At 67.0% G+C, this 113464-nt stretch carries 107 protein-coding genes (2 of these 107 running past the window's edge); 69 read left to right on the top strand and 38 right to left on the bottom strand.

Annotation, left to right across the window (positions count from 1 at the left end; genetic code table 11):
- Together rpoS and CFB41_RS09600 are read left to right on the top strand one after the other, a co-directional pair.
- Positions 1-409, top strand: partial view of an RNA polymerase sigma factor RpoS gene (gene rpoS, locus CFB41_RS09605; RefSeq protein WP_089440232.1) — the 3' end only. It extends 680 nt beyond the left edge of the window; only the last 409 of its 1089 coding nucleotides appear in the window; its start codon lies off the left edge, out of view; the stop codon is at positions 407-409.
- A gap of 3 nt (positions 410-412) precedes the next feature.
- Entirely contained in the window at positions 413-1189 is a 777-nt protein-coding gene (locus tag CFB41_RS09600; protein WP_039360281.1) for a 3'-5' exonuclease, read from the top strand.
- A 33-nt stretch (positions 1190-1222) separates the two neighbouring features.
- Here the strand turns inward: CFB41_RS09600 and CFB41_RS09595 are convergent, their stop codons facing one another.
- Positions 1223-2077: an endonuclease/exonuclease/phosphatase family protein gene (locus tag CFB41_RS09595; protein ID WP_089456325.1), complete on the bottom strand. Its 855-nt coding sequence runs from the start codon at positions 2075-2077 to the stop codon at positions 1223-1225.
- A gap of 164 nt (positions 2078-2241) precedes the next feature.
- On the opposite strand from CFB41_RS09595, the gene rlmD reads away from it, so the two are divergent.
- Positions 2242-3696, top strand: a complete 1455-nt coding sequence (gene rlmD / locus CFB41_RS09590; RefSeq protein ID WP_069248106.1) for a 23S rRNA (uracil(1939)-C(5))-methyltransferase RlmD — start codon at positions 2242-2244, stop codon at positions 3694-3696.
- Between the two features lie 63 nt (positions 3697-3759).
- Here the strand turns inward: rlmD and CFB41_RS09585 are convergent, their stop codons facing one another.
- Positions 3760-4458: a Bax inhibitor-1/YccA family protein gene (locus CFB41_RS09585; RefSeq protein ID WP_006761414.1), complete on the bottom strand. Its 699-nt coding sequence runs from the start codon at positions 4456-4458 to the stop codon at positions 3760-3762.
- A 249-nt stretch (positions 4459-4707) separates the two neighbouring features.
- Here CFB41_RS09585 and ndk point away from each other — a divergent pair, with 249 nt between their 5' ends.
- From ndk to CFB41_RS09495, 17 genes are all read left to right on the top strand, one after another.
- On the top strand, positions 4708-5133 hold the full coding sequence (gene ndk / locus CFB41_RS09580) for a nucleoside-diphosphate kinase (RefSeq protein ID WP_006478674.1): 426 nt from the start codon (positions 4708-4710) through the stop codon (positions 5131-5133).
- 55 nt (positions 5134-5188) lie between these two features.
- The gene (rlmN, locus tag CFB41_RS09575; RefSeq protein WP_046545853.1) at positions 5189-6328 is read left to right on the top strand and encodes a 23S rRNA (adenine(2503)-C(2))-methyltransferase RlmN; all 1140 of its coding nucleotides are present in this window, start codon (positions 5189-5191) and stop codon (positions 6326-6328) included.
- Positions 6329-6492: 164 nt separating this feature from the next.
- Positions 6493-7518, top strand: coding sequence for a helix-turn-helix domain-containing protein (locus CFB41_RS09570; protein WP_089456324.1), 1026 nt, complete (start codon positions 6493-6495; stop codon positions 7516-7518).
- Positions 7519-7630: 112 nt separating this feature from the next.
- Positions 7631-8935, top strand: a complete 1305-nt coding sequence (gene ispG, locus CFB41_RS09565; protein WP_089425933.1) for a flavodoxin-dependent (E)-4-hydroxy-3-methylbut-2-enyl-diphosphate synthase — start codon at positions 7631-7633, stop codon at positions 8933-8935.
- A 16-nt stretch (positions 8936-8951) separates the two neighbouring features.
- Positions 8952-10292 carry a histidine--tRNA ligase gene (gene hisS / locus CFB41_RS09560; RefSeq protein WP_089456323.1) on the top strand — a complete coding sequence of 447 codons (1341 nt, stop codon included), beginning with the start codon at positions 8952-8954 and terminating at the stop codon, positions 10290-10292.
- Between the two features lie 55 nt (positions 10293-10347).
- A complete protein-coding gene (locus tag CFB41_RS09555; RefSeq protein ID WP_089456322.1) occupies positions 10348-10977 on the top strand; it encodes a tetratricopeptide repeat protein in 630 nt (209 codons plus the stop codon).
- Positions 10978-11018: 41 nt separating this feature from the next.
- On the top strand, positions 11019-12164 hold the full coding sequence (gene bamB / locus CFB41_RS09550) for an outer membrane protein assembly factor BamB (protein WP_089425558.1): 1146 nt from the start codon (positions 11019-11021) through the stop codon (positions 12162-12164).
- A gap of 247 nt (positions 12165-12411) precedes the next feature.
- Complete coding sequence (gene der / locus CFB41_RS09540) at positions 12412-13749, top strand: ribosome biogenesis GTPase Der (RefSeq protein ID WP_046197066.1); 1338 nt, start codon at positions 12412-12414, stop codon at positions 13747-13749.
- Positions 13750-13903: 154 nt separating this feature from the next.
- A complete protein-coding gene (gene hfq / locus CFB41_RS09535; protein WP_006399927.1) occupies positions 13904-14143 on the top strand; it encodes an RNA chaperone Hfq in 240 nt (79 codons plus the stop codon).
- Between the two features lie 72 nt (positions 14144-14215).
- Positions 14216-15391, top strand: a complete 1176-nt coding sequence (gene hflX / locus CFB41_RS09530) for a GTPase HflX (protein ID WP_179250014.1) — start codon at positions 14216-14218, stop codon at positions 15389-15391.
- 47 nt (positions 15392-15438) lie between these two features.
- Entirely contained in the window at positions 15439-16779 is a 1341-nt protein-coding gene (hflK, locus tag CFB41_RS09525) for an FtsH protease activity modulator HflK (RefSeq protein ID WP_089456320.1), read from the top strand.
- 15 nt (positions 16780-16794) lie between these two features.
- Positions 16795-17694 (top strand): protease modulator HflC, encoded by a 900-nt coding sequence (gene hflC / locus CFB41_RS09520; protein ID WP_089456319.1) that lies wholly within the window; start codon positions 16795-16797, stop codon positions 17692-17694.
- A 36-nt stretch (positions 17695-17730) separates the two neighbouring features.
- Entirely contained in the window at positions 17731-17922 is a 192-nt protein-coding gene (locus tag CFB41_RS09515) for a DUF2065 domain-containing protein (RefSeq protein ID WP_011352254.1), read from the top strand.
- Between the two features lie 114 nt (positions 17923-18036).
- On the top strand, positions 18037-19185 hold the full coding sequence (locus tag CFB41_RS09510) for an ATP phosphoribosyltransferase regulatory subunit (RefSeq protein WP_089440226.1): 1149 nt from the start codon (positions 18037-18039) through the stop codon (positions 19183-19185).
- A 113-nt stretch (positions 19186-19298) separates the two neighbouring features.
- Complete coding sequence (locus CFB41_RS09505) at positions 19299-20645, top strand: adenylosuccinate synthase (protein ID WP_011352252.1); 1347 nt, start codon at positions 19299-19301, stop codon at positions 20643-20645.
- 7 nt (positions 20646-20652) lie between these two features.
- On the top strand, positions 20653-21249 hold the full coding sequence (locus tag CFB41_RS09500; protein ID WP_006485899.1) for a phosphoribosyltransferase: 597 nt from the start codon (positions 20653-20655) through the stop codon (positions 21247-21249).
- A gap of 276 nt (positions 21250-21525) precedes the next feature.
- Complete coding sequence (locus tag CFB41_RS09495) at positions 21526-23442, top strand: potassium transporter Kup (RefSeq protein WP_089456318.1); 1917 nt, start codon at positions 21526-21528, stop codon at positions 23440-23442.
- 111 nt (positions 23443-23553) lie between these two features.
- Here CFB41_RS09495 and CFB41_RS09490 read toward each other — a convergent pair whose 3' ends face one another.
- The gene (locus CFB41_RS09490; protein ID WP_089456317.1) at positions 23554-25881 is read right to left on the bottom strand and encodes a Tex family protein; all 2328 of its coding nucleotides are present in this window, start codon (positions 25879-25881) and stop codon (positions 23554-23556) included.
- A gap of 160 nt (positions 25882-26041) precedes the next feature.
- On the opposite strand from CFB41_RS09490, the gene CFB41_RS09485 reads away from it, so the two are divergent.
- The 3 genes from CFB41_RS09485 (at position 26042) to CFB41_RS09475 (ending at position 29391) form a co-directional block, all read left to right on the top strand.
- Positions 26042-26794 carry a hypothetical protein gene (locus CFB41_RS09485; protein WP_089456316.1) on the top strand — a complete coding sequence of 251 codons (753 nt, stop codon included), beginning with the start codon at positions 26042-26044 and terminating at the stop codon, positions 26792-26794.
- Between the two features lie 76 nt (positions 26795-26870).
- A complete protein-coding gene (locus CFB41_RS09480; protein WP_006478692.1) occupies positions 26871-27086 on the top strand; it encodes a YdcH family protein in 216 nt (71 codons plus the stop codon).
- A gap of 55 nt (positions 27087-27141) precedes the next feature.
- The gene (locus CFB41_RS09475; protein WP_089456315.1) at positions 27142-29391 is read left to right on the top strand and encodes an ATP-dependent DNA helicase; all 2250 of its coding nucleotides are present in this window, start codon (positions 27142-27144) and stop codon (positions 29389-29391) included.
- A gap of 122 nt (positions 29392-29513) precedes the next feature.
- On the opposite strand, the gene CFB41_RS09470 is transcribed toward CFB41_RS09475, so the two are convergent.
- Positions 29514-30338: an outer membrane protein assembly factor BamD gene (locus CFB41_RS09470; RefSeq protein ID WP_011549700.1), complete on the bottom strand. Its 825-nt coding sequence runs from the start codon at positions 30336-30338 to the stop codon at positions 29514-29516.
- Positions 30339-30379: 41 nt separating this feature from the next.
- On the opposite strand from CFB41_RS09470, the gene CFB41_RS09465 reads away from it, so the two are divergent.
- The 7 genes from CFB41_RS09465 to CFB41_RS09430 all read left to right on the top strand — a co-directional run bounded on the left by CFB41_RS09465 (position 30380) and on the right by CFB41_RS09430 (position 38772).
- Positions 30380-31588 (top strand): RluA family pseudouridine synthase, encoded by a 1209-nt coding sequence (locus CFB41_RS09465; RefSeq protein WP_089456314.1) that lies wholly within the window; start codon positions 30380-30382, stop codon positions 31586-31588.
- Positions 31589-31594: 6 nt separating this feature from the next.
- Positions 31595-32434 (top strand): peptidoglycan editing factor PgeF, encoded by an 840-nt coding sequence (gene pgeF / locus CFB41_RS09460; protein ID WP_089456615.1) that lies wholly within the window; start codon positions 31595-31597, stop codon positions 32432-32434.
- A 360-nt stretch (positions 32435-32794) separates the two neighbouring features.
- On the top strand, positions 32795-34660 hold the full coding sequence (locus CFB41_RS09455) for an alpha/beta hydrolase (RefSeq protein ID WP_089425550.1): 1866 nt from the start codon (positions 32795-32797) through the stop codon (positions 34658-34660).
- Positions 34661-34759: 99 nt separating this feature from the next.
- Complete coding sequence (locus CFB41_RS09450) at positions 34760-35941, top strand: acetyl-CoA C-acetyltransferase (protein WP_089456313.1); 1182 nt, start codon at positions 34760-34762, stop codon at positions 35939-35941.
- 149 nt (positions 35942-36090) lie between these two features.
- Positions 36091-36831, top strand: a complete 741-nt coding sequence (locus tag CFB41_RS09445; RefSeq protein ID WP_027784565.1) for a 3-ketoacyl-ACP reductase — start codon at positions 36091-36093, stop codon at positions 36829-36831.
- Positions 36832-36950: 119 nt separating this feature from the next.
- Complete coding sequence (gene phaR / locus CFB41_RS09440) at positions 36951-37517, top strand: polyhydroxyalkanoate synthesis repressor PhaR (RefSeq protein ID WP_006485265.1); 567 nt, start codon at positions 36951-36953, stop codon at positions 37515-37517.
- 469 nt (positions 37518-37986) lie between these two features.
- Positions 37987-38772, top strand: coding sequence for a lysozyme inhibitor LprI family protein (locus CFB41_RS09430; protein ID WP_256940915.1), 786 nt, complete (start codon positions 37987-37989; stop codon positions 38770-38772).
- A 127-nt stretch (positions 38773-38899) separates the two neighbouring features.
- Here the strand turns inward: CFB41_RS09430 and CFB41_RS09425 are convergent, their stop codons facing one another.
- From CFB41_RS09425 to CFB41_RS09415, 3 genes are all read right to left on the bottom strand, one after another.
- A complete protein-coding gene (locus CFB41_RS09425; RefSeq protein ID WP_089440216.1) occupies positions 38900-39148 on the bottom strand; it encodes a hypothetical protein in 249 nt (82 codons plus the stop codon).
- A 526-nt stretch (positions 39149-39674) separates the two neighbouring features.
- On the bottom strand, positions 39675-41021 hold the full coding sequence (locus CFB41_RS09420) for a pitrilysin family protein (RefSeq protein ID WP_089456310.1): 1347 nt from the start codon (positions 41019-41021) through the stop codon (positions 39675-39677).
- Entirely contained in the window at positions 41021-42463 is a 1443-nt protein-coding gene (locus CFB41_RS09415; protein ID WP_256940914.1) for a pitrilysin family protein, read from the bottom strand. Before CFB41_RS09415 ends, CFB41_RS09420 begins: the two co-directional genes overlap by 1 nt.
- Before the next feature lie 275 nt (positions 42464-42738).
- Here CFB41_RS09415 and rimO point away from each other — a divergent pair, with 275 nt between their 5' ends.
- From rimO to CFB41_RS09395, 4 genes are all read left to right on the top strand, one after another.
- Entirely contained in the window at positions 42739-44100 is a 1362-nt protein-coding gene (gene rimO, locus CFB41_RS09410) for a 30S ribosomal protein S12 methylthiotransferase RimO (protein WP_089456309.1), read from the top strand.
- A 3-nt stretch (positions 44101-44103) separates the two neighbouring features.
- A complete protein-coding gene (locus CFB41_RS09405; RefSeq protein ID WP_089456308.1) occupies positions 44104-45030 on the top strand; it encodes a sugar kinase in 927 nt (308 codons plus the stop codon).
- Positions 45031-45140: 110 nt separating this feature from the next.
- On the top strand, positions 45141-45683 hold the full coding sequence (locus CFB41_RS09400; RefSeq protein ID WP_089456307.1) for a hypothetical protein: 543 nt from the start codon (positions 45141-45143) through the stop codon (positions 45681-45683).
- Positions 45684-45796: 113 nt separating this feature from the next.
- The gene (locus tag CFB41_RS09395) at positions 45797-46978 is read left to right on the top strand and encodes a cystathionine beta-lyase (protein WP_089456306.1); all 1182 of its coding nucleotides are present in this window, start codon (positions 45797-45799) and stop codon (positions 46976-46978) included.
- Between the two features lie 87 nt (positions 46979-47065).
- Here the strand turns inward: CFB41_RS09395 and serB are convergent, their stop codons facing one another.
- Together serB and CFB41_RS09385 are read right to left on the bottom strand one after the other, a co-directional pair.
- On the bottom strand, positions 47066-47911 hold the full coding sequence (gene serB / locus CFB41_RS09390) for a phosphoserine phosphatase SerB (protein WP_089456305.1): 846 nt from the start codon (positions 47909-47911) through the stop codon (positions 47066-47068).
- A 166-nt stretch (positions 47912-48077) separates the two neighbouring features.
- Positions 48078-49019, bottom strand: a complete 942-nt coding sequence (locus CFB41_RS09385) for a LysR family transcriptional regulator (RefSeq protein WP_089456304.1) — start codon at positions 49017-49019, stop codon at positions 48078-48080.
- Between the two features lie 122 nt (positions 49020-49141).
- Here CFB41_RS09385 and CFB41_RS09380 point away from each other — a divergent pair, with 122 nt between their 5' ends.
- The 3 genes from CFB41_RS09380 (at position 49142) to CFB41_RS09370 (ending at position 51576) form a co-directional block, all read left to right on the top strand.
- A complete protein-coding gene (locus CFB41_RS09380; protein WP_089456303.1) occupies positions 49142-50158 on the top strand; it encodes a zinc-binding alcohol dehydrogenase family protein in 1017 nt (338 codons plus the stop codon).
- Between the two features lie 159 nt (positions 50159-50317).
- The gene (locus tag CFB41_RS09375; protein WP_089456613.1) at positions 50318-50869 is read left to right on the top strand and encodes a DUF6013 family protein; all 552 of its coding nucleotides are present in this window, start codon (positions 50318-50320) and stop codon (positions 50867-50869) included.
- Between the two features lie 233 nt (positions 50870-51102).
- Positions 51103-51576, top strand: coding sequence for a PliI family lysozyme inhibitor of I-type lysozyme (locus CFB41_RS09370; RefSeq protein ID WP_089456302.1), 474 nt, complete (start codon positions 51103-51105; stop codon positions 51574-51576).
- Between the two features lie 41 nt (positions 51577-51617).
- Here CFB41_RS09370 and fetB read toward each other — a convergent pair whose 3' ends face one another.
- Together fetB and CFB41_RS09360 are read right to left on the bottom strand one after the other, a co-directional pair.
- Positions 51618-52421: an iron export ABC transporter permease subunit FetB gene (fetB, locus tag CFB41_RS09365; protein ID WP_039357836.1), complete on the bottom strand. Its 804-nt coding sequence runs from the start codon at positions 52419-52421 to the stop codon at positions 51618-51620.
- Positions 52418-53119 carry an ATP-binding cassette domain-containing protein gene (locus CFB41_RS09360; RefSeq protein WP_089456301.1) on the bottom strand — a complete coding sequence of 234 codons (702 nt, stop codon included), beginning with the start codon at positions 53117-53119 and terminating at the stop codon, positions 52418-52420. Before CFB41_RS09360 ends, fetB begins: the two co-directional genes overlap by 4 nt.
- Positions 53120-53271: 152 nt before the next feature.
- On the opposite strand from CFB41_RS09360, the gene CFB41_RS09355 reads away from it, so the two are divergent.
- Positions 53272-55569 (top strand): AsmA family protein, encoded by a 2298-nt coding sequence (locus CFB41_RS09355; protein WP_089456300.1) that lies wholly within the window; start codon positions 53272-53274, stop codon positions 55567-55569.
- A 12-nt stretch (positions 55570-55581) separates the two neighbouring features.
- On the opposite strand, the gene CFB41_RS09350 is transcribed toward CFB41_RS09355, so the two are convergent.
- Positions 55582-56034 carry a lipocalin-like domain-containing protein gene (locus CFB41_RS09350; protein ID WP_089456299.1) on the bottom strand — a complete coding sequence of 151 codons (453 nt, stop codon included), beginning with the start codon at positions 56032-56034 and terminating at the stop codon, positions 55582-55584.
- 170 nt (positions 56035-56204) lie between these two features.
- Between CFB41_RS09350 and CFB41_RS09345 the strand changes: the two genes are divergently transcribed.
- The 6 genes from CFB41_RS09345 (at position 56205) to CFB41_RS09320 (ending at position 62937) form a co-directional block, all read left to right on the top strand.
- Positions 56205-57797 carry an ABC-F family ATPase gene (locus CFB41_RS09345; protein WP_089440201.1) on the top strand — a complete coding sequence of 531 codons (1593 nt, stop codon included), beginning with the start codon at positions 56205-56207 and terminating at the stop codon, positions 57795-57797.
- 243 nt (positions 57798-58040) lie between these two features.
- Positions 58041-58790 (top strand): FkbM family methyltransferase, encoded by a 750-nt coding sequence (locus CFB41_RS09340; RefSeq protein ID WP_089456298.1) that lies wholly within the window; start codon positions 58041-58043, stop codon positions 58788-58790.
- The gene (locus CFB41_RS09335; RefSeq protein ID WP_089456297.1) at positions 58791-59783 is read left to right on the top strand and encodes a phosphotransferase enzyme family protein; all 993 of its coding nucleotides are present in this window, start codon (positions 58791-58793) and stop codon (positions 59781-59783) included.
- 1 nt (position 59784) lies between these two features.
- Positions 59785-60663: a 4Fe-4S cluster-binding domain-containing protein gene (locus CFB41_RS09330; RefSeq protein ID WP_089456296.1), complete on the top strand. Its 879-nt coding sequence runs from the start codon at positions 59785-59787 to the stop codon at positions 60661-60663.
- Positions 60660-61721, top strand: a complete 1062-nt coding sequence (locus tag CFB41_RS09325) for an asparagine synthase-related protein (protein ID WP_089456295.1) — start codon at positions 60660-60662, stop codon at positions 61719-61721. The genes CFB41_RS09330 and CFB41_RS09325 overlap by 4 nt, the downstream gene beginning before the upstream one ends.
- Positions 61722-61728: 7 nt before the next feature.
- A complete protein-coding gene (locus tag CFB41_RS09320; protein ID WP_089456612.1) occupies positions 61729-62937 on the top strand; it encodes a glycosyltransferase in 1209 nt (402 codons plus the stop codon).
- On the opposite strand, the gene CFB41_RS09315 is transcribed toward CFB41_RS09320, so the two are convergent.
- The gene (locus tag CFB41_RS09315; protein WP_089456294.1) at positions 62894-63583 is read right to left on the bottom strand and encodes a cephalosporin hydroxylase family protein; all 690 of its coding nucleotides are present in this window, start codon (positions 63581-63583) and stop codon (positions 62894-62896) included. The genes CFB41_RS09320 and CFB41_RS09315 overlap by 44 nt on opposite strands.
- A gap of 25 nt (positions 63584-63608) precedes the next feature.
- Between CFB41_RS09315 and CFB41_RS09310 the strand changes: the two genes are divergently transcribed.
- Positions 63609-64574, top strand: coding sequence for a phosphotransferase (locus tag CFB41_RS09310; RefSeq protein WP_089456293.1), 966 nt, complete (start codon positions 63609-63611; stop codon positions 64572-64574).
- Between the two features lie 12 nt (positions 64575-64586).
- Here CFB41_RS09310 and CFB41_RS09305 read toward each other — a convergent pair whose 3' ends face one another.
- Positions 64587-65162 carry a polysaccharide deacetylase family protein gene (locus tag CFB41_RS09305; protein ID WP_089456292.1) on the bottom strand — a complete coding sequence of 192 codons (576 nt, stop codon included), beginning with the start codon at positions 65160-65162 and terminating at the stop codon, positions 64587-64589.
- Between the two features lie 85 nt (positions 65163-65247).
- A complete protein-coding gene (locus CFB41_RS09300) occupies positions 65248-65796 on the bottom strand; it encodes a hypothetical protein (protein WP_089456291.1) in 549 nt (182 codons plus the stop codon).
- A gap of 284 nt (positions 65797-66080) precedes the next feature.
- Here CFB41_RS09300 and CFB41_RS09295 point away from each other — a divergent pair, with 284 nt between their 5' ends.
- Positions 66081-66560, top strand: coding sequence for a DUF2501 domain-containing protein (locus CFB41_RS09295; RefSeq protein WP_089440193.1), 480 nt, complete (start codon positions 66081-66083; stop codon positions 66558-66560).
- A 131-nt stretch (positions 66561-66691) separates the two neighbouring features.
- Here the strand turns inward: CFB41_RS09295 and CFB41_RS09290 are convergent, their stop codons facing one another.
- Complete coding sequence (locus tag CFB41_RS09290) at positions 66692-67057, bottom strand: hypothetical protein (protein WP_069248063.1); 366 nt, start codon at positions 67055-67057, stop codon at positions 66692-66694.
- A 314-nt stretch (positions 67058-67371) separates the two neighbouring features.
- Positions 67372-68133, bottom strand: a complete 762-nt coding sequence (locus CFB41_RS09285; RefSeq protein ID WP_089456290.1) for a hypothetical protein — start codon at positions 68131-68133, stop codon at positions 67372-67374.
- 134 nt (positions 68134-68267) lie between these two features.
- On the opposite strand from CFB41_RS09285, the gene CFB41_RS09280 reads away from it, so the two are divergent.
- The 3 genes from CFB41_RS09280 to CFB41_RS09270 all read left to right on the top strand — a co-directional run bounded on the left by CFB41_RS09280 (position 68268) and on the right by CFB41_RS09270 (position 71725).
- Positions 68268-69704 (top strand): aldehyde dehydrogenase family protein, encoded by a 1437-nt coding sequence (locus tag CFB41_RS09280; protein WP_089456289.1) that lies wholly within the window; start codon positions 68268-68270, stop codon positions 69702-69704.
- A gap of 123 nt (positions 69705-69827) precedes the next feature.
- The gene (locus CFB41_RS09275) at positions 69828-71018 is read left to right on the top strand and encodes a nitronate monooxygenase family protein (protein ID WP_089456288.1); all 1191 of its coding nucleotides are present in this window, start codon (positions 69828-69830) and stop codon (positions 71016-71018) included.
- Between the two features lie 65 nt (positions 71019-71083).
- Positions 71084-71725 carry an OmpW family protein gene (locus CFB41_RS09270; RefSeq protein WP_089440189.1) on the top strand — a complete coding sequence of 214 codons (642 nt, stop codon included), beginning with the start codon at positions 71084-71086 and terminating at the stop codon, positions 71723-71725.
- A 75-nt stretch (positions 71726-71800) separates the two neighbouring features.
- Here CFB41_RS09270 and CFB41_RS09265 read toward each other — a convergent pair whose 3' ends face one another.
- Positions 71801-72004 carry a DUF1289 domain-containing protein gene (locus tag CFB41_RS09265; protein WP_010095552.1) on the bottom strand — a complete coding sequence of 68 codons (204 nt, stop codon included), beginning with the start codon at positions 72002-72004 and terminating at the stop codon, positions 71801-71803.
- 419 nt (positions 72005-72423) lie between these two features.
- Between CFB41_RS09265 and CFB41_RS09260 the strand changes: the two genes are divergently transcribed.
- The 4 genes from CFB41_RS09260 to CFB41_RS09245 all read left to right on the top strand — a co-directional run bounded on the left by CFB41_RS09260 (position 72424) and on the right by CFB41_RS09245 (position 76505).
- Positions 72424-73518 carry a polyamine ABC transporter substrate-binding protein gene (locus CFB41_RS09260; protein WP_089440188.1) on the top strand — a complete coding sequence of 365 codons (1095 nt, stop codon included), beginning with the start codon at positions 72424-72426 and terminating at the stop codon, positions 73516-73518.
- 85 nt (positions 73519-73603) lie between these two features.
- Positions 73604-74764: an ABC transporter ATP-binding protein gene (locus CFB41_RS09255; RefSeq protein WP_089456287.1), complete on the top strand. Its 1161-nt coding sequence runs from the start codon at positions 73604-73606 to the stop codon at positions 74762-74764.
- Positions 74761-75687 carry an ABC transporter permease subunit gene (locus CFB41_RS09250; RefSeq protein ID WP_089425520.1) on the top strand — a complete coding sequence of 309 codons (927 nt, stop codon included), beginning with the start codon at positions 74761-74763 and terminating at the stop codon, positions 75685-75687. Before CFB41_RS09255 ends, CFB41_RS09250 begins: the two co-directional genes overlap by 4 nt.
- Positions 75684-76505: an ABC transporter permease subunit gene (locus CFB41_RS09245; RefSeq protein WP_089431135.1), complete on the top strand. Its 822-nt coding sequence runs from the start codon at positions 75684-75686 to the stop codon at positions 76503-76505. The genes CFB41_RS09250 and CFB41_RS09245 overlap by 4 nt, the downstream gene beginning before the upstream one ends.
- 177 nt (positions 76506-76682) lie before the next feature.
- Here the strand turns inward: CFB41_RS09245 and CFB41_RS09240 are convergent, their stop codons facing one another.
- The 3 genes from CFB41_RS09240 to CFB41_RS09230 are packed head-to-tail and all read right to left on the bottom strand — an operon-like array spanning position 76683 to position 80093.
- The gene (locus CFB41_RS09240) at positions 76683-77489 is read right to left on the bottom strand and encodes a sulfite exporter TauE/SafE family protein (protein ID WP_089456286.1); all 807 of its coding nucleotides are present in this window, start codon (positions 77487-77489) and stop codon (positions 76683-76685) included.
- Between the two features lie 18 nt (positions 77490-77507).
- Positions 77508-79175 (bottom strand): bifunctional protein tyrosine phosphatase family protein/NAD(P)/FAD-dependent oxidoreductase, encoded by a 1668-nt coding sequence (locus tag CFB41_RS09235; protein WP_089456285.1) that lies wholly within the window; start codon positions 79173-79175, stop codon positions 77508-77510.
- 33 nt (positions 79176-79208) lie between these two features.
- Positions 79209-80093, bottom strand: a complete 885-nt coding sequence (locus tag CFB41_RS09230; RefSeq protein WP_089456284.1) for an MBL fold metallo-hydrolase — start codon at positions 80091-80093, stop codon at positions 79209-79211.
- Positions 80094-80342: 249 nt separating this feature from the next.
- Between CFB41_RS09230 and CFB41_RS09225 the strand changes: the two genes are divergently transcribed.
- On the top strand, positions 80343-81740 hold the full coding sequence (locus tag CFB41_RS09225) for a sigma-54-dependent Fis family transcriptional regulator (protein WP_089456283.1): 1398 nt from the start codon (positions 80343-80345) through the stop codon (positions 81738-81740).
- Between the two features lie 88 nt (positions 81741-81828).
- On the top strand, positions 81829-82359 hold the full coding sequence (locus CFB41_RS09220; protein WP_089456282.1) for a M949_RS01915 family surface polysaccharide biosynthesis protein: 531 nt from the start codon (positions 81829-81831) through the stop codon (positions 82357-82359).
- Positions 82360-82466: 107 nt separating this feature from the next.
- Here CFB41_RS09220 and CFB41_RS09215 read toward each other — a convergent pair whose 3' ends face one another.
- From CFB41_RS09215 to CFB41_RS09200, 4 genes are all read right to left on the bottom strand, one after another.
- The gene (locus CFB41_RS09215; protein ID WP_089456281.1) at positions 82467-83495 is read right to left on the bottom strand and encodes a MerR family transcriptional regulator; all 1029 of its coding nucleotides are present in this window, start codon (positions 83493-83495) and stop codon (positions 82467-82469) included.
- Positions 83496-83613: 118 nt separating this feature from the next.
- Positions 83614-85170, bottom strand: a complete 1557-nt coding sequence (locus CFB41_RS09210) for an efflux transporter outer membrane subunit (RefSeq protein ID WP_089456280.1) — start codon at positions 85168-85170, stop codon at positions 83614-83616.
- Positions 85171-85172: 2 nt separating this feature from the next.
- Entirely contained in the window at positions 85173-88319 is a 3147-nt protein-coding gene (locus CFB41_RS09205; RefSeq protein WP_089456279.1) for an efflux RND transporter permease subunit, read from the bottom strand.
- Positions 88316-89425: an efflux RND transporter periplasmic adaptor subunit gene (locus CFB41_RS09200; RefSeq protein WP_089456278.1), complete on the bottom strand. Its 1110-nt coding sequence runs from the start codon at positions 89423-89425 to the stop codon at positions 88316-88318. The genes CFB41_RS09205 and CFB41_RS09200 overlap by 4 nt, the downstream gene beginning before the upstream one ends.
- 186 nt (positions 89426-89611) lie before the next feature.
- Between CFB41_RS09200 and CFB41_RS09195 the strand changes: the two genes are divergently transcribed.
- On the top strand, positions 89612-90232 hold the full coding sequence (locus tag CFB41_RS09195; RefSeq protein WP_089440174.1) for a TetR/AcrR family transcriptional regulator: 621 nt from the start codon (positions 89612-89614) through the stop codon (positions 90230-90232).
- Positions 90233-90292: 60 nt separating this feature from the next.
- Here the strand turns inward: CFB41_RS09195 and CFB41_RS09190 are convergent, their stop codons facing one another.
- Positions 90293-92026: a ClcB-like voltage-gated chloride channel protein gene (locus tag CFB41_RS09190; protein WP_208450617.1), complete on the bottom strand. Its 1734-nt coding sequence runs from the start codon at positions 92024-92026 to the stop codon at positions 90293-90295.
- A gap of 103 nt (positions 92027-92129) precedes the next feature.
- Positions 92130-93197, bottom strand: coding sequence for a YeiH family protein (locus CFB41_RS09180; RefSeq protein WP_089456276.1), 1068 nt, complete (start codon positions 93195-93197; stop codon positions 92130-92132).
- A 112-nt stretch (positions 93198-93309) separates the two neighbouring features.
- Here CFB41_RS09180 and CFB41_RS09175 point away from each other — a divergent pair, with 112 nt between their 5' ends.
- From CFB41_RS09175 to CFB41_RS09135, 8 genes are all read left to right on the top strand, one after another.
- Positions 93310-94203 carry a LysR family transcriptional regulator gene (locus CFB41_RS09175; RefSeq protein WP_089440170.1) on the top strand — a complete coding sequence of 298 codons (894 nt, stop codon included), beginning with the start codon at positions 93310-93312 and terminating at the stop codon, positions 94201-94203.
- 160 nt (positions 94204-94363) lie between these two features.
- Positions 94364-95128: a sugar phosphate isomerase/epimerase gene (locus tag CFB41_RS09170; RefSeq protein WP_089456275.1), complete on the top strand. Its 765-nt coding sequence runs from the start codon at positions 94364-94366 to the stop codon at positions 95126-95128.
- 28 nt (positions 95129-95156) lie between these two features.
- Positions 95157-96149 (top strand): sugar kinase, encoded by a 993-nt coding sequence (locus tag CFB41_RS09165; RefSeq protein ID WP_089440168.1) that lies wholly within the window; start codon positions 95157-95159, stop codon positions 96147-96149.
- A gap of 261 nt (positions 96150-96410) precedes the next feature.
- Entirely contained in the window at positions 96411-97691 is a 1281-nt protein-coding gene (locus CFB41_RS09160) for an MFS transporter (protein WP_046545793.1), read from the top strand.
- 5 nt (positions 97692-97696) lie between these two features.
- Positions 97697-98662 carry a D-glycerate dehydrogenase gene (locus CFB41_RS09155; protein WP_089456611.1) on the top strand — a complete coding sequence of 322 codons (966 nt, stop codon included), beginning with the start codon at positions 97697-97699 and terminating at the stop codon, positions 98660-98662.
- A 522-nt stretch (positions 98663-99184) separates the two neighbouring features.
- Positions 99185-100228 (top strand): LacI family DNA-binding transcriptional regulator, encoded by a 1044-nt coding sequence (locus CFB41_RS09145; protein WP_089440166.1) that lies wholly within the window; start codon positions 99185-99187, stop codon positions 100226-100228.
- 54 nt (positions 100229-100282) lie between these two features.
- Positions 100283-101074, top strand: coding sequence for a YhfC family intramembrane metalloprotease (locus CFB41_RS09140; protein ID WP_089456273.1), 792 nt, complete (start codon positions 100283-100285; stop codon positions 101072-101074).
- 13 nt (positions 101075-101087) lie between these two features.
- On the top strand, positions 101088-101450 hold the full coding sequence (locus tag CFB41_RS09135) for a DUF3022 domain-containing protein (RefSeq protein ID WP_089456272.1): 363 nt from the start codon (positions 101088-101090) through the stop codon (positions 101448-101450).
- 33 nt (positions 101451-101483) lie between these two features.
- Here the strand turns inward: CFB41_RS09135 and CFB41_RS09130 are convergent, their stop codons facing one another.
- Together CFB41_RS09130 and CFB41_RS09125 are read right to left on the bottom strand one after the other, a co-directional pair.
- On the bottom strand, positions 101484-101915 hold the full coding sequence (locus CFB41_RS09130) for a PGDYG domain-containing protein (protein ID WP_089456271.1): 432 nt from the start codon (positions 101913-101915) through the stop codon (positions 101484-101486).
- A gap of 135 nt (positions 101916-102050) precedes the next feature.
- Complete coding sequence (locus tag CFB41_RS09125) at positions 102051-102602, bottom strand: Spy/CpxP family protein refolding chaperone (RefSeq protein WP_089456270.1); 552 nt, start codon at positions 102600-102602, stop codon at positions 102051-102053.
- Between the two features lie 255 nt (positions 102603-102857).
- Here CFB41_RS09125 and CFB41_RS09120 point away from each other — a divergent pair, with 255 nt between their 5' ends.
- Positions 102858-103322 (top strand): Lrp/AsnC family transcriptional regulator, encoded by a 465-nt coding sequence (locus CFB41_RS09120; RefSeq protein ID WP_006481526.1) that lies wholly within the window; start codon positions 102858-102860, stop codon positions 103320-103322.
- A 3-nt stretch (positions 103323-103325) separates the two neighbouring features.
- On the opposite strand, the gene CFB41_RS09115 is transcribed toward CFB41_RS09120, so the two are convergent.
- The 4 genes from CFB41_RS09115 to CFB41_RS09100 form a co-directional block, all read right to left on the bottom strand.
- A complete protein-coding gene (locus tag CFB41_RS09115; protein WP_089456269.1) occupies positions 103326-104756 on the bottom strand; it encodes a HAMP domain-containing sensor histidine kinase in 1431 nt (476 codons plus the stop codon).
- Entirely contained in the window at positions 104732-105397 is a 666-nt protein-coding gene (locus CFB41_RS09110; RefSeq protein WP_089440160.1) for a response regulator transcription factor, read from the bottom strand. The genes CFB41_RS09115 and CFB41_RS09110 overlap by 25 nt, the downstream gene beginning before the upstream one ends.
- An 81-nt stretch (positions 105398-105478) precedes the next feature.
- Positions 105479-105919, bottom strand: coding sequence for a hypothetical protein (locus CFB41_RS09105; protein ID WP_089456268.1), 441 nt, complete (start codon positions 105917-105919; stop codon positions 105479-105481).
- Positions 105920-105966: 47 nt separating this feature from the next.
- Entirely contained in the window at positions 105967-106749 is a 783-nt protein-coding gene (locus CFB41_RS09100; protein WP_089456267.1) for a hypothetical protein, read from the bottom strand.
- A gap of 247 nt (positions 106750-106996) precedes the next feature.
- On the opposite strand from CFB41_RS09100, the gene CFB41_RS09095 reads away from it, so the two are divergent.
- Positions 106997-108097: a saccharopine dehydrogenase family protein gene (locus CFB41_RS09095; RefSeq protein WP_089456266.1), complete on the top strand. Its 1101-nt coding sequence runs from the start codon at positions 106997-106999 to the stop codon at positions 108095-108097.
- A 96-nt stretch (positions 108098-108193) separates the two neighbouring features.
- Here CFB41_RS09095 and CFB41_RS09090 read toward each other — a convergent pair whose 3' ends face one another.
- On the bottom strand, positions 108194-108811 hold the full coding sequence (locus tag CFB41_RS09090) for an ATP-binding protein (RefSeq protein WP_089456265.1): 618 nt from the start codon (positions 108809-108811) through the stop codon (positions 108194-108196).
- Positions 108808-108954, bottom strand: coding sequence for a cytochrome bd-I oxidase subunit CydX (cydX, locus tag CFB41_RS09085; RefSeq protein WP_043182986.1), 147 nt, complete (start codon positions 108952-108954; stop codon positions 108808-108810). The genes CFB41_RS09090 and cydX overlap by 4 nt, the downstream gene beginning before the upstream one ends.
- Positions 108955-109131: 177 nt before the next feature.
- Between cydX and corA the strand changes: the two genes are divergently transcribed.
- Positions 109132-110109: a magnesium/cobalt transporter CorA gene (gene corA, locus CFB41_RS09080; protein WP_089440405.1), complete on the top strand. Its 978-nt coding sequence runs from the start codon at positions 109132-109134 to the stop codon at positions 110107-110109.
- Positions 110110-110116: 7 nt separating this feature from the next.
- On the opposite strand, the gene CFB41_RS09075 is transcribed toward corA, so the two are convergent.
- Both CFB41_RS09075 and CFB41_RS09070 read right to left on the bottom strand, forming a co-directional pair.
- Complete coding sequence (locus tag CFB41_RS09075) at positions 110117-110410, bottom strand: YciI-like protein (protein ID WP_039357977.1); 294 nt, start codon at positions 110408-110410, stop codon at positions 110117-110119.
- Positions 110411-110634: 224 nt separating this feature from the next.
- On the bottom strand, positions 110635-111123 hold the full coding sequence (locus tag CFB41_RS09070; protein ID WP_089456264.1) for an adenosine-specific kinase: 489 nt from the start codon (positions 111121-111123) through the stop codon (positions 110635-110637).
- Positions 111124-111266: 143 nt separating this feature from the next.
- Here CFB41_RS09070 and CFB41_RS09065 point away from each other — a divergent pair, with 143 nt between their 5' ends.
- Positions 111267-112244, top strand: a complete 978-nt coding sequence (locus CFB41_RS09065; RefSeq protein WP_089456610.1) for a cysteine synthase A — start codon at positions 111267-111269, stop codon at positions 112242-112244.
- Between the two features lie 124 nt (positions 112245-112368).
- Entirely contained in the window at positions 112369-112854 is a 486-nt protein-coding gene (locus tag CFB41_RS09060) for an aminoacyl-tRNA deacylase (RefSeq protein WP_031401741.1), read from the top strand.
- 463 nt (positions 112855-113317) lie between these two features.
- Here CFB41_RS09060 and CFB41_RS37265 read toward each other — a convergent pair whose 3' ends face one another.
- On the bottom strand, positions 113318-113464 hold the final stretch of the coding sequence (locus tag CFB41_RS37265; RefSeq protein ID WP_144029912.1) for a hypothetical protein. 216 nt of this gene lie beyond the right edge of the window; the window shows 147 of its 363 coding nt (coding positions 217-363); the start codon falls outside the window, past its right edge; the stop codon is at positions 113318-113320.

Below are 113464 nucleotides of genomic sequence, written 5' to 3'. Positions count from 1 at the left end.
CAGCATCGACGACATCGCCTATCTCACCGGCAAGACCGCCGAGGAAGTCACCGACATCCTTGCGCTCAACGAGCACACGGCGTCGCTCGACGCGCCGCTCGACCTCGATCCCGCGAGCAGCCTGCTCGACCTGCTGCCCGACGACCAGAGCCAGTCACCCGACGCCGAGGTGCAGCACCGCGAGCTCGAGACGCTGACGCGCGCGTGGCTGTCGCGGCTGTCCGACAAGCATCGGCACGTGATCGAGCGCCGCTTCGGCCTGAACCACATCGAACCGGCAACGCTCGAGGAGCTGGCCGACGAGATGGGGCTCACGCGCGAGCGTGTGCGCCAGATCCAGCAGGAAGCGCTGGTGCGCCTCAAGCGGTTTTTCGCCTCCAACGGTGTGCGCAAGGACGCCGTTCTGTAACTGATGACTCCGATTCTTGTTTTTGACATCGAGACGATTCCCGATGTCGACGGCATTCGCCGTCTGGAAGACCTGCCCGCGACGCTCGACGATGCCGCGGTGGCCGAGCATGCATTCGCCGCCCGTCGCGAGAAGACCGGCGGCGATTTCCTGCCGCACCACCTGCAGCGCATCGCGGCGATTTCCTGCGTGTTCCGCGACAACAACGGGTTTCGTGTGCGCTCGCTCGGCACGCCGCAGGACAACGAAGCGACGCTGATCCAGTCGTTCTACCGCGTGATCGAGAAATACACGCCGCAACTCGTGTCGTGGAACGGCGGTGGCTTCGATCTGCCGGTGCTCCATTACCGCGCACTCGTGCACGGTATCCCTGCGAGCCGCTACTGGGATCTCGGCGAGGACGACCGCGATTTCAAGTGGAACAACTACATCTCGCGCTACCACTCGCGACATACCGACCTGATGGATGTGCTCGCGATGTATCAGGCGCGCGCGAATGCGCCGCTCGACGCGCTCGCGAAGATGTGCGGTTTTCCGGGCAAGCTCGGGATGGACGGCAGCCAGGTGTGGCCGGCGTTCCAGGCCGGGCGGATCGAGGAAATCCGCAACTATTGCGAAACTGACGTCGTCAATACTTACCTGTTGTACTGCCGGTTCCAGTTGATGCGCGGCGGCCTGACGCCGAGCGAGTATGCGGACGAGATCCTGCTCGTGAAGAACTCGCTTGCACAGGAGCCTGCGTCGCACTGGGCCGAATACCTGGCCGGATTCGACGCCTAGCGCGGGCGAGGTGCGCTGCGGCCGGCGGCGCGATCATGCCAGTTCGAGCAGCACCGGCTGGTGATCGGACGCGCGCACGTCGCCGTCGATCTCGCAGCGCGTGACGCGCGGCATCAGCGTATCGGTCACGAACACGAAGTCGCACGCGAGCGGCCCCTCCGACCATTGCACCGTATCGTAAACACCCGCCGTCGGCGGTGGCATGCGGCCCGGGTGTCGAGCGACCCATGCGTCGATGAAGCGCGGCGCGTCCGGGATCGGCTCCAGGAGTCGGCAATAGGCGTCGCTGCCGAACGCGCTGTTGAAGTCGCCACAGACGATTGCATCGCATGGCTGGCCGGTTGCGCTGAATGGCCCCTCGGCGGTTTCGGCGGGCGCCGGTCGTGCCGCGTGCGCGCAGGCCTCGCGGTGCCGGTCGCGCAATGCGTCGACCTGGGCGAGCCGCTGGCGCGCCGAATAATATTCCAGATGCGTGGTGACCACCCGCAGTGGCCCAAAGGACGTCTGCAACTCGACGTCGAGCGCGACGCGCGGCATCGACGGCGCGCCGGCGTCGGCCGGCCACGGCAGCAAGTGGCGGAGCACGCGCCCGACCGGCAGCCGGGTCGCGATTGCGTTGCCGAACTGGCGGCGCGGTGCGCCGGTTTCAATGGGCGGCAAGTCGGCACCGATCGCGTCGACGATCGTATATCCGGGCAGCAGCGCCGCGAGTTCGGCGAACTGGTCTGCCCCGGGCCGGCCGGGCAGTGCGCCAAAGCCGCGCGTGACTTCCTGCAGGCACAGCACGTCGAAGTCGCCGAGCGCGCGGATCGTGGCGACGGTGCGTGACAGATCGACGCTGCCGTCCGCGTCCCGACCCCATTGGATGTTCCAGTCGATCAGTTGCATGGTCGAATCTCCTGTCGGGCGGATCTCGGCCCAGGGCGGTTCCTGAGTCGGCGCCACGGGGCACGTGGCCGCTGGCGCTCTCGGCCCCGCCTGTCTGGCCGTTCCGGCGCAATGCCGGGCCGTCTATGCTTAAGTATCGACGCTTGGCGCATGCAAAGCGGGCGATGCGGGCCCGCGTCGTCTACAATCTCGCCTTCTTCAACGTTTGTCAGGAAAAGCTGGTGTCCGAAGCCGTCCCCACTTCTGCGCGCAAATCAAGAAATGCGCCCGTCGCGCCCGGAATCGCCCCGGTTCTCGAGATCGAATCGCTCGACATGGAAGCGCGCGGTGTCGGCCGCACGATCACCGAGGACGGCGAGCCGGGCAAGGTCATCTTCGTCGAGGGCGCGTTGCCGGGCGAGCGCGTGACCTATTCGAGCTTCCGCCGCAAGCCGAGCTACGAGCAGGCGACGGTCGTCGACATTCTGCGCCCGAGCGTGATGCGCACGAAGCCGAAATGCGCGTTCTTCGGCACCTGCGGCGGCTGCTCGATGCAGCATCTCGACATGCGGGCGCAAGTGGCGGTCAAGCAGCGTGTGCTTGAAGACAACCTGTGGCACCTGGCGAAGCTGCGCGCGGAAACGATGTTCGCGCCGATCCACGGCCCGTCGTGGGGCTATCGCTATCGCGCGCGCCTGACCGTGCGCAACGTCGCGAAGAAGGGCGGCGTGCTGGTCGGGTTCCACGAGAAGAAGAGCAGCTACGTCGCCGACATGACGAGCTGCGAAGTGCTGCCGCCGCACGTGTCGGCGATGCTCGTGCCGCTGCGCCGGCTGGTCGAGGGGCTGTCGATCCGCGATCGGATGCCGCAGATCGAGCTCGCGGTCGGTTCGGAAGTCACGGCGCTCGTGCTGCGCGTGCTGGAGCCGATCAACGCGGACGACGAAGCGCTGCTGCGCGCGTTCGCGGACGAGCACAAGGTACAGTTCTGGCTGCAGCCGAAAGGGCCGGACACGGTGACGCCGTTCTATCCGCTCGACGTGTCGCTCGACTACACGCTGCCGGAATTCGGCATCCGCATGCCGTTCAAGCCGACCGATTTCACGCAGGTCAACCATCAGATCAACCGCGTGCTGGTGGGTCGCGCGCTGCGTCTGCTCGCGCCGTCGCGCGACGACCGCGTGCTCGACCTGTTCTGCGGGATCGGCAACTTCACGCTGCCGCTCGCGCGCCTGTCGCGCGAGGTGATGGGCATCGAAGGCAGCGATACGCTGACGACGCGCGCGCTGGCGAATGCGCGCGAGAACGGTGTCGACGGCCACACGACGTTCGCATGCCGCAACCTGTTCGAAGTGACGGGCGACGACATGCGTGCGCTCGGCGCATTCGACAAGTTCCTGATCGACCCGCCGCGCGAAGGCGCGCTCGCGGTGTCGAAGGCGCTGGCCGAGATCGCGCAGAGCGGCGAAGGTCCGCTGCCGAAGCGCATCGTCTACGTGTCGTGCAACCCGTCGACGCTGGCGCGCGACGCGGGCCTGCTCGTGCACGAGGCCGGCTACCGCCTGAAGGGCGCCGGTGTCGTGAACATGTTCCCGAATACGTCGCACGTCGAATCGATCGCGCTGTTCGAGCGCGACTGAGTCGGGCGGCGGACGTAAAAAAACCGGCCCGCGGGCCGGTTTTTTCATGGGGGGTAGCGAACGTCAGTTGCGGTTGCCGCCAAAGATGCCGAGCAGCGCGAGCAGGTTCGTGAACACGTTGTACAGGTCGAGGTAGATCGCGAGCGTTGCCGAGATGTAGTTCGTCTCGCCGCCGTTCACGACGCGCTGGACGTCGAACAGCATGTACGCGGAGAAGATCGCGATCGCGAGTACCGACACGGTGAGCATCAGCGCCGGGAGTTGCAGGAAGATGTTCGCGACCGATGCGAGCAGGATCACGATCACGCCCATGAACAGCCACTTGCCGAGCCCTGAGAAGTCACGCTTGCTGACGGTGGCGATCGTCGCCATCGCGGCGAAGATGATGCCGGTGCCCCCGAACGCCAGCATGATCAGCGACGGGCCGTTCGAGAAGCCGAGGATGAAGCTCAGCAGCCGCGACAGCATCAGGCCCATGAAGAACGTGAAGCCGAGCAGCACGAACACGCCGGCCGCGCTGTTTTTGGTCCGCTCGATCGCGAACATGAAGCCGAACGCGATCGCGAAGAACGCGAGCAGGCTCATCATCGGGCTCGTGGCCGCGAACAGCGAGAAGCCTGTCGCGACGCCGACCCAGGCGCCCAGCACGGTCGGCACCATCGACAGCGCGAGCAGCCAGTACGTGTTCCGCAGCACGCGGTTGCGAACCTCGGCGGTGCTGACGGAACCGCCGCGGCCGAAATTGTACGGATAGTCGTTCATGGTTTCTCCTAACATTGAACGCGTGGGCGTCCGGGGCCGGTTCGGCACACGCGGTGTGCGGCGCAGCAAACCGGAGCAGCTATGGCTAAGATACGTTCCGTGCCGGGAGGTTTCAATGGCCAGGCGGCACAAAACACATGGATTCGGAACCTTTCACGTGTGTAAGGGTTCAATCGCAATGATACACGGGATCGTGCTACAATAGCGGATTCATTTGAACCTGTAACTTCTTAATTTTTTGGAGTTTTTATGGCAATCGAGCGCACCCTGTCGATCATCAAGCCGGATGCGGTGGCAAAGAACGTGATCGGCCAGATCTACAGCCGTTTCGAAGGCGCCGGCCTGAAGATCGTCGCATCGCGCATGGCACACCTGTCGCGTGCTGACGCAGAGAAGTTCTACGCGGTTCACGCAGCGCGTCCGTTCTTCAAGGACCTCGTCGATTTCATGATCTCGGGCCCGGTGATGATCCAGGTTCTGGAAGGTGAAGGCGCGATCCTGAAGAACCGCGACCTGATGGGCGCAACGGATCCGAAGAAGGCAGAAAAGGGCACGATCCGCGCCGACTTCGCCGACAGCATCGACGCGAACGCCGTGCACGGCTCGGACGCTGCTGAAACGGCAGCGGTCGAAATCGCGTTCTTCTTCCCGGAAATGAACGTTTACTCGCGCTAAGCCCTGGCTGGCAGCAAGTAGGCAGGATTCAGCGCACGCGGCAAGGCAGCACATCATGACGAGCGAAACTTCCGTCAATCTTCTCGACTTCGATGCCGAGGGTCTTGTCGCGTACTGCGGCAGCCTCGGCGAGAAGCCGTTCCGCGCCAAGCAGTTGCAGCGCTGGATCCACCAGTACAACGCTGGCGACTTCGACGGCATGACCGATCTCGCGAAGTCCTTGAGAGAAAAACTCAAGGGCCGCGCGTCGATCGGCATGCCCGAGATCGCCAGCGATCACGTTTCCGCCGACGGCACGCGCAAGTGGCTGATCGATGTCGGAAACGGCAATGCGGTCGAAACCGTGTTCATCCCGGAAGAGACGCGCGGCACGCTGTGCGTGTCGTCGCAGGCCGGGTGTGCGGTCAACTGCCGCTTCTGTTCGACGGGCAAGCAGGGCTTTTCCCGCAACCTGTCGACAGCCGAAATCATCGGTCAGCTCCGGATGGCCGAATTTGCATTGCGAGCGTCCCTGGGCCGCGCGCCCGGTCCGAACGGCAAGGCCGAACGGGTCGTCACCAACGTGGTGATGATGGGTATGGGCGAGCCGCTGCTGAATTACAGCGCGGTCGTGCCGGCGATGCGGCTGATGCTCGACGACAACGCGTACGGCCTGTCGCGCCGCCGCGTCACGCTGTCGACGTCCGGCGTGGTGCCGATGATGGACCGCCTCGGCGCCGAGCTGCCGGTCGCGCTGGCCGTGTCGCTGCACGCGCCGAACGATCCGTTGCGCGACGAGCTGGTGCCGCTCAACAAGAAGTATCCGCTGCGCGAGCTGATGGCGGCTTGCCAGCGTTATCTGAAAGTCGCGCCGCGCGACTTCATCACTTTCGAATACTGCATGCTGGACGGCGTCAACGACACCGAAGCGCACGCACGCGAACTGCTGGCCGTCACACGCGATGTGCCGTGCAAGTTCAATCTGATCCCGTTCAATCCGTTTCCGGAATCGGGCCTCATCCGCTCGAAGCCGGAGCAGATCAAGCGCTTTGCACAGGTCCTCATCGACGCGGGTGTCGTCACGACCGTGCGCAAGACGCGCGGCGACGACATCGATGCCGCGTGCGGCCAGTTGGCCGGTGCAGTGAAGGACCGCACGCGCCTCGCGGAACGGACGGGCGCAGCAGGAAAAATCATCGAAGTTCGGGCGATTTGACAGGGATGCCTGGCCGGGGATGCCAGGGCCTTTAAGCGGTACAACACGCGAATAGCGATCGGTCGCGGCGCCTCGGCGTCGCGCATGGTATGGACAGTTGCGGGTGCCGGCCGGCGGGAACCGGCGGCGGCCGCCAGTGAAGAAGAATCGACGCGAGGACAAGGATGAGTGAGCCGCAGCCGTCTAACGGCGCAGAGACGAATGGCGCGAAGCCGGCACCGGCAGGGTTGGAATCGCTTGCGGCAGTCGGCAGCCGACTGGCGCAGCTTCGGGAGACCAGGGGTTGGACCGTCGACGACGTGTCGGCGCGACTCAAGGTCGCACCGCAGAAGCTTCGGGCACTCGAGGCCGGTGACATCAGCCATTTGCCCGGCGTGACGTTCGCGCTCGGTGTCGTGCGCAGCTACGCGAAGATGCTCGGCGTCGATCCGGAACCGTTCGCGCAGGCGTTGCGCCGTGAGCGCGGGGTGCCGGAAGTCGACCTGTCGATGCCCGCGTCGTCGGGGACGGATCTGCCGCGCGGCCGCGTGTCGATTCCGCTGGGCGGGTCGTCGCGGCATCACCCGTGGCTCTGGGGCACGGGGATCGTCGTCGTCGCGGTGGTCGCCGTACTGATGTGGCACACTGGCGGCGATTCGTCGAGCCTGCTCGCGCGCTTCAAGAGCGGCGATGCCGAGCATGCGTCGGCCGCAAGCGCGCCGGCGGCATCGTCGTCATCCGTCGAAGGGGCAGCCTCGAGCGGTGCGTCCGCGGCAGTCGCGAATGAGGTTCCGGCCCCGGCTGTTGCATCTGCAGCCCCGGCGCCGGCAGTTGCGTCGGCTGCTCCGGCACCCGCGCCTGTGGCGCCGGTCGTGACGGCAGCCGCATCGCAGCCGGTCGTGGCAACGACGGCGGCAAGCGCCGCCGTGCCGGCCCAGCCGGCGAGCGTCGCGGTGGCGGCCGGCCAGTCGATGATCGAACTGAAGGTCAAGCAGGACAGCTGGTTCAGCGTGCGCGACAAGAGCGGCAAGGAGCTGTTCTCCGGGCTGGTGCACGGCGGCGAGGCGAAGCAGGTCGCCGGCGAGGGCTCGTTCAAGGTCACGATCGGCAACAAGGCGGGCCTCGACGCGATCGTGTTCGACGGAAAACCTGTCGATCCGGCAAAATATTCGGCAGCGCGGGGTAATGTGGCGCGGTTCACGTTGCCCTGACGTCAAGCGCCGTGGCGAAGGCCTGTCGTCGATATCGGCAGGCCGCGAGGGCACGGCGCTTTTTCAATTCATGCGCCGCGTCGCGGCGCATTCCGCGTAAATGGATCTATCGATGCAATCCGAAGCTCAATCCCCACGCAGCAGTCAGATTTGTTCAACCGAGCCGGTGTTCGGCGGGCACCAGCCGCGCCGCGTATCGCATGCGGTGGATGTCCGCTGGGGCGGGCAGCTCGTGACGATCGGCGGCGACGCGCCGGTGCGCGTGCAGTCGATGACGAATACCGACACGGCCGACGCGATCGGCACGGCAATCCAGATCAAGGAACTCGCGAACGCGGGCTCCGAACTGGTGCGCATCACGGTCAACACGCCCGAGGCCGCGGCCGCCGTGCCGGCGATCCGCGAGCAGCTCGATCGCATGGGCGTGACCGTGCCGCTCGTCGGCGATTTCCACTACAACGGCCACCTGCTGCTGCGTGACTACCCGGGCTGCGCCGAGTCGCTGTCGAAGTACCGGATCAACCCGGGCAACGTCGGCCAGGGCGCGAAGCGCGATACGCAGTTCGCACAGATGATCGAGGCGGCGGCCAAGTACGACAAGCCGGTGCGGATCGGCGTGAACTGGGGCAGTCTCGACCAGGATCTGCTCGCGCGCATGATGGACGAGAACGGGGCGCGTTCGCAGCCGTGGGATGCGCAGAGCGTGATGTACGAGGCGCTGATCCAGTCGGCGATCGGCTCGGCCGAGCGTGCGGTCGAACTGGGCCTTGGCCGCAACCGCATCATTCTGTCGTGCAAGGTCAGCGGCGTGCAGGACCTGATCGCCGTGTACCGCGAACTCAGCCGCCGCTGCGGCTTCGCGCTGCACCTCGGGCTGACCGAGGCCGGCATGGGCTCGAAGGGCATCGTCGCATCGACGGCTGCACTCGGCGTGCTGCTTCAGGAAGGGATCGGCGACACGATCCGCATCTCGCTGACGCCGGAACCGGGCGCGTCGCGCACGGGTGAGGTGATCGTCGGCCAGGAAATCCTGCAGACGATGGGCCTGCGCTCGTTCGCACCGATGGTGATCGCGTGCCCGGGCTGCGGCCGTACGACGAGCACGCTGTTCCAGGAACTGGCGATGCAGATCCAGACCTACCTGCGCGAACAGATGCCGGTCTGGCGCAAGGCGTATCCGGGCGTCGAGAAAATGAACGTCGCGGTGATGGGCTGCATCGTCAACGGTCCGGGCGAATCGAAGCACGCGAACATCGGCATCAGCCTGCCGGGCTCGGGCGAGAACCCGGCCGCGCCTGTCTTCATCGACGGCGAGAAGGTCAAGACGCTGCGCGGCGAGCGGATCGCCGAGGAATTCCAACAGATCGTCAGCGACTACGTCGAACGCAACTACGGCCGCGCTGAGGCCACGAACTAATTCGTCCACACACACGATGACTGAACAAAAACGCAAGATCGAGAAGCTCACCGGCGTCAAGGGCATGAACGACATCCTTCCGCAGGATGCCGGCCTTTGGGAGTTCTTCGAAGCTACGGTGAAATCGCTGCTGCGCGCATACGGTTACCAGAACATCCGCACGCCGATCGTCGAGCACACGCAGCTCTTCACGCGCGGCATCGGTGAGGTCACCGACATCGTCGAAAAAGAGATGTACAGCTTCACCGACGCGCTGAACGGCGAGAACCTGACGATGCGCCCGGAAAATACCGCGGCGGTCGTGCGCGCGTCGATCGAGCACAACATGCTGTACGACGGCCCGAAGCGCCTGTGGTACATCGGCCCGATGTTCCGTCACGAGCGTCCGCAGCGCGGCCGCTATCGCCAGTTCCACCAGGTCGGCGTCGAAGCGCTCGGCTTCGCGGGTCCTGATGCGGATGCCGAGATCATCATGATGTGCCAGCGCCTGTGGGACGACCTCGGCCTGACCGGCATCAAGCTCGAGATCAACTCGCTCGGCCTCGCCGAAGAGCGTGCCGCGCATCGCGTCGAACTGATCAAGTACCTCGAGCAGTTCGCCGACGTGCTCGACGAGGATGCGAAGCGCCGCCTGTATACGAACCCGCTGCGCGTGCTCGACACGAAGAACCCCGCGCTGCAGGAAATCGCGCAGAACGCGCCGAAGCTGATCGACTTCCTCGGCGACGAGTCGCGCGCGCACTTCGCAGGGCTGCAGCGCCTGCTGCTCGCGAACAACATTCCGTTCAAGATCAACCCGCGTCTCGTGCGTGGTCTGGACTACTACAACCTGACCGTGTTCGAGTGGGTCACCGACAAGCTCGGCGCGCAGGGCACGGTCGCAGCCGGCGGCCGCTACGATCCGCTGATCGAGCAGCTCGGCGGCAAGCCGACCGCCGCATGCGGCTGGGCGATGGGCATCGAGCGGATCCTCGAGCTGCTGAAGGAAGAGGATCTCGCGCCCGAGCAGGAAGGCGTCGACGTGTACGTCGTGCATCAGGGCGAGACCGCGCGTGAACAGGCGTTCATCGCGGCCGAGCGCCTGCGCGACACGGGCCTCGACGTGATCTTCCACTGCAGCGCCGACGGCGCGCCGGCGAGCTTCAAGTCGCAGATGAAACGGGCCGACGCAAGCGGCGCCGCGTTCGCGGTGATCTTCGGTGAAGAAGAGGTCGCGAACGGCACGGTGGGCGTGAAAGCGCTGCGCGGTGCGGGCGGAGACGGGGAAAAGAACGTTCAGCAGACCGTACCGGTCGAAGGCTTGACCGAATTTCTAATCAATGCGATGGTTGCATCCGCCGAAGACGGCGACGACTGATCGCGCTGGCATCCGCTCGACAAGAAAAGCCTGAACAGGAAGGAATCGCTCGCCGATGAGTTACCACGACGAACAAGAATCGATTGAAAGTGTCAAGGCGTGGTGGGCCCGCTGGGGCAACCTCACCACGTGGATCGTGCTCGCGGCGCTCGTCGTCGCGGCCGGTTTCAACGGCTGGAACTACTGGCAGCGCCGTCAGGCTGCCGAGGCGTCCGGGCTGTACGAACAGGTCCAGAAGGCCGCCGCCGCGAACGACAAGGCGACGATCGCGCGCGCGGCCGCCGACATGGAAGACAAGTTCGGCAGCACGCCGTATGCGCAGATGACTGCACTCGCCGCTGCGAAGACGCTGTACGCAGCCGGCGACTCGGCCGGTGCGAAGGCGCAGTTGCAATGGGCCGCCGATCACGCCAAGGATGACGAGTACAAGCAGATCGCGAAGCTGCGTCTCGCGTCGCTGCTGCTCGACGAGAAGGCGTACGATGCGGGCCTCGCGCTGCTGTCGGGCACGCCGGTCGATGCATTCAAGGGCCTCGTGGCCGATCGCCGCGGCGATCTGCTTGCCGCGCAAGGCAAGACCGACGATGCGCGCGCGGCGTACAAGCTCGCGCTCGACGGCCTGTCGAAGGACGACCAGTCTGCGCGCCAGCTCGTGCAGTTCAAGCTGGACGCGCTCGGCGGCTGAATCCCGGTCCCCTCAACCTCTTAACTCTGCTTCGCTAACCGATGAATTTGCTGAAACGTTACGCTGTGCCCGTTGCCTGCGCGGCGGCTGTCCTCGCACTGGCGGCCTGCTCGTCGTCGAAGGACGCGCGCCGCGTGCCTACGCCGCTCACCGAGTTCAAGCCCGTGATGGACGTGCAACAGGTCTGGAAGGCGAGCGTCGGCAAGGGCGGGCGCTACCTGTTCTCGCCGGTGGCCGTGGGCGACGCCGTCTATGCAGCGGGCGAGAACGGTTCGGTCGAGAAGATCGACGCGAAGACGGGCCAGACGCTCTGGCGCGCGAAGGTCGGCTCCGACCTGTCGGCCGGTGTCGGCAGCGACGGCAACCTGACCGCGGTCGGCGCGCTGAAGGGCGGCGTGTTCGTGCTGGGCCCGGACGGCAAGCAACTGTGGAAGACCACCGTGCAGGGCGAGATCTTCTCGCCGCCGCTCGTCGGCAACGGCCTCGTGGTCGTCCGCACGATCGACGGCCAGGTGATCGCGTTCAACGCGCAGACGGGCGAGCAGAAGTGGAACTACCGCAACCGCGCGGTGCCGCTGAACCTGCGCGTGTCGGCCGGCATGACGTTCGCGGGTGACGCGGCGGTGCTGGCGGGCTTCCCCGGCGGCGGGCTGGTCGCGATCAACCTGCAGACGGGCGAGCCGTTCTGGCAGACGCCGGTGTCGTTCCCGAAGGGCGTGACCGAAGTCGAGCGCATCAACGACGTCAGCGGTCCGCCGACGCTCGTGGGCGCGGAAGCCTGCGCGGTGACGTTCCAGGGTCAGCTTGGCTGCTTCGATGCGAACTCGGGCCGCCCGCTGTGGGAAAAGGCGTTCTCGAGCCGCAGCGGCCTCGCGCAGGACGACTCGGTGGTCGCCGGCGGCGACGACTGGTCGGTCGTGACCGCGTACGATGCTGCGTCGGGCAACCAGCTGTGGCGCAACGACAAGCTGAAGAGCCGTGACGTCGGCGTGCCGTATCTGCTCGGGCATGCGGTCGTGTTGGGCGACTACAAGGGCTTCGTGCACTTCCTGTCGCGTGAAGACGGCAGCTTCATCGCACGGATGAAGACCGACGGCAGCGCGATTACGGCGGCGCCGGTCCTCGCGGGCAATACACTCGTCGTGCAGACGAAGGACGGCGGTCTGTACGGATTCCGTCCGCGCTGACGCGCAGGAAACATGCGCGGCCGCGGCGCGACGGGCGTGTCCCGTGCGCCGCGGCCGCGTGACTTGAAGGCGGCCGGTGCTCCCGGCCGCTCGGTATTTGAAAGGCAGTTCGAGACGAAAGACGATGGCGCGCAGCGCGCGCCAGGCGCGCGCATCCGGCGCGGCGCGAATTCGTGATATTTTCATTCAGCGCAGCCGCCCGCAGCAGCGGGCCTCCCGCTGCTGCGCTTCACCGTAGAAAACACAGATGAAACCGGTCATTGCCCTCGTTGGGCGCCCCAATGTGGGGAAATCCACGCTGTTCAACCGGCTCACGCGCTCGCGCGATGCGCTGGTCGCCGACTTGCCGGGCCTGACGCGCGATCGCCATTACGGCGAAGGTCGCGTCGGCGAGCGGCCGTACCTGGTCGTCGACACGGGCGGCTTCGAGCCCGTCGCGAAGGACGGCATCCTGCACGAGATGGCACGCCAGACGCGGCAGGCCGTCGAGGAAGCCGACGTCGTCGTGTTCATCGTCGACGGCCGTAACGGCCTCGCGCCGCAGGACAAGTCGATCGCCGACTACCTGCGCAAGACCGGCCGGCCGATCTTCCTCGTCGTCAACAAGGCCGAGGGGATGAAGTACACGGCGGTCGCGACGGACTTCTACGAGCTCGGGCTCGGCGATCCGCGTGCGATCTCGGCTGCGCACGGTGACGGCGTCACCGACATGATCAACGAGGCGCTGGATGTCGCGTATGCGGACCGTCCGGAGGAAGAGGACGAGAACGATCCTTCGCGCGGCATCAAGATCGCGATCGTCGGCCGCCCGAACGTCGGCAAGTCGACGCTCGTGAACGCGCTGATCGGCGAGGATCGCGTGATCGCGTTCGACATGCCGGGTACGACGCGCGATTCGATCTACGTCGACTTCGAGCGCAACGGCAAGAAATACACGCTGATCGACACGGCCGGCCTGCGCCGCCGCGGCAAGGTGTTCGAGGCGATCGAGAAGTTCTCGGTCGTGAAGACGCTGCAGTCGATCTCCGACGCGAACGTCGTCATACTTCTGCTGGATGCGCAGCAGGACATTTCCGACCAGGACGCACACATCGCCGGCTTCGTCGTCGAACAGGGCCGCGCGCTCGTGATCGGCGTCAACAAGTGGGACGGGCTCGACGAGCATGCGCGCGATCGCGCGAAAGCGGATTTGACCCGCAAGCTGAAATTCCTCGACTTCGCGAAATCGCACTTCATTTCGGCCACGAAGAAGACGGGCATCGGCACGCTGATGCGCTCGGTCGACGACGCGTACGCGGCGGCGATGGCGAAGCTGCCGACGCCGAAGCTCACGCGCGCGCTGATCGAGGCGGTCGAGTTCCAGCAGCCGCGCCGTCGCGGCCCGGTGCGTCCGAAGCTGCGCTACGCGCACCAGGGCGGCCAGAATCCGCCGATCATCGTCATCCACGGTAACGCGCTCGACGCCGTGACGGAAACGTACAAGCGTTACCTGGAAAACCGGTTCCGCGAAACTTTCTCGCTGACAGGGACTCCATTGCGCATAGAGTTCCGTTCGTCGAACAATCCGTACGCGGACAAGAGCTGAAGACGTCTGTTACACGCGTCACGCAAGGGGTTGGCCGCAAGGCCTATGCCCCCGGCGAGCCAGGCAAAATCGGCTATAGTGTAGCGATTGGCGCCGGATCTCTTTTTCTTCGCCGCCAGTCCAGATCAACCTGCAAAAAAAGATGGAGTACGCCATGAGCAACAAAGGGCAATTGTTACAAGACCCGTTTTTGAACGCACTGCGCAAAGAGCACGTTCCCGTTTCGATCTACCTCGTCAACGGCATCAAGCTTCAAGGGAACATTGAATCGTTCGACCAGTACGTCGTGTTGCTCCGTAATACGGTGACCCAGATGGTGTACAAGCACGCCATCTCGACGGTCGTGCCGGCGCGCCCGGTGAATTTCCACCCGGACGCGGAAGCCTCGTCCTAACCTATCGCAGCGGCCGGCATCCGGTCGCCGCGAGCGACCGATGCCAGCCGCCTTATCTTGACACCTGAAAATTTGATCAACGCAGCGCTCGTCGGCATCGATTTCGGCAAGACCGATTTCGAAGCCAGTCTCGAAGAACTCAGTCTTCTCGCCTCCAGCGCGGGGGCCCGTCCCGCAGTCACCCTCACGGGGCGTCGTTCCAGTCCCGATGCCAAGATGTTCATCGGCAGCGGCAAGGCCGAAGAACTCCGGCTCGCCTGCGACGCGCACAACGTCGAAATCGTCATCTTCAACCACGCACTGGCGCCCGCCCAGCAACGTAATCTGGAGCAGGCACTTAACAGGCGCGTGGTCGATCGCACCAGTCTCATCCTCGACATCTTTGCCCAGCGTGCCCGCAGCCACGAAGGCAAGCTGCAGGTCGAGCTCGCGCAGCTTCAGTACCTGTCGACGCGGCTCATTCGCGCATGGACCCACCTTGAACGGCAGAAGGGTGGTATCGGCCTGCGCGGCCCCGGTGAAACCCAGCTCGAAACCGACCGCCGCCTGATCGGCGAACGCATCAAGATGCTGAAGTCGCGGCTCGACCGCTTGCGCCGGCAACACAGCACGCAACGCCGCCAGCGCGCGCGCAGCGGCACGATGTCGGTGTCGCTCGTCGGCTATACGAACGCGGGCAAGTCGACGCTGTTCAATGCGCTGACGAAAGCGCAGGCCTACGCGGCCGACCAGCTGTTCGCCACGCTCGATACGACGTCGCGGCGCGTGTACCTCGGCGACGAGGTCGGCCAGATCGTCGTGTCGGATACGGTCGGGTTCATCCGCGAGTTGCCTCACCAACTGGTCGCCGCATTCCGTGCGACCCTCGAGGAAACGATCCACGCGGATCTGCTGCTGCACGTGGTCGATGCGTCGAGCGCGGTCAGGCTCGAGCAGATCGAGCAGGTCAATGGCGTGCTGCACGAGATCGGCGCGGACACGATCCGCCAGGTGCTGGTGTTCAACAAGATCGACGCCGTGCCTGAGCTGGCGGCCCGCGGCGACACGGTCGAGCGGGACGAGTATGGTAATATTTCGCGCGTCTTTTTGAGCGCGCGCACCGGTCAGGGTCTTGATACGTTGCGTGCCGCCATCGCCGAAATCGCCTCCGCGGAACACCTTTCCAGCGCGACGTTACCCAACGGCGCGCTCGACGGCGCCCCCGCTGAACCACACGAAGACCACACGATTTCCGAACACGGGCGCTAACCGGTCCCGGCCGGTTCGTCGGCGTCTAATCTGGTGAACAAACTCTGGTGAACGAATACAACGAGCGGAGTACCTGGCGGCGGATGCGCGCCTTGCTGTCGATCAACGATCCCCGCTGGGGGCGCGGTGAAGGCAATGGCAAAGACGGATCCCGTCCCCGCCCGAACGAATCGAAGCGTCCGCAAGGTGGCGACGGCGATGGTCCGCCCGATCTCGACGAGATGTGGCGCAACTTCAACCGGCGCCTGAACGGCCTGTTCGGCGGCAAGGGCGGCAACGGCTTCCGTCCTGACAACGGGCGAGCCGCGCGCGTTGGCGTCGGCATCGTGATCGGCGTGCTGGTCGCGGTCTACGCAGGCAGCGGGCTGTTCGTCGTGCAGGAAGGGCAGACGGGCGTCGTGCTGCAGCTCGGCAAGCTGTCGGGCACGGTCGGTCAGGGCGTGCACTGGCGCGCGCCGTATCCGTTCGCGTCGCACGAGATCGTCGATACGTCGCAGGTCCGTTCGATCGAGATCGGCCGCAACAACGTCGTGCGTCTCGCGAACGTGAAGGAAGCGGCGATGCTGACGCGCGACGCCGATATCGTCGACGTGCGCTTCATCGTGCAGTACCGCATCCGTTCCGCGACCGATTACCTGTTCCGCAGTGTCGACCCCGAGCGCAGCGTCTCGCAGGCCGCCCAGGCCGCGGTACGCGCGATCGTCGGCACGCGCAGCGCGGCCGACGTGCTGAACCAGGACCGCGACGCGCTGCGCGAGCAGCTCTCCGCCGCGATCCAGCGCGATCTCGATCGCTACCAGTCGGGGCTCGAGGTGACGGCCGTCACGATGCAGAGTGTTGCGGCGCCCGAGCAGACGCAAGCCGCGTACGGTGAAGTCGCGAAGGCACGCGACGAGCGCGAGGCCGCGAAGCGCGCCGCGCAAGCGTATGCAAACGACTTGCTGCCGAAGGCGCAGGGCGATGCGGCGAAGCTCGTCGACGAAGCGAAGGCGTATGCCGATCGCGTGGTCACGGAAGCCGAAGGCGATGCCGACCGCTTCAAGCAGGTCTATGCGCAGTACTCGAAGGCGCCTGCGGTGATCCGCGAGCGGATGTATCTCGAGACGATGCAGGAAATCTATTCGAATTCGACGAAAGTCTTCGTCGGCAACAAGGGCGGCAACAGCGTCGTGTATCTGCCGCTCGACAAGCTCGTCGAGCAGGGGCGACAAAACGCCGCGACGTCCACGGGCGCATCCGCGCCCGACGCGGCGTCGGCACCGGCGGCTGCCGCGCCGGCTGCGGCGGCGCCCGCGAGTGCGGCGTCGGCCGTGGCGGCGTCGGGCGCCGACGTGCTGCGATCGCGCGAGGCGTTTCGCAGCCGGTCGCGCGAAGACGATCTGAAGTAACGGGGAGCGCAGAACATGAACCGAATCATTGCGCTCGTCGTCGCAATCGTGATCGTTGCCTTCGCGGCATCGTCGACCGTCCTTACCGTCGATCCGCGCCATGCGGCCGTGCTGTCGGGGCGCGACGGCGCGCAACCCGAATTGGCCGGCCCTGGCATCCATTTCAAATTGCCGCCGCCGCTGCAGACGGCCACGCTGATCGACACGCGCCTGCAATCGCTCGAGTCGTCGGATCCGCTGCAACTGGCAACGGAAGACAAGCGCGACCTGCTCGTCGCCTACGCGGTGAAGTACCGGATCAGCGATCCGATGAAGTATTTCACGACGACGGGCGGTGACCCGTCGGCAGCCGGTGATCGTCTCGCCGGCGCGCTGAAGAGCGCACTCGGTGACGCGTTCGGCAAGCGCGCGCTCGACGACGCGCTTGGCGGCCAGCGTGCGATCGCCGATGCGGCCCGCGACGAGGTGAAGGCGAAGGCGTCCGGTTTCGGCGTTGACGTGGTCGACGTCCAGTTGACGCGCGTCGATTTGCCGGCCGCGCAGACCGATGCCGTCTATCAGCGGATGATCGGCGCGCTGCGCGATCAGGCGGCGCAGGTGCGTGCGCAAGGCGCGGCCGACGTCGAGCAGATCAAGGCGGACGCCGAACGCGAACAGCAGGCCGTGCTCGCGAACGCGTACAAGTCCGCACAGACGATCAAGGGCGAGGGCGACGCGAAGGCCGCGACGATTGCCGCCGACGCGTTCGGCCGCGATCCGCAGTTCTACCAGTTCTACGCGAGCCTGCAGGCTTACCGGAACACGTTCAAGCGCAACGACGTCATCGTCGTCGATCCCGACAGCGAGTTCTTCCGCTTCATGCGCAGCCCGACGGGCGGTGCCGCACCGGCGGCGCCTGCTCCCCGCAAACACTGACCTTGGGGCGCCGCGTCGAGCGGCGCCGTCGCTCGCATGGACCTGGCTGGCTCGTTGTTGCTCGCAGTAGCGCTGATGCTGATCATCGAGGGGGCGTTCCCCTTCGTGTTTCCCGTCGCCTGGCGCGACACGTTTCGTAGAATAGCTGAGCGGCCGCCGCATCATATCCGGATCGGCGGGCTGATCGTGATGGTGCTCGGGCTCATACTGCTGCTGCTCGCCACCTGACCGGAGACCTGATCCGGACGGCTTATCCGCCGTTCGTCCCGCCCGAATTCAGAATTTCCGATTCACATCGCGGCGCGCGTGTCGCGCGCTGTTTCCCGTCGTAGGACCGTACCGATGTCGACCTGGTTACTTCCCGAGAATATCGCCGACGTACTGCCGTCGGAAGCGCGCAAGATCGAGGAGCTGCGCCGCAGGCTGCTCGACCGCTTCCGTTCGTATGGCTACGAAATGGTGATGCCGCCGCTGCTCGAGTATCTCGAATCGCTGCTGACGAGCGGCGGTGCAGATCTGCGCCTGCGCACCTTCAAGCTGGTCGACCAGCTGTCGGGTCGCACCCTCGGCCTGCGTGCGGACATCACGCCGCAGGTCGCGCGGATCGACGCGCACCTGTTGAACCGCCAGGGCGTGACGCGCCTCTGCTATGCGGGCCACGTGATGCATACGCGTCCGCGCGGTCTGCACGCGACGCGCGAGCAGATCCAGATCGGCGCCGAAATCTACGGGCATGCCGGGCTGGAAGCCGACCTCGAGATCCAGCAACTGATGCTCGACGCGCTGCATCTCGCGGGCCTGTCGCGCATCCGTCTCGACCTCGGCCATGCGGGCGTGCTCGCGGCGCTGCTGGCGCGCGATGCGCAGGCCGCCGAGCGCGGCGAGTCGCTGTACGACGCGCTGTCGGGCAAGGACGTGCCGCTGCTGAACGAGCTCACCGACGATCTCGGTGCCGACACGCGCGCCGCGCTGCGCGCGCTGCCGCATCTCTATGGCGACGCAAGCGTGCTCGCCGAGGCGCGCGCACGCTTGCCGGTGCTGCCCGAAATCACACGGGCGCTCGACGATCTGGCGCAGCTCGCGGCGCAGGCGAAAGGTGCCGAAGTGGCGATCGATCTCGGCGACCTGCGTGGCTATGCGTATCACAGCGGCGCGATGTTCAGCGCCTACATCGATGGCGTGCCGAACGCGATTGCGCGGGGCGGCCGCTACGACCACGTCGGCCAGGCGTATGGCCGTGCCCGTCCCGCTACGGGCTTCTCGCTCGACCTGCGCGAGCTCGCGCGGATTTCGCCGGTCGAGGCGCGCGGCACCGCGATTCTCGCGCCGTGGGCGCAGGACGACGCACTGAGCGCGGCCGTCGCGGCGCTGCGCGATGCGGGTGAGGTCGTGATCCAGGCGCTGCCGGGCCACGATCATGTGCTCGACGAGTTCGCATGCGACCGTTCGCTCGTCGAGCGCAACGGCGCATGGGTGGTCGAACCCCGATAAACAGGCGTTCGCGGGACGTGCTTCGGCGTGCATATCGTTGAAGCGAAACGGAAAAATTCGGAATCGCCCGCGAACATAGGTAGAATACGTTTTTAACCAGCTAACGAATCAACATGTCTGCCAGCGCAGTGAACGTGACTCCCGGGCGCAATGTCGTCGTCGTGGGAACGCAATGGGGTGATGAAGGCAAGGGCAAGATCGTCGACTGGCTGACGGACCACGCTCAGGGCGTCGTGCGTTTCCAGGGCGGTCACAACGCCGGCCACACCCTCATCATCGGCGGCAAGAAGACGATCTTGCGCCTCATTCCGTCGGGCATCATGCGTGAAGGCGTCGCCTGCTACATCGGCAACGGCGTCGTCCTGTCCCCCGAAGCACTGTTCAAAGAAATCGGCGAGCTGGAAGAAGCCGGCGTGAACGTGCGCGACCGCCTGTTCATTTCCGAAGCCACGACGCTGATCCTGCCGTACCACATCGCGATCGACCAGGCGCGCGAAGCGCGCAAGGGCGCCGGCAAGATCGGTACGACGGGCCGCGGCATCGGCCCTGCGTACGAAGACAAGGTTGGCCGCCGCGCGCTGCGCGTGCAGGACCTCTTCGACGCGAAGACCTTCGCTGACCGCCTGCGCGAAAACCTCGATTTCCACAACTTCGTGCTGACCCAGTACCTGGGCGGCGCGGCTGTCGATTTCCAGGCCACGCTCGACACGATGCTGGGTTATGCCGACCGCCTGAAGCCGATGGTGGCCGACGTGTCGCGCCGCCTGTACGACGCGAACAATGCGGGCCAGAACCTGCTGTTCGAAGGCGCGCAAGGCACGCTGCTCGACATCGACCACGGCACCTATCCGTTCGTCACGTCGAGCAACTGCGTCGCAGGTGCGGCGTCGGCCGGCGCGGGTGTGGGTCCGCAGAAGCTCAACTACATCCTCGGCATCACGAAGGCCTATTGCACGCGCGTCGGCTCGGGCCCGTTCCCGAGCGAACTGTACGATGCGGACAATCCGCAGCGTCAGGACCAGGTTGGCGTCACGCTCGCGAACGTCGGCAAGGAATTCGGTTCGGTCACCGGCCGTCCGCGCCGCACCGGCTGGCTCGACGCCGCCGCACTGCGCCGCTCGATCCAGATCAACGGCGTGTCGGGCCTGTGCATGACGAAGCTCGACGTGCTCGACGGCCTCGACGAAGTCAAGCTGTGCGTCGGCTACAAGATCGACGGCAAGGATGCGGACATCCTGCCGCGCGGCGCCGCTGACGTGGCCCGTTGCGAGCCTGTATACGAAACGTTTGCCGGCTGGAAGGAAAGCACGGTCGGCATCAAGACGTGGGAAGCATTGCCGGCGAATGCGCAGGCGTACCTGACCCGGGTCCAGGAAGTGGCTGGCGTGCCGGTCGACATGGTGTCGACGGGTCCGGACCGCGACGAAACGATCCTGCTCCGCCATCCGTTCAAGGTGTAATTTTCAGATGACGCAGCAAATCACGATGACGGCGGCAGACTTGATGACCGATCCGCGCAACGACGACAAGAACCTGTGGGTAGGCTGGGACGAGTATCACCGTCTCATCGAACTGCTCGCGCTCCAGGTGCACGCATCGGGCTGGAAGTTCGACCAGATCCTGTGCCTCGCGCGCGGTGGCCTGCGCGTCGGCGATCAACTGTCGCGCATCTACGACGTGCCGCTCGCGATCCTCGCGACGAGTTCGTACCGCGAAGCGGCCGGCACGGAGCAGGGCGAACTCGATATCGCGCAGTACATCACGATGACGCGCGGCAACCTGGCGGGCAACGTGCTGCTGGTCGACGATCTCGTCGATTCGGGCGTCACGCTTGCGCGCGTGCAGGAGCACCTGAAGGAGCGCTATCCGTCGGTGACGGCCGTGCGCTCGGCCGTGCTCTGGTACAAGGGTTGCTCGAAGGTCAAGCCCGACTATCACACGCAGTTCCTGCCGACGAATCCGTGGATTCATCAGCCGTTCGAGGAGTGGGACACGGTTCGCCCGCACAACCTCGAGGCGTGGATCAAGCGCGGTCGCGCACAGCGCGACGGCTCGGGCGCGTAAGCGGCCGGCCAATCGAAGGAAAGCCTTGTACGGCGCCGCTTGCGGCGCCGTTTTTCGTTGGGGCGCCATACGCGCCGGCGCCGCGTGTACCGTGGATCCGGTAGGCAGACCGCGCTGCCCCGGCTATGATTGGCAGCCCTGCCACAGCTCGCGCCGGATTGCATGCGCAGCGTGGATCACGTGGTGACAAGGCAACAGAGCAGGGCGGCGTTTCACGGGGGCGCGAGTAGAATAGCGCTCGTTTTGTCCGACCCGGACCCGATTATTACGCTTCATATGAACGACACGATCCACGCGACCGACGCAGCACACGCGCCGCATTCGACGCAACAACACTCGATGCGGGCGCTAGCGATAGCAGCCATCGGCGTCGTGTTCGGCGACATCGGCACCAGCCCGCTGTATTCGCTCAAGGAGGCGTTCAGCCCCGCACACGGCATTCCGCTCACCGAAGGATCGATTCTCGGCGTGATCTCGCTGCTGTTCTGGGCAATCATCCTGGTGGTCGGCATCAAGTATCTGCTGTTCGTGATGCGGGCGGACAACAACGGCGAAGGCGGCGTGCTCGCGCTGATGGCGCTGTCGTTGCGGCCGCTCGACTCGAAGACCCGCGTCGCGGGCGCGCTGATGGCGCTCGGGATCTTCGGCGCGTGCATGTTCTACGGGGACGCGGTGATCACGCCGGCGATCTCGGTGATGTCGGCGGTCGAAGGCCTCGAAATCGCGACGCCGCACCTGTCCCATCTCGTGCTGCCGATCACGATCGTGATCCTGATCGCGCTGTTCTGGATCCAGCGTCACGGTACCGCACTGGTCGGCAAGCTGTTCGGCCCGATCATGGTGCTGTGGTTCGTCGTGATCGCGGCGCTCGGCGTGTACCACATCGTGCGCGTGCCGGGCATCATGGCCGCCATCAACCCGTATTACGCGGCGTCGTTCATGGCCGATCACCTGCTGCAGGCGTACGTCGTGCTCGGCTCGGTCGTGCTGGTGCTGACCGGTGCGGAAGCGCTCTACGCGGACATGGGGCACTTCGGCGCGAAGCCGATCCGCATCGCCGCCTACGGGCTCGTGATGCCGTCGCTGGTGCTGAACTACTTCGGCCAGGGCGCGCTGCTGATCCAGAACCCGAAGGCGATCGAAAACCCGTTCTTCCTGCTGGCGCCCGAATGGGGGCTGCTGCCGCTCGTCGTGCTGTCGACGGTCGCGACCGTGATCGCGTCGCAGGCGGTGATCTCGGGCGCGTATTCGCTGACGTCGCAGGCCATCCAGCTCGGCTACGTGCCGCGCATGAAGGTGCTGCATACGTCGGAGCTCGCGATCGGCCAGATCTACGTGCCGGTCGTGAACTGGCTGCTGCTGTTCGTGATCCTCTGCATCGTCGTCGGCTTCAAGAGCTCCGACAACCTCGCGGCCGCGTACGGTATCGCGGTGACGGCGACGATGGTGATCACGACCGTGCTCGCCGCAGTCGTGATGGTGAAGGTGTGGAACTGGAACCGGCTGCTGGTCGGCGCGATCATCGCGGTGTTTCTCGCGGTCGACCTCGGCTTCTTCGGCGCGAACCTGCTGAAGGTCGCGCAGGGCGGCTGGCTGCCGCTCGGCATCGGCGCGCTGCTGTTCTTCCTGCTGATGACCTGGTACAAGGGGCGTCACATCGTCAAGGAGCGCACGGCGGCCGACGGTATTCCGCTCGAGCCGTTCCTGCAGGGGCTGCTCGCGCATCCGCCGCATCGCGTGTCGGGTACCGCGATCTACCTGACCGGCAACGACAAGCTCGTGCCCGTGAGCCTGCTGCACAACCTGAAGCACAACAAGGTGCTGCACGAGCGCACCATTTTCCTCACGTTCGTCACGCGCGACTTTCCTTACGTGCGCGACGACAAGCGTCAGTCCTCGCGTGATGCGGGCGGCGGGCTGTATATCGTCAAGGCCGAGTACGGCTTCAACGAGACGCCGGACGTGAAGGCCGTGCTCGAGGAATTCGGCCGCACGCACGACATGACGTTCGAGCTGATGGATACGTCGTTCTTCCTCGCGCGCGAGACGGTCGTGCCGACGCATCTGCCCGGGATGTCGATCTGGCGCGAGCGCGTGTTCGCCTGGATGCACCAGAATGCCGCGAAGCCGACCGACTTCTTCTCGATCCCCGCGAACCGCGTGGTCGAACTCGGGACGAAGATCGAGATCTGACGCAACGTATGGCGCGCGGGCCGTCCGGCCGCGCGCCGTGTTTGCCGAAGTCGTAAAAAAGCCCGCCTTTCGGCGGGCTTTTTTGTCTGTCGCGAAAGCGCTTGCGGGTGCTCAGCGCTTCAGCTTCGCGAATGCCGCGGCCATCGCGCCTGCCGGTTCCGGCTCGCGCGAACGCTGCTGCGGGCGGGCCGCGCCGCGGCCCGCGTTGCCGCGATCCTGGCTGCCGCGCGACGACATGCCGGGTGCCGCCGCATCGTCGTCGAGGCGCATCGTCAGCGCAATGCGCTGGCGCTTCACGTCGACGTCGAGCACCTTCACCTTGACGACCTGGCCGGCCTTCACGACTTCGTGCGGATCCTTGATGAACTTGGTCGACATCGCGGATACGTGGACGAGGCCGTCCTGGTGGACGCCGATGTCCACGAACGCGCCGAACGCGGCGACGTTCGTCACGACGCCTTCGAGCGTCATGCCGGGCACGAGATCCGACACTTTTTCGACGCCTTCGCGGAACGTCGCGGTCTTGAATTCGGGGCGCGGATCGCGGCCCGGCTTCTCCAGTTCGGACAGGATGTCGCGCACGGTCGGCAGGCCGAAACGTTCGTCAACAAATTCCGTCGGGGACAGGCCCGACAGTGCTTCGCGGTTGCCGAGCACGTCGTCGATGCGCTTGTTGATCTTCGCGAGCATCCGCTCGACGACCGGATACGCTTCCGGGTGCACCGACGAGCGGTCGAGCGGATTCTCGCCGCCGTTGATGCGCAGGAAGCCGGCGGCCTGTTCGAAGGTCTTGTCGCCGAGGCGGGGCACCTTGCGCAGGTGCTCGCGCGACGGGAACGGGCCGTTCGCATCGCGGTAGTCGACGATGTTGCGCGCGAGCGTCGCGTTCAGACCCGATACGCGGGCGAGCAGCGGGGCCGACGCGGTGTTCGCGTCGACGCCGACCGCGTTCACGCAGTCCTCGACGACCGCGTCGAGCGAGCGGGCGAGTTCGCGCTGGTTCACGTCGTGCTGGTACTGGCCGACGCCGATGGCCTTCGGCTCGATCTTCACGAGCTCGGCGAGCGGATCCTGCAGGCGACGTGCAATCGAGACGGCGCCGCGCAGCGACACGTCAAGCTCGGGGAATTCCTTCGCGGCCAGCTCGGACGCCGAATAGACCGAAGCGCCGGCTTCCGACACGACGATCTTCTGCAGGCGCAGCTCCGGGTGCTTCGCGATCAGTTCGCCCGCGAGCTTGTCGGTTTCACGTGACGCCGTGCCGTTGCCGATGCTGATCAGCTCGGCCTGCGTCTGTGCGGCGATGCGTGCGAGTTTCGCGATCGAACCATCCCAGTCGCGGCGCGGCTCGTGCGGGTAGATCGTATCGGTCGCGAGCACCTTGCCGGTGCGGTCGACGACCGCGACCTTCACGCCCGTGCGCAGGCCGGGGTCGAGACCGATCACGGCCTTCGGGCCGGCCGGCGCGGCCAGCAGCAGGTCGTTCAGGTTGCGCGCGAACACGCGGATCGCTTCCGTTTCGGCCGTTTCGCGCAATTGCGTGAGCAGCTCGTTCTCGATGTGCGGCTGCACCTTCACGCGCCAGCACCAGCGGCATACGTCGGACAGCCACTTGTCGGCCGGGCGGTTCTGGTTCGCGATGCCGAAATGGCGCGCGATCATCGCCTCGCCGGGATGCGGCACCTGCGCGTCGAGTTCTTCGCCGAGGCCGAGCTTGATCGTCAGCACGCCCGCGTTGCGGCCGCGGAACAGCGCGAGGGCGCGGTGCGACGGCACGGTCTTGATCGTTTCCGCGTAGTCGTAATAGTCGCGGAATTTCTCGCCTTCCTCGTTTTCCTTGCCCTCGACGACGGCCGACGACACCACACCCTGGTTGTGCAGGTAGTCGCGCAGCTTGCCGAGCAGTTCGGCCGTCTCGCCGAACTGTTCGGACAGGATGTCGCGCGCGCCGTCGAGCGCGGCCTTCACGTCGGCCACGCCCTTCTCGGCGTCGACATACGCGGCTGCCTCGGCCTGCGGGTCGAGCAGCGGGTTCGCGAGGAGCGCCTGGGCGAGCGGCTCGAGGCCGGCTTCGCGGGCGATCTGCGCACGCGTGCGGCGCTTCGGCTTGTACGGCAGATAAAGGTCTTCGAGCACCTGCTTGCTGTCGGCCGCGTCGATCGCGGCGCGCAGTTCGTCGGTCAGCTTGCCCTGTTCGTCGATGCTCGACAGGATCGACGCACGGCGATCCTCGAGTTCGCGCAGATACAGGAGGCGTTCCTCGAGCTGGCGCAACTGCGTGTCGTCCAGGTTGCCGGTCACTTCCTTGCGGTACCGGGCAATGAACGGAACGGTCGAGCCTTCGTCGAGGAGTTGCACGGCCGCCGCGACCTGGCGCGGCTGGACGGACAGTTCGGTGGCGATGCGCTGTACGATCTTGAGTGCTACGGTTTCCGTCATGTCGTGGATGATCTGCCTGCTGAAATCGCGGCGGGGGCCGGCAGGCCCGAAGCGGCGGGCTGCGTGGCGGGCCCGACGGGCCGGATGCCGCGGGTGAGTGAAGCGGGGCATTTTGCCATAAATGGCGGAGCGCCCAGCCGGGGGTGATAGAATTTGACACATGTCCCGCAGCTTTCCTACGACGTTGCCAACTTCCCGAATTTCTCTCGTCGCGCTCGGCGCAGCGCTCGCCGCGGCTTTGTCTGCCGGGCCTTCCGGCGCGTTCGCGCAAGCGTCGGACGCCACCGTGCCGGCCGCCGCCGCGGCTGCGCCCGTGACGGCCACCGCCGCACCGGATTTCGACGCCCGTCAAAAAGTGCTCAATCAACGCTCCGCAGAAAACGATTATCGTTATGCGGTGGCCGAGCACGATTGCTACAGCAAGTTCTTCGTCAATCACTGTCTCGGCAAGGCACGTGAACAGATGCGCGACGAGCGGGCGAGCATTCGCCAGGAGCAACTCGCGCTCAACGACGAGCAGCGGGCGGTGCGTGCGCAGCAGCGCGACCAGCAGCAGGCGCTGAAGGCGGCGCAAAACGCGGCGGAAGCACCGCAGCGCGCGGCGAACGATGCGGCAAACGCGGCTGCGTTCCGCGACAAGCAGGAGCAGAATGCGTTGAAGCAGGCGCAGCGTGGCGCGGAAGGGCCGCAGCGCGCGGCGAACAAGCAGGCATACGACCAGAAGCAGGGCGACTTCCAGCGCAAGCTCGACCAGGCGCATCAGCAGGCCGCGCAGAAGGCGCAGGAGCGGGCGGACAACGCCGCGCGCTACGTGCAGAAGCAGAAGGAAGCCGAGCAGCACAAGGCCGATGTCGAGCAGCGTCAGAAGGAAGCGGCCGAGAAGGCGCAGCAGAAGCAACAGCAGGGGCAGTAACGTGTTGGATTGATCGGGATCAGTCTCGGGCGCGCTGGCACGCCAGTCGGCGCGCTGCTTCGATGAGGAGGCAAGTATGCAAAACCGTCACACGGAACAGCAGCAGGAATTGCACAACCGTTTGGCTGCATTGCAGGAGCAGCACCAGCAGCTCGCTCGGGAGATCGAGCTGAAGGAAGGGCACTCCGACATCGACGACATCACGCTGCACCGGCTGAAGAAGGAAAAGCTGGCGGCCAAGGACAAAATCATTTTGCTGCAATCGCAGCTGGAACCGGATAAGCGCGCCTGAGCGCGGCCTGGCAAGCGCCGGCGCCGCCCGGGCGCTGGACACAGGAACGCTTGCCTTGAATTCACCGCTTGAAGCCACCCCCGATGCCCGGCGCGACGTGTCGCCCGCCGGGCGCGCTCGTGCGCCCGAAGGCACCTTTGAGCTGAGCCGCAAGCGCGTCGACGAACTCGACACGATCTTCGGCGAAGGCGGATTGCTGGCGCGTGCGCTCGACGGCTACCGGCCGCGACAGTCGCAGATCGAGATGGCGCGCGCCGTCGCGTCCGCGATGGAAGCGTCCGCGCGCCGGATGCCCGAACCCGAGATCTTCGAAACCCGCAAGCGGCCGGCGCGTCGCCTCGGCGACGGCGACAAGGCGGCCGAAACGGGCGCGGACGCCGCCGCGGCAGCCGAAGTCGACGGCGATGCCGGCGACAACACGCTGATCGTCGAGGCCGGTACGGGTACCGGCAAGACCTATGCATACCTCGTGCCCGCGATGCTGTGGGGCGGCAAGGTGATCGTGTCGACCGGCACGAAACACCTGCAGGATCAATTGTTCGCGCGCGACATCCCGACCGTGCGCAACGCACTGGCGGTACCGGTGTCGGTCGCGATGCTGAAGGGCCGGGCCAACTACCTGTGCCATTACTACCTGCAACGCACGGCCGACAACGGCCGGTTGCCGTCGCGGCAGGATACGGCCTATCTGCAGGAAATCGTCCGCTTCGCGAAGATCACCAAGAGCGGCGACAAGGCCGAGCTCGCGAGCGTGCCGGAAACGGCGCCCGTGTGGTCGATGGTCACGTCGACGCGCGACAACTGCCTCGGCCAGGAGTGCCCGCATTACAAGGATTGCTTCGTGATGCAGGCGCGGCGCGAGGCGCAGCAGGCCGACATCGTCGTCGTCAACCACCACCTGTTCTTCGCGGACATCATGCTGCGCGATACGGGGATGGCCGAGCTGCTGCCGAACGCGAACACGGTCATCTTCGACGAAGCGCACCAGTTGCCGGAAACGGCGACGTTGTTCTTCGGCGAAACGCTGTCGACGACGCAGATTCTCGAGCTCGCCCGCGACACGGTGGCGGAGGGCCTGAGCCATGCACGCGACGCGGTCGAGTGGGTGAAGCTCGGCGGCGATCTCGAGCGTGCGGCGCGCGACTTGCGCCTGGCGTTCGCCAACGACCAGATCGTCCGCATGTCGCTCGCCCAGCTCGGCGACGATCACCCGATGTTCGGTGCGCTCGACGCGCTCGAGGCTGCGCTCGACGCGCTGGCGTCGGCGCTCGCCAGCCAGGCGGAACGGGCGGAATCGCTCGGCGCGTGCCTGCGGCGCGCCCGCGAACTGCAGGACCTGCTGGCCGGCTGGGTCGCACCCGGCGCGACGGAAGCGGCGGCGAAGGCCGACGCAACGGCGGCCGGCGACAAGGCGGCATCCGACGGCGATCCGAACGAGAAGGTACGCTGGGTCGAAGTGTTCGCGCATACGGTCCAGCTGCACGAAACGCCGCTGTCGGTCGCGCCGATCTTTGCCAAGCAGCGCGCGGGCGTGCCGCGCGCCTGGGTGTTCACGTCGGCCACGCTGTCGGTGCGCGGCGACTTCACGCACTATGCGGCGCAAATGGGCCTCAGCTCGCGTCGCTCGATGACGCTCGCAAGCCCGTTCGACTATCAGTCGCAAGGGTTGCTGTACGTGCCGCGCAACCTGCCGCAACCGTCTTCGCCGGCGTTTACCGATGCCGTCTTCGACGCCGCGCTGCCGGCGATCGAGGCGTCCGGCGGCGGCGTGTTCATGCTGTGCACGACGCTGCGCGCGGTCGACCGGATCGCGTCGAAGCTGCGCGACGTGATCGAATCGCGCGGCTGGAACACGCCGCTGCTCGTGCAGGGCGATGCAAGCCGCACCGAACTGCTCGACCGTTTCCGTGCGTATGGCAACGCGATCCTGGTCGGCAGCCAGAGTTTCTGGGAAGGCGTCGACGTGCGCGGTGACGCGCTGTCGCTCGTCGTGATCGACAAGCTACCGTTCGCGCCGCCGGACGATCCGGTGCTGGCCGCGCGCCTCGACGCGCTGACGAAGAAGGGGCTGAGCCCGTTCGCCGTGCACCAGTTGCCGCAGGCTGTGATCACGCTGAAGCAGGGCGCGGGCCGGCTGATTCGTGCGGAGACGGATCGCGGCGTGCTGATGATCTGCGACACGCGGCTCGTCGACAAGCCCTACGGGCGCCGGATCTGGCAGAGCCTGCCGCCGTTCAAGCGGACCCGCGAGATCGCGGTCGTCCAGGACTTCTTCGACGAGCACCGTTCGGCAAAACGCACGTGACGGGGTGCGCGCGGCGATCGGCGCGCGATTGCACCGGCGCCGCCTGAGTGCGGCGCCCAAAAAAAACCCGGCTCGATGGCCGGGTTTTTTGTTGGTGCGGCGCGTGCCGCACGGTGCTGTCGTCAGAACTGCCACCACGACTTCTTCGCGCCGGGGCGCGAGTGGCCCGTGACGTACGGGCTGTCGGGGAACGTGCCGGCGAGCACGCGCTTCGTGTCCTCGGCGAGTTCCGGCTGGTTCAGCTTGCCGTACGACAGGATCATGATGTGCAGTGCGTCCTCGATCGCCGGGGCGCCCTTGTAGTCCTTGATCGCGAGCTGCGCACGGTTGATGGCCGCGACGTAGGCGCCGCGCCGGTAGTAGTAGTCGGCCGCATGCACTTCGTGCGATGCGAGCGCGTTCACGATATAGCGCATCCGCGCGGCGGCGTCGGGCGCGTACTTGCTCTTCGGGAAGCGGTCGACGACGACCTTGAACGCATCGTACGATTCACGCAGTGCCTGCGGATCGCGCTCGCTCATGTCCTGGCCGGAGAAGCGGCCGAACAGGCCGAGATCGTCGTTGAAGTGGATCATCCCCTTCAGGTAGTACGCGTACGGAATATCCGGATGATCGGGGTGGAGCTGGATGAAGCGATCGACGGCCTGGTCGGCGGCGGCCGCTTCGTTATCCTTCCAGTTGCAGTATGCAACGTTGATCTGCGCCTGCTGCGCGAAATGGCCGAACGGATCGCGACCTTGCAGCGATTCGAAATATTTCGCGCACTTGCCCCAGTCGCCGCCGGACAGTGCGTCCTGGGCCTCTGAGTATAATTTGTTGTTCGACCAGGTAGCCGTCTCGTCCTGCTTCTGCGGCAAGCCGTGGCAGCCGGCGATGAGGGCCGCGGCCGCTACCGCCGCAGCCCGGGCGGCGACGGTTCTGGCCGTGCGTTTGGTCGAATTCATCATGCTCGCATGTCCTAGCTTCAAGTCTCGGTGACCCAGTCTAAATGACCCGTTCAAGTTCGCAGAATGCCCAGCCGGGCACACCAAATCGCGAAGATTATAGCCCAAGCGATCGGCCCGCCGACGCTGCCTCGGGGGATTCCCTCGATGACGATCTGACCGGTGACGTAATGCAGCCGCCCGTCGTGCCGTCCGCGGCGGTCGATGAAGCGCCGCGCGTCGTCGAAGTGCCGATGTCGCTCGCGGGTGAGCGCCTCGACAAGGCGCTCGCCCAACTGTTCCCCGAATTCTCGCGCAGCCGCCTGCAGAGCTGGATCGAGGCGCAGCGCGTGCTCGTCGACGGCGCGCCGGCGAAGATCCGCCAGCCGGTGCCGCTCGGCGCGAAGATCGAGCTCGTGCCCGACCTGCTCCCCGAGCAACTCGCCTTTACGCCGGAGCCGGTGCCGCTCGACGTGATCTACGAGGACGACGCGCTCGTCGTCATCAACAAGCCGGCCGGCCTCGTCGTGCATCCGGCCGCCGGCAACTGGAGCGGCACGATCCTCAACGGGCTGCTGCATCGCTATGGCGACGCGGCGGCCGGCCTGCCGCGCGCCGGGATCGTCCACCGGCTCGACAAGGAAACGTCGGGCCTGATGGTGGTGGCGCGCACGCTGGCCGCGCAGACGGATCTCGTGCGCCAGCTGCAGGCCCGCACGGTGAAGCGCCGTTATTTTGCGCTCGTGTGGGGCACGATGCCCGAGGACGGCACGATCGACGCGCCGATCGGCCGCGATCCGCGCGAACGCACGCGCATGGCCGTCGTCACGGGCGCATCGGGCAAGCCCGCGCGCACGCATTTCCGCACGGTTGACACATGCCTGTGGCAACGTCAGCCGGTTTCGGCGATCCAGTGCGATCTCGAGACCGGTCGCACGCACCAGATCCGCGTGCACTGCGCGCACGTCGGGCATCCGCTGCTCGGCGATCCCGTGTACGGTCGTGCGCGCGGCAAGCGTTCGGTCACGCCGCTGCCGGACGGGTTCGCGCGTCAGGCGCTGCATGCATGGCGACTCGGCCTCGTGCATCCGGTCACTGGCAAGGCGATGCAATGGCGCTGCCCGCTGCCGGACGACATGAACACACTCGTCGCGGCGCTCGGCTTCGGGCAGGGCGACGAGGAATTCGACGACGATGACGGTGTCTACGACGATGACGATTTCGGCGGCGAGTATCAGGACGACGAGCCGGACATGGACGATGAGGAGGAGTGAGTGCCGATGACGAACCTGGCGCCGCTGACGTGGCAGGACTGCGTACAGCCCGACTGGCAGGTGTCGCCGCGCGTGCGCGCGCTGATCACGACGCGCGACGGCGGGGTGAGCGAAGGCCCGTACGGGCGCTGGCAGCGCGGCGACGCGCTGCCGGGCGGGATGAATCTCGGTCTGCATACCGGTGACGACCCGGCCCATGTGGCAGGGAATCGCGCACGCTTGCTGGCGCTGGCGGGCCAGTCGAGCGCTGCGTGGCTCGAGCAGGTTCACGGCGCGCAGATCGTGCGCGCGGACGAGGTGATCGCGGCGGCGCCGATGGCGACGGCGCCGGTGCAGGCCGACGCGAGCGTCACCGACCGCGCGGGTGCCGTCTGCGTCGTGATGGTCGCGGATTGCCTGCCCGTGCTGCTGTGCGACACGCAGGGTCGTGCGGTCGGCGCCGCCCATGCGGGCTGGCGCGGGCTGGCGGCCGGCATCGTCGAGCAGACCGCGGCGTGTGTCGCGGCACTCGCGGGCGGTGCGATGGACGCGCTTCACGCGTACCTCGGGCCGGCGATCGGCCCGCAGGCGTTCGAGGTGGGCGCCGACGTGCGTGACGCGTTTCTCGACACGGCCCCGCAGTCGGAGCATGATGAAACCCGGCTTGCGTTCGTCGCGATCGAGGGCGCGCCGGGCAAATTTCTTGCCGATCTCTATGCGCTTGCGCGCCTGCGTCTCGCGCGTGCGGGCGTTGTGCACGTGAGCGGCGGAACGGCTTGCACGGTCACCGAACAGGCACGCTTCTATTCTTACCGGCGCGATCGCGTGACGGGCCGCATGGCAGCAGCGATCTGGCTGGCCGATTGACGGAATGCGCATGCGCGTGGAGTTTATTGCGCCGCAAAATCGGGTTATCTCGATATTTCGGCCGCGATGCCGCGCTGCATGCGCGATTGAATGGAAAATCCCGAAGTCAAGTCAACCAAAATGTTTTATGTTTCGCCGGAACCCTTGTCCCGTCTGTTGTGCGAGGATTATCTCCGTACGGAAATGTTCAGTGGGTTGACATGGCGCTTCACATGGGGAAAACGATAATGATAAAAATACCGCACTGCGGCAGAATCTGGAGACGCCTCTCCAGAGCATGACGGCCCGGCTCGCAGCCGGCATGCCGCGCGCGAGCAGGATTTCACGATAGACGCTCACGAATCACCGGTAAGGCAGGTAATGACAGCATCGAAAAAATCGTCGACGTCCGCTCAGGCGGGCACTTCCCCGGGCAGCATTGGTTTCGATCCGGCCGCCCAGCCGATGCAGCAGATGTTCGAGTCGTGGTTGAACGCGTGGCGCGGTTTTGCGGATCCGGCACGCGCCGCGACTGCGTCGGCCACCGTGAATCCGTTCGCCACATTCCAGTTTCCGACATCGTTCCCGTTCCAGATGCCGTCGATGCCCGATTTCGGCGCGATGGCGTCGCCGTTCGCCGGGTTGAAGCTGCCGGCCGCCGCGATTCCGCCCGAGCGGCTGCAGGCGCTGCAGGCCGACTACGCGCGCGATTGCATGGCGCTGATGCAGCAGGCCGCCGCGGCGAAGCTGGAGTCGCCCGAGCTGAAGGACCGCCGTTTCAGCGGCGACGCGTGGAAGGCGTCGCCGGCGCATGCGTTCGCGGCGGCCTGGTATCTGCTCAACGCGCGCTATCTGCAGGAACTGGCCGATGCGCTGCAGACCGATCCGAAGACGCGCGAGCGCATTCGTTTCACGGTCCAGCAATGGACGGCCGCAGCCGCGCCGAGCAACTTCCTCGCACTCAATCCCGACGCACAGAAATCGATCCTCGAAACGCAGGGCGAAAGTCTGCGGCAAGGGATGATGAACCTGCTCGGCGACATGCAGCGCGGCAAGATTTCGCAGACCGACGAATCGCAATTCGTGGTCGGCAAGAACCTCGGGTGTACTGAAGGTGCGGTCGTCTACGAGAACGACCTGATCCAGCTGATCCAGTACACGCCGAAGACGGACAAGGTGTTCGAGCGGCCGCTGCTGATCGTGCCGCCTTGCATCAACAAGTTCTACATCCTCGACCTGCAGCCCGAGAATTCGCTCGTCGCGCATGCGCTGTCGAACGGCCATCAGGTGTTCCTCGTGTCGTGGCGCAACGCGGACGCATCGGTCGCGCACAAGACGTGGGACGACTACATGAACGAAGGGCTGCTCGCGGCGATCGACGCCGTGCAGCAGGTCAGCGGCCGCGAGCAGATCAACACGCTCGGCTTCTGCGTCGGCGGCACGATGCTCGCGACCGCGCTCGCGGTGCTTGCCGCGCGCGGCGAACATCCGGCCGCGTCGATGACGCTGCTCACCGCGATGCTCGACTTCACCGATACCGGCATTCTCGACGTGTTCGTCGACGAGGCGCACGTGCAGATGCGCGAGCAGACCATCGGCGGCAAGAACGGCACGCAGCCGGGGCTGATGCGCGGCGTCGAATTCGCGAACACGTTCTCGTTCCTGCGTCCGAACGACCTCGTGTGGAACTACGTCGTCGACAACTACCTGAAGGGCCGCACGCCGGCGCCGTTCGACCTGCTGTACTGGAACAGCGATTCGACGAGCCTGCCGGGCCCGATGTACGCGTGGTACCTGCGCAATACCTATCTCGAGAACAAGCTGCGCGAGCCGGGCGCGTTGACCGTGTGCGGCGAGTCGGTGGACCTGACGCTGATCGACGTGCCGACCTTCATCTACGGTTCGCGCGAGGATCACATCGTGCCGTGGCAGACGGCCTATGCGTCGACGTCGATCCTGTCGGGCCCGCTGAAGTTCGTGCTCGGCGCGTCGGGGCACATCGCGGGCGTGATCAATCCGCCGGCGAAGAAGAAGCGCAGCTACTGGGTCAACGACAGCGACCTGCCCGAATCGGCGGACGACTGGTTCGCCGGTGCAACCGAGCACCCGGGCAGCTGGTGGACGACCTGGGTCGAATGGCTCGACCAGTACGGCGGCCGCAAGGTGGAGCCGCCCGCCCAGCCCGGTACCGCGCAGTTCCCGGTGATCGAACCGGCGCCGGGCCGCTACGTATTGCAGCGCGATTGACGAAAACCGGACAGCGGCGCAGGCTGTCCGGTGCACCGCAGTTTTTTTAACAGGGCCGGTAGCGATGCGCCGTGTCGTGCGGGCCTGGAGGAAAGGGAAATGACGGACGTAGTGATCGTATCGGCCGCGCGGACCGCGGTCGGCAAATTCGGCGGTTCGCTTGCGAAGATTGCGGCGCCCGAGCTGGGCGCGACGGTGATCCGCGCGGTGCTGGAGCGTGCGGGCGTGAAGCCCGAGCAGGTCAGCGAAGTGATCATGGGCCAGGTGCTGACGGCCGGTTCCGGGCAGAACCCGGCGCGGCAGTCGCTGATCAAGGCCGGGCTGCCGACGGCAGTGCCGGGGATGACGATCAACAAGGTGTGCGGCTCCGGCCTGAAGGCCGTGATGCTGGCGGCGAACGCGATCGTCGCGGGTGATGCCGAGATCGTGATCGCGGGCGGCCAGGAGAACATGAGCGCGTCGCCGCACGTGCTGCCGGGCTCGCGCGACGGGTTCCGGATGGGCGACGCGAAGCTGGTCGACACGATGATCGTCGACGGCCTGTGGGACGTGTACAACCAGTACCACATGGGCATCACGGCGGAGAACGTCGCGAAGGAGTACGGGATCACGCGCGAGGAGCAGGACGCGTTCGCGGCGTTGTCGCAGAACAAGGCGGAAGCCGCGCAGAAGGCCGGCCGCTTAGACGATGAAATCGTGCCGGTGGCGATTCCGCAACGCAAGGGCGAGCCGCTGCAGTTCGCCACCGACGAATTCGTGCGTCACGGCGTGACGGCGGAGTCGCTGGCGGGGCTGAAGCCGGCGTTCTCGAAGGACGGCTCGGTGACGGCGGCGAACGCGTCGGGGCTGAACGACGGCGCGGCGGCGGTGCTGGTGATGTCGGCGCAGAAGGCGGCGGCACTCGGCCTGACGCCGCTGGCGCGGATCAAGGCGTACGCGAACGCGGGCGTGGATCCGAGCGTGATGGGGATGGGCCCGGTGCCGGCATCGCGCCGCTGCCTGGAGCGCGCGGGCTGGACGCCGGGCGACCTGGACCTGATGGAGATCAACGAGGCGTTCGCGGCGCAGGCGCTGGCGGTGCACAAGCAGATGGGCTGGGACACGTCGAAGGTGAACGTGAACGGCGGGGCGATCGCGATCGGCCACCCGATCGGCGCGTCGGGCTGCCGGATCCTGGTGACGCTGCTGCACGAGATGGCCAAGCGCGATGCGAAGCGCGGGCTGGCGTCGCTGTGCATCGGTGGCGGGATGGGGGTCGCGCTCGCGGTCGAGCGTCCGTAAGCGGCCCTCCGCAGGCGGCTGTTCTCAAGCGGCCATTCGCGACCAGCGAACCGAATTCGTGTGCCGGCCGATTGCGGCTTCGGCCGGCGTCACGTGAAGTCAGAGGGGGCCTCCGGCAGCTCTCGAAACCAAAAAATGGAGTGAGATTTATGTCTCAGCGAATTGCGTACGTAACGGGCGGGATGGGCGGCATCGGCACCAGCATCTGCCAGCGCCTGTCGAAAGACGGCTTCAAGGTGGTCGCAGGTTGCGGCCCGAACTCGCCGCGCCGGGTGAAATGGCTCGAGGAGCAGAAGGCGCTCGGGTACGATTTCATCGCGTCGGAAGGCAACGTCGGCGACTGGGACTCGACCAAGGAAGCGTTCGACAAGGTCAAGGCCGAAGTCGGCGAGATCGACGTGCTGGTCAACAACGCGGGCATCACGCGCGATGTCGTGTTCCGCAAGATGACGCACGAAGACTGGACCGCCGTGATCGACACCAACCTGACGAGCCTGTTCAACGTGACGAAGCAGGTGATCGACGGAATGGTCGAACGCGGCTGGGGCCGGATCATCAACATTTCGTCGGTGAACGGCCAGAAAGGGCAGTTCGGCCAGACCAACTACTCGACCGCGAAGGCCGGTATCCATGGCTTCACGATGTCGCTCGCCCAGGAAGTCGCGACGAAGGGCGTGACGGTCAACACCGTCTCGCCGGGCTACATCGGCACCGACATGGTGAAGGCGATTCGCCCGGACGTGCTCGAGAAGATCGTCGCGACGATCCCGGTGCGGCGTCTCGGCGGGCCGGAGGAAATCGGTTCGATCGTCGCGTGGCTCGCGTCGAACGATTCCGGTTTCGCGACGGGCGCAGACTTCTCGCTGAACGGCGGCCTGCACATGGGCTGAGCGTCCGCGCTGCGCGGGCCGGGTGGCCGCGCAGCCGGGCGTTTTCCGAAGGCCCCCGCCTCCCGTATTCGGGCGGCGGGGATTCGTCACTTCCGCTACGCTGCACTCAAAGGCGTTACATGACTACTACAAAGAAGACGGCCGAACGGCTCATCAAGAAGTACCCGAACCGTCGGCTCTACGATACCGAGACAAGCACGTACATTACGCTGACCGACGTGAAGCAACTCGTGCTGGAGCAGGAGGACTTCAAGGTCGTCGATGCGAAATCCAACGAAGACCTGACGCGCAGCATCCTCCTGCAGATCATCCTCGAAGAGGAAAGCGGCGGCGTGCCGATGTTCTCGTCGTCGATGCTGTCGCAGATCATCCGTTTCTACGGGCATGCGATGCAGGGCATGATGGGCACGTACCTGGAAAAGAACATCCAGGCGTTCATCGACATCCAGAACAAGCTCGCGGATCAGTCGAAGAACCTGTACGAAGGCAATGCGATGAATCCGGAAGTCTGGTCGCAGTTCATGAACATGCAGGCGCCGATGATGCAAGGGATGATGACCAGCTACATCGAGCAGTCGAAGAACATGTTCGTGCAGATGCAGGAGCAGATGCAGAACCAGGCGAAGTCGATGTTCAGCACGTTCCCGTTCAAGCAGCCGGGCGCGTCGGAGCCGGAAAAGAAGTAACGGTTTCGCGGCAGGCCGACCGCGGCGGGCAACCCGTCGGGCGTCGGTGCCGCGAAGCAGCGCGGCGCGGGTCGGCTGATCGTGCATTCGGGCGCGACGATGTGTGCGGCCGCCGCCTGCCGGATCCTCTTGCCGACGGTCGTTCATGACCGTCGGCACCGAATGCGCATGCCGGGTTCGGGCGTGCGCGGACGTTGTTCAGTCGATCGAGATCCCGTCACTTGCGAAGGAACACCGGGGCGTGTCGTGCCTGATGGTGCGCGTTCGTGCACGCACGCGTACCATGAGCGGCGCCGCGCGGTGTGGCGTGGAAGCTGCGTTCGGCGAAATGCAATGACGCCGCCCGGGCAGGACAGGCCGTGATGCGCGACGCCGCATCGAGGCAATGCGACCAAGAAAAAACCGACTGAGAGAAAGCATGCGTGGGATTCGAGTGGCACCAGCCGACCGGCTGGCTGGTTTAGCTTCGATGTTCATGCTGGGCGTTGGCGTGGTGGTGCCTGCCTTTGCGATGGATTGCGCGAAAGCCGTGCAGTCGCTCGAGAAGCGCATCTGCGCGAGCTCCATCCTGCGCGCAGCCGACTCGCGGATGAGTTCGGCGTACGCGGGTGCGCTGAAGGCCGCACCGGACACGGCGATCCGCGACATGCTGGTGCGCAGCCAGCGCCGCTGGATCAGCGCGCGCAACAATCGTCTCGACGCCGATTACGAAGGTCGTGCGCTCGCCGTCGACGAAGTGCGCAAGGCAATCGATCGGCGCACCGCCGTACTGGCCGATCAATCGAACAAAGGGTTGATCGCGCGTGCGCAGGCCGAGCGCCAGTGGCTCGCGAAATACACGGGCGGCCCCCTTACCGGTTTCGATGCAAACTGCGACTTCATTCCCGACGATGCAACTGGCGCGCACGTTTCCTACGCATGTTTCGGCGCGGTCCATGTGCAGCATCGCGCGCGGGTCTGCAGCCAGAGCGAGGACTGGGCGACCGGGGCGGTCTATCAGTACCGGTCGGTGAGCACGGCCGATGGCGCGAAGGTGCGACCCGTTGCGTACTGCGAAGCGCAGGCCCATGGGAGTGCGTGCGACACCGGTGGCGCGCAATCGGCGTGGACGCGTGTGGGGGCTTCCGGCGGGGATAACCGCGCGTCAGCGCCGGTAGCCGGGCTGCCGCAACTCGATGCGGAAATGTGGCCGATCGGCGATGGAGACGATGCTTTGTGGTTCGAGCGGTGCCTGACGGCCGCGAAGTTTCCGTGAGCGCCGGATGGGATTGGTCCGTTGTGTGGGCCCGCTTCGGCGGGCTTTTTTACGCGCGCGTGGTGGGCGGTTCAATACGCGGCGGGCCGGGCGTGCGCAATGGCCGACGTTACCGGCCCGGCTTGTCTTATGCCGGGAATCCCTGCTCGTCGTCGTGCGGCGGCAGATCGAGCACGAGCTTGACCGCGCAGTAGTTCGCCTTGAGCGAAAACACGCGGCCGATCACGAGGAACGTCTGTCGCGAATTCTCGAGCTCGACGAAGTCGCCCGGTTGCGGCACGTGCGCGCCCTGGTCGTACGAGAAGCTGGTGCTGGTTTGCTCGCCGATGGTTTCGGCTGCGTGTTCGGTGAATTCGATCGTGATGTGGGTGGTCATGCGAACCCCGTTGGGTAATGGAAGAGAGGGAAGAGCGTGGACGCTGCGATTTTCGCATAGCGACGGGGCGGTTCCGGCGGAATTGTCGGGAAGCGACGCGTGCGCGTGGATCCCCGTCACTTCGCCGATTTCCAGTCGAAGGCGGACCGCACGGTCCTGGCCGGCACATTGTGCAGCCAGAGCAGCTTGATCGCCGCCTCGTCGTTCGGGAAGTGGCCACGCATCTTGCCGCACATGGCGTTGACGGTAAGCCGACAGCCCCTCATCCCGCCTCAAACCGACGCGAGCGGCACGCACGTTGCCCATGCGTGTTTCGGCACGGTCCATGTGCAGCGTCGTGCACGGATCGGCAGCCAGGGCGAGGACTGGGCGACCGGTGCCGATGATCAAAACCGGTCGTCGATTGCGACCGTCGGCGCGAAGGTACATCCGGTGGCGTTCTGCGAAGCGCAGGCGCGCGCACGATCGTGCGATGGCAGCGGCCCGGCCGAAGCCGGGCGGGGTATGGAACGAAGCGAGGCGGCGGTTATTTCTCCGCGAACGTGCCTGCTTCCACCAACGTCATCTTGTCGGGGTCCAGGTACCTGCGGATGGCGGTGTTGACCTGCTCGACGGTCAACGCTCGGACGCGCTCGGGATAGGTGTCCAGGTCACTCAGCGGGCGATCCTGGAGCACCGTCTGGGCGATCATGGAGGCCATCTGCCCGGTGGTTTCCATCGCGACTTGATGGCGGCCGATCATGCCGTCCTTGCGTGCATCCAGTTCCGCTTGGGTCACGCCCTGTTTCCACCAGGCATCCAGAATCCGGCGCGTGCTGGCGACGCCCTTGTCCAGCAGGGGCGGGGCGAAGCTGCTCGTGATGACGAATCCGCCGTCCATCAGGGAGAGCCCGGACAGGCCGGCGCGGATGCCATAGGTCAGGCCTTCCTTGTCGCGGACCCCTGCCATCAGGCGGCCGGTGAAGCCGTTGCCCAGGATGTTGACAGCCGCGCTGAGGGGCAGATAGTCGGCATCGTTGGCGCGCAGGTCGATGGCCTGACCCAGCATCACGCTGACGGATTCCTTGTCCCCCATGGCGATGCGCTGCGTGTCGGGCCGGCTTGCCTTGCGTGGCGGGCCCTGTCGCACGAGTGCCCGGCCCCCGCTCCAGCCCGCGAAGGCTTCGGTCACCATGGACTGCAGGCCGCGAGGGTCCGCGCCGCCGACCACGACCAGCGTCATGTGGGCGGGCCCGTAATAGGCTTGATGAAAGGCCTTGATGTCGTCCAGCGTGGCAGCGGCGATTGCGTCGAGCATCCGTTCGCGCGGCACCGGTGCATTGAGGTGGGCAGCGGGGTAAATGGAACGATCCAGCGCCTCGGTGGCCCGAACCGACGGGTTTTCTCCGGCGTGACGGACCGCGGCCTCCAACCGGCTCTTGGCCTTGGCCAGCTCTTCCGGCTTGAAGGCCGGCAGGCGTAACTGCTCGGCCATCAGGTCGATCAGCGTCGGCAAATCCTTGGTCAGGCTTTGGCCGTGTATGCCGACATAGCCGCCGTCGGTCTGGAACGACAACTGGGCGCCCAGGCTTTCCAGCAGCGCGGAGATCGCCACCTTGTCGCGACGGGTGGTGCCCTCCTGCAGCAACATGCCCGTCAGCAACGGCACGGCGGGATTGGCCGCCTTGCTGGCCGTGTCGGCATCGCCCAGGGGCATCACCCCGGTCACGGACACCATTTCCTGCGGCGACATCGAATAGGTCAATAGCGTGATGCTGCCGGCCTGGGCGCGCACGACGCGCTCGGCGATGCCTGCCTGAGCCGCAACAGGCAGGCACAGCACGGCGAACCACACGAGCCACGTCCGCAGAGGGTTGAAACGAACATGCTTCATCACGATTTCTCCGGGACGAACCAGCCGGTGGTGCTCTGGTTTTCAACGAGGTACTTGCGGGCGACGCGCTGCACGTCGGCGGGCGTCACCTTTTCGAGTTCTTCGAGCTCGGTGACGAACCGTGTCCAGTCGCCCTGCGAGACCGCGTTGCCCAATCGGGCGGACGTCGCGCGGACGCCGTCACGCTGGTAGACCTGATCGGCCCGGTAAGGGCCGAGCACCCGCTGGATATCCTCGCGAGTGACGCCCTCGGTCTTGATCCGCTCCAGTTCGGTCCAGGCGATTTTCTCGGCCTGCTCGTGTTTCGCGTCGGGCGGCAGGCTGATCGTCACGACGAACGGGCCGGGATCGCGCAGTGCATGGAAGCCGGCGCCGGCTTGCGTGGCAACCGTCGTGTCGACCAGTGCGCGGTACAGCCGGCTGCTCTTGCCCTGGCTCAATACCAGGCCCAGTACGGTCAACGCAGGCGCATCGGGGTCGAGCGCGCGCGGCCCCTTGAAGGCGATGATCAGACTGCCCGTTGCGCCCGCGCGTTTGAGCACCAGCCGTCGCGGCCCCTGCTGCGGCGGCTCTTCGGTCGTGACGGCGGGAATGGCCTGGGGCGCGCGCGGGATGCCGCCGTAATACTGCCTGACCCACCCCAACGCCTGGTCCGGCCGGAAATCGCCGACCAGGATGACGGTGGCGTTGTCCGGCCAGTAGAAGGTGTCGTAGAAACGGCGCAGCTTGTCCACGCTCGCATGCTCGATGTCGCTACGCCAGCCGATGGTGGGATGGTGGTAGGGATGCGCCTGGTAAGCCGTGGCCATGACCTGCTGGAACAAGGCGGTGAAAGGACTGTTCTCGCCTCGCTCGTACTCGTTGCGTACCACCGTCATCTCGCTGGCCAGGTCTTCCGGGCGCAGCAGGAGGTTGCGCATGCGGTCGGCCTCGATCGCGATGTAGCCTTCCAGCGCATCGCGCCCGAGCGTGCCGAAGTAGTTGGTGCGGTCCATCGAAGTGGTGGCGTTGAAGGTCGCACCCACTCGCTCCATGTAGCTGTTCAGTGCATTGCCGAGCGCCTTGTTGTAGTGCTGGCTGCCCTTGAACATCAGGTGCTCGAGCAGGTGAGTGTCGCCGGTCGTGCCCGCGGCTTCGTTGCGTGAACCCACCCGGTACAACACCTGGAAACTGACCACCGTCGCAGCGGAATCGGGCACGGCTAGCACGGTAAGGCCGTTGGCATCCAGACGGTATTCGTCGATGCCGCCCAGGGAGCGCACGTGGGTAAAGCCCGGTACCTCGACGGGTTGGGCCATCGCCGTGCCCGCAATCAACGGGCACAGCGAGAGCCAGGTGCATATCAAACGTCGTACTGACATGTAGCGTCCTTTTGTGTAGGCGCCGGCTCGGCGGTCAGTTGACTGCGATGCGTCGAGCGCGGCGAACGTGGAGTTTTTCATACTTTTCGATGCGTGTTGACCGATGGCGCGTTGCGGGGGCGTCGCTGCCGTGATGCGTTCGTCGACGGCCGTACGTGGCTTGACCGTCGACGCGTAGCGACAGACGGCGCGATTTCAAAGTGAAAGGGACGTATCGAGCAGTCGTCGCATGACGGCCCGCCGCCGCGTCGTGCATCCAATTCGACTATCGATGCCGCCGCCGATCGCCTGTTTTGCCTCGCCACCCCTAAATGGCTGTAAACTCACGCTTTTGCTGCCACGCCCCCACATTCCAGATGTCCCAATCCCCCAAAGTAGGGTTCGTATCCCTCGGGTGCCCGAAGGCGCTCGTCGACTCCGAACAGATCATCACGCAACTGCGCGCCGAAGGTTATGAAATCTCCGGCACCTACGACGGTGCCGACCTCGTCGTCGTGAACACCTGCGGCTTCATCGACGAAGCCGTGCAGGAAAGCCTCGACGCGATCGGCGAAGCGCTGACCGAGAACGGCAAGGTGATCGTCACCGGCTGTCTCGGCGCCAAGTCGAGCGCCAGCGGGTCTAACCTGATCGAGGAAGTCCACCCGAAGGTGCTCGCCGTCACCGGCCCGCACGCAGTGGGCGAAGTGATGCAGGCCGTGCATTCGCACCTGCCGAAGCCGCACGACCCGTTCACCGATCTCGTGCCCGCCGCCGGCATCAAGCTCACGCCGCGCCACTACGCGTACCTGAAGATCTCCGAAGGCTGCAACCACCGCTGCACGTTCTGCATCATCCCGTCGATGCGCGGCGACCTCGTGTCGCGCCCGGTCGCCGAAGTGATGCTGGAAGCCGAGAACCTGTTCAAGTCGGGCGTGAAGGAACTGCTCGTGATCTCGCAGGACACGAGCGCGTACGGCGTCGACGTGAAGTACCGCACGGGTTTCTGGAACGGCAAGCCGATCAAGACGCGCATGACCGACCTGGTCGCCGCGCTCGGCGAACTCGCCGCGCAGTATGGCGCATGGGTGCGCCTGCACTACGTGTATCCGTATCCGAGCGTCGACGAAGTGATTCCGTTGATGGCCGAAGGCCCGTTCAAGGGCCACGTGCTGCCGTACCTCGACGTGCCGTTCCAGCACGCGCACCCGGAAGTGCTGAAGCGCATGAAGCGTCCGGCGAACGCCGAGAAGGTGCTCGAGCGCGTGCAGAAGTGGCGCGAGATCTGCCCGGACCTGACGATTCGCAGCACGTTCATCGCGGGCTTCCCCGGCGAGACGGAAGCGCAGTTCGAAACGCTGCTCGACTTCATCCGCGAGGCGGAACTCGATCGCGTCGGCTGCTTTGCGTATTCGCCGGTCGAAGGCGCGACCGCGAACGAACTCGACGGCGCGCTGCCGGATGAAGTCCGCGAGGAACGCCGCGCGCGCTTCATGGAAGTCGCCGAGGAAGTGTCGGCGAACCGCATCCAGCGCAAGGTCGGCAAGACCCTCAAGGTGCTGATCGACGAAGTCAGCGAGGAAGGCGGGATCGGCCGCACGGCAGCCGATGCGCCGGAGATCGACGGCGTCGTCTATGTCGAGCCGGCGGCGAAGGCATCGAAGCGCTACAAGGTCGGCGATTTCGTGTCCGTGAAGATCACGGGCGCCGACGGCCACGATCTGTGGGGCGAGGTGTAAGCGATGGCCGCCGCATTTCCGGAGATCCTCGCGCTCGGCGAGGCGATGATCGAATTCAACCAGTCGCAGCCGGGCCGGCCTGAATTCCTGCAGGGCTTCGGCGGCGATACGTCGAACTTCTGCATCGCCGCCGCGCGCCAGGGCGCATCGACGGGTTTCGTGTCGGCGATCGGCGACGATCCGTTCGGCCGCCTGCTGGCCGACATGTGGCGCGCGGAACGCGTCGACACGACGTACGTGCGCGTCGACCGCACGGCGCCGACCGGCGTGTACTTCGTCACGCACGGCGCCGATGGTCACCAGTTCGACTACCTGCGTGCGGGCTCGGCGGCGAGCCGTTATGCAACCGGTGATCTGCCGCTCGACGCGCTGGCTGCCGCGAAAGCGGTGCACCTGTCGGGCATCAGCCTGGCGATCAGCACGGCTGCGTGTGACGCCGCATTCGCGGCGACTGACCACGCGCGCCGCCACGGCGCGAAGGTCAGCTTCGACACGAACCTGCGGCTGAAGCTGTGGCCGCTGCCGCGCGCCCGCGCGGTGATGCGCGAAGCGCTGCGCCAGACGGACATCTGCCTGCCCAGCTGGGACGACGTGACGGCACTCACGGGCGCGAACGATCGCGATGCGATCGTCGATGCGATGCTCGAACACGGGCCGCAGATCGTCGCGTTGAAGCTCGGCAAGGAAGGCGCTTACGTGGCGACGCCGAACGAACGGCGCGTCGTGCCGGGCTTCGCGGTCGAGGCCGTCGACGCGACGGGCGCGGGCGATTGCTTCGGCGGTGCGTTCGTCGCGCGGATCGTCGCGGGCGACGATCCGTTCGCGGCGGCGCGTTATGCGAACGCCGCGGCGGCACTGTCGACGACGGGCTACGGCGCGGTCGCGCCGATTCCGCACCGCGATGCGGTGGAGCACCTGATGCAGGGCTGACGCGGCACGCGCACGCCGGCCGCGGCAATGCGCTCGTGACGATGTGCATGGGCGGCGGGCAAGGCATCGCCGCGATTTTCGAGCGAATCTGAAGCAAGGAGCAACACAAGGTGGGTCGATATTCGCAATGGCAACGGGCGCTCGTCGTCGCGGGCGCGCTGGCGGTGGGCATGGCGATACCGGGCGTCTGCGCGGCGCAGGCCGCCACGCCGGGCGCGCAGCAGGATGAACCGGCCATGGCGCGGCCGCTGAAGCCGAATCCCGAGTTCGCCCGCCTGCCGCGCTATGAAGGCACGCTCGGTGACCGGCCGATCGTCGTGCATCTCGGCCCGAAGACGGACGAGGAAGGCGTGCACGGCGAATACCAGTTCGCCGATACGGGCGAGGTCGTGCTGCTCGCGGGCGATCGCGACGGCGACACGCTCGAAATCGAGGAATCGAACGACGGCACGAACATCACGGGCGTGTGGATCGGCCGCTTCGACGCGACGGGTGCCCTGAAGGCCGACCGGATGAATTCTGACGAGTCGGATCCGCAGCCCGTCGTGCTGCGTCTCGCGCCGGGCAAGCGTGCGGCGCTGCAGGTACGCGACGGCCGCGTGCAGGAAATCGAGACGGTGGGCGGCGTCGTCAACCTGCGCACCGACGACTGAACCCGCGCTGGCTCGGTGCGCGCGGCGCGCATTGTACCGGGCCAATTGCGCCGATTTTGGCTAATCTAGCTGCATATTCCGCAACCGAACGGCCTCGTGCCCGGCTTCCCGTCATGACTGCATCCACTCCCAAGCGCGCACTGCAAACCCGCATCGTTCAACCCGACGACGTGATCCCGGAAGGCTTCCGTTCGTTCGTGCCGCCGGTCGCGCGCGCGTCGACGGTCGTGTTTCCCGATCTGGCGACGATGCGTGCGCTCGTCTGGCACAACGACAATCAGTGGCGCTACGGCCTGCATGCGACGCCGACGTCGCTCGCGCTCGCGCAGCGGCTGGCCGAGATCGAGGGCGGCACGCATGCGCTGCTGCAGCCGTCGGGCCTCGCGGCGATCATGAACGTCTACTTCGGGATCGTGAAAGCCGGCGACGACGTGCTGATTCCGCACAACGTGTACGGGCCGAACGCCGATTTCGGCAACTGGCTCGCGAAGGACTTCGGCATCACCGCGCGCTTCTACGATCCGCTGATCGGCGCCGGTATCGCCGACCTGATCCAGCCGAACACGCGGCTGATCTGGATCGAGGCGCCCGGCTCGGTGACGATGGAAGTGCCGGACGTGCAGGCGATCACGGCGGCCGCGAAGGCGCGCGGCATCGTCACCGCGATCGACAACACGTTTTCGGCCGGGCTCGCGTTCAAGCCGTTCGAACATGGCGTCGACATCTCGGTGCAGGCGCTGACCAAATACCAGTCGGGCGGCAGCGACGTGCTGATGGGCGCGACGATCACCGCGAACGCGGAGCTGCATGCACAGCTGAAGCTCGCGCGGATGCGCTGCGGCGTCGGCGTGTCGGTCGACGATTGCTCGCTCGTGCTGCGCAGCCTGCCGAGCATGCAGGTGCGGTTCGATGCGCACAGCAAGAGCGCGCTCGCGCTCGCGCAATGGCTGAAGGCGCGGCCGGAGATCGCGGCGGTATTGCACCCGCAGATCGCCGATTGCCCGGGGCACGCGTCGTTCATGCGCGATTTTACCGGCGCGGGCGGGTTGTTCTCGGTGGTGTTCGACGAGCGCTACAGTGCGGAGCAGGTCGACCGCTTCGTCGAGTCGCTCGAGCTGTTCGCGATCGGCTGGAGCTGGGGCGGCGCGTGCAGCCTCGCGATGCCTTACGACGTCGCGTCGATGCGTCCGGACTGGGCGCATCGCGGTACGCTGGTGCGTTTCTATGTCGGCCTGGAAGACGAGGGCGACCTGCGTGCGGACATCGAGCGCGCGCTGCAGGCTGCGCTGGGCTGATCGCCCGCCGACAACGTTCGGCAGAAAAACAAGACGCCGGCGCGATGTTGCATCGCGCCGGCGTTTTTCATGTCGGCTGCCGCGGGATCAGAACAGCCGCAGCAGCCCGTCGAGGCCGACGTGATCGAACGCGACCGTCGCCGCATCGCGCACGACGGGCTTCGCGTGGTACGCGACCGACAGCCCGGCCTCGGCCATCATCTTCAGGTCGTTCGAGCCGTCGCCCATCGCGATCGCGCGGCGCGGCTCGAGGCCGAGCGACGCGCACGTCTCGCGCAGCAGGCGCGCCTTCACGTCGGCGTTGACGATCTCGCCGAGCACCTTGCCGGTCAGCTTGCCGTCGACGATCTCGAGCGTGTTCGCATGCGCGTAGTCGAGGCCGAGGCGCGCCTTCAGCCGTTCGGTGAAGAACGTGAAGCCGCCCGACACGAGCAGCGTCTTCATGCCGGCGGCCTTCACGCCGGCGAGCATCTGCTCGGCGCCCGGCGACAGTTGCAGCCGTTCCTCGTACACGCGTTCGAGCGCGTGCGCGTCGAGCCCGGCCAGCAGCGCGACGCGGCGCGTGAGGCTTTCGTTGAAGTCGCGGATCTCGCCGCGCATCGACGCTTCGGTGATCTCGGCGACCTGCGTTTTCAGCCCGCAGAAATCGGCGATCTCGTCGATGCACTCGATCGTGATCAGCGTCGAATCCATGTCCATCACGGCGAGCCCGAAATCGCCGAGCGAGAGGCCGGCCTCGACGAACGCGAAGTCAAGTGCGTGCGTGCCGCAGTAGGCATCGATGTCGAGGCGCTGCGCCGGGTTCGCGTGGTCGATCCGCAGCGCATGATCGTCGGTCTGCACGATGCGGGTGCCGCGCGACAGCGCGAGCAGCGGTTTGTGATGGGTGTCCGACAGCGGCGCAAGACTCTGGATGACGAGGTTGTGGGTCATGACGGGATGGTTGGGAAGCGAATGAAATGCGTCTGCGGCCAACGGGCAGCCGCCTGCCGATGCGGGCCCCGTCCGGCGTCGGGCCCTTGCGTGGCGAACGCGCCATTGTAGCCGGTTGGCCGCATGCGGCGGTCGGGTGAGGATCGAAACCGTGCGCGGGGGGCGGTCATGGCCTGTCCGTGCGATCCCAGTACGGCGGATCGCCGAAATGCTCGGCCAGGAACGTGATGAAGGCGAGCGTCTTCAGCGGAACGTGCGCGCGGCTCGGGTAGACGGCCCAGATCGCGATGTCTTCCGCGAACGGATAGTCGTCGAGCACCGTGACGAGCGCGCCGCTCGCGAGCAGCGGGCCGACGTCCCAGGTCGACTTGATCGCGATCCCGAAGCCGTCGACGAGCGCTTCGCGGATCGCCTCGCCGTTGCTCGCGACGAGCCGGCCGCCCACCCGCACGGTGAGCGGGCCTTGCGGCGTGGCGAACGACCAGTCGCGCTGGTCGCCGAGGATCACGCATTCGTGCTGCGCGAGGTCGGCCGGATGGCGCGGCGTGCCATGTTCGGCGAGATACGCGGGCGAGCAGCACAGCACGCGGCGGTTCGTGGCGAGCTTGCGCGCGACGAGCGTCGAATCCTTCAGCGCGCCGAGGCGGATCGCGACGTCGTAGCCGTCGTCGACGAGGTCGACGATCTCGTCCGACAGCCGCAGGTCGAGCGACACGGACGGGTAGCGGCGCAGGAACGCGGGAATCACCGGCGCGACATGCTGGCGGCCGAACGACGACGACATCGACACCTTCAGCCGCCCGTACGGCTCGGAGCGGCCGTGGCCGACCGATGCGCGCGCGGCATCGGCAGCCGACAGCAGCGTGTCGGCGTGCGCCATGAAGACTTCACCATCCTGCGTGAGGCTGATGCGGCGCGTGGTGCGGTGCAGCAGCCGCGCGCCGAGCTGGCGTTCGAGTTGCGCGATGCGCGCGCTCGCGACCGCGGCCGATACACCGAATTCACGGCCGGCCGCGGTGACGTTCGCGAGCAGCGCCGCGCGCACGAACAGCGCGACGTCGAGCAGGTCGAGCGGCTTGTCCGGCGTCGGAATCGTATCGGAGGCCATTATTCTGAAATTCCTGAAAATGTTTCAGGAAATATAGCGCTTTTCTCGAAGGATCGGGTTGCCTACGATGACGTTCATGGGGCTGCGCCGCGGCCCACAGGTTTCCTTGAAGGAGTGTCGTGATGAAAGCCGTTGGACTGACCCGTTATCTGCCGATCGACGACCCGCAAGCGCTGCTCGACGTGGAGCTGCCGCAGCCCGTGCCGGGCCCGCGCGACCTGCTCGTGAAGGTCGAGGCAATTTCCGTGAACCCGGTGGACTTCAAGGTGCGCGCGCCGAAGCCGCAGGTCGAGGACACGCCGCGCGTGCTCGGCTGGGATGCGGCCGGCACGGTGGTCGCGGTCGGCGCCGACGTCACGCTGTTCCGGCCCGGCGACGAAGTGTTCTACGCGGGCAGCATCACGCGGCCGGGCGCGAACAGCGAATTCCATACGGTCGACGAGCGAATCGCCGCGCTGAAGCCGCGCACGCTCGATTTCGCCGCATCCGCCGCGCTGCCGCTCACTGCGCTGACCGCATGGGAAGCACTGTTCGACCGGCTGCGTGTATCACCGCAGGGCGCGGACGCCGGCAAGTCGGTGCTGATCATCGGCGGTGCGGGTGGCGTGGGTTCGATCGCGATCCAGCTCGCGAAGACGCTCGGCAAGCTGCACGTGATCGCAACCGCATCACGGCCGGCGTCGGCCGGATGGGTGTGCTCGCTGGGCGCGGACGCGGTGGTCGACCATTTCGGCGACCTGCCGGCGCAGCTGCGCGAGGCCGGGCACCCGAACGTCGACTACGTGCTGATTTTCAACGACACGGATCGGCACTTTCCTGCCGCTGCGGAGGTCATCCGGCCGCAGGGCGGCATTTGCACGATCGTCGAGAACGACAAGCCGGTGCCGGTCGAATTGCTGAAGGCGAAGAGTGCGGCGTTTCATTGGGAATTCATGTTCACGCGCGCGATGTTCGAGACGCCGGACATGATCGAGCAGCACCGGATCCTCGGCGAAGTCGCGCGGCTGGTCGACGGCGGCACGCTGCGCACCACGGTCGGCGAGCAGCTCGGCACGATCAACGCGGCGAACGTGCGGCGCGCGCACCAGTTGCTCGAGGCCGGGCGTTCGATCGGCAAGCTCGTGCTGAGCGGCTTCTGAGCTGGCCTCGCGTTTAAGGTCGCGGCGCCGCGAACGCAAGCGGGGTAACACCCGATGCGTTTGCGGCGCATTGCATGCCGCTTGGCGGTAGACTGGCAGCGCATCATGCATCGAAAACCGCGCGGCACGCGCGTGCCGCCGCATACCAAGGAGGTCAGCATGAGCCAACGCAGCTTGTCAGTCGCCGCAACGTGGTCGGTCGTGTTCGCGGCGGCGTGCGTCAGCGCGAGCGTATTCGCGGCGCCGCCGGTCAAGGGCAGCCTGAAGGGCGGCGGTACCGGACAGCTCGAATACACCGTCAAGGTCGACTCGAAGACCTTCGGCAATACGCAGGAGACCCGCAAGATCCGCTCGGGCGAGACGGACGACTTCAACTGGAAGTCGGTGCCGCCGAGCGGGGCGGTCGCGATGCCGGAAGGTTGCCCGAACGCCGACAACCTGCCGCGCGACGAGAACGGCGCGATGGTGCGCCAGACCCAGGTGCGGCTCGCGCCGTCGATCGACGCGAAGGGGATCGCCAACGTGCAGTTGAGCTTCCAGGCAGCCGCGCCGAAAGGCACGCGCAACGTGACGGCCGGCGGCAAGTCGCTGCAGTGTCCGGACGTCGTGTCGGTGAGCCAGGTGAAGTGGGTGTCGATCCCGACCAACGGCGGGTCGAAGTCCGTCACGATGAGCGATGGCACGAAAGTGACGGTGTCGATCAAGCGTTGAGCGGTGCGCATGGGCCGGCGTCGGAGCCGGTGCGCGCGCAACGGATTCGACTTGCGGTACCACGCGGCGACACGTGACCGTTTCGTGTCGCCGTCACAGTGCTTTCTCGCGACCTGCTTCAGCGGCATGGCGGCCGTTCGCCGTGCGGTGGCGTCGCGTAGCGACCCGCGTGACGTCATGAGCCTGTCACGCTATGCTCGCCCGCATCATCACCTTCCTGTCACGACATCCCCATGAAATACCGAATGCGCGCGCTGTTGTGTGTTTTTGCGTTCGTCGCCGCGCACGCGCACGCGGCCGACGATTGCGGGTTCGTGAAGAAAGTCGAGCTGTCGTCGCGGCAGCAGGTGGCCGTCGTGTCGAGCGGCGCGCTCGAACCGTGCTCGACCGGCAGCTACGCGGTGCGCGTGTATTCGACCGCGCATGCCGCCCCCGGCTTCGATACCGACGATTACGTGACGGGCGCGCTGCATGCGCGTGATGGTACGGTTACCGATGCATTCACGGCCGACCTCGGTGCACGTGCGCCGCAGGCGCTCGTCGTGACGACGCGCTCGGCCGGCAGCGGCGGCTATGTCGGCGCGCAAGCCTATGTGACGACACCGCGCGCCGTGAAGCTCGTCGCGTCGGTCGACGGGCTCGCGCCCGACGCGGACATCCCAGCCGCGTTGCGGCAGGCGCTCGGCAAACGCCACGGCGCGCGCTGACTGGCGAACCGCGCGAACGCGTCGCGCGATGGCGCCGGGTGTCAGTGCGCGCGTTCTTCGAGCCGCGCGGCGAGAAAGCGGTGATCGGCCGAGAACAGCCGGCGATAGGTCATCAGCACCGCACCGACCGTGCCGAGCGCGGAGGCAGCGGCAATCAGGAACATGATCACGATCTGGTAGCGCACGGCCTGCAGCGGCGACTGGCCGGCCAGCACCTGGCCCGTCATCATCCCCGGCAGGCTCACGACGCCGACGACGGCCATCTGGTTCAGCGTCGGCAGCATGCCGGCGCGCACCGCTTGGCGCGCGGCGTCCTGCGCGGCTTCCCAGCGCGTCGCGCCGAGCGCCAGCGCGGTTTCGACGCGGTCGCGGCGCGCCGTGAGCTCTTCCATCATCCGCTCGACACCGAGCGACACGCCCGTGAGCGTATTGCCGAGAATCATCCCGAGGATCGGAATCGCGTACTGCGGCGCGTACCAGGGGTGGATGCGGATCACGACGAACAGGCCGACCGCCGCGACGAACCAGCTGCTGAACCAGATCGACGCGATGCTGTCGATGCGCTGGCCGCGATACGTGCGCTTGCCGCGCCCCGCGCCGGCGAACCCGGCGATCAGCGTCATCAGCGCGGTGAGCGGCAGCACGATGTACCAGTGAGGGTGACCGAACACCCAGCCGAGCACGTAGCCGATCGCGAGCAACTGCACGACGGTGCGTACGGCCGCGAGCGCGAGCTTGCGGCCGAGGCCGAGCGACAAGGCCATCGAGATCGCGCCGTTGACCGCGACGAGCGCGGCGGCGATGCCGACGTCGACGAGGCTCAGGTCCTGCAGTGCGGGGCTCATCGCGTGGCCTCCGTCGGGTCGGCCGCGTGCATCACGCCGGCCTGCATCACGAGCCGCATCGTGCCGATCCGCGCGGCCTGGGCCGGGTCGTGCGAGATCCACATGTACGCGCGGGCGTCGGGCGCCGCGTCGAACCATGCGCCGACGAGCGCCTCGATCGCGCGCGCCGATTCGGGGTCGAGCGCGGACGTCGGCTCGTCGAGCAGCAGCACGTCGGGATCGAGCTGCAGCACGCGCAGCAGCGCGGTGATCTGCGCTTCGCCGCCGGACAGGTCGCTCGCGCGCTTGTCGAGAAAGTCGGGGCCGCGACCGGCCTGCGCGGCGAGCGCTTCGGCGCGCGCGCGATCGAACGCCACGTCGCGATAGATCGCGAGCGAATACGGATAGCGCAGCTGCGATTCGACGGTGCCGTCCATCTGCGCGGGGCGCTGGCGCACATAGGCGACGCTGCGGCGGTAACGCGGGATCGCATTGCGCCGGATCCGTTTGCCGCGCCACAGGATGTGGCCGCCGTCGAGCGGATCGAGCAGCGCGAGCGCGCGCAGCAGCACGCTCTTGCCGGACCCGGACGGCCCGGTGATAGCAATTCGCGATCCCGCCGCGAGGCTGAAATCGGTCGGGGCGAGCAGGGTCTTGCCGCTGCTGGCATCGCGCCGCGTGATGCGCGCTGCATCGATGAGGCCGGTGGGGGCTGTCATGTCACAAATGAAAAAAAGCGTTAATGGCGCCGAAACGTCACCATGGCGTGCGTCATAATACCGATTGAAAAGCCGCGGGTGTCGTGCGCCGTTCGTCCACGCAAGCGGCCCGGCATGGTGCGGCAACATTTCAGAACAACAACGGAACCGCCATGACGCTAGCCCGAGCCATCGGCAAATCGGCTGCATGGATCGTCGGTATCGTCGCGGTGCTCATCGCGGCGGCCGGCGTCTTTCTCTTTATCTTCGACTGGAACCGCGCGAAGCCGTGGGTCAACGAGCAGGTCACGGCCGCGCTCGGCCGCCCGTTCGCGATCAACGGCGACCTGAAGGTGGGCTGGCGTCGCCCCGACGGCGAAACCGGCTGGCGCGCCTGGGTGCCCTGGCCGAGCTTCACGGCCACGCAGCTCGAGATCGGCAACCCCGACTGGGCGAAGATGCCCAAGTTCGTCACGCTCGATGCCGCGCACTTCGATCTCGCGATCCTGCCGCTGCTCGCGCATGAAATCGTGATCCCGTCGATCGACGTCGTGAATCCGGCCGTCGACCTCGAGCGGCTTGCCGACGGCCGCAACACGTGGACCTTCCAGTTCAAGCAATCGTCGCAGCCGTCGCCGTGGAAGGTGCGGCTCGACAGCTTCGGCTTCGCGAAGGGCACCGTCACGTATCGCGACGCGATCACGAAGGCCGACCTGACCGTCGCGATCGATACGCTCGGGCAGCCGATTCCGCTCGGCGACGTGCTGAAGGAGCAGGAGCAGACATCGCGCGCGGCATCGGCGCAGCGGGTCGGCAAGCATGGCGCCGCGCAGTTGAGCGCGAAGGCCAACGCGGAGGCCGCGTCGAGTGCTTCCGCCGCGCAGGCTGCGAGTGCGGCGTCGGCCACCGGTGCTTCGGCCGGGGCTGCCGTGGTGTCGGCTTCGGCTGCTTCGTCCACCGCTTCGGCATCGGTTGCTGCTGCCGCGTCTGGTGCAAGCGGCGCAAGCAGCGTCGCAGTGCCCGCGAAGCCGGCCGGCCCGACCTATGCGTTCGGGCTGAAGGTCGACGGCCGCTACAAGAACGTGCCGATCAGCGGCACCGGCAAGCTGGGCGGCGTGCTCGCGATCCAGGACGCGTCGCGGCCGTTCCCGTTGCAGGCCGACGTGAAGGCCGGCGACACGCGGCTCGCGATCGTCGGCACGCTGACCGACCCGATGCATCTCGCGGCCATCGACCTGCGACTGTGGCTGCAGGGCACGTCGATGTCGCACCTTTACCAGCTGACCGGCATCACGCTGCCCGATACGCCGCCTTACGCGACCGAAGGGCGACTGATCGGCAACTTCAGGCGCAAGGCCAGCACGTTCCGTTACGAGCACTTCAACGGCCGCGTCGGCGGCAGCGATCTCGGCGGCACGCTGGTCTACGAGCAGCGCGAGCCGCGGCCGAAGCTGTCGGGCGAGCTCGTGTCGAACCTGCTGCAGTTCTCCGACCTCGCGCCGGTGATCGGCGCGGATACGGCCGCGAGCAAGGCCAAGCGCGGCGACACGACGAAACAGCCGTCGGGCCGCGTGCTGCCGGTCGAGACGTTCCGCACCGACCGCTGGCGTGCGCTCGACGCGGACGTCAAGTTCACCGGCCGCAAGCTGATCAAGAGTTCGGACCTGCCGATCACCAACCTGTACACGCACATCGTGATGACGGACGGCGTGCTGTCGCTCGAGCCGCTGCAGTTCGGCGTCGCGGGCGGCACGCTCGCCACGACCGCGCATCTCGACGGCAGCGGTGCGCCGCTGAAGGGCCGCTTCACGGTGGCCGCGCGGCACCTGAAGCTCAAGCAGTTGTTCCCCGCGCAGAAGGTCATGCAGTCGGCGCTCGGCGAGATCAACGGCGATGCGTCGCTGTCGGCGACCGGCAACTCGCCGGCCGCGCTGGCCGCGACGTCGACCGGCGAGGTGAAGGCGCTCGTGACCGACGGCCGCATCAGCCGCCTGCTGATGGAAGCGGCGGGGCTGAACGTCGCGAACGTCGTCTACGAGAAGCTGTTCGGCAACAACGACGTGAAGATCAATTGCGCGGCGATCGACTTCGTCGCGACCAACGGCATTCTCGACCCGAAGGTGTTCGCGCTCGATACGGACGACGCGCTGATCAACGTCGACGGCCCGATCAGCCTGCGCGACGAAACGCTGAACCTGAAGATCCATCCGCACACGAAGGGCTTCCGGATCTTCTCGCTGCGCTCGCCGCTGTACGCGAAGGGCACGTTCAAGAACCCGAACGTCGGCGTCGATGCAGGCGCGCTCGCGCTGCGCGCCGGCGCGATGGTCGGCCTCGGGCTGATCAACCCGTTCGCGGCCCTGATTCCGCTGATCGCGCCGAGCAACAATCGCGACGTGCCGTGTTCGGAGCTGTTCGGTCGGATGAACGCGAAGGCCGCGCAGCGGGCAGCGGCGAAGGCAGGCAAGTGACGCGCGCGTGCGTCAGCGGCCCGCGCGCACCCAGAGCAGCACTGCATCGACTTCCCGGCCGTCGATCCGTACCGGGGCGGCCGTGCCGAGCTGCAGACGATCGCCGTCGAGCCTGACGGCGCGCTGCTGGACGTTGCCGAGCCAGTTCGGGAACAGGCTGACGTCCATTTCGTGGGTCAGCGTGCCGTCGTCGGCGACCTGAAAGGGGCCGGAATACGCGATGTAGCCGCCGGCGGCCGCCGCGCGCTCGTCGGCGGTGCCGCCCTGCAGGTCGCCGTCCGCGTAGGGCGGCCGGCCGGCGGCCATCAGCTGCGCGGACATGTAGCCGTCCGGCGTGTACAGGATCCAGCCGCGCGCGTCGCGGCCGAGCGGATAGGTGACCGCGCTGCCGTCGCGCGGGCGGACTTCGTAGGATACGAGGCGCCATGCGCCGACGAGTTGTTCGCGAAGCTGGCTGGCGAGCATGCGGGATTCCGGTGAGACGGCGGTGGGGCGCGTGCCGTCGTGTTGGCGGGCCGTCGGCCGGCGCGGGAAGGGGCCTGGAATGCGCTGCCGGAACGGCGTGGTCGGCAGTTTCTCCGACACCTGCTAAAATACACGGTTTTCCGTCGATTTATCCTTTAACGGGACCTGCCGTGCTTTCTACTGCCAACATCACGATGCAATTCGGGCCGAAGCCCTTGTTCGAGAATATCTCGGTCAAATTCGGCGAGGGCAACCGCTATGGTCTGATCGGCGCGAACGGCTGTGGCAAGTCGACGTTCATGAAGATCCTCGGCGGCGACCTCGAGCCGAGCGCCGGCAACGTCGCGCTGGAGCCGAACGTGCGTCTCGGCAAGCTGCGCCAGGACCAGTTCGCGTACGAAGACGTGCGCGTGCTCGACGTCGTGATGATGGGCCACACCGAAATGTGGGCCGCCATGACCGAGCGTGACGCGATCTACGCGAACCCGGAAGCCACCGACGACGACTACATGCACGCCGCCGAACTCGAAGGCAAGTTCGCCGAATACGGCGGCTACGACGCCGAGGCGCGCGCGGGTGCGCTGCTGCTCGGCATCGGCATCGAGGAGAAATTCCACAACGGCACGATGAGCGAGGTCGCGCCGGGCTGGAAGCTGCGCGTGCTGCTCGCGCAGGCGCTGTTCTCGAAGCCGGACGTGCTGCTGCTCGACGAACCGACCAACAACCTCGACATCAACTCGATTCGTTGGCTCGAGCAAACGCTCAACGAGTACAACTCGACGATGATCATCATCTCGCACGATCGTCACTTCCTGAACTCGGTGTGCACGCACATGGCCGACATGGACTTCGGCACGCTGAAGGTCTGGCCGGGCAACTACGACGACTACATGCTCGCGTCGGCACAGGCGCGCGAGCGCCAGGCCGCGGCGAACACGCGTGCGAAGGAGCGTGTCGCGGAACTGCAGGACTTCGTGCGCCGCTTCTCGGCGAACAAGTCGAAGGCCCGTCAGGCGACCAGCCGTGCGAAGCAGATCGACAAGATCAAGATCGAGGAATTCAAGCCGTCGTCGCGCCAGAACCCGTTCATCCGTTTCGAGTTCGAGAAGAAGCTGCACAACGTCGCGGTGGTCGCCGAAGAGATCACGAAGAAGTACGAGCGCACCATCTTCCAGAACTTCAACCTGTCGGTTCAGCCGGGCGAGCGGATCGCGATCATCGGCGAGAACGGCGCGGGCAAGACGACGCTGCTGCGCTCGCTGCTCGGCGCGCTCACGCTCGATCACGGCACGGTGAAGTGGTCCGAGAACGCGAACGTCGGCTACATGCCGCAGGACACGTACGAGGAGTTCCCGAACGACATCACGCTGATGGACTGGATCGACCAGTACCGCAAGGATGGCGACGACGAAACGATGGTGCGCGGCACGCTCGGCCGCCTGCTGTTCACGTCGGACGACATCAAGAAGTCGGTGAAGGTGCTGTCGGGCGGCGAGAAGGGCCGCATGATCTGGGGCAAGCTGATGCTCGGCCGCCACAACGTGCTGCTGATGGACGAGCCGACCAACCACATGGACATGGAGTCGATCGAGTCGCTGCAGATCGCGCTCGAGCAGTTCGAAGGCACGTTGATCTTCGTGTCGCACGACCGCGAGTTCGTGAGCGGGCTGGCGAACCGGATTATTGAAGTGCGTACGGATGGCACGCTGTTCGACTTTGGCGGCAATTACGAGGAGTTCCTGACGAGTCAGGGGCAGGAGTAATTGTCCTGCCGCTTCCGTCCGTGTTTTGCGGTCTGGCGGCGGTACGAAACCGGGGCGCATAGCAGCGCGAAGCCTTGAGAAGCGCATCGGGCCCGCATCGACAGTGTTGTCGATGCGGGCTTTTTCATTTCCGTGCCGGTGAAGCGCGGGGGTGTCGCACATTCCCGTTTCCTCCCCTCAATCGACTTCGGGTAAATTACGCTCCGGATATCACCCTCAATTCCGATCCGGAGCCGCCCCTCGATGCAGGACCATCCTCTCCCGCTCGATTTATCCGGCCTTACGCCAAGCCTCTATGCACAGGGCACCGAGGAAGGCATCCTGTCGCGCCTGATGGAGCGGATCGCGCCGACCAACCGCTTCTGCGTCGATATCGGCGCGAGCGACGGGCTGCGCAACAGCAACACCGCGCGGCTGCTGCGCGAACGGGATTGGGCCGGCGTGCTGGTGGAAGGGAGTGCATACCGCTTCGGCAAGCTGGCCGCCCACTACGCGGGTGTGGACCGCGTTCGCTTGCACCACGACCGCGTCCAGCCCGACACGATCGACACGTTGCTCGCCGATGCGAATACGCCCACCGACTTCGACCTGCTGTCGATCGACATCGACGGCAACGACTACTGGGTCTGGCGCGGCCTGCAAGCGTTCCAGCCGCGTATCGTCGTGATCGAATACAACCCGTACTACACGCCGCCCGAGCGCTGGGTCATGTGCTTCAACCCGGACCACGAATGGGACGGCTCGACCTATTACGGCGCGAGCCTCGAATCGCTCGTCCATCTCGGCAGGCAGAAGGGTTATGAACTCGTCTGCTGCGACGACATGGGCAACAACGCGTTCTTCGTGCGGCAGAACCTGTATCCGCTGCTCGGCATCGCGAACAACGATCCTTCGGTGCTGTTCCGCCCGGCGATGTACAAGGTGCGCTACGTCGGTCACAACACGTTCCTGAGCGGCCATCCGTATCGATACGGACCGGCCGAGCACATCTGAATGGACTCGCTCGCCGCGACCTTCGACGAGATCCGCGCGGCCTATGCGCTCGGCCGCAGCGGGCCGCCGCGCCAGGTCGGCGAACGCGTGTGGCACCTGCCGACCGATGACGGGGGCGTAGCGGTCAAGCTCTACGCGCTCGAACATCATGCGCGTGCGACCAAGGAGGCCGCCGTGCTCGCGCACTTCGAGACGCATCGCGATGCGCGTTTCCATGTGCAGGCGCTGAAACGCACGACGTCCGGCGAGCCGCTGTGGACGGGGCAACGCTCGCACGCGATGCTGACGCACTGGGAAGCCGGGCAGTTCAGAACCTACGACACGTTTTCGCCAGCCGAATGGGATGCGCTCGGCGCGAGCCTGGGCGCGTTGCATCTGAGTCTCGAGCCGCTTCATTTGCCGCAGCTCGACACGCTCCGCGCACGCCTGACCGCGATCGACGCGGACGCGGTGCGCCGCAGCCTGCATGACGCACTCGATCGCGCACGCGCGAACCACGCCGCCGACAATCTGCGCCGCTACGTTGATCTCGCGCTGCGCATGCTCGACCGCTACTATCCGGGCAGCATCGACGCGTTTCCCGCCGACGATCCGCAGCACCCGATCCACAATGACTACAACCAGTTCAACTATCTGTTCACGGGCACGCTACCGCCGCTCATCCTCGACTGGGAAGCGTCGATCGGCGCGCCGCGCGAATACGAGCTGGTGCGTTGCCTGAGTCATCTGCCGCTGGAGGCACCGCATCGGGCGGAAGCGTTCGTGCTGGCTTATCGGCGGACCCAGCCGATCGATCCCGCGCGCATTGCGTGGGCGGTCGATGCCGCGTGCCTGCAGCACGCGCTCAAGCTCTGGATCGTGCAAGGCTGGCTCGACGATCCGTCGCGCTTTGCATCGCATCTGAACGGCGCGGTGACGATGGCCGCCGCGATGGTGGATGCGCGCGACCGTCTGGTCGATTTCTTTTCCCGTTGTGTGGAAACAGGACGCTGAAGTGAATGCGAATCTGAACCGGATGTCGAATCCGACGCCGCCCACCGAGCGGCAGCATGTGTTTCCGCCGCCGCTGGATCGCGATTACCGCGTCGAAGACGGGCGCGTGCTGACGCGCTCGCTGGAAGCGCACATCGTCGATCACTGCAACCTGACCTGCGCCGAATGCTGCTCGCTGTCGCCGCTGCTGCCCGAGTGGTATGCGAGCCCCGAATCGATCGAAGCCGATCTGCGCCGCGCGGCGAAGGTGCTGCGCCCGCGCATGTTCAAGCTGGTCGGCGGCGAGCCGCTGCTGCATCCTGCGCTCGTCGAACTCGTCCAGCGCGTGCGCGCCACGGGCATCGCGCCCGTGATCTCCGTCACGACGAACGGCCTGAAGCTCGGCGAAATGACCGACGCGTTCTGGCAGGCGGTGGACGCACTGACGATCTCGCGCTATCCGAAGCCGTCGCTGTCGCCCGACCTGATCGCGCACATCGAGCGCCAGGCCGCGCGCTTCGACGTGCGCCTGAACTGGAAGGTGCAGGACGTGTTCACGACGATGAACCGCGCGCAGCCCGGTACCGATCGCGACGAAGCACGGCGCCTTTATCACGATTGCTGGATCCGCGAGCGCTGTCATATGATTCGCGACGGCATGTTCTACACGTGCACGCGCCCCGCGCATTTCCATACGCTTTACCAGGGCGAGAAGGATTTTCAGTCCGACGGCCTGCCGCTGCGCGACGACGCCGGCATGCTCGACGCGATGCTCGCCTATCTGCAACGCGAGGCGCCGCTCGAAGCGTGCCTGCATTGCCAGGGCGGCAGTGCGCCGGTGGCGCCGCATCGCATCCTCAAACGCATTGAAGTGGACGCCTTGAAGGCGCGTTATCCATGATCGTCGGCACGCGCGACCTGTTCGGTTTCGACCGGCTTCACTACCATCCGCGCAGCGGTGCGACGGCATCCGGCATCCGGGCCGTCCTGCACGCGTCGGGGCAATCGGCCGGCGAGCCGGACGCGGCGGCCATCGCGGGTTACCTGAGCGGCGAGCGGCTGGTCGGCCGCACCGTGTTGCGCGACGTGCGCGCGGTGCCGCCCGGCCATGCGCTGGTCCATTCGCCGCAAGGGCTGACGGTGCAGCCGGCACCGGGGCAGCCGCAGCACGCCGATCTGGAAACCGTGCTGCGCGCATCGCTGCAGCGGGCGCTCGACAGCGGCAAGCGCGTTGCGCTGGCGCTGAGCGGCGGGCTCGATTCGGCGCTGCTGCTCGCGTTGCTGCGCGAACTCGGCGCGCAGCGGCACGTGACGTCCTACGTTCTCGTGACCGACATGCCGGACTATTGCGAGCGCGATGCCGCACTCGAACTGGCCGCGCAGATGCAGGCGAACGTGAAGATCGTGCGCGCGAACGAGGCCGATTTCGTCGCGGCGCTGCCGAGAACGACGCATGCGGTCGAGGAGCCGATGTTCAACCTGCATCCGGTCGCGAAGCTGCTGCTCGCCGAGGCGATGGCCGCGGACGGCGTCGAGGTGGCCATCACCGGCGACGGCGCGGACCAGGTGCTGCGACGCGACCAGTCGGCCAACTATCTGCCGCTGTGCCATGCGTTGTTCGATGCGGCGTCGGTCGACCTGCATCCGCCGTTCGTCGACGCGGCCGTCGTCGAGCATCTGACGAGCATCGCGCCCGATCCGGACAAGCAATGCCTGCGCGATCTCGGTGCGCGCCTGAACCTGCCGGACCGTCTCGTGCACGGCCCGAAGCGCGGGCGGCTCGCCCCGGCGATGGATCTCACAGCTCTGCTCGACCGCGACCGCACGCACGCGCTGGCGGACACGCTCGGCCTGGCCGCCCCCACGCTGCAGGCGGATACCGAACGCGTGCTGTGGACGACGCTTTCCCTGCTTCTCGATCATTTCGATTCCCTCGATGCCGCGCATCGCCCAACCTGAGCCGCTCATGAAACGCATCCTGTTCTGCGTGGTGCCCGAAAAGGGGCACGTCAATCCGTGTATCGGCCCGGCCCAGCATCTGCGTACTGCCGGGTGCGACGTCGCGTTCTATGCGCCGGCCGATCTCAGCGCACAGCTCGACGGTGCCGGCGGCTTCGAATTCGTCGGGCCGCGCGAGACGCCCGAGCGCCACGACCTGTCGCGCGGCGCGAGCTTCGCCGCGAACATCCGCGACGCGGCTTGGCTACGGCACTGGATCCGCACGCTGCTGATCGATCTCGCGCCCGCACAGGTGGACGGCATCCGCACGGTGCTGCGCGACTGGCGGCCCGACGTGGTCGTGATCGATCCGCTGCTCTATGCGGCGGCGATTGCCGCTGAACTGGAAGGGCTGCCGTGGGTCTCGATGTCGAATTCGCTGAATCCGGTGCTGCCGGACGATCTCGATTCGGAACTGTTGCGCACGGTGCGCTGGCTCACGCCGGAACGCACGCGGCTGTTCGCGCGCTACGGGCTCGATGCGCGCTTTCGCGGATGCGACATCCTTTCGCCGCACCTGACGCTCGCGTTCACGACCGACGCGCTGGTCGGCGCGCCGCCGCCGGGTGTCGAGCTGGTCGGCCCGGCCATGCCGTCCGGCCCGCGCGGCGACGAGACACCGTTCCCGTGGGATCGCCTCGAAGCGGATCGTCCGTTGGTCTACATGTCGCTCGGCAGCCAGCTTTACTACCATCCCGACGTGTTTGCGAAGGTCATCGAGGCGACGCGCGCGACGTCGGCACAACTGGTGCTGTCGGTGGGCGAGCTGGTCGATTCGGATCTGCTGCCGGCCGACGACGAGCGCGTGATCGCGGTGCGTTACGTGCCGCAACTGGCGCTGTTGCAGCGCACGCACGCGTTCGTCAGTCACGGCGGCGCGAATTCGGTGATGGAGTCGCTTGCGAGCGGCGTGCCGATGCTGCTGTCGCCGTTCTGCAACGACCAGTTCCATTCGGCGCACTTCGTCGAGCGGGCCGGCGCGGGGTGCGTGCTGGATCTGCAGCAGGCCGGCGTGGCGGACATCGCCGCTGCGCTCGAACGCCTGTTGCGGCCCGGGACGTTGCGCGAGCAGGCGGCGCGGATCCGCGCGAGCTACGCGTCGCGCGACGGTTCGGCCGAGGCGGCGCGCCTGATCAGCGCACTCGCTTCAGGAAGCCGCCGGGCGACAGCGTCATGAGGACGCGGTCCTCGATGTCGTAATCGACCTCGAAGCGCTTGTCGCGAGCGAGGAATTCGTGCGCGGCGGTGGCCGGGTTGTTGCCGTTGCCGTACGGCTTGCCGTCGAACATCGACGCGGGCAGGTACTCCATGATCGTATCCATCACGATCGCGTAGCTGCCGGGCGTCACGAGCGGCGCATAGCATTCGAGCTCGCGCAGCACATGTGCGTGGGTGTGCGTGAGATCGAGGATCACCATCACGCGCGCGCCGTCATCGATCTGCGCACGCACCGAGGCGAGCGTGTCGGCCGCGCATGATTCGCCTTCGATCAGCGTCATCCGGTGGGCGAGCCGGTGCGATTGCAGGCGCTGCCTGACCTCGTCGCGCAGGCGCGGCTCGATCGCGACGACGCGGCCGCTGTCGCCCGCCAGTTCCAGCATCGACGCGGAGAATACGACGCCGCCGCCCGCCGCGATCCCGGTCTGCACGATGCAGTCGGGACGCTCGCGCCAGATCAGCTCCTGGAGCGCGAGCATGTCGCCGGGCAGGTGGAAGAAGCGCTCGCCGAGCCAGCGCGTCTGGAACAGATGGTCGAATTCGGCGGCGCGCGTCAGCCATTCGATATTGATGTCCCGCATGCGGGCCGAGGGACGCTCTGACATGGTCAATGCAACGAGTAGGAGTGACGTGAAAACGCTGGAACCGTGGCTTCACCGGTACTGGAACATCGGGCCGGCGCACCTGCAGGCGCTGGCGTCGGGCCATACTAACAAAACGTATCTCGTCGAGTGCGATGCGGGGCGCGCGGTGCTGCGCGTGTCGTGGTCCGGCAAGGCGGTCGAGCAGGTGCATCGCGAGGCGGCGATGCTCGGCCATCTCGGCCGCTCGCGTACGGCGCCGACGCTGCCTGCGCTGCCGAAGCTGCGGCCGACCGTGGACGCCCAGTCCGGTGTGCAACTGCCTGATGGAAGCTGGCTGCATCTGTTCGAGCATATCGACGGCCGCCCCGGTCTGCCGGACGATGCGGAGGCGGGCGCGATCGATGCGATGCGTGCACTCGCGCATCTGCATGCGGCGATGGCGGCGATGCCCGTGACCGAATCGGCGCCGCTGGCCTGGCTGTCTGCGCGCCACGCGCGTGTAGCGGCGCGCGCTGCGCCGTCGTTGCCGGGCGACTTGAGCGGCCACTACGAGACGATGATTCACCGGATCGGCGCACATCTCGACGCTGCTGCCCGCTGGCTGACGGGGGCGGTGCAGTGGCTGCATGGCGACTATCACGCGGGCAACCTGCTGTACGTGGGGCACACGGTGAACGGCGTGCTCGATTTCGACGATGTCGGGCAGGGCGCACAGTGGCTCGAAGCGGCTTTTGCGCTGTTCGCGCTGTCGCGTGATGCGGGCAGGGACGATCGCTTCGTATTCGATGCGCAGCGCTGGGACGCCGGCCTGCGAGCCTATGCCGCGACGCGGCCCGATGACGTGCCGGACTGGCTGCTCGACCGCCGCGATGCGCTGATGGCCTTGTTCTGCGCGGACCAGACGCTGATCCATCTCGAAGCTGCCCAGCGCGGCCTGTGGACACCGGGGCCGGGTATCGGTTTTCTCGGCGGCTGGTGGCAGTTGCTGGATGGTGCGGCGCCGGGACGTTAACCGGCTGCTTTTTCAGCGCGGCCGATTCAGGAACAGGCGCACCGCTTCGACCGTATGGGGCCGCGCCTCGCCGTGCCGCGATCCGTCGTGCATGCAGAACAGCACGTCATGTTGCCGCGCCGCGCTGGCGTCGGCGTGCGCGCACATCGCGTCGAACAGCGCCTGCGGCGACGGCGCGGGCCGCTGCCAGTCGTCCAGTATCGCGGTCCAGCCCGTGTGTTCGCGCCGCAGCCGTGCCAGCACGCCGGCGCGACTGTCCTCCGGCATCAGGCCGTAAGGCAGGCGCAATGGAATCGTGGCCGGCGCCGGAACGCCGGCTCGGCGATAGGCCTCGCGGATCAGCGCGTCGGTTGCGTCGATTTCGTCGATCAGTGCATCGTCCGCCAGCGCGCCGGGCTTCGCGTGCGAATGGGTGTGATTGCCGAGTGGGTGGCCCTCGCTCACCATTCTTGCCGCGACATCGAGTGCGTCTTCGAGATTCTGGCCGAGCAGGAAGAAGGTCGCCTGGCATGACGCAGCGCGCAGGACATCGAGCAAGGGGCGTGTCGAGGGGCCGGGCCCGTCGTCGAAACTGAGGCGAATGGACATTGCGGGTGGGGGCGCCGTTCAACGTGTATCGGAGCAACGATAGCGCAAGTCGCGGCGAGCGGCGGCCGGCGCTTTCATCGGTCGGCTACTGGAGCGGCTCGATCGCCAGCGGACAGGTGCCGATCCGACGCAACTGCGTGCCGGTCCACTCGTAGAAGAACCGGGCGGCCTTCGCGCTGTTGTCGTCGCATACGTCGTTGAAGCAACCCGCGACGATCAGCAGCCTGCTGCCGGGGCGGAAATCGACGCGCTCCTCGTCGTTGCCCATCACGCCTGCGATGGCCTGTACGCCGGGCATCGTGTACGTCGCGCCCGTGTACTTGTCGACGATCGCGAAATTCCGGCAATCCGTTCCGCAACCCCAGATCGCGACCCGGTAGTGGCCGGCAAAATTGGCCGGTTGCGTGAAATCGTCGCGAATGACGGTGCGGTAGAGGCGGGTTTCTCTCGTGGTCAGGCGGGGTGCCGCAGCCGGCTTGCGTGGCGCGCTCGCCGCGAGTGCCGGATAGCGGTCGAACGAAGGCGACGGGCATGCGGCGGCGGCCGTGGCCGTCGCCGCGCGGGCGGTGCCGGAACCGCAAAGCAGCGCGGCCGACGCGCCGGCGATCAGCAGAAGTCGATGGGCAAGCATCACGCGAGCATCCTTCAGGTTCGGGATGGGGATCGGGCCGGAGGGTCCGAACGGCCGGCCCGACGATTCTATGACGCTTCACGCGCGCCGGCGACCCGGCGCAGCGATCGCGAGCCTGCGTCAAACCGACGTTGCGCACACGGCGCGCCGTCAAGCTTTGTCAAATTGCGGCGATATCACGATGCCTGACGTTTCAGGCCGCCTTCGAAGGCCGTCATGCACGGTTCGATTGAGTATCCTTGGATTCGATTCGCGGTACTCATGCCATCACAACCGGGAGGCTTCACATGAATGCACGTCTATACCGCGCGACCGTTGCCGGCGCGCTGATCGGATTGCTCGCGCCGTTTTCGGTGGCGCATGCGCAGCTGGGCGATGTCCTGAAGCAGGTCGGCGGCGGTGGCGACTCAGGCGGCAGCGCGGGCGGTGCGCTCGGCAATCTCGGCGGCCTCGGCGGTGCATTGACGGGCGGGGGCGGTGCGTCGCTGACGCCGGGCAGCACGGGCAACGTCGCCGGCCTGCTGCAGTTCTGCATCCAGAACAACTATCTCGGCGGGGCGTCCGGCGGTGCGTCGTCGGTGAAGGACGCGCTGATCGGCAAGCTCGGCGGCAACGCATCGTCCGACAGCGGCTATACCAGCGGCGCGAGCGGGGTGCTCGATGCCGGCAACGGCAGCAAGCTCGACCTGAGCGGCGGCGGCCTGAAGCAGCAGGTGACCAAGCAGATCTGCGACAAGGTGCTGACGCAGGCGAAGTCGCTGCTGTAAGCGACTCGTCGCGCGGCGGCGCAGGGGGCGGTGCGATGCGTACCGCTTCCGCAGGCCATGCCGGCCGCCCCGCGCACATCATCGAGGAGAAGGCGGGCGGCCGCGCGATGCCGCTGCCCGCACGCATGGACTCAATCGGCCAGCCGCTTGTCGGCGAGCGCCTTGCAGCAGTCTTCGTAGACCCATTGCACGAGTTTCGCCCGATAGTCGAGATCGTCGGTATCGACGATTTCCTCGACCGCGTCGCGCGCCCACGACGCATCGACGAACCCGGCATGCCGCTTCGCGATGTCCTGCGCGAGCGCCGCGAGCTTGGCAACGGCCAGCCAGTCGGCTTGGCGATGATGGCGGTCGAGCCAGCGGTGCGCGGCCTGGACCTGGAACGTGGCGTCCGGCCATGATTCGTTGAGGTAAAACGCGCCGAGATTGCCGCAGGTGAGCCAGCAAAGCAGTTCCAGGCGGTCTTGCGAGCCGAGGATATGGGGTGCGTCGGACATGGCAGCGCTCACGAAATACGTCGATTCCGGGCGGCGCCGGTTGCATTGGGCCGGTGCCGATAATAAAAACATAGCACGATGCGGGCCCGACCGCGCACCCGGGCGGATGCTGACATCGCGGTGGTGAAACGGACGCCGCGCCGGCGAGGATCGCCGACGGCGAAGTGAGGCGGTAGCGGGAACGGAAAGTGCGCCAGCGCGTGAGGCGCGGCGCGGGATGAGGCGGCCGGGGAACGGCCGCCGGCGCCATGAAGCGGGCCCGTTGGCGGGCCCGCCGCAGCCCGGCGTGCGGGCCCGGCTGCCGATGAGCGAACTCAGGTCGTCGTGTGCGTGGCGCGCGCGATCGAGCGGATGCTGCGCTCGACGCGGATCAGGATGATCAGCACCGCGAGCGACACGAACGAATACAGCGCGACGAGCGCGGCGACGCCCGCGTAGCGCGCGGTCTGGCCGTTCTCGGCAGCGGTCTCTTCCGCGGCCTTCTTCTCGTTGTCGATCGCGGTGCGGCGTGCGTCGTAGCGCTCGGAGAAGTCGCGCATGACCGCCGACACGACGTCGGTGTACGCCTGCTCGCGCGCATATTCGTCGCCGTGCCCGGTGACCTTCTTCTTGACGCTGGCCGCGACGTCCGTGCGCGACAGCACCTTGTCGAGATACGCGATCTGCTGCTCGTAGTACGCGACGTCCGGATGGTCGTCGTCGCCGAGCACGCGCTGGAACGACGGCTCGTATGCGTCGCGATCGACCGCGTAGTCCGGCGACAGGGCCGCGCGGCCGTGCTTCTGCACGATGCCCGACAGTTGCGTCGACAGGCGCAGCGCGGGCGACGCGTTGTCGTCCTTGGCTGCGGCGCCGCCGGTGGCCTGCGTGGCCTTGGCGGGCGCATCGTTCTCCCACGCGAACGATGCCGGATCGACCTGGATGGCCGAATCGACCTTCGGCGGTGTCGACAGGCGCGCATCGAGTGCGACCACGCCGAATATGACCCCGCCGATCAGGACCGCGGTCGCGAACAACAGCACGATCACGCGCAATACCTGAAGATAGCCGCCCTCGATTTTGGTCAGGATGCTCAAGGCATTCTCCTTTCTTATGATGAATGAGGCGCCGAGGCTAAAGACCTTTCGAATGGCTGTCAATCGTCACGCCGCGTCACACCGGAGGACTGGAACGCTCGCTAGAATGGCGGCTTTCCTGGAGGCGGAAAGCGATGAAAATCTACGACCAGTTCTATATCGACGGCGCGTGGCGCAAACCGGCCGGCACCGGCACGATCGACGTGATCGACTCGGGCACCGAGGCGGTGATCGGCCGGATTCCGGAAGGCGTCGCGTCCGACGCGCAGGACGCGATCCGCGCGGCACGCGCAGCCTTCGACGCGTGGGCGGCCACGCCGGCCGCGACGCGCGCGGGCTACCTGCGCAAGATCGTCGAGCATCTGCAGGCGCGCAGCGAGGAACTCGCGCAGTCGATCACCGGCGAAGTCGGGATGCCGATCAAGCTGTCGCGCGCGATCCAGGTCGGCGGCCCGATCTATAACTGGAAGGTGTACGCGAAGCTCGCCGAATCGTTCGAATTCGAGGCACAGGTCGGTAACTCGCTCGTCGTGCGCGAGCCGGTCGGCGTCGTCGCGGCGATCACGCCGTGGAACTATCCGCTCAACCAGATCACGCTGAAAGTCGCGCCGGCGCTCGCGGCCGGCTGCACGGTCGTCCTGAAGCCGTCCGAAGTCGCGCCGCTCAATGCGTTCATGCTCGCCGAAGCGATTCACGAAGCCGGGCTGCCGGCCGGCGTGTTCAACCTCGTGTGCGGCTACGGCCCGGTCGTCGGTGAAGTGCTGGCCACCGATCCGGACGTCGACATGGTGTCGTTCACGGGCTCGACGCGCGCCGGCAAGCGCGTGGCGGAACTGGCGGCCGCGGGCGTCAAGCGCGTTGCACTCGAACTGGGCGGCAAGTCTGCGTCGGTGATCCTCGACGATGCCGATTTCGCGACGGCGGTGAAGGGCACGGTCAACGCGTGCTACCTGAACGCGGGGCAGACCTGCTCCGCGCACACGCGCATGCTGGTGCCGGAAGCGCGCTACGACGAGGCACGTGAGCTCGCGAAGGCGGCGGCCGAAACCTACGTCGCCGGCGATCCGCGGCAGGATGCGACGCGCCTGGGCGCGCTGGCATCGGCCGTGCAGCAGCAGCGCGTGCAGGACTACATCCAGCGCGGGATCGACGAAGGCGCCGAACTCGTGACGGGCGGCACGGGCCTGCCGGAAGGGCTGGATAAAGGCTTCTTCGTGAAACCGACCGTGTTCGGCCGCGTCGATCCGAAATCGACGATCGCGCAGGAAGAAATCTTCGGGCCGGTGCTGTCGATCATCACGTATCGCGATGAAGACGAGGCCGTGCGGATCGCGAATGATTCGCCGTACGGGCTCGGCGGCGCGGTGTGGGCCGGCAGCGACGAACGCGCGATGGGCATCGCGCGCCGCATCCGCACCGGGCAGGTCGACATCAACGGCGGCGCATGGAACATGGCCGCGCCGTTCGGCGGCTACAAGCAGTCGGGGCACGGCCGCGAGAACGGCGTGTACGGGCTCGAGGAATATCTCGAGTACAAGTCGATGCAACTGAAGCCCGCGAAGCCGGCCTGAGCGTTTTTCACGGCCTGAACCGGAAACGGCACGCTCGCGTGCCGTTTTTTTATTGACGGGCGTCAAGGTGCGCGTCGGTGGATCGTCGATCATCGCGGTTCCGATGTTCCGACGAGGTTTCAGATGACCGTACGCACTTCCTTTCCGCCGCTGACGATTCGCGGCCGCACCTTGTTGCCCGTCGTGCAGGGCGGCATGGGCGTCGGCATCTCCGCGCACCGGCTCGCGGGCAGCGTCGCGCGCGAAGGCGCGGTCGGCACGATCGCGAGCATCGACCTGCGCCACCATCATGCGGACCTGCTCGCGCGTTGCCGCGCGCAACCCGATCGCGCGACGCTCGAGGCCGCGAACCGCGAGGCGCTCGCACGCGAGATCCGCCTCGCGAAGACCTACAGCGAAGGGCGCGGGATGATCGCGGTCAACGTGATGAAGGCCGTGAGCGCGCATGCGGACTACGTGCGGGTGGCGTGCGACGAGGGGGCGGACGCGATCGTGATGGGCGCGGGCCTGCCGCTCGACCTGCCCGACCTCACGCAGGGACACGACATCGCGCTGATTCCGATCCTGTCGGACAGCCGCGGGATCGCGCTCGTGCTGAAGAAGTGGATGAAGAAGGGGCGCCTGCCCGACGCGATCGTGATCGAGCATCCGGCGCATGCGGGCGGCCATCTCGGCGTCACGCAGATCGACGACATGCACGACCCTCGCTTCGATTTCGCGCGCGTGCTCGACGAGACCGCCCACGTGATGGCGACGCTCGGCGTCGCACGCGAAACGATCCCGCTGATCGTTGCGGGCGGGATCAACAGTCACGACGCGGTGCGCGCGGCGTTCGACGCCGGCGCGAACGGCGTGCAGGTGGGGACGCCGTTCGCGGTGACGGAAGAGGGCGATGCGCATCCGCACTTCAAGCGCGTGCTGGCCGATGCGACACCCGAGGACATCGTCGACTTCGTCAGCGTGACGGGGCTGCCCGCGCGCGCGGTGAAGACGCCGTGGCTGGATCGTTACCTGCGCAACGAGACGCGCATCCGCACCAAGCTTGGTGCGCTGAAGCAGCGTTGCCCGACCGCGCTCGAATGCCTGAGCGTATGCGGCTTGCGCGACGGCATCGAGAAGTTCGGCCATTTCTGCATCGACACGCGGCTCGCGGCCGCGCTGCGCGGCGACGTCGCGAACGGGCTGTTCTTCCGTGGCCGCGAAGCGTTGCCGTTCGGCCGTGCGATCCGCAGCGTGCGCGATCTGCTCGACCTGTTGCTGACGGGCGCTGCGACGGAGCCTGCGGCAAACCGCCCCACGTTTACGCTGGCTTGACGAATATCAAGATGAAGAAAAGACCCTACAGGGAGAATGGAAACCATTCTTTGGGGGTCCGTACCATGCATAAAACGATTCGAACTTGTGTCACCGCTGCCGCCGTTGCGGCCGCTTTCGCCGCGCTGCCTTCGCTGTCGCACGCAGCCTCGCCGGGCGACGGCATCAACCAGGGCGACGTCCTGGTCCGGCTGCGCGCGATCAGCATCCAGCCGAACGAACGCGCGAGCGATACGCTGGGCGCGCTCAACGTCGGGGTGAACAACGCGATCGTGCCCGAGCTCGACTTCACGTACATGATCCGCGACTACCTCGGCGTCGAGCTGATCCTGGGTACGTCGCGGCACCAGCTGACGTCGAGCATTGGCAATCTCGGCGGCGTGGGCGTGCTGCCGCCGACGCTGCTGCTGCAGTACCACTTCAACCATGCCGGCAAGGTGCGTCCGTACGTCGGCGCGGGCGTGAACTACACGTACTTCTACAACAACGGGCTCAACGTCGGCGGCGAGGGCGTGTCGATCAACAAGAGCAGCTTCGGCCCCGCGCTGCAGTTCGGCGTGGACGTGCAATTGACGAAGAAGGTCTTCATGAACGTCGACGTGAAGAAGATCTGGATGAGCACCGATGCGACGCTGGGCGACAAGGGCATCGGCACGCTGCACATCGATCCGCTGATCGTCGGCGTGGGCGTCGGGATGAAGTTCTAGACGCGGCGGGAAAAGAACAGAGTTGGGGTTGGCGGCATGGCGGTCGGCATGCCGCTCTTTTTTTGCGCGGCGGATTTACAGCTTGTCGTACTGGAAGCGCATCGCGGTGCCTTCGCGCGAGATGCGCTCCCACACCGCGCGCTTTTCGTCGTCGCTCAGGAACACCCAGTTCGACACTTCGGCAGCCGTGCGGCCGCAGCCCTTGCAGACTTCGTCGAAGAGGGTCGAGCACACGCCGATGCAGGGGCTGTCGGGCAGGTCGTGGAGATTGGAGGCCATCGGAAGGGTTCACGCCGTTGAATCGTCAGCCGCCATTTTAATGCATCGCGGCCGGACGGTCGGACGGGCGCCGCCGGCATGCCGTACCGGTGCAGCGGCGTGACAGTACGGCGGGCTCGGGCACGGCCGCCGGGCGGTTCGCGTCCGGCCGGCGGACGCGGGTGCGCCGCCGCCCGTTTTTCCCGGTGGACAGCCGCCGATTACCCGATAGAATTCCCCGGGAACGCCCCGCCGCACGGGCGGCCAGCCTGGCCGGCGGCGGTAATCTGTTCCGTTTGCGCGACACCGGCATGATTTTTTTGTGACGGGGCGCGAATGATGGTAGTTTTCGGGGTTTTCGAGGGGCGGCGCGCCAGAATGCGCCGTCATGACGAGGCAGACGGCAGCCGGACACACGGTCCGGCCGGAGGGAGAGCGGGATGAAAGCAAAGGTAGTGGGCCGGTTCGCAGCGCTCGCGCTGTGCGTGGGTGCATCGGCGGCAGCGGCGAAGGATACGCAGCTCAATGTCTATAACTGGTCGGACTACATTGCGAAGGACACGATCCCGAACTTCGAGAAGCAGACGGGCGTCAAGGTCCGCTACGACAACTACGACAGCGACGACACGCTGCAGGCGAAGCTGCTGACGGGCAGCTCGGGCTACGACATCGTCGTGCCGACCAGCAACTACGCGGGCAAGCAGATCGCCGCCGGCATCTTCGCGCCGCTCGACAAGTCGAAGCTGCCGAACCTCAAGTACCTCGATCCGCAACTGATGGCGCTCGTCGCAGGCGCCGATCCGGGCAACAAATACTCGGTGCCCTGGGCGTACGGCACGACCGGTCTCGCGTACAACCTGACGAAGGCGCAGCAGGCGCTCGGCAAGGTGCCGCTCGACAACTGGGACATCCTGTTCAAGCCGGAAAACATCTCGAAGCTGAAGACCTGCGGCGTGTCGGTGCTCGACGCACCCGACCAGATGTTCGCGGCGACGCTGCACTACATCGGCAAGGATCCGATGAGCACGAATCCGGCCGACTACAAGGCCGCGATGGACGTGCTGAAGAAGATCCGCCCGTACATCACGCAATTCAACTCGTCGGGCTACATCAACGACCTGGTCGGCGGCGACATCTGCTTCGCGTTCGGCTGGTCGGGCGACGTCGTGATCGCGAAGCATCGCGCGATCGAGGCGAAGAAGTCGTACAAGGTCGAGTACTACATTCCGAAGGGCGGCGCGCCGGTGTGGTTCGACGTGATGGCGATCCCGAAGGACGCGAAGAACAAGGATGCCGCGCTGCAGTGGATCAACTACATCGAGGATCCGAAGGTGCACGCGGCGATCACGAACGCGGTGTACTACCCGAGCGCCAACGCAGAGGCCCGCAAGTACGTGCGGCCCGACGTCGCGAACGATCCGGCCGTCTATCCGCCGGCCGATGTCGTGAAGACGCTGTTCCTGCTCAAGCCGCTGCCGCCTGAAATCCAGCGTCTGCAGACGCGTCTGTGGACCGAGCTGAAGTCGGGCCGCTGACGCGAGCCGATGTTCCCGGCAGTCATGAAGCCCCTGGTACCCCCGGGGGCTTTGTTCGTTCAACGCAGGAGAGAAGCAGCACATCATGAATAGCCAGTCGGGTGCGCCGGTCGCGGGCGCGCCGTCCTCCGTTTCCTCCTCCGGCGCCGATGCGCGCGCCGAGTCCTTTGTCCAGATCGTCGACGTCGTCAAGAAATTCGGCGACACCGAAGCTGTGCGCAGCGTCAACCTGACCGTGCGCCAGGGCGAGCTGTTCGCGCTGCTCGGCAGCTCGGGCTGCGGCAAGTCGACGTTGCTGCGGATGCTCGCGGGCCTCGAGACGGTCACGTCGGGCAAGATCCTGATCGACGGCGAGGACCTCGCGCAGATGCCGCCGTACAAGCGGCCCGTGAACATGATGTTCCAGTCGTATGCGCTGTTCCCGCACATGTCGGTCGAGTCGAACGTCGCGTTCGGTCTCAAGCAGGAAGGCACGCCGAAGGCCGAGCTGAAGGAGCGCGTCGCATCGGCGCTCGAGCTCGTGCAGATGAGCAAGTACGCGAAGCGCAAGCCGCATCAGCTGTCCGGCGGCCAGCAGCAGCGCGTCGCGCTCGCGCGCTCGCTGGTCAAGCGGCCGAAGCTGCTGCTGCTCGACGAGCCGATGTCCGCGCTCGACAAGCAGATCCGCCAGCGCACGCAGATCGAGCTCGTCAACATCCTGAACAAGGTCGGCGTCACCTGCATCATGGTCACGCACGACCAGGAAGAAGCGATGACGATGGCCAATCGCCTCGCGGTGATGAGCGAAGGGCAGATCGTGCAGATCGGCTCGCCGAACGAGGTGTACGAATATCCGAACAGCCGCTTCTCGGCCGAATTCATCGGCTCGACGAACCTGTTCGACGGCGTGACCGTCGAGGACGAGCCCGACCACGTGTACATCGAGTCGCCGGAGCTGCCGAGCCGGCTGTACGTGAGCCACGGGATCTCGGGGCCGCTCGGGATGCCGGTCACCGTGTCGGTGCGCCCCGAACGGATCGCGCTCACGCGCAAGCCGCCCGAAGGCGCGTTCAACTGGGCGCGCGGCCGGATCAGCAACGTCGCCTACATGGGCGGCTACTCGCTGTATCACGTGAAGCTCGACGGCGGCAAGACGGTGATCGCGAACGTGTCGAGCCTCGCGATTTCGGAGCTCGAGACGCCGGCGCTCGGCGACGAGATCTACGTGCGCTGGAGCGCGACGGCCGGCGTGGTGCTGACGTCATGACCGCGTTCAAGTCCCTGCTCGAGTGGCCGGTGCGGCGCTTCAACCTGACGGGCGCCACGGCGGTTGTCGCCGGGCCGTTCACGTGGCTCGTGCTGTTCTTCCTCGTGCCGTTCGTGCTGGTCGTCAAGATCAGTTTCGCGGAGCTGCAGCTCGGCATCCCGCCGTACACGGAGCTTGCGTCGTATGCCGACGGCGTCGTGCACGTCGCGCTGAACCTGTCGCACTACGCGTTCCTGTTCACGGACAGCCTGTATTTCGCGACCTACGTGAATTCGGTGTGGGTGGCCGCGATCACGACGCTGCTGTGCCTGCTGATCGGCTATCCGATGGCGTACTACATCGCGCGCTCGAACCCGGCGACCCGCAACCTGCTGATGATGGGCGTGATGCTGCCGTTCTGGACGTCGTTCCTGATCCGCGTGTATGCGTGGATCGGCATCTTGAAGAACAACGGGCTGCTGAACAACTTCCTGATGTGGATCGGCCTCACGCATACGCCGATCGAGCTGTATCGCACCAACTACGCGGTGTACATCGGGATGGTGTACTCGTACCTGCCGTTCCTCGTGATGCCGCTCTACGCGCACCTCGTGAAGATGGACCTGCGCCTGCTCGAAGCCGCGTACGACCTCGGCGCCAAGCCGTGGAAGGCGTTCGTGCAGATCACGCTGCCGCTGTCGAAGAACGGGATCATCGCGGGCTGCCTGCTCGTGTTCATCCCGGCGGTCGGCGAGTACGTGATTCCCGAGCTGCTCGGCGGCGCGAACACGCTGATGATCGGCCGCGTGATGTGGAATGAGTTCTTCAACAACGCAGACTGGCCGATGGCGTCGGCGGTGACCTGCGCGATGGTGCTGCTGCTGCTCGTGCCGATGGCGATGTTCCAGCACTTCCAGGCGAAGGAGCAGGGAGGCCGCCGATGAAGCCGAATCGTTACCTGCAGTTCGCGGCGCTGTTTGCCGGCTTCGCGTTCCTGTACATCCCGATCATCAGCCTGATCGTCTATTCGTTCAACGAGTCGAAGCTCGTCACCGTGTGGTCGGGCTTCTCGTTCCGCTGGTATGCGGCGCTCGTCGAGGACGACGAGCTGCTGACGGCCGCGTGGCTGTCGCTGAAGATCGGCGTGCTGACCGCGTTCGCGTCGGTGTTCATCGGCACGTGGGCCGGCTTCGTGCTCGCGCGGATGGGGCGCTTCCGCGGCTTCGCGCTGTTCAGCGGGATGATCAACGCGCCGCTCGTGATTCCCGAGGTGATCCAGGGGATCTCGCTGCTGCTGCTGTTCATCGAGCTGGCGAAGTGGATCGGCTGGCCGGCCGAGCGCGGTGTATTCACGATCTGGCTCGGCCACGTGATGCTGTGCATCTCGTACGTCGCGATCATCGTGCAGTCGCGCGTGCGCGAGCTGAACCCGTCGCTGGAAGAAGCCGCGCTCGATCTCGGCGCGACACCGCTGAAGGTGTTCTTCACGATCACGCTGCCGCTGATCTCGCAGGCGCTGATCGCGGGCTGGCTGCTGTCGTTCACGCTGTCGATCGACGACCTCGTGCTGTCGGCGTTCCTGTCGGGCCCCGGCTCGACGACGCTGCCGCTCGTGGTGTTCTCGCGTGTGCGGCTGGGGTTGAACCCGGAGATGAACGCGCTCGCAACGCTGTTCATCGTCGCGGTGACGGCCGGCGTCGTGATCGCGAACTTCGTGATGCTGCGCCAGGAGCGCAAGCGGATGGCGGGGTTCGCGGCCTGACGTTCGGGTTGCGATCGCTGCCGTAAAAAACGCCCGGTGCCGACGACGAGTCGGGCCGGGCGTTTTGTTTGGGTGGCGCTGCGTGTGGATCGGTGCCGGTCTATGCGCGATTGCGACAGATGAACGGCATCGTAGACGGGACGCGGGTTCCATTCCCGTGCCCGGTCGCGCGCCGGCTCACCCGCCGAACGCCGCCTTCGCCAGCAGCCCGAGCGCGACGCACACCAGCACGGCCGCGAACCCGGCCTGCACGTGCCGCGCGGCGAGGTGGCGCGACGCGCCGCGGCCGGCGGCCATGCCGAGCGCGGTCGCGACGGTGAACCACAGCGTCACGTCGAGCGGCGCGCGTGTGCCGGACACGAGCGTCGCGAACACGCCGCCGGTGCCGACGAGCGCGATCACCATCAGCGACGTCGCGACGACCCCATGCATCGACACGTTCGTGAACTTGCGCAGCATCGGCACGATCACGAAGCCGCCGCCGACACCGAGCAAGCCCGTCATCAGGCCCGTCATCGCGCCGGTCGACGCCAGCGCGACGCCAACCGGCCAGGACCACACGAGCCGGCCCGTATCGGGATTCACGCGGCCGACGCACAGCGGCGACGCTTCCGCGTCGACCGGCGCGTGCCGCAGCGCCTGCCGCAACAGGCGGCCGGCGACGACCAGCATCGTCAGCGCGAACAGCGCGAGCAGCAGGCGTTGCGGCAGCACGTGCGCAAGCCGTACGCCGAGCGTGGTCAGCGGCACGCCGGCCACGGCCATCAGCAGTGCCGCGCGATAGCGCACGAGCCCGCGGCGGAAACCTTCGAGCGCGCCGAGCGCGGCGCTGCCCGCCACCGCGACGAGCGCGACGGGCGTGGCCTGCTGCATCGGCCAGCTCATGCCGACGACGAGCGCCGGCACCGCAAGGATGCCGCCGCCGGCGCCGGTCAGGCCGAGCACGGCACCGACGAAACCGCCCAGTACGAGTGAAATCAGCATGACGTCATCGCGCTCCGGTCAACTTACGATCGCGGGCTTCGCGAGCCATTCGCGGCCCTTGAGCATCGCCTTCCAGTAGAGCGGCGGCAGCACGCGTTCCTTGAGCAGCCAGGCGAGCCGCGACGGGCGCTTGCCGTCGATCAGCCACGCGGGGAAGGTCGGCGCGACCTTGCCGCCGTACAGGAACTCGGCGAGCACGATCTTGCCGCGCTCGACGGTGAGCGGGCACGAACCGTAGCCGTCGTACGCGGCATCGCCATGCGCGCGGCCGAGCGACGCGAGCAGGTTGTGTGCGACGACGGGTGCCTGCTTGCGGGCGGCCGCAGCCGTTTTCGCGTTGGTCGTGTTGGTGGCGTCGCCGAGCGCGTAGACGTCCGGATACTGCTTGTGCCGCAGCGTCGCCGGATCGACGTCGATCCAGCCGGCCGCATCGGCGAGCGGGCTCGAACGCACGAAGTCGGGCGCCTTCTGCGGCGGCACGACGTGGATCATGTCGAACGAACGCACGACGGTTTCCTTGCCGCCGTCCGGCAGCGCGCGCGCAAACGTCGCGCGGCGCGCGGGCCCGTCGATCGCGACAAGGTTGTGGCCGAACGACAGCGCGATGTCGTAGCTTTTCACGTATTCCATCAGCGCGGGCACGTAGTCGGCGACGCCGAACAGCGCGGCGCCCGCATTCAGGAATTCGACGTTCGCGGCCTCGAGCCGGCCCGCGCGCCGCCAGTGGTCGCACGACAGGTACATCGCCTTTTGCGGTGCGCCCGCGCACTTGATCGGCATCGGCGGCTGCGTGAAGAGCGCGTTGCCGCCGCGGAATGCGCGAACGAGTTCCCACGTGTACGGCGCGAGATCGTAGCGGTAGTTGGACGTGACGCCGTTGCGGCCGAGCGTGTCGGCGAGGCCTTCGATCCCGTGCCAGTCGAGCTTGAGCCCCGGGCACACGACGAGCTTGCGATAGCCGATGCGGCGGCAGCCGTCGAGCACGACCGTGTGCGCGTCGGGCTCGAAGCCCGCGACGGCGGCCTGGATGTGCTGCACGCCGCGCGGCAGCACCTCGGTCATCCGGCGTGCGGTGGTCTCGGGCCGGAACACGCCCGCGCCGACCATCGTCCAGCCGGGCTGGTAGTAGTGGACGTCGGCCGGATCGATCACCGCGATGTCGAGCGACGCGTCGCGCGCGAGCAGGCTCGACGCGACCGCGATGCCGGCCGCGCCGGCGCCGACGATCACGATGTCGTGCCGCGCGTCGACGGCCGGTGCTGCCTGCCTGCCGCCTTGCACGACCCGCGACGCGAGCGCGCGCAGGTCGTAGCCGGCTGCGCCGGCAGTCGCGACGATGTCGTTCAGCGGACGCAGGCCGGCTTGCGACAGCGCCCACAGCGTGGCCGAACGCGTGCCGCTGCGGCAGTACGCGAGCACCGGCCCTTCGAGCGACGCGACGAGCGCGCCGAACTGCGCGGCCTGGTCGTCGGTCACCTTGCCGGTATCGACCGGTAGGTAATGCACGTCGATGCCGAGCGGCGTGGCGGCCGCGCGGATCTCGGTGACGGTCGGTTGGTCGGGGCCTTCGCCGTCGGGGCGGTTGCAGATGATCGCGCGGATGCCGGCCGCGTGAAGCGCGGGCAGGTCGGCCGCCGCGATCTGCGGCGAGACCGACAGCGTGTCGGTCAGCTTGTGGAGGGTCATGTCGGGGGTCTCCGGAGGGGCGGGGCGTGTCGCTCAGATCGCGTCGAGCGGGATCTTCAGGTAGCGCACGCCGTTGTCTTCGGGCTCGGGCAGGTGGCCGGCGCGCATGTTGACTTGCACGGACGGCAGCATCAGCACGGGCATCGCGAGCGTGGCGTCGCGCGCGGTGCGCATCGCGACGAAATCGTCCTCGGTCACGCCGTCCTTTACGTGCACGTTCGCGCGGCGCTGCTCGGCCACGGTCGTCTCGAACTGCACGTCGCGCCCGCCCGGCTGGTAGTCGTGGCACAGGTACAGGCGCGTGTCGGGCGGCAGCGCGAGCACGCGCGCGATCGAGCGGTACAGCGTGCGCGCGTCGCCGCCGGGGAAATCGCAGCGGGCTGTGCCGTAGTCGGGCATGAACAGCGTGTCGCCGACGAATGCCGCGCGCTGCGTCGCGTCGTCGACGCAGTAGGTCATGCATGCGGGCGTGTGGCCCGGCGTATGCAGCGCGCGGATCGTCAGCGCGCCGAGCGCGAGCGTGTCGCCGTCGTCGAGCAGCCGGTCGAACTGGCGGCCGTCCTGCGCGAAGCCGGGGCCGGCGTTGAACAGCATGCCGAACACGTGCTGCACGCGGCGCACGTGCGAACCGATCGCGATCTGTCCGCCGACGTGTTCCTTCAGGTACGGTGCGGCCGACAGGTGGTCGGCATGCACATGGGTTTCCAGCAGCCAGTGCACGTCCGCGCCCAGTTTGGCGACGCGGGCGATCAGCCGGTCGGCGCTCGCGGTGTGCGTGCGGCCGGATTTCGGGTCGTAGTCGAGCACGCTGTCGATCAACGCGCACGCGCGGCTCGCGGTATCGAGCAGCAGATAGCTGACGGTATGGGTCGCCGGGTCGAAAAAGCCTTCGACCGACAGCGTGGTGGCATCGCTCACGGGGTGTCCTCGATCGGGTTCTGCATCTGCAATCGGGAGGGGTAATTCAAGAAGCGTGCCAGCCTCCGCCGAGGCACCGGTCGATCCGGCAGGGACTTGATTTGGCTCGGGTTTTCGGTGCAACTGCAGCGATGCGCGCGTGTCGGTGGCGCTCAGCTGCCGCTGCCGACTGCCATGTTTGGCAGTGTCGTGGCAGAATTGGCAGTCTGCCTGGCAGTTCGTCGGGTACCCCCTTCATCGAGCGTCCGCATGAATCCGCACGACACCATCCCGATCGTCCCCGCGCCGCGCCACGACGCCATGCCCGACGTGCGCGCGCTCGTCGCATATCTCGAGCAGGATCCGCAGCCGATGATCGTCGTCGATCCCGACTACCGCATCCTCGCGGCGAACGATGCGTACCGGCGCCAGTTCGGCGTCGCGGGCGTCGAGCACGTGGGCCGGCACTGCTTCCAGGTCTCGCATCACTACGACGTGCCGTGCGACCAGGCGGGCGAGCATTGCCCGATGAAGCAGGCGCTCGAATCGCGCGGGCTGAACCGCGTGCTGCACATCCACCACACGCCGCGCGGCCCCGAGCATGTCGACGTCGAATTGCGGCCGATCTTCGATGCCGACGGCAACGTGATCGCCTATGTCGAGCGGCTGACGACGGTGCGCAGTGCATCCGCGCAGCCGAGCGCGGAAGGGCTCGTCGGCGGTGCCGACGCGTTCAACGCGGCGCTCGGCGCACTGCAGCGCGTAGCTCCCTCGATGCTGCCGGTGCTGCTGCTCGGCGAATCGGGCACCGGCAAGGAGCTGTTCGCGCGCGCGCTGCACGAGGCGAGCGACCGCGCGATGGGGCCGTTCGTCGTCGTCGATTGTTCGGGGATCGCCGAGACGCTGTTCGAGAGCGAGCTGTTCGGTTACGAGAAGGGCGCGTTCACGGGCGCGAACCAGCGCAAGCCGGGCCTCGTCGAAACCGCGCAGGGCGGCACGCTGTTTCTCGACGAGATCGGCGACGTGCCGCTGCCGATGCAGGTGAAGCTGCTGCGCCTGATCGAGTCGGGCACGTTCCGGCGCGTGGGCGGCGTCGAGGCGCTGCGCGCGGATTTCCGGCTGGTCGCGGCCACGCACAAGCCGCTGCGCGAGATGATCGACGACGGCCGGTTCCGGCAGGACCTCTACTACCGGATCAACGCGTTTCCGATTCCGTTGCCGGCGCTGCGCGAGCGGCGCGGGGACGTTGCGCTGCTGGCCGAGTCGATCCTGCGGCGGATCGCGAACACGCGCGCCAGCGCGGGCGACGCGGGGGCCCGTCCGTTCGCGGCCCGGCCGTTCGTGCTGACTGAGCGCGCGCTCGCGTGTCTCGATGCGTATGCGTGGCCGGGCAACATCCGCGAGCTGCGCAACGTGCTCGAACGCGCGTGCCTGTTCGCGGACGACGGGACGATCCGCATCGAGCATCTGCCGGCCGAGCTGGTCGCCGCATCGGCCGAACCGCAGGACCGCGCTGCCGATGTGCGCGGCGTGTCGGATGCAGAGCTCGTGCGTATCGCGCGCACGTTCGACGGCACGCGCAAGGCGCTCGCCGAGCAGGTCGGGATGAGCGAGCGGACGTTGTACCGGCGGATGAAGGCGCTCGGACTCGGGGCGCGCGAGCGCTGAGCGGGCGCATGCGACGGGTGGCTGGTAGTGGCAGGCGGCTTTGTCGATAATGGCGCGTTCGATCCCGATCCCACCTCCCACGTCGCCGATGAAGAGCCGCTTCCTTTCGCCTCACCTGTTTCTCGCAGCCATTGCGCTGTGCAACCTGGCGCAGGCCGCCGCCGAGTACACGTGGACCGACGCGGCCGGCGCGCATGCGGTGACGCTTGCGAGAACCGAGTCCGGCGACGACGTTGAGCTCAAGGTCGCCGCGACGCTCGACGGCCGGCCCGACTGGACCGTGCGTGACTACGTGAAGGCATGCCCGGTCGACGTGATTCTCGACGTCGTGCCGGCATCGATCGAAATGCGCGACCTGCTCGGCAACGGCCGCAAGCAGTTCCTGTTCGCGTACAAGATCGGTTGTCGCGGCGATGTGAGCGCCGACCAGGTCAAATACTTCCTGATCGACCAGGGCACGAAGTACGTGCTGCGCGGCGAGGAGACGGTCACGGTCAACGGCAAGTTCATGGACGGCGGCGCGGCGCCCGTGCCGAGTGCGGACCTGAAAGGCCAACCCGCGTTTCTGCGCTACATGACGAAGCACTGGCACGGGATCAGCGTGCGCGACTATCGGTAGGCATGCGCGCGGCGGCCGCAGCGGTGCGTTCCACCCGCGCCTGTCAGTGAAACGGGCGGCACGCGGAAAACCCGCCTGTCGCCCGCAACCTCATGCGCTCAACCTGCTCAACGCGCCGGCGCCAGCTGCGCCATCGCCTCCCGCACGAATCCGATCAACGTGTCGTCGATCCACGAATCCTTCGTCAGCGACGGCTCGTTCATCATCGCGTGGCGGAATTTCGCATGCGTGGCCGGATCGTTGCCGGCATAGCTGCAGAACAGCGTGAGCCAGCGCTGCGCGAGCGCGCGGCCTTCCGGTGAATCCGGTTTGGCACCCGCCTCGATCGCGTCTCGCACGTCGCCCATCAGTTGCGGCCATGCCATCGCGCTTTCACCGTAGTGCGCCCGCATGAAACGGATCTCGTCCGGCGTGAGGTACTTCTCGAAGATCCGCATCTTGTTCTCCGACGACGCGCGCAGCACATAGTCGCGCAGCGCGGTCGAAATCCCGATCTTCGACTGCATCGCCGGTTCGTGTTCGTGCATCAGGTTCAGCTTCGCCAGCAGCCGCGGATCGTTGTTCGTGTCGCGCACGAGCAGCGCCATCCAGCGGCTGGCGAGCGCACGGGTGCGTTCGTCCTCGGCGGGCACGCCCGCGTCGTGCAGCGCGCGAACTTCATCGACGAGCGCGATCCATTCGGCGTCGCCCGTCTGGCTCTTCTGGTACATCGGCAGGCGTGCGAGTTCTTCCTCGGAAAAGTATTTGTCGTACACGGTCATCAACTCCAGTGTGGTGAGCCAATCGGCCAGCTCCGGCTCCGTGCCCGCGGCGAGCTGCGCATGCAGATTCACGAGCCGCTCGCGCAGCTGCGCGGTCTGCGCGAGCTGACGGTCGAGCAGCGCGATCTGCTTCGCGACGATCTCGACGAGCGGCGTGTCGGGCTGGTTCAGGTGGTCGCCGATTTCGGCGAGCGACAGGCCGAAGCGACGCAGCGCCTGGATCTGGTGGAGCCGGGCGATGTCGTGGCGGTCGTACAGCCGGTAGCCGTTGTCGGCGCGCGCCGAAGGCGTCAGCAGACCGATCGCGTGATAGTGATGAAGCGTGCGGACGGTCAGCCCGCTGCGTTTCGCCAGTTCTCCCACTTTCAGTCGCATTCGTTCCTCCATTCGGGTCGCACACTGGAGTCTCGAACGTTACGCTACGTGAGGGTCAAGCGGAAGATCGGAAATCGGGTGCGCGGCGGGAATCCGCGCACCCGATCGCAGGGCCGGCTTATTGCGGCGAAGGCGGGGTGTCGGCGCCGGCGGCGCGCGCTTGCTGGCCGGTGGCGGAAGCGTCGGCCGCGTTGCCGGACGGGCCGGCCTTGTCGACCGGCGGCGTGCCCATCGCCTGGTAAAGCCGCGCGGTATCCGCGAACCGTGCGCCGGTCGCGCGGATCTCGTCGAGCCGCGCATTGCGATACTGCAGCTCGCTGGCGCGTGCGGCCGACGGCGGCAGCGCGCCGAGCCGCACGCGGGCCGCCGCGTCGTCGTACGCGCCGCGCGCGGACAGCGCGGCGCGGGACGACGCATCGAGCGCTTCGGCGTCGTGCTCGAGCGCGGCGAGCGAATCGGCGACGTTCTGGAACGCGCCGAGCACGGCCTGCTTGTACTGGTCGACGGCGGCCTCGTAGGTCGCCTTCGCCGCGCGGCGCTGCGCGAGCAGCGCGCCGCCATGGAAGATCGGCTGGCTCAGCGACGCGCCGACGTTCCAGATCGCGCCGGCGCCGGACAGCATCGTCGGCCAGCTGAAGCCGCCTTTACCCATTGCGGCCGACAGCGACAGCTGCGGGAACATCTGCGCGGTCGCGAGGCCCACTTCGGCCGCGGCCGCCTTCAGCCCCGCATCGGCCGCCTGGATGTCCGGGCGGCTTTGCAGCAGGTCCGACGGCACGACGACGGGCACCTGTTCGGGCAGGTGCAGGTCGGCGAGCGTGAGATCGGCCGGCGGCTGGTCAGGCGTGCGGCCGACCAGCACCGCGAGCGCGTGGCGTGCCGAGTCGCGCTGCTGGCGCAGCGCGGGCAGGCTCGCCGCGAACGTGTCGGCGCTTTGCCGCGCGTTCAGCGCGTCGCTGCGCGACGCCGATCCGAGCGCGTAACGGCGTTCGGCATCGTGCGCCTGGTCGTTGGCGAGCGCGACGAGCCGCTCGGTCGTATTGATCTGCGCATTCAGCACCGATACCGTGATCGACGCGGTGACGATGTTCGCGGCCAGCGCGCGCCGTGCGGAGTCGAGCTGGAACGCGCTGACGTCGACGCGGCGCGCCAGCGCGCGGTTCGCGAAACGCGACGCGCCGAACAGGTCGATCGTGTAGCTCGCCTGCAGTTGCCCGACGAACGAGTCGTACAGCAGCGTCGAGTCGCCGAGAGCTGGAATCGGCACGCCGAGGGCGCGCTGGCGCGACGCCTGGCCGCCCGCATCGATCGACGGCAGCATCGAGCTGCCGATCTGCCCGCGCAACTGTTCGCGCGCGGCATCGAGGGAGTGCGATGCCGCGCTCAACGTCGGGCTGTTGCGCAGCCCTTCGTCGACGAGCGCGTTCAGCGCGTCGGAGCGGTACTGCTTCCACCAGTCGGGCACCGGCTTCGCGCCGACCTCGAACTGCTGCGTGACGCCTTGCGCGGACACGGTCTGCTGCACTTGCGGCGTGGCGCCGTAGTGCGCGGGTGACGGCATCGCGGGCGGCTCGCCGCTCGGCGCGAACCACGCGCACCCCGCGAGCGGGCCGGCGAGGCTCGCCACCGCGAGTGCCCGCACGGCTTGGGTTTTCAGGTTCATCGATCGATCCATGGTCAGGCTCCCGACGGCGCGGCAGGCGTGCCGCCAGGCGGCGGGCCGTCCTGCGGGTCGCGTTCGTCGTGCTTCACGCGGAACCACGTCGCGTACAGCGCGGGCAGGTAGAACAGCGTCAGCACGGTTGCACTCGTGATGCCGCCCATCAGCGCGGTCGCCATCGGCCCGAAGAAGTTCGAGCGCAGCAGCGGGATCAGCGCGAGCACGGCGGCCGCGGCCGTCAGCGTGATCGGGCGGAAGCGCCGCACGGTCGCGCCGATGATTGCGTCGATACGGCGGTGGCCGGCTGCGATGTCCTGCTCGATCTGGTCGACGAGGATCACCGAATTGCGCATGATGATCCCGAACATCGCGATCACGCCGAGCATCGCGACGAAGCCGAACGGCTGGCCGAACAGCAGCAGCGTCGCGACCACGCCGATCAGCCCGAGCGGCGCGGTCAGCACGACCATCAGCACGCGCGAGAAGCTCTGCAGCTGGATCATCAGCAGCGTGAACACGGCGATCGCCATCAGCGGCATCTGCGCATTGATCGACTTCTGCGCCTTCGCGCTTTCCTCGACCGAGCCGCCGATGTTGATCTGATAGCCGACCGGCAGTTGCGCGCGCAACGTGTTCAACTTCGCGTCGACCGCATGGGTGACGTCGATGCCTTGCGCGCCGGCGCGCACGTCCGACTGCACGGTGATGGTCGGCTGGCGGTCGCGCTCCCACACGACGCCGTATTCGAGCGTCGGCTTGAAGCGGCCGAGCGAGCCGAGCGGCACGGGGCCGTTCGGGGTCGGCAAGGCGAGGCCGGCGAGCTTGCCCGGATCGACGCGATCCGCCCGCGGCGCGCGCAGGTCGACCGCGATCAGCTTGTCGCGCTCGCGGTACTGCGTGACGGTCGTGCCGGACAGCGTCATCGCGAGGAAGCTCGACACGTCCTGCGACGTGACGTTCAGCTCGCGCGCCTTCTTCTGGTCGATCTCGAAGCGCACCGAGCGCTCGGCCGGCTCGTCCCAGTCGAACTGCACGTTGACCGTGCGTGCGTCGCCGCGCATCGTCGCCGCGACCTTCTCGGCGATCGAGCGCACCGTCGCGATGCTGTCGCCGCTCACGCGGAACTGCACCGGATAGCCGACCGGCGGGCCGTTCTCGAGCCGCGACAGCCGCGAACGTACGGCCGGGAACTGCTCGTGCAACGTGGTTTCGAGCCAGGTCGCGAGCTTCTCGCGGTCCTTCACCGATTTCGCGGTGATCACGAACTGCGCGAAGTTCGGCAGCTGAAGCTGCTGGTCGAGCGGCAGGTAGAAGCGCGGCGCGCCGCTGCCGACGAAGTTCACCGAATGATCGATCTCGGGGCGCTTGTCGATCGCTTTCTCGAGCCGTTCGGTCTCGCGCAGCGTCGCCGCGAACGACGCGCCTTCGGGCAGCCGCAGGTCGACCAGCAACTCGGGGCGGTCGGAGCTCGGGAAGAACTGCTGCGGCACGAGCGTGAAGCCCATCAGCGCGACGACGAAGAGCGCGCCGGTGATCAGCAGCACGACGAAGCGCCGTTCGATGCACCAGTCGATCCAGCCGCGCAGCCGCCGGTAGAACCGCGTGTCGTAGATGTCGTGCTCGTGGTCGTCGGGCAGGTGCGCTTCATGCGCTTGCCGCTTGCGCTCGGGCAGCAGGTGGAAGCCGAGCAGCGGGATCAGCACGACCGCCGCGAACCACGATGCGATCAGGGCGATCGCCGACACCTCGAAGATCGAGCGCGTGTATTCGCCGGTGCTCGATTTCGCGAGCGCGATCGGCAGGAAGCCCGACACGGTGACGAGCGTGCCCGTCAGCATCGGGAACGCGGTGCTCGTATAGGCGAATGCGGCGGCGCGGGCACGGCTGTAGCCCTGTTCGAGCTTCACGGCCATCATCTCGACCGCGATGATCGCGTCGTCGACGAGCAGCCCGAGCGCGAGCACGAGCGTGCCGAGCGACACCTTGTGCAGCCCGATGTCGAACAGGTACATGAAGAGGGCGGTGACCGCGAGCACGACGGGAATCGAGATCACGACCACCATCCCGGTGCGCAGGCCGAGCGACACGAGGCTCACGACCAGCACGATCGCGACGGCTTCCGCGACGGCTTCGAGGAAGTCGTCGACCGAATGCGCGACCGCATGCGGCATGCTCGATACCAGCGTCAGCTTGAGGCCGGCCGGCAGCTGCGCCTGCAGGTCCTTCGATTCCGCGTCGAGCGCCTTGCCGAGCCGGATCACGTCGCCGCCCGGCTGCATCGTGACGCCGATGCCGAGCACCGCGTGGCCGCCGGCGCGCATCTGCGTGACGGCCGGATCGTCGTAGCCGCGCTTCACCGTCGCGAGATCGCCGAGCCGGAACGTGCGGCCGTTGATGCGGATCAGCGTGTCGGCGATCGCGTCGACGTTGTCGAACTGGCCGCTCGGCCGCACGAATACGCGATCGTCGGCGGTCGTCAGCGTGCCGGCCGACGAGATGTCGTTCTGCGCGTTGATCGCCTGCCCGAGCTGCTGCGGCGAGATGCCGAGGCGCGTGAGCTGCGCGTTGTTCACCTCGATGAAGATCCGCTGGTCGGGGTCGCCGAAATAGTCGACCTTGCCGACACCCGGCACGCGCAGCAGCACGGTGCGCAGCTGGTCGGCGTAATCGTGGAGCTGCGCGGGCGTGAAGCCGTCGCCTTCGAGCGTCCAGATGTTGGTGTAGACGTCGCCGAATTCGTCGTTGAAGAACGGACCCTGCACGCCGGGCGGCAGCGTATAGCCGATGTCGCCGACCTTCTTGCGGATCTGGTACCAGGTTTGCGGCACGTCCTTCACCGGCGCCGAATCCTTCATCGTGAAGAAGATCAGCGATTCGCCGGGGCGCGAGTAGCTGCGCAGGAAGTCGATGGCGGGCGTTTCCTGCAGCTTGCGGCCGATCCGGTCGGTGACCTGTTCCTGCACCTGCCGCGCGGTCGCGCCGGGCCAGAACGTGCGGATCACCATCACGCGGAACGTGAACGGCGGGTCTTCGGACTGCGCGAGGCGGGTGTAGGCAAGCATGCCCGCGAGCGTCGCGAGCGCGATCAGGTAGACGACCAGCGCCTGGTGGCGCAGCGCCCACGCCGACAGGTTGAAGCGGCCTTCTTCGTAGGAAACGCTCACGATGCGAAGTCCTCCGGATGCAGCGGCGCGATCGCGCGGACCTTCTCGCCCGCGCTGACCGTGTGCACGCCCTGCAGCACGACGCGCTCGCCGGGTTGCAGCCCGTGCGACACCGTGACCGTGCGCTCGTTGAAGCGCGCGACGTCGACGCGGCGCAGCTCGAGCGTGTCGTCCTTCGTGCGCACGACCCACACGGCCGGTTGCGGGCCGTCGTGGAACAGCGCGGTCGCGGGCAGCGTGATCGACTGCGCGTCGCCGGCGGCCGGTGCGCCGTCGAACGCGACGCTGGCCGTCATCCCGAGCCGGATCGCCGGGTCGGGCGCGGCGAGCGTGAGCTTCACGCGGTACGTGCGGCTTTGCGGATCGGCGGCCGGTGCGATTTCGCGCACCTTCGCGGCGAACGGGCGGCCCGGCAGCGACGGCAGCGTGACGGTGGCCGCGTGGCCCGGCGTGAGCGATGCCAGCGCGGCCTCGGGCACGTCGCTGACGACGTCGACGTCGCCGGACCATGCGAGCTGGTAGACGGCCTGGCCGGCCGACACGTTCTGGCCGGTGTCGGCCTGTTCGGCGGTGATATAGCCCGCGTGATCGGCGACGAGCGTCGCGTAGCGGAGCTGGTTCTTCGCGAGCGCGAGCTGCTGCTGCGCCTGCTCGCGCTGCGCGAGCGCCGACGTGTAGCTGTTCTCGGTCTGCTCGAGCTGCGCGGTCGCGATCAGGTTCTCGCGCGCCTGCGCGCGATCGCGGTCGAGCTGCTGCTTCGCGAACGCGAGGCTGTGCGTTGCGGCATCGAGTTGCGCCTGCGCGCTCGCGGCGTTCTTCTCTACATCGGACGGATCGAGCAGCGCGACGACCTGGCCGACCTTGACCGTATCGCCGAGGCGCACCTTGCGCTCGATGATCTTGCCGGCGATGCGGAACGACAGCGGGGTGGCGTAGCGAGGCTGGATTTCGCCGGGGAGCGTGCGGGCGACGGCAGCGTCGTCGGCATGAGCGGGCAGCGCGACGACGGGGCGCGGGGCGGGCGGCGCGGAGTCTTTCGGATGACAGGCGGCGACGACGAGCGCGGCGCCGACCAGCAGCGCGACGCGGGAACCGGAGCGATTCACGAAACCCCCAGATGAGGTGAGAGCGAGAGCGGAACGAAGCCGGCAAGCGCGGCGGGCGCTTGCCCCGAGCGGCGCCGGCACGGGCGTGCGGACACCATCTTTCAGAAACTGTGGCGAATTCTAATACACACCTGTATCTGAATGCAAAGATGAATCCGTAAGGGAAAGGGTGCTAGACTGCGCGCCATGAAACCTCAGCGCTTAACTCGCGAGCAGAGCAGGGACCAGACGCGTGAACGTCTGCTGATTGCCGCGCACCGTATTTTTCTGAAGAAAGGTTTTGTCGCCGCGAGCGTCGAAGACATCGCGGCCGCGGCCGGCTATACGCGCGGCGCGTTCTACTCGAATTTCCGCAGCAAGTCCGATCTGCTGCTGGCGTTGCTGGAGCGCGATCACGCGGAAGTGCAGGCCGACTTCCAGGCGATCTTCGACGGGGGCGGCACGCGCGAGCAGATGGAGTCGATGTCGCTCGCGTATTACCGGACGCTGTTTCAGGACGACGAATATTCGCTGCTGTGGGGCGAGGCGAAGCTGCAGGCCGCGCGCGACGCGAAATTCCGCGTGCGCTTCAACCAGTTCCTGCATGGCAAGCGCCTGCAGATGGCCGAGTTCATCCGGCGCTTCTCCGAGCGCGCGGGCACGCCGCTGCTGCTGCCGGCGGAGACGCTGGCGTTCGGGCTGATGTGTCTGTGCGATGGCGTGCAGTCGTACTACACGGCCGATCCGCAGCACGTGTCGGCCGAGGCGGCCGAGTCGGTGCTGGCAGGGTTCTTCGCGCGCGTGGTGCTCGGCCGCGCACCGGACTGAGCCGCCCCCGGCCCCGGCCTCGAGCCCCCTTCGTCACGCTGCCGGCCGCGACCCGACCGGTCAGCGTTCGCCGGTCATTCGCCGGTACGCATCGAGCAGCGACGTCTTGTAGACGACCCCGGCGAGCGTCGGCTCGGCTTCGCTTTCGATCACCGGCAGGCGTTCGCCCTGGAACGCCATGAAGCGTTCGAGCGCGGTGGCGAGCGGCATGTCGGGCGTGAGCAGCGGAAACGGCGTGTGCACATAGTGCGCGGCCGTCTTGTCGGCCGTGTCGCGCTTGTCGAGCAGGTCCGACGTGATGTCCTTCAGCGCGACCGCGCCGCGAAAGCGCCCGGCGTCGTCGGTCACGTACAGATACTTCACCGGATATTCGAGGAACACGCGCGTCATGTCGGCGACGCTCGCGGTGAGCGGCACGACCGTCTGCGCGGGCTGGATCAGTTCGCGCATCTGCGTGGTGCGGATCCGGCTGCGTTCCTCGGCATCCTGGTGGTGGTGCAGCGTGATCTCGTACATCGACGTCGTGCCGGTCGCGCGCGCGACGAAGTACGCGAATACGCAGGACACCAGCAGCGGCAGCACGACCTGGTAGCTGAGCGTCATCTCGAAGATCATCAGGATCGCCATCAGCGGCGCCTGCGTGGCGCCCGTCAGGAACGCACCCATGCCGACGATCGCGTACGCGAAGTACGCGGACGTATGGCCGGGCCATACGGCTTGCATCGCGAGCCCGAACAGCGAGCCGAACACCGCGCCGACGAACAGCGTCGGCGTGAACACCCCGCCGATCGCGCCGGAGCCGACGGTGGCGGAGGTCGCGATCACCTTGAACACGAGCACCGCGACGAGTGCCTGCCAGGTCCACGGCGAGTGGAGGATGAGGTTCACCACGCTGTAGCCGTTGCCCCACACGTCCGGCACCCACACCGAGATCACGCCGACGACGAGGCCGCCGAGCGCGAGCCGCACGGGCAGCGGCACGGGCAGCCGCTTGAACTGGTTCTTCGACGCATCGAGCAGGTGCAGGAACTGCGGCGCGAGCACGCCGCACAGCGCGCCGAGCACGACGAACAGCAGCACTTCGGGGCCGGTGACGGCCGGGAACACCGGCATCTCGTACGGCGGCCGGTAGCCGGCGAATTCGCGCATCACGATGTTCGCGACGACCGACGAGACGATCATCGGCCCGAGACTTTCCATCGCGATGCCGCCGAGCACGATCTCCGACACGAAGAAGGCGCCGGCGATCGGCGCGTTGTACGCGGACGTGATGCCGGCGGCCGCCCCGCAGGCGACCAGCAGGCGCAGGCGCGGCGGGTCGAAGTGCACGAAGCGGCCGACGAGCGACGCGGCGAGCGCCGCGAGCTGCACCATCGGGCCTTCGCGGCCGATCGAGCCGCCGCTGCCGATCGTCAGCAGCGACGACACGCTGCGCCACAGGCTCTGGCGGACCGGCACGATGCCGTTGCCGAGCGCGACCGATTCCATGTAGTCGGTCTTGGCGGCCTGTTTGGCGCCGCGGGTGGCGAGCAGCAGCACGCAGCCGGCGAGGAAGCCGCCCGCGGCCGGCATCCAGAACCGCACGTACCAGGGCAGGCGCTTGGCCATCTGCACGAAGCTGCCGCTTTGCCCGGAGATCAGGTGCTGCATCAGGTCGATGCCTTCGCGGAACGCCATCGTGGCAAAGGCGCCGCCGACGCCGACGATGGCCGACCAGATCAGCATCGTATGGGCGTCCGACAGGCGGAACAGCGTTTGAGCGCGAGTGCGCAGCTTCAGCAGGAACGAGAGCACGGCTGAAAGAGGGCGATGGAAAACGACGCGAAGCATAGCACTGCGCCGCGCCCGCGGGACCTTCCCGTCGGGCGCGGCGCGCGAAGCGTCACGGGCGGGCAGCTCAGCCAAGCCAGTGCTGCACGGCCCAGGTGATCCCGTAGCCGCCGGCGATCAGCCACACGTACAGGATCAGGCCGGTCATCAGCGCCCGGGGGCCGGCTGCGCGGATCTGCGCGACGCGGGTTTCGATGCCGAGCGCGGTCATGGCCATCGTCAGCGCGAAGGTGTCGAGCACGTTCAGCGTGTGGGTGACGTCGGTGGGCAGCACGTTCAGCGAATTGACGATCACGAAGCCGAGGAAACCGAGCGCGAACCAGGGCACGGCCACCTTGCGCTTGCCGTGCGCGCCGCCGGCGGTCGCACGTGCCGAGCGGGCCAGCCACGCGCCGAGCATCAGCAGCACCGGGACCAGCAGCATCACGCGGGTCATCTTGACGATCGTCGCGACGTGCGCGACCTGCGGGCTGATGTCGCTCGCGGCGCCGACCACCTGCGCGACCTCGTGGATCGTGCCGCCGAAGAACAGGCCCAGGCCGGCCGGATCGAGGTTCAGCAGCCCGGCGTGATACGCGATCGGGTACAGGAACATCGACAGCGTGCCGAACAGCACGACGCTGCCCACGGCCATCGCGCTCTGGTGCGGCTTCGACTGCAGCGTCGATTCGAACGCGAGCACGGCGGCCGCGCCGCAGATCGCGCTGCCGGCGGCGGTCAGCAGCGCGGAATCGCGGTCGAGCTTCATGATCCTCATGCCGGCCCAGGTGCCGATCACGAGCGTGCTGACCACCACCAGCACCGACACCGTCAGGCCCGGCAGTCCGACCTGCGCGATTTCCTGCAGGCTCACGCGCAACCCGAAGAACGCGACCGCGATGCGCAGCAGCTTGCGCGCGGAGAAATTGACGCCGGCTGCCCAGCTGGCCGGCATGCCGTCGCGCAGCGCGTTGCCGTACAACGCGCCTGCGACGATGCCGACGATCAGCGGCGACAGGCCGAGCCCCGCGATCGCGGGAAGCTGGGACAGGCTCGTGACGGCGGCGGCGAACAGCGCGACGAACAGCACGCCGTTCAACTGGCCGCGCATCGACGGCGCGGTGGGGCTGAGATGGGGACTCGGAGCAGTGGACATGGAAGCACCGTGATGGAGCGTGTGACGATGGTGTAATCCTAATTTCGTTATATCGATATGAAAAATTGTGATTTGTGACGTAAACTATCCGGAAAGCCGATAATTTATCCCCATGACCCCGGATCAACTGATAACGTTCGCCGCCGTCGCCGAGCACCTGAACATCAGCCACGCCGCCGTGGCGCTGCATCTGTCGCAGCCGGCCGTGTCGGGCCAGTTGCGGCTGCTCCAGGACGAATTCGGCGAGCCGCTGTACCAGCGCGAAGGCCGAGGTATCCGCCTGACTCCGGTCGGCGAGCAGCTCGCGCAGTATGCGAAGGCGCAGCGCGACACCTTCGCGCAGGCGCGTGCGTTTCGTGACGCGGTACGCGGCCTCGAGGCCGGCACGCTGCGCATCGGCGCGAGTACGACGCCCGCGAGTTACCTGTTGCCGTACCTGATCGCGGCGTTCCAGCCGCGTGCGCCGCGCGTGGCGATCCAGACGATGAGCGGCAACACGGCCGACGTCGTCGCGGCGTTGCCGTCGCTCGATATCGCGATGATCGAAGGGCCGCCCGGCGAGGCGCTGCCGCCGGGCACCGCGGTGCACGCGTGGCGCGAGGACGAGATCGTGGCGATCGTGCCGACCGGCCATCCGCTGGCCGCTCCGGACTATGCTTCGGGGGTCACGCTCGACGCGCTGGCCGCCCATCCGCTCGTGCTGCGCGAGGCGGGCTCCGCCGTGCGGCAACTCGTCGAGCGCGCGTTCGCGCAAGGCGCGGCGCCGATGCGCGTCGCGTTCGAGATCGCGGGCGTCGAGGCCGTGAAGGAAGCCGTGCGGGCCGGGATGGGCGTCGGGTTCGTATCGGCGATGTCGCTGCGTCACGACGATGCCGCGCTCGTCCTGCGCTCGCTCGCGCCCAAGCCGCTCACCCGTCACTTTTCCATCCTCGTGCCGCACGGCGGTGCGCCGTCGCGGGTCGCCGCCCAATTTCTCGAAATGAGCCTCGCGCACGACCTCGCCTGAGCGCCCGAACCCGGCCCGGGAACGCGCGTTGCGCGCCGTCGGGCGCGCGTTTGAGCGGTGCACTGTCTTAGGGATTTCCTCTATGGCGTGGGTCCGAAGCGAGGCGCACCATCCGTCTCAAGCAAATGGAACCGGTTCCATTCCGGTGAAAAAGGGCAACATGACAGACATCGTGATCGTGGCGAGCGCATTCGGAATGGACCGCGTGCGTCAGGAGGGCCACAGCGCATTCATCGCGACCGCGGCGGCAGCGGGTGCGACCGGCTTCGAGGTGCGGCGCGAGCTGTTCGCGTCGGAAGAGGCGGCCGCGCCTGGCGCGCTGGCCGTGCTCGGCGCGCAACTGGCCAGCCACGGTCTGTGGTCGGTCTTCTCGACGCCGGCCAACCTGTATACGGAAACGGGGGCGCTCGATGCGGACGCATTGCGTAGCGCGCTCGCGGAAGCCGACGCGCTCGGCGCGCGCTTCGTAAAATTCCAGCTCGGCGGCTTCGCCGGCGACGCGCACGCAGCCGAGATCGTCGCGCTGTCGCGCGGCGCGCGGGCCCGCGTGGTGGTCGAGAACGGCCAGCTTCCGGTCGGCGGCGCGCTCGCGCAGTTCCGCGGGCTGTTCGACGCACTGGCCGCGGCGGGCGTGCCCGATGCGCTCGGGATGACCTTCGACATCGGCAACTGGCAGTGGCCGGGCGAAGCGCCGCTTGATTGCGCGCAAGTGCTCGCGCCGCACGTGGAATACATTCACTGCAAGGCAGTCGCGGGCGAGGGCGCGCGCCGTTTCGCCACCGCGCCGGCCCCGAACGATCCGCTCGTGACCGGCGTGCTCGCGGTGCTGCCGCAACATGCGCCGCGCGGCATCGAGTTCCCGTTCGACGCGGCCGACCTGGCGGGCGATGCATGCCGGCGCGTTGCATGGCTCGCCACGGCGTGACGGCGGCAGGATCCTGGAGAGTTCATTCATGAAAGCAGCACTCGATGTGGTGACCTACGGCGAAGCGATGGCGATGTTCGTCGCGACCGAGCCCGGCCATCTCGCGCACGCGACGCAGTTCACGAAGCGGGTCGCGGGCGCCGACCTGAACGTTGCAATCGGTTTGTCGCGGCTCGGTTTCCGGGTCGGCTGGATGAGCCGTGTCGGCCGCGATTCGTTCGGCGGTTACGTGCTCGACACGCTGGCGCGCGAGGGCATCGACGCGTCGTGCGTGAGCGTCGATCCGCGTTACCCGACCGGCTTCCAGCTCAAGTCGCGCAACGACGACGGCAGCGACCCGACCGTCGAATATTTCCGCAAGGGCTCGGCCGCGAGCCACCTGTCGTGCGACGACTACGTGGCCGACTACGTGCTCGGCGCGCGCCACCTGCACCTGACGGGTGTTGCGCCTGCGATCTCCGCGACGTCGTGCGAGCTCGCGTTCAAGCTCGCGCGCGAAATGCGCGCGGCCGGCAAGACGATCTCGTTCGACCCGAACCTGCGCCCGACGCTGTGGCCGTCGGCCGACGTGATGGCGAAGACGCTGAACGCGCTCGCGTCGCTCGCGGACTGGGTGCTGCCGGGCATCGCCGAAGGGCGGCAACTGACCGGGCACGACACGCCGGCCGACATCGCGGGCTTCTATCTTGCACAGGGCGCGCGCGGTGTCGTGATCAAGCTCGGTGCGGAAGGCGCGTACTACCGGACGGCTGACGGCCGTGACGGAACCGTGGTGGGCGAGCGCGTGCAGAATGTCGTCGACACGGTCGGCGCCGGCGACGGCTTCGCGGTCGGCGTGGTCAGCGCGCTGCTGGAAGGCAAGACGGTCGAGCAGGCGGTGGCGCGTGGCAACCGGATCGGTGCGCTCGCGATCCAGGTGATCGGCGACTCGGAAGGACTGCCGACCCGCGCCGCGCTCGACCGATTCGAAAACGTCAGCAATCGCACCGATCGCTTAGAGGAAACCTTCACCGCGCAATGAGAGGCCGGACACGGCACAATCCGCGGACTCGTTTCGTCGTGCATGCGCACGGCAAGGTACGGGATCAGAGTAAGCGCTAAAGCGCTAACTCTGATCGACCGCGAAGCATGGGATCCACGTAAGCGTTAAAGCGCTAACGTGGATCGACCGCGAAGCATGGGATCCACGTAAGCGCTAAAGCGCTAACGTGGATCGACCGCGAAGCATGGGATCCACGTAAGCGCTAAAGCGCTAACGTGGATCGACACAGGAGACATTCTGATGGCCAACACACTCGCTGCCCGCCGCTGGTGGACGATCATGCCGATCGTCTTCATCACGTACAGCCTCGCCTACCTCGACCGCGCGAACTACGGGTTCGCGGCCGCGGCCGGCATCAACCAGGACCTCGGGATCAGCAAGGGCCTGTCGTCGCTGATCGGCGCGCTGTTCTTCCTCGGTTACTTCTTCTTCCAGATTCCCGGCGCAATCTACGCGGAACGCCGCAGCGTGAAGAAGCTCGTGTTCGTCAGCCTGATCCTGTGGGGCGCGTGCGCGGCACTCACAGGCGTGGTCAGCAACATCCCGTCGCTGATGGCGATCCGCTTCGTGCTCGGCGTCGTCGAGGCGGCCGTGATGCCGGCGATGCTGATCTACATCAGCAACTGGTTCACGAAGAACGAACGCTCGCGTGCGAACACGTTCCTGATCCTCGGCAACCCGGTTACCGTGCTGTGGATGTCGATCGTGTCGGGCTATCTCGTGCACGAATTCGGCTGGCGCCACATGTTCATCGCCGAAGGCGTGCCGGCCGTCCTCTGGGCCGTGTGCTGGTGGTTCCTCGTGCAGGACAAGCCGGCCGATTCGCCGTGGCTCAACGCGCAGGAAAAGCGTGACCTCGACGCCGCGCTCGCGGCCGAGCAGGCAGCGATCAAGCCCGTGCGCAACTATGGCGAAGCGTTCCGCTCGCCGGCCGTGATCAAGCTGTGCGCCCAGTATTTCTGCTGGAGCATCGGCGTGTACGGCTTCGTGCTGTGGCTGCCGTCGATCGTCAAGAACGGCTCCGACCTCGGGATGGTCGCGACCGGCTGGTTGTCGGCGCTGCCGTATCTCGCCGCGACGATCGCGATGATTGCCGCGTCGTGGGCGTCCGACAAGGTCGGCTCCCGCCGCGGTTTCGTGTGGCCGTTCCTGCTGATCGGCGCGGCTGCGTTCGCCGCATCGTATGCACTCGGCTCGTCGCACTTCTGGATCTCGTATGCGCTGCTGGTCGTGGCCGGCGCCGCGATGTACGCGCCGTACGGCCCGTTCTTCGCGATCGTGCCGGAACTGCTGCCGAAGAACGTCGCCGGCGGCGCGATGGCGCTGATCAACAGCATGGGCGCGCTCGGCTCGTTCGTCGGCTCGTACTTCGTCGGCTACCTGAACGGGGCGACCGGCTCGCCCGTCGCGTCGTATGCGTTCATGAGCGCCGCGCTCGTCGCCGCGGTGATCCTCACGCTGTCCGTCAAACCCCAGGCGCGCGATACGCATCCGCTCGCGACGCCGCTGCAAGGAAAATGAATCCGATGAAGCCCCGTATCGTCGCGTACAAGCCGCTGCCCGATGACGTTCTCGCGTACCTGCGCGAGCATGCGGACGTCGTGCAGGCCGACGGCGCCGCCGCCCTTGCCGATGCGCTCGGCGACGCGGACGGCGCGATCGGAGCGAGCCTGAAGGTCACGCCGGAAATGCTCGACCGCGCACCGCGGCTGAAGGCGTGGTCGACGATCTCGGTGGGCTACGACAACTTCGACGTCGCGGATCTCACGCGGCGCGGCATCGTGCTCGCGCATACGCCGGACGTGCTGACCGAATCGACCGCCGATACGGTGTTCTCGCTGATCCTCGCGTCCGCGCGACGCGTGGTCGAGCTGGCCGAGTGGGTGAAGGCCGGCCACTGGCATCGCAGCATCGGCCCCGACCTGTACGGCACCGACGTGCAGGGCAAGACGCTCGGCATCGTCGGACTCGGGCGGATCGGCGGCGCGGTCGCGCGCCGCGCGGCGCTCGGCTTCCGGATGCAGGTGCTGTACGCGAACCGCTCCGCGCATGCGCAAGCTGAGTCACAGTACGGCGCGCGGCGCGTCACGCTCGACGAACTGCTCGCGCAATCGGATTTCGTGTGCCTGCAGGTGCCGCTGTCGCCGGAAACGCACCACCTGATCGGTGCGGCCGAATTCGCGAAGATGAAGCGCGGTGCGATCCTGATCAATGCGTCGCGCGGGCCGGTAGTCGACGAGGCCGCGCTGATCGATGCGCTGCGCGCGGGCACGATCCGCGGCGCGGGGCTCGACGTGTTCGAGAAGGAGCCGCTGGCGGCGGATTCGCCGCTGCTGCAAATGAAGAACGTCGTCGCGCTGCCGCATATCGGCTCGGCGACGCACGAGACGCGCCATGCGATGGCGCGCTGCGCCGCGGAAAACCTGGTCGGCGCGCTGGCCGGCACGCTGCGCACGAATCTCGTCAATCCGGACGCGCTCGCACGCGCTTGAGCCGCGGCGGTAGCGGGGCGACCCCGGCCGACCCCCGGCCGGCGGGGCGCCGGCTTCGTTAGAGTCGATGGTCTTGGTGCCGGAGGGCTGGCTGCGTTATGATCCCCGCGCGTCGTATCGACGGCCCGGCAATGCTGCCGGCGGCGTTTCGCGACGGGTATCCGCGCCAGGTCCGGTGCGGCCGACTGCTGTTGCAGGTGACCGGGGTGGATGCCGACGCGCCGGTGCCGATCATCGCGAAGCGGGGGATCGGCGCAAGCGCTGAAGGGGCTAACGCTGGTCGACCGCGAAGCATGGGGTCAGCGCAAGCGCTGAAGGGCTAACGCTGACCGACCGCGAAGCATGGGACTCGCGTAAGCGCTGAAGGGCTAACGCGGGTCGACCGCGAAGCATGGGGTCAGCGTAAGCGCTAAAGCGCTAACGCTGACCGACAGGGAGATTCCACCGGGTGGCTTACGTTTCCAACAACAAAGGTCCGTCTGCTCACGAAGCGGCGCGGATCGTACGTCGCGAGGCACGACAGTGACCGATTCGCAACCAACCACGACGCGTCCGGCGACGATCAGCGATGTCGCGCGCGAGGCCGGCACCGGCAAGACCAGTGTGTCGCGCTATCTGAACGGCGAGACGCACGTGCTGTCCACCGATCTGCGCCAGCGGATCGAAGCGGCGATCGCGCGGCTCAACTACCGGCCGAACCAGATGGCGCGCGGGCTCAAGCGCGGCCGCAACCGCCTGCTCGGCATGCTCGCGGCCGACCTGACCAATCCCTATACCGTCGAAGTGCTGCAGGGCGTCGAGGCCGCGTGCCACGCGCTCGGCTACATGCCGCTGATCTGCCACGCGGCAAACGAAGTCGAGATGGAGCGCCGTTTCCTGCAGCTGCTCACGACCTACCGCGTCGAAGGGCTGATCGTCAATGCGCTCGGCGCCGACGAGGACGTGCTGCGCCCGCTGCGCGGCGCCGGCATCCCGGCCGTGCTGGTCGACCGCACGGTCGAAGGCTTCGAGGCCGACCTGATCGGCCTCGACAACGCCGACGCGATCGAGACGGCACTCGCGCACCTGGTCGCTCACGGCTTCGACGCGATCCATTTCGTCGTGCAGCCGTTCGAGCGCGTCAGCTCGCGGCGCCTGCGCGAGGCCGCGTTCCGCACGGCACTGGCGGCGCGCGGGCTGACGGTGCCGTCGACGGTCGTGCTCGACCTGGACGCGCCCGACGCGGTCACGGCGGCGCTGGCCGACATCGATGCCCGCATCGACGACGCGGCACGGCGCGGCGTGCGCGCGGCGCTGTTCGCCGCGAACGCGCCGGTCGCACTCGCGATCGCGCGCCACCTGCGCGCGCGTTTCGGCACCGCATGGCAGCAGCGGGCGGCGCTGCTGTCGATCGACGATCCGGAATGGGCCGAGCTGATCGGGATCACGACGATCCGCCAGCCGACCTACGAAATCGGCTACAAGGCCGTCGAATTCGTGCACGAGCGGATCGACGGCGCGGCGGGTGACGTACGCGTCTCGCTGTTGCCGGGCGAGCTGGTTGCGCGCGCGTCGACCGCAAGCTGAGTATCATTCGGGGCACGCAGCGCGTCAGGTGCGCTGCCCCGAACAAGGAAATACATGACTGTCGCTCCCGTCACGCTGGCGGTGCTGATCGCCGCCACGCTGATCATCGCGCTCCTGCCGCTCGTCCTCTACCGCATCCTGCGCAAGCCGCTGGCGCTGAACCGCCGCGACACGATCGTCGGCGTGGCCGTCTTCACGTTGTTCGCGATGATCCTCGAACGCGCGTTTCACGGGCTCGTGCTGAGCCAGACGCCGCCGGACGGCTGGCTCACGCAGCCGCTCGCGTTCGTCGCGTACAGCGCGCTCGCGACCGCCGTATTCGAGGAAGTCGGCCGCTATCTCGGGATGCGTTTCCTGAATCGCCGCTACGGCCCGACGTCGGCCGGCGACAGCCGCGGAATCGGCTACGGGATCGGTCACGGTGGCGCCGAAGCATGGTTCGTCGGCGTACTCGTATGGGGCCAGTGGTCGTATCTCGCGTGGCTCGCGAGCCGCGGCCAGCTCGAGACGCAACTCGCCGACCTGCCGGGCGATACCGTCGTGCGGCTGCACGTGATGCTTGCGACGCTGTCGGCGCAGTCGATGCTGCTGTTGCTGCTCGAACGCTGCGCGGCATTCGTGCTGCAGCTCGCGCTGTCGGTGCTGGTCTGGCGCGGCGTGCGCGCCGGCCGCGCGAGCGTGTTGCCGCTCGCGATCGTGCTGCACGCGCTCGCGGCCGCGCCGGCGTTGCTGTACCAGGTGCGCGTGTTGCCGGCCGGCGGGGTCGAGGCCGCGTATTTCGTGCTCGCCGCGATCCTGGTCGTCGTGCTGGTGAAGGCATGCCGGCCGTCGCAATCGGCAGCCTGACGGGAGAGACGGGATGGATGACTATCTGATCGAATGCCAGAGCGCGGAATTCGACGCGCTCGCACGCGTGATCTGCGATCTCTTTCCGGAGCAGACGCGTTTCGCCGAAAGCAGCGACGCACGCGGGCGGTTCCTGTCCGTGCAGTGGCTCGCGATGCGCTTCGGCTCGGCGCCGAAGCGGATGACGCTCGATATCCGCATCGTGCCGGCCGCGCTCGCGCGCTACCTGGCGCTCAAGCCGATGCAACGGGCGCGCAGCCATGCGGTGCTGCATGCGTATGCGGAAGCGATGCTCGGGTCGCTCGAGGAGCGTCACGCGGCCGGCGAGGCCGTCGAGCGCGACGCGGAACTCGTACTCGACGAAGACTTTGCGTGACCGTTCCCGCCGGCGCCATGCCGGCGCGCTGCATTACGCGTCGCGGTAGACCTGCGCGAAGCGCTGCGCCTGCACGACACCGTAGTCGCCGGGCGCGTACTGCATCACCCAGTCGCCGGCCACGCCGCGCAGCGTGTCGCCGTTTTCCGAGCGGGCGATCGTGAACGGCTCGTCCATCCGGCGGGCGAGCACGACGGCCGGCCGGTTCCGGTAGGCGCCCGGTTCGCCGTGTGCGAGTGCGGGTTCGGCGGGCAGGTATTTGGCGTCGAAGCGCGCGCGCGACACGACCCAGCGGTCGCCGGTCGAGCCCGTGATCAGCGCGTCGCCCGCCGCATAGCGGTTCGGGCCTTCGAGGCTCATCAGTTCGCCGTCGGCCTGCGCGAAGGCAACGGCGACGGTTTCGTCCTTGACGACGCGACGGGCCTGCGGATCGGTACGCAGGTCGAGGTGCTTGAGTTCGAGCATGGCGGGGAAGGGCGGGAAAGCGGTAAAAGCCGGGAGCTTATCCCGAATCCGGCGCGCCGTGTGACGCGCCGGTCGCCTGGAGGGGCGCTGCGCCGTCCGGCCCGGACGGGCGGTACGGCGCCGGCAGGGCGGGCGTCAGGGTTGCGCGGGTGCGCTGGCGGCCGGCGCGGCTGCCGCCTTGTCATCCGTGCCCTTCGTCTTGCCCTTGCCGCGATGCTCGCCGCCGTGGCGCAGCCAGCTGCGGAACGTCGTGTCGGCCAGCGCCTTCTGGTCGGCCGGGAAGCTCTCGTAGAGCGGTGCGAAGGCATCGGCGAGCTTCTTCGCGCCGTCGGCGTTCGCCTGCGACAGTTCCGCGTACTGCTTCATGTCGTCGAGTGCGGAGACGTCGTGCTTCGCCATCCGTTCGCGATAGAGGCGGCCCATCGTGTCGCCGTTGTCGCGCATCGTGTCCGCGAACGTCTTCCATTGCGGTTCCTGCGCCGACGTGATCTTCAGCTGGTCGTGCAGGTACTTGATGCGCTGCTCGACGCGCGCTTCGTGGCGTGCCGCACGCTGCTCGGCGCTCGGGGCCGACGCCGCGGCCGTCGTTGCAGGGGCCTGGACGGGCGCCTGCGGCTGCGCCGGGGTTTGCGCGAACGCGCCGGCTGCAACGGCGAGCGTAGCGAGGGTGAGCGAGATTTTCTTCATGGTTGGCTCTCCGGGGTGGTGTCTTGCGAGCGGGCGCGGCGGCAACTGCCGCAAGCGCGCTTCTCGCGTCGCCAGCTATTAGTAGCACGTTGAATGCGGTGCAGCAGCGAATGCGACACTTGCTTACATCCGATACGAATCGAAATTGAAAGGATCCGGCCGGATCGTAGCGGCGCCGTTTGGGCGGGCCGGCGTTCGGCGCTATCATCGCGTCACCTTCCACTCAGCCGGCGCGTCGTGCCCCGGCCCAGCCTCATGCGTCCACCCCGCCTCGACCAACTCGACGATCTCGACCGGCAACTGGTCGCGCTGCTGCAGGCCGATGCGCGCGCCAGCGTCGCGGATCTCGCGCGCCAGCTCGACGTCGCGCGCACGACGGTCGTCGCCCGCATCGCGCGGCTCGAACGCACCAACGTGATCGCCGGCTACAGCGTCCGGCTCGGGCAGGACGTGCTCGATGCAAGCATTTATGCATATGTCGGCATCATCCTCACGCCGAAGTTCGGCAAGGACGTGCTGCGCAAGCTCGACCGGATGCCCGAGGTGCAGCTGCTGTGCGCGGTGAGCGGCGAGTACGACTACGTTGCGTGGCTGCGCGCCGATTCGCCCGAACGGCTCAACGACCTGCTCGACCAGATCGGCACGCTCGAAGGCGTCGAACGCACGACGACGTCGATCATCCTGTCGCGCAAGATCGATCGCGGGACCATCGGCGGCTGACGCTCAGGTGCGGCCTGCGTCGCGTCGTGCGTGTGGCGCCGGGGTATCGGCCCGGCTGCCGGCCTGCGCCGCGCCGGGCGGCCGCACGAGCGGAATCCGCACCGAGATGCGCAACCCGCGCGCTTCCGTTTCATCCGCATAGGCGAGCGCGATGTCGGCACCCATCCGGTCCGCGACGATCTTCACGATCGACAGGCCGAGCCCGGAGCCGATCTGCGCATTGCCGGGCACCCGGTAGAACGGGTCGAACACACGTTCGCGTTCGTGCGGCGCGATGCCCGGCCCGGTGTCGGCGATCGTCACGCACACGTGCGTGTCCGTGCGTTGCGTCGACAGGTCCACGCGTCCGCCCGGCGGCGTGTAGCGGATGGCGTTGTCGACCAGGTTCATCACGAGCGACACGAGTTCGAGCTCGTCGACGGGCACGTGCGTGTCCGGGCCGTCCTCGATGCCGATGTCGAGGGTTTTCGCGTCGGCGAGCGGCATCAGGTCTTCCAGCACGCGCCGATAGATCGCATGGACGGACACGTCGCCGGGCGGCGCGGCCGGCGCGCTTTGCGCCCGCGCGAGCGCGAGCAGCTGCCCGACCAGGTGGCGGCTGCGGTCGAGCCCGCCGCGCAGCGCGGCGAGCCGTGCGCGCGCATCGTCCGGCAGGTCGGCCTCGGCGAGGCGCTCGGCCTGCAGCGACATCGCCGTGAGCGGCGAGCGCAGTTCGTGTGCGGCGTCGGCGACGAAGCGGCGCTGCGCGGCGACCGACTGCGCGACGCGCGCCAGCATGCGGTTGATCGCGACGACGAATGGCCGCACCTCGACCGGCACGCGCTCGGCCGGCACCGGGCGCAGGTCGTGCTCGTCGCGGGCGTCGATGCCGGCGGACAGCGCGGCCACCGGGCGGAACAGCTTGCGCACGAGATCGGCGACGAGCAGCAGCAGGATCGGGACGAGGATCAGCAGCGGCAACGCGGTGCGCCACGCGCTTTCGCGAGCGACATCGTCGCGCACGCCGGCTTCCTGCGCGACCGCGATGCGCTCGCCGTTCGCGAAGGTTCGAACCATCACGCGATACGTGCTGCCGCCGGCATCGACCGTATGCAGCCCGTCGGCGAGCGTCGGCGCCAGCGCGAGCCGCGGCGTGCCGTCGCTGCCCGGCCGCGGTTGCGGTGCACTGCCGAGCGGCTGCACGAACACGCGCGACAGCTCGTCGCTTTCGCGCGCGGGCCCGGTGCCGTCGGCATGGAGCGACGACGCGTGCTCGCGGTCGAGCAGCGTCGCGACCTCGCGCAGCACGTCGTCCTGCAGTTCGTGTGCTTCGTCGAACGCCGATGAAAACGCGAACGCGGCCGCGGCCGTCGCGACGACCAGGATCGCGGCCGACAGCGCGACCGACAGCCGGAAGCCGATCGACTCGCTCAGGCGCTTCTTGAAACCATCCATCCCGCACCCCTGACGTTCTTGATCACGGTACTGCCGAGCTTGCGGCGCAGCGAATGGATCAGGAATTCGACCGCATTGCTTTCGACTTCCTCGCCCCAGCCGTACAGGCGATCCTCGAGCTCGCGCCGCGACAGGATCGCGCCCGGGCGCACCAGCAACGCGCGCAGCAGCGCGAACTCGCGATTCGACAGCGGCACCGGCGCGTGCCCGTCGACGGCGGCCTCGCGCGTCGCCGGGTCGAGCGACACGATCCCGTTGCTCAACAGCGGCGCGGCCGAACCGGCCCGGCGCCGGATCGCGACGCGAATCCGTGCGAGCAGCTCGGCCATCTCGAACGGCTTCACGATGTAGTCGTCGGCGCCGCCGTCGAGGCCGGCCAGCCGATCGTCGAGCCCGTCGCGGGCGGTGACGATCAGCAGCGGCGCGCTGGCGTCCTTCGCGCGGATGGCGGCCAGCACGTCGAGCCCGTCGCGGCCGGGCAGGCCGAGATCGAGCAGGACCAGGTCGTAGGGCTGCGCGGCGAACGCGGTCAACGCGCGCACGCCGTCGGTGACCCAGTCGGTGGCGTACGACGCGTCCTTCAGCGCGGCATGGACGGCCTCGCCGATCATCGGGTCGTCTTCGACGAGCAGTATTCGCATGCGTGTTCTCCGTGCGGCGCAAACGCCGCCAGCGTATGCGATTCCCGCACGGGCGTCACGTGCGGCGGCGCGCTGTGATCCTTATTTGCCGCTGAACCGGTCGAGCGTCGCGAGCAGGCTCTTCATCGCGGCGGCCGAATCGGCCTGGGTCGGATGATCGGCGCGCAGCGCGGAGAGTGCGCGGTCGATCTCCTGGTCGACCATGTGCCAGTCGGCGGCGGCGCGCGGCTTGAGGCCGGCTTCGGCCGAGTCCCACGCGATCTCGAGATCCTTGATGCGCGTTTTCGCGCCGGGCAGGTCGCCCTTGGCGACGAGCGCGTTCACGTCGACGGCGATCGTACGGAACTGCGACAGGTCACCGAGCTTCGATGCGTGGGCCGCTGCGGGCGAGGCGGCGGCCGAGGCCGGCGCCGACGTCGCTGCGTTCGCGTCCTGCTGCTTCGAGCAGCCGGCGGCGGCGCTCAGCAGGGCAATCGTGGCAACGGCAACGGCGAGACGGGAAACGGGATGGGGGATGCGCATGGCGTGTCCTCGATTCGATGAATGGAAAGAACGGAAAGGAAAGGGCGTCATTCGGTGGTGCCGGCCTGCGTGCGCGGGCCGCTGCCGAACTGCGCGACGGCGACGAGCAGCACGATCACGGTCAGGAACAGCAGGCTCGTCCAGGCAGCGCCGAAGCCGAGCCCGCCGTAGGCGCGGGCCTGCGTGAGCAGGTCGCCGAGCGATGCGCCGAACGGGCGCGTCAGGATGTACGCGATCCAGAACGCCAGTACCGCATTGGCGCCGAGCCGCCACATCACGAACACGGCCGCGATCAGGCCGCCGAAGCACAGCGCGCCGAGCGTGAAGCCGAGCCCGAGCGCCTCGGTCGCGAGATCGCCCGCGGCGGTGCCCAGCGCGAACGTGCAGAGGATCGCCGACCAGTAGAACAGCTCGCGCCGCGGCGTGACGATCGTGTCGATCGACAGCGTGCCTTCGACGCGATGCCACACGAAGAAGATCGCGGCGAGCGCGATGGCAAACGCGGCGGTGCTCGCATAGAGGCTGACGTTCAGGCCGTCGGTGAGCAGGTCGGTGATCTGCGTGCCGACGATGCTGACCAGCACCACCGTGAGCCAGTAGATCCACGGCACGTAGCGGCGCGTGCGCAACTGCAGCCACAGCGCGATCGCGAGCAGCGAGGCCATCGCGACGCGCGTGACGGTCTGGCCGAGCCCCGCGTTGACCGCGAGAAAGTCCGCGCCGGTCTCGCCGACCGTGGTCGACATGATCTTGATGATCCAGAACGACAGCGCGACGTCGGGCACCTTGTTCAGCCAGTGCGGCGTGCGATGAGCGGGCAGGGATTGCATGCGATGCCTCCTTGGAAGTCGGGTGGTCGGCATGCAGTCTGAAACGGAAGACTTAGGCCAGCCATAGCGGGGGCCGCAGCGGTAAAACGTGTTGTTTCGACACTTCGACGAAATATGTCGTCGAAACGTCGAAATTATCGGTCGTTTCGCATCATTCTTCGTCTTGGAACTGATTTTGAGCGTCCCTACACTGTGTTCATGGCTCAACGCCGTTCACAACACCAACCCATCATCAGGAGATAAGCGCATGAAAATCGCCATCGTCGGCGCAGGTCTGATCGGCCACACCATTGCTCACATGCTGCGTGAAACGGGCGACTACGAAGTCGTCGCGTTCGACCGTGACGCGGATGCGCTTGCGAAGCTGTCGCGCGAAGGCATCGCGACGCAACGGGTCGATTCGGCCGATGCAAACGCGATTCGCGAAGCCGTGAAGGGCTTCGATGCGCTCGTCAACGCGCTGCCTTACTACCTCGCGGTCAACGTGGCCGCCGCCGCGAAGGCTGCCGGCGTCCACTACTTCGACCTGACCGAAGACGTGCGCGCCACCCACGCGATCCGCGAACTGGCCGAGGGCTCCGACCGTGCGTTCATGCCGCAGTGCGGCCTCGCACCGGGCTTCATCGGTCTCGCCGCACACGAACTGGTGAACGGCTTCAGCGAAGTGCGCGACGTGAAGATGCGCGTCGGCGCGCTGCCCGAGTATCCGACCAACGCGCTGAAGTACAACCTGACGTGGAGCGTCGACGGCCTGATCAACGAATACTGCCAGCCGTGCGAAGCGATCCGCGACGGCCGCAAGCAGTGGGTGCAGCCGCTCGAAGGCCTCGAGCACTTCTCGCTCGACGGCACCGAATACGAAGCGTTCAACACGTCGGGCGGCCTCGGCACGCTGTGCGAGACGCTGTCGGGCAAGGTCGAGACGCTCGACTACAAGTCGGTGCGCTATCCGGGCCACCGCGATCTCGTGCAGTTCCTGCTCGAAGACCTGCGCCTGTCGAGCGACCGCGACACGCTGAAGTCGATCATGCGCCGCGCAGTGCCGTCGACGAAGCAGGACGTCGTGCTCGTGTTCATCACGGTGACGGGCGTGAAGGACGGCCAGCTGGTGCAGGACGTGTTCACGCGCAAGATCTTCGCGAAGGACGTGTGCGGGATGCACATGAGCGCGATCCAGATCACGACGGCCGGCGCGATGTGCGCGGTGCTGGATCTGTTCCGCGAAAAGAAGCTGCCGCAGAGCGGTTTCATCCCGCAGGAAAAGGTGTCGCTGAAGGCGTTCCTGTCGAACCGCTTCGGCAAGCTGTACGAAGGCGGCACGATGGAGCGCGTGCACGAAGTGGCCTGACCATCCGTCAGCCTCTGGCACGAGGGCCGTACGACGCCGGGAGCGCAACAGCGCTTCCGGCGTTGTTTTTTGCGGGTGACGAAAAAGAGCGGCCGGTCAGGCCGGCAGCGGCGGGACGATCGTGGCCGCAGGCGGAGGCGGCGCGATGCGGTATAGCAGCGCTTCGATGTCGGCATCGGAGGGCGCGGTGTTGTCGAACATCACGATGTCGTCGCATTCGTGGCCGGTCGGCACGAAGCGGCGCTGCCGGTATTCGTCCCAGTGCGCGAGCTTGTATGCGTCGTTCGGGTTGCCGCGCGCGACGATCCGCTGGTGCGCGACGTCTTCCGACGTGTGGACCCAGACGACCGTCAGCGCGACGTCGGGCGCGATGCCGAGCCAGGCGCGGTCGAGAATGCGGCGATCGCGCACTTCGCGCGACAGCGGGCCGACCACGAGCGCGCCGATGCCGAGCGCGAGATTTTCACGGGCCGTGTCGAGCAGCCCTTGATATTCGGGATCGCGCAGGTGCTTCAGGTAGAGCGGGCTGTCGCGGTCGTTCGGATCCGCGGTGAGCGCACCCATCGCGGCCGAGCTGTAGCGGCCGTACAGCGTGTCCTTGTCGAGCAGGCAGAAGGCCTCGCCGGTCGCGCGCATCAGCGGCCCGATGAGCCGCTTCGCGAGCGTGGTCTTGCCGGTGCCGGCGTGACCGCAGAAGAACACCAGATGCGTCACGAAGCCTTGCCTCCCGAGCGCGGGCTCGACGCGCCGTTGCGCTTGTCGCCGCGCGAGAAGACTTCCGCTTCCAGCCACATCGCGTTGATGATGCCGAAGCCGAGCGCCACGCCGATGCCGAGTATCCACGAGAAATACCACATGGGTCTGTCTCCTTGACGGTTGGGCCGCACGGCCGTGCGGCGGGTGGTCCGAACTGCCGGGTGCGCATGCTGCGGCGCACGCAGCCCGATCATGACCAATATCGCCGAGCCGCGCAAGCCGGGCCACCCGCGCAGCAAACCGGTAAACTGATGCGCAAACCGCAACGTCACAACACCATGCTGATCAACTGTGCTGCATACCAGGACGGCCGCAAGCTGGCCGACATCGATATCGACGCCATCAGCGACTACGTGTCGAAGCCCGAGTGCTTCGTGTGGGTCGCGCTGAAGGATCCGACGCCCGAGGAACTCGACCTGATGGGCGAGGAATTCGGGCTGCACGAACTGGCGCTCGAGGATGCCCGCAAGGGGCATCAGCGGCCGAAGATCGAGGAGTACGGCGATTCGCTGTTCGCGGTGCTGCATACGGTCGAGCTGGACGACGACGATGAATTCAAGGTCGGCGAGCTGAACGTGTTCGTCGGCGCGAACTACGTGCTGTCGATCCGCAACCATACCGAGCACGATTTTCGCGACGTGCGCAAGCGCTGCGAGCGCGAGCCGCATCTGCTCCGGGAAGGTTCGGCATTCGTGTTCTACGCGCTGATGGACCAGGTCGTCGACCGCTATTTCCCGATCCTCGAAACGCTCGGCGCCGAGCTCGAGGAACTCGAGGACCGCATCTTCGCGAAGGCCACGCCCGCCTCGTCGCGCGCGATCATCGAGGATCTCTATTCGCTGAAGCGCCGGCTCGTGATGCTGTACCAGCACACGGCGCCGCTGCTCGAGCCGCTGGCGAAGCTCACCGGCGGGCGCATTCCGCAAGTCTGCAGCGGCATGGAGCCGTACTTTCGCGACGTGTACGACCATCTGCAGCGGATCGTGAAGACGATCGAAGGGCGGCGCGAGATGGTGGTCACGGCGATCCAGGTCAACCTCGGGATGATCTCGCTGGCCGAGAACGAGGTGACGAAGCGGCTCGGCTCGTTCGCCGCGCTGTTCGCGATCCCGACGATGATCGCCGGCATCTACGGGATGAACTTCGCGAACATGCCCGAACTGCACCTGAAATACGGCTTCTACGGCTGTATCGCCGTGATGGTGGCCGCCGACTTCGGGTTGTGGTGGCGCTTCAAGCGGGCAGGGTGGCTGTAGCCTCGCGTCACGCGCGGGGCGGCGCGTGCTTGCCGACCACGACGCGCCACGGCCGCACGCGCCACGATTTCACGAGGCCGTTCTGCACGTACGGATCGGCGCGTGCGAACGATTCGGCCGCCTCCGGCGAATCCCCTTCGAACACGAGCACGGCCTGGTCGGCCGGGTCCGACAGCGCGCCGGCGAGCACGAGTTCGCCGCGCTCGGTCGCAGCCTGCGCAAGCGCGAGGTGCTGGGCGCGGAACGGTTCGCGGCGGGACAGGTAATCGTCGACGAGTTCGTAGGTCAACTGGTAATGCATGGCGGCTCCGGAAAGGATCGCGGCGGCCGGTGCGTCAGCGCGCCGTCAGTCAGTCTGCTGCGGGCAGTATAGGGCAGGCGGACGGCCGCGACACGACGCGGAGGGCGGCGCGCTTCTGTGGTCATAAATGCAACTAACGGTCTGAGCGACGCCCGTCCTGGAATCCTGGCCGCAACGCGCCTTCCATGCAGCCATGGTCTACAGGCCACCGGCGGGGCGCGTCCCTACGCCTTGTAGCCGATCGTGCGCAGCAGGTCCTTGCGCCAGCGGATGTCGTCGTCATTTTCGACGCCGAGCGGCCCGAAGCCGTCGACGACGCCGACGATTCCGCGTCCTTGCGCGGTTTCCGCGACGATCACCTCGGTCGGGTTTGCGGTCGCGCAATAGATCCGGCAGACCTCCGGCACCGCCTTGATCGCGTTGAGGACGTTGACCGGAAAGCACCCGTCGCCGAGAAACACGATGAACGCGTGACCGGCGCCGATCGCGCTGGCGTTGCGGCAGGCGAGGTCAACGAGCGTCGCATCGGTGCCGGAGTGGCGCACCAGCCGCTTGCCCGATGCCTCGCAGAAGGCGAGCCCGAAGCGGATGCCGGGCACGGTGCCGACCAGCGCCTCGTGGATGTCCTCGACGGACTTGATGAAATGGGACTGGCCGAGGATGAAGTTCACGGTCTCGGGCTTGTCGACGGCAACGGTTTGTAGTTGCAGCATGGCGGACCTCGTCTCGCGATGCGGCGCGTGCGCCGCAATGGGCGCTTCAAGCTTAGTACGCGGCGGCCGGCGACGAAAGCCGCGCGGGCGGCCTATCCTTGGTTGTGTGTGGCGCGCGCCGCACGAAGGCAACGGAGGACGACATGGACGTGCGACAAGGCTTCGTCGACTGCGTGGGGCGCACGCCGCTGATTCGCTTGGCGAAGCTCAGCGCCGAGACGGGCTGCGAGATCCTGGGCAAGGCGGAATTCATGAATCCGGGCGGGTCGGTGAAGGACCGCGCGGCACTCTACATCATCCGCGACGCCGAGCGGCGCGGCGTGCTGCAGCCGGGCGGCACCGTGGTCGAGGGTACGGCGGGCAACACCGGCATCGGCCTGGCGCATATCTGCGCGGCGCGCGGCTATCGCTGCGTGATCGTGATTCCCGACACGCAATCGCCGGACAAGCTGGCGATCCTGCGCACGCTCGGCGCCGAGGTGCGCCCGGTGCCCGCTGCGCCCTACCGTGATCCGAACAACTACCAGAAGATTGCCGGGCGGCTCGCGGACGAACTCGACAACGCGGTATGGGCCAATCAGTTCGACAACGTCGTCAATCGCCAGGCGCACTACGAGACGACCGGGCCCGAGATCTGGCGCGATACGGCCGGCACGATCGATGCGTTCGTGTGCGCGACCGGGACGGGCGGCACGCTGGCGGGCGTGAGCCGTTATCTGAAAGAGCAGAATCCGGACGTGCGGATCGTGCTGGCCGACCCGCACGGCAGCGGACTCTACGGTTACGTGAAAACGGGCGACCTCGGCGCGGAAGGCAACTCGATCACCGAAGGCATCGGATCGACGCGCGTCACGATGAACCTTGCCGGCACGCCGATCGACGACGCGGTGCGGATCGACGATCAGCAGTGCGTGACGATGGTCTACCGGTTGCTGCGCGAGGAGGGGCTGTACGTCGGCGGATCGAGCGGCATCAACGTCGCCGGGGCGGTCTGGCTGGCCCGCCGGATGGGCCCGGGGCACACGATCGTGACCTTGCTGTGCGACCGTGGCGACATCTATCGCACACGGCTTTTCAATCGCGAATGGCTACGCGAAAAGGGACTGGATCCGGGGGACTGAACCCGTGTGTCGAATCGGTGCGAAGCGCGCGAGCGGCGAGGTTTTCCATCCGCCGGAATGCGACCTATGCTGAACGAATCCGGTGCGAACGCCGTTCGCCCGTTTCGTCCAGACGAGGTGTGCCATGCCTGTGTCAGCCACCCTGCAGGATTGCCTGCGTCAGAAGTCATCGCGGTACGAAGTGGTGTACCACCCCTATAGCCATACGAGCATGGAGACGGCCGCCGCCGCGCATATCCCCGGCGATCGCCTCGCGAAAACCGTGCTCCTCGAAGACGACGAAGGCTACGTCGCCGCCGTATTGCCGACCACGCACGCCGTGCGCCTGTCGGATCTCTGGGTAAAGACGGGACGCCATCTCGTGCTTGCCCGGGAGGTCGAGCTGCGCGAGCTGTTCAAGGATTGCGACATGGGCGCGTTGCCGCCGGTGTGCATGGCGTACGGCATGAAGACATTTCTCGAGGAACGTCTCGCGCAGCAGCCGGAAGTCTATTTCGAGGCCGGCGATCACGAAGCGCTGATCCACATGATGCAGGACGAATTCCTGATGCTGATGGAGACGGCCGAGCGCGCGCATTTCTCGCACAAGATGCAGGGCATGCACTCCTGACGCGCGCGGTGTTTGGGCGCTGGTCAGTGCGTGCCTGACGGGTCGCGTGTAGAGGCGGTAAGTGGTCGTGCGATAGTTAATTCGGTATGCGAAATTGTTTGCGACGGTTTGTCGAGTGCCCAAACCATCACGGAATTTGTATCGCATTGCAGACTAACTTTCCGGATATCCAGGGTGTTTCGGGCGTTCTGAAGAAGCTGTGTCGAACAGCTCGAGGCAGTTGACCAGCGTATCCGGCGACCGATGGGAGCGCCGATGAGGAGAGGCGTGAATCTTGGGGGTCGCATCCGGAGCGGGCCATTTTGGTGCGGCGCGGGAAATATGCCGATATTTATGCTGAAGCAGATTAATATCCGGTTTTGCATATATCCATACAATTCAATTACCGTTTTTATAATAGAAGTTTGATTTGTGCTTACCGGAATATTATTTGAATAAACCCTCCAAACTTTGTATTCGGGCATCAAATAAAGTTTGACGTCAAAATTTTTTCCTTGCTATTGTCTGCACCCAAGTGAGCGGCGCCACTGACATCACCGTGTAACGAACGGTGGGTCGTCATACGAAATGTAAGGTGCCGCCCGCTCAGCTGACAATTGCCTGAACGTGC

Origin of the sequence: Burkholderia sp. AU33803, assembly GCF_002223095.1 — a bacterium.
Classification (GTDB): domain Bacteria; phylum Pseudomonadota; class Gammaproteobacteria; order Burkholderiales; family Burkholderiaceae; genus Burkholderia.
Note: the sequence above shows the minus strand (reverse complement) of the source record. Positions and strands in the feature narration are given on the sequence as shown.

What these genes read in the sequence shown, in the direction of transcription:
- CFB41_RS09370 (WP_089456302.1), top strand. Translation starts at nt 51,103, where the DNA reads ATGAAATACCGAATGCGCGCGCTGTTGTGTGTTTTTGCGTTCGTCGCC.
- bamB (WP_089425558.1), top strand. Translation starts at nt 11,019, where the DNA reads ATGAATTTGCTGAAACGTTACGCTGTGCCCGTTGCCTGCGCGGCGGCT.
- ispG (WP_089425933.1), top strand. Translation starts at nt 7,631, where the DNA reads ATGCAATCCGAAGCTCAATCCCCACGCAGCAGTCAGATTTGTTCAACC.
- CFB41_RS09210 (WP_089456280.1), bottom strand. Translation starts at nt 85,170, where the DNA reads ATGGATCGATCGATGAACCTGAAAACCCAAGCCGTGCGGGCACTCGCG.
- CFB41_RS09240 (WP_089456286.1), bottom strand. Translation starts at nt 77,489, where the DNA reads ATGCTGATTTCACTCGTACTGGGCGGTTTCGTCGGTGCCGTGCTCGGC.
- CFB41_RS09180 (WP_089456276.1), bottom strand. Translation starts at nt 93,197, where the DNA reads ATGTCCACTGCTCCGAGTCCCCATCTCAGCCCCACCGCGCCGTCGATG.
- CFB41_RS09455 (WP_089425550.1), top strand. Translation starts at nt 32,795, where the DNA reads ATGACAGCATCGAAAAAATCGTCGACGTCCGCTCAGGCGGGCACTTCC.
- CFB41_RS09315 (WP_089456294.1), bottom strand. Translation starts at nt 63,583, where the DNA reads ATGTCAGAGCGTCCCTCGGCCCGCATGCGGGACATCAATATCGAATGG.
- CFB41_RS09430 (WP_256940915.1), top strand. Translation starts at nt 37,987, where the DNA reads ATGTTCATGCTGGGCGTTGGCGTGGTGGTGCCTGCCTTTGCGATGGAT.
- CFB41_RS09140 (WP_089456273.1), top strand. Translation starts at nt 100,283, where the DNA reads ATGACTGTCGCTCCCGTCACGCTGGCGGTGCTGATCGCCGCCACGCTG.
- der (WP_046197066.1), top strand. Translation starts at nt 12,412, where the DNA reads ATGAAACCGGTCATTGCCCTCGTTGGGCGCCCCAATGTGGGGAAATCC.
- CFB41_RS09450 (WP_089456313.1), top strand. Translation starts at nt 34,760, where the DNA reads ATGACGGACGTAGTGATCGTATCGGCCGCGCGGACCGCGGTCGGCAAA.
- rimO (WP_089456309.1), top strand. Translation starts at nt 42,739, where the DNA reads ATGTCCCAATCCCCCAAAGTAGGGTTCGTATCCCTCGGGTGCCCGAAG.
- CFB41_RS09505 (WP_011352252.1), top strand. Translation starts at nt 19,299, where the DNA reads ATGTCTGCCAGCGCAGTGAACGTGACTCCCGGGCGCAATGTCGTCGTC.
- CFB41_RS09255 (WP_089456287.1), top strand. Translation starts at nt 73,604, where the DNA reads ATGAATAGCCAGTCGGGTGCGCCGGTCGCGGGCGCGCCGTCCTCCGTT.
- CFB41_RS09420 (WP_089456310.1), bottom strand. Translation starts at nt 41,021, where the DNA reads ATGAAGCATGTTCGTTTCAACCCTCTGCGGACGTGGCTCGTGTGGTTC.
- fetB (WP_039357836.1), bottom strand. Translation starts at nt 52,421, where the DNA reads ATGAGCCCCGCACTGCAGGACCTGAGCCTCGTCGACGTCGGCATCGCC.
- CFB41_RS09280 (WP_089456289.1), top strand. Translation starts at nt 68,268, where the DNA reads ATGAAAATCTACGACCAGTTCTATATCGACGGCGCGTGGCGCAAACCG.
- CFB41_RS09480 (WP_006478692.1), top strand. Translation starts at nt 26,871, where the DNA reads ATGCAAAACCGTCACACGGAACAGCAGCAGGAATTGCACAACCGTTTG.
- CFB41_RS09380 (WP_089456303.1), top strand. Translation starts at nt 49,142, where the DNA reads ATGAAAGCCGTTGGACTGACCCGTTATCTGCCGATCGACGACCCGCAA.
- CFB41_RS09495 (WP_089456318.1), top strand. Translation starts at nt 21,526, where the DNA reads ATGAACGACACGATCCACGCGACCGACGCAGCACACGCGCCGCATTCG.
- CFB41_RS09060 (WP_031401741.1), top strand. Translation starts at nt 112,369, where the DNA reads ATGCCTGTGTCAGCCACCCTGCAGGATTGCCTGCGTCAGAAGTCATCG.
- CFB41_RS09415 (WP_256940914.1), bottom strand. Translation starts at nt 42,463, where the DNA reads ATGAAAAACTCCACGTTCGCCGCGCTCGACGCATCGCAGTCAACTGAC.
- cydX (WP_043182986.1), bottom strand. Translation starts at nt 108,954, where the DNA reads ATGTGGTATTTCTCGTGGATACTCGGCATCGGCGTGGCGCTCGGCTTC.
- CFB41_RS09320 (WP_089456612.1), top strand. Translation starts at nt 61,729, where the DNA reads ATGAAACGCATCCTGTTCTGCGTGGTGCCCGAAAAGGGGCACGTCAAT.
- CFB41_RS09220 (WP_089456282.1), top strand. Translation starts at nt 81,829, where the DNA reads ATGAAGAGCCGCTTCCTTTCGCCTCACCTGTTTCTCGCAGCCATTGCG.
- hisS (WP_089456323.1), top strand. Translation starts at nt 8,952, where the DNA reads ATGACTGAACAAAAACGCAAGATCGAGAAGCTCACCGGCGTCAAGGGC.
- CFB41_RS09500 (WP_006485899.1), top strand. Translation starts at nt 20,653, where the DNA reads ATGACGCAGCAAATCACGATGACGGCGGCAGACTTGATGACCGATCCG.
- CFB41_RS09350 (WP_089456299.1), bottom strand. Translation starts at nt 56,034, where the DNA reads ATGCTCGCCAGCCAGCTTCGCGAACAACTCGTCGGCGCATGGCGCCTC.
- CFB41_RS09405 (WP_089456308.1), top strand. Translation starts at nt 44,104, where the DNA reads ATGGCCGCCGCATTTCCGGAGATCCTCGCGCTCGGCGAGGCGATGATC.
- hfq (WP_006399927.1), top strand. Translation starts at nt 13,904, where the DNA reads ATGAGCAACAAAGGGCAATTGTTACAAGACCCGTTTTTGAACGCACTG.
- CFB41_RS09275 (WP_089456288.1), top strand. Translation starts at nt 69,828, where the DNA reads ATGACCGTACGCACTTCCTTTCCGCCGCTGACGATTCGCGGCCGCACC.
- CFB41_RS09160 (WP_046545793.1), top strand. Translation starts at nt 96,411, where the DNA reads ATGGCCAACACACTCGCTGCCCGCCGCTGGTGGACGATCATGCCGATC.
- rlmN (WP_046545853.1), top strand. Translation starts at nt 5,189, where the DNA reads ATGACGAGCGAAACTTCCGTCAATCTTCTCGACTTCGATGCCGAGGGT.
- CFB41_RS09425 (WP_089440216.1), bottom strand. Translation starts at nt 39,148, where the DNA reads ATGACCACCCACATCACGATCGAATTCACCGAACACGCAGCCGAAACC.
- CFB41_RS09155 (WP_089456611.1), top strand. Translation starts at nt 97,697, where the DNA reads ATGAAGCCCCGTATCGTCGCGTACAAGCCGCTGCCCGATGACGTTCTC.
- CFB41_RS09130 (WP_089456271.1), bottom strand. Translation starts at nt 101,915, where the DNA reads ATGCTCGAACTCAAGCACCTCGACCTGCGTACCGATCCGCAGGCCCGT.
- CFB41_RS09595 (WP_089456325.1), bottom strand. Translation starts at nt 2,077, where the DNA reads ATGCAACTGATCGACTGGAACATCCAATGGGGTCGGGACGCGGACGGC.
- CFB41_RS09585 (WP_006761414.1), bottom strand. Translation starts at nt 4,458, where the DNA reads ATGAACGACTATCCGTACAATTTCGGCCGCGGCGGTTCCGTCAGCACC.
- CFB41_RS09385 (WP_089456304.1), bottom strand. Translation starts at nt 49,019, where the DNA reads ATGGCCTCCGATACGATTCCGACGCCGGACAAGCCGCTCGACCTGCTC.
- CFB41_RS09070 (WP_089456264.1), bottom strand. Translation starts at nt 111,123, where the DNA reads ATGCTGCAACTACAAACCGTTGCCGTCGACAAGCCCGAGACCGTGAAC.
- CFB41_RS09065 (WP_089456610.1), top strand. Translation starts at nt 111,267, where the DNA reads ATGGACGTGCGACAAGGCTTCGTCGACTGCGTGGGGCGCACGCCGCTG.
- CFB41_RS09170 (WP_089456275.1), top strand. Translation starts at nt 94,364, where the DNA reads ATGACAGACATCGTGATCGTGGCGAGCGCATTCGGAATGGACCGCGTG.
- CFB41_RS09120 (WP_006481526.1), top strand. Translation starts at nt 102,858, where the DNA reads ATGCGTCCACCCCGCCTCGACCAACTCGACGATCTCGACCGGCAACTG.
- CFB41_RS09490 (WP_089456317.1), bottom strand. Translation starts at nt 25,881, where the DNA reads ATGACGGAAACCGTAGCACTCAAGATCGTACAGCGCATCGCCACCGAA.
- CFB41_RS09245 (WP_089431135.1), top strand. Translation starts at nt 75,684, where the DNA reads ATGAAGCCGAATCGTTACCTGCAGTTCGCGGCGCTGTTTGCCGGCTTC.
- pgeF (WP_089456615.1), top strand. Translation starts at nt 31,595, where the DNA reads ATGACGAACCTGGCGCCGCTGACGTGGCAGGACTGCGTACAGCCCGAC.
- CFB41_RS09235 (WP_089456285.1), bottom strand. Translation starts at nt 79,175, where the DNA reads ATGACCCTCCACAAGCTGACCGACACGCTGTCGGTCTCGCCGCAGATC.
- CFB41_RS09375 (WP_089456613.1), top strand. Translation starts at nt 50,318, where the DNA reads ATGAGCCAACGCAGCTTGTCAGTCGCCGCAACGTGGTCGGTCGTGTTC.
- CFB41_RS09215 (WP_089456281.1), bottom strand. Translation starts at nt 83,495, where the DNA reads ATGCGACTGAAAGTGGGAGAACTGGCGAAACGCAGCGGGCTGACCGTC.
- CFB41_RS09325 (WP_089456295.1), top strand. Translation starts at nt 60,660, where the DNA reads ATGATCGTCGGCACGCGCGACCTGTTCGGTTTCGACCGGCTTCACTAC.
- CFB41_RS09360 (WP_089456301.1), bottom strand. Translation starts at nt 53,119, where the DNA reads ATGACAGCCCCCACCGGCCTCATCGATGCAGCGCGCATCACGCGGCGC.
- CFB41_RS09465 (WP_089456314.1), top strand. Translation starts at nt 30,380, where the DNA reads ATGACCCGTTCAAGTTCGCAGAATGCCCAGCCGGGCACACCAAATCGC.
- CFB41_RS09445 (WP_027784565.1), top strand. Translation starts at nt 36,091, where the DNA reads ATGTCTCAGCGAATTGCGTACGTAACGGGCGGGATGGGCGGCATCGGC.
- CFB41_RS09135 (WP_089456272.1), top strand. Translation starts at nt 101,088, where the DNA reads ATGGATGACTATCTGATCGAATGCCAGAGCGCGGAATTCGACGCGCTC.
- CFB41_RS09260 (WP_089440188.1), top strand. Translation starts at nt 72,424, where the DNA reads ATGAAAGCAAAGGTAGTGGGCCGGTTCGCAGCGCTCGCGCTGTGCGTG.
- ndk (WP_006478674.1), top strand. Translation starts at nt 4,708, where the DNA reads ATGGCAATCGAGCGCACCCTGTCGATCATCAAGCCGGATGCGGTGGCA.
- CFB41_RS09110 (WP_089440160.1), bottom strand. Translation starts at nt 105,397, where the DNA reads ATGCGAATACTGCTCGTCGAAGACGACCCGATGATCGGCGAGGCCGTC.
- CFB41_RS09100 (WP_089456267.1), bottom strand. Translation starts at nt 106,749, where the DNA reads ATGCAATCCCTGCCCGCTCATCGCACGCCGCACTGGCTGAACAAGGTG.
- CFB41_RS09515 (WP_011352254.1), top strand. Translation starts at nt 17,731, where the DNA reads ATGGACCTGGCTGGCTCGTTGTTGCTCGCAGTAGCGCTGATGCTGATC.
- CFB41_RS09510 (WP_089440226.1), top strand. Translation starts at nt 18,037, where the DNA reads ATGTCGACCTGGTTACTTCCCGAGAATATCGCCGACGTACTGCCGTCG.
- CFB41_RS09470 (WP_011549700.1), bottom strand. Translation starts at nt 30,338, where the DNA reads ATGATGAATTCGACCAAACGCACGGCCAGAACCGTCGCCGCCCGGGCT.
- CFB41_RS09115 (WP_089456269.1), bottom strand. Translation starts at nt 104,756, where the DNA reads ATGGATGGTTTCAAGAAGCGCCTGAGCGAGTCGATCGGCTTCCGGCTG.
- CFB41_RS09485 (WP_089456316.1), top strand. Translation starts at nt 26,042, where the DNA reads ATGTCCCGCAGCTTTCCTACGACGTTGCCAACTTCCCGAATTTCTCTC.
- CFB41_RS09225 (WP_089456283.1), top strand. Translation starts at nt 80,343, where the DNA reads ATGAATCCGCACGACACCATCCCGATCGTCCCCGCGCCGCGCCACGAC.
- hflC (WP_089456319.1), top strand. Translation starts at nt 16,795, where the DNA reads ATGAACCGAATCATTGCGCTCGTCGTCGCAATCGTGATCGTTGCCTTC.
- CFB41_RS09175 (WP_089440170.1), top strand. Translation starts at nt 93,310, where the DNA reads ATGACCCCGGATCAACTGATAACGTTCGCCGCCGTCGCCGAGCACCTG.
- CFB41_RS09250 (WP_089425520.1), top strand. Translation starts at nt 74,761, where the DNA reads ATGACCGCGTTCAAGTCCCTGCTCGAGTGGCCGGTGCGGCGCTTCAAC.
- CFB41_RS09105 (WP_089456268.1), bottom strand. Translation starts at nt 105,919, where the DNA reads ATGCGCATCCCCCATCCCGTTTCCCGTCTCGCCGTTGCCGTTGCCACG.
- CFB41_RS09290 (WP_069248063.1), bottom strand. Translation starts at nt 67,057, where the DNA reads ATGTCCGACGCACCCCATATCCTCGGCTCGCAAGACCGCCTGGAACTG.
- corA (WP_089440405.1), top strand. Translation starts at nt 109,132, where the DNA reads ATGCTGATCAACTGTGCTGCATACCAGGACGGCCGCAAGCTGGCCGAC.
- CFB41_RS09570 (WP_089456324.1), top strand. Translation starts at nt 6,493, where the DNA reads ATGAGTGAGCCGCAGCCGTCTAACGGCGCAGAGACGAATGGCGCGAAG.
- CFB41_RS09075 (WP_039357977.1), bottom strand. Translation starts at nt 110,410, where the DNA reads ATGCATTACCAGTTGACCTACGAACTCGTCGACGATTACCTGTCCCGC.
- phaR (WP_006485265.1), top strand. Translation starts at nt 36,951, where the DNA reads ATGACTACTACAAAGAAGACGGCCGAACGGCTCATCAAGAAGTACCCG.
- CFB41_RS09355 (WP_089456300.1), top strand. Translation starts at nt 53,272, where the DNA reads ATGACGCTAGCCCGAGCCATCGGCAAATCGGCTGCATGGATCGTCGGT.
- CFB41_RS09395 (WP_089456306.1), top strand. Translation starts at nt 45,797, where the DNA reads ATGACTGCATCCACTCCCAAGCGCGCACTGCAAACCCGCATCGTTCAA.
- CFB41_RS09095 (WP_089456266.1), top strand. Translation starts at nt 106,997, where the DNA reads ATGAAAATCGCCATCGTCGGCGCAGGTCTGATCGGCCACACCATTGCT.
- CFB41_RS09305 (WP_089456292.1), bottom strand. Translation starts at nt 65,162, where the DNA reads ATGTCCATTCGCCTCAGTTTCGACGACGGGCCCGGCCCCTCGACACGC.
- CFB41_RS09600 (WP_039360281.1), top strand. Translation starts at nt 413, where the DNA reads ATGACTCCGATTCTTGTTTTTGACATCGAGACGATTCCCGATGTCGAC.
- CFB41_RS09165 (WP_089440168.1), top strand. Translation starts at nt 95,157, where the DNA reads ATGAAAGCAGCACTCGATGTGGTGACCTACGGCGAAGCGATGGCGATG.
- CFB41_RS09340 (WP_089456298.1), top strand. Translation starts at nt 58,041, where the DNA reads ATGCAGGACCATCCTCTCCCGCTCGATTTATCCGGCCTTACGCCAAGC.
- CFB41_RS09195 (WP_089440174.1), top strand. Translation starts at nt 89,612, where the DNA reads ATGAAACCTCAGCGCTTAACTCGCGAGCAGAGCAGGGACCAGACGCGT.
- CFB41_RS09270 (WP_089440189.1), top strand. Translation starts at nt 71,084, where the DNA reads ATGCATAAAACGATTCGAACTTGTGTCACCGCTGCCGCCGTTGCGGCC.
- rlmD (WP_069248106.1), top strand. Translation starts at nt 2,242, where the DNA reads ATGCGGGCCCGCGTCGTCTACAATCTCGCCTTCTTCAACGTTTGTCAG.
- serB (WP_089456305.1), bottom strand. Translation starts at nt 47,911, where the DNA reads ATGACCCACAACCTCGTCATCCAGAGTCTTGCGCCGCTGTCGGACACC.
- CFB41_RS09295 (WP_089440193.1), top strand. Translation starts at nt 66,081, where the DNA reads ATGAATGCACGTCTATACCGCGCGACCGTTGCCGGCGCGCTGATCGGA.
- CFB41_RS09555 (WP_089456322.1), top strand. Translation starts at nt 10,348, where the DNA reads ATGAGTTACCACGACGAACAAGAATCGATTGAAAGTGTCAAGGCGTGG.
- CFB41_RS09265 (WP_010095552.1), bottom strand. Translation starts at nt 72,004, where the DNA reads ATGGCCTCCAATCTCCACGACCTGCCCGACAGCCCCTGCATCGGCGTG.
- CFB41_RS09335 (WP_089456297.1), top strand. Translation starts at nt 58,791, where the DNA reads ATGGACTCGCTCGCCGCGACCTTCGACGAGATCCGCGCGGCCTATGCG.
- CFB41_RS09125 (WP_089456270.1), bottom strand. Translation starts at nt 102,602, where the DNA reads ATGAAGAAAATCTCGCTCACCCTCGCTACGCTCGCCGTTGCAGCCGGC.